This window comes from Leifsonia sp. CL147, from assembly GCF_900114565.1.
GTDB lineage: Bacteria > Actinomycetota > Actinomycetes > Actinomycetales > Microbacteriaceae > Leifsonia.
Window position 1 is genome coordinate 1 of record NZ_FOTM01000017.1, and the last position, 83,921, is coordinate 83,921.

At 69.1% G+C, this 83,921-nt stretch carries 90 protein-coding genes and 1 tRNA gene; 27 read left to right on the forward strand and 64 right to left on the reverse strand.

Annotated elements, in window-relative coordinates; all coding sequences use genetic code 11:
* The 9 genes from BM287_RS13680 to BM287_RS13720 form a co-directional block, all read right to left on the reverse strand.
* On the reverse strand, window positions 1-180 hold a 180-nt coding region (locus BM287_RS13680), incomplete at its 3' end, for a hypothetical protein (protein WP_211772986.1).
* Window positions 181-236: 56 nt separating this feature from the next.
* The gene (locus BM287_RS13685; RefSeq protein ID WP_139230691.1) at window positions 237-776 is read right to left on the reverse strand and encodes a hypothetical protein; all 540 of its coding nucleotides are present in this window, start codon (window positions 774-776) and stop codon (window positions 237-239) included.
* Between the two features lie 332 nt (window positions 777-1,108).
* The gene (gene dprA, locus BM287_RS13690) at window positions 1,109-2,467 is read right to left on the reverse strand and encodes a DNA-processing protein DprA (RefSeq protein ID WP_090042223.1); all 1,359 of its coding nucleotides are present in this window, start codon (window positions 2,465-2,467) and stop codon (window positions 1,109-1,111) included.
* Window positions 2,464-4,005 carry a YifB family Mg chelatase-like AAA ATPase gene (locus tag BM287_RS13695; protein ID WP_090042220.1) on the reverse strand — a complete coding sequence of 514 codons (1,542 nt, stop codon included), beginning with the start codon at window positions 4,003-4,005 and terminating at the stop codon, window positions 2,464-2,466. The genes dprA and BM287_RS13695 overlap by 4 nt, the downstream gene beginning before the upstream one ends.
* Entirely contained in the window at window positions 4,005-4,361 is a 357-nt protein-coding gene (locus BM287_RS13700) for a YraN family protein (RefSeq protein WP_090042217.1), read from the reverse strand. The genes BM287_RS13695 and BM287_RS13700 overlap by 1 nt, the downstream gene beginning before the upstream one ends.
* A gap of 157 nt (window positions 4,362-4,518) precedes the next feature.
* On the reverse strand, window positions 4,519-4,842 hold the full coding sequence (locus BM287_RS13705) for a DUF2469 family protein (RefSeq protein ID WP_018190696.1): 324 nt from the start codon (window positions 4,840-4,842) through the stop codon (window positions 4,519-4,521).
* A 79-nt stretch (window positions 4,843-4,921) separates the two neighbouring features.
* Window positions 4,922-5,608, reverse strand: coding sequence for a ribonuclease HII (locus BM287_RS13710; RefSeq protein WP_090042214.1), 687 nt, complete (start codon window positions 5,606-5,608; stop codon window positions 4,922-4,924).
* A 119-nt stretch (window positions 5,609-5,727) separates the two neighbouring features.
* The gene (gene rplS, locus BM287_RS13715; RefSeq protein WP_090042211.1) at window positions 5,728-6,075 is read right to left on the reverse strand and encodes a 50S ribosomal protein L19; all 348 of its coding nucleotides are present in this window, start codon (window positions 6,073-6,075) and stop codon (window positions 5,728-5,730) included.
* A 202-nt stretch (window positions 6,076-6,277) separates the two neighbouring features.
* Window positions 6,278-6,787 (reverse strand): hypothetical protein, encoded by a 510-nt coding sequence (locus BM287_RS13720; RefSeq protein ID WP_090042232.1) that lies wholly within the window; start codon window positions 6,785-6,787, stop codon window positions 6,278-6,280.
* Between the two features lie 100 nt (window positions 6,788-6,887).
* Between BM287_RS13720 and map the strand changes: the two genes are divergently transcribed.
* Window positions 6,888-7,652, forward strand: coding sequence for a type I methionyl aminopeptidase (gene map, locus BM287_RS13725; RefSeq protein ID WP_090042209.1), 765 nt, complete (start codon window positions 6,888-6,890; stop codon window positions 7,650-7,652).
* Window positions 7,653-7,671: 19 nt separating this feature from the next.
* Here the strand turns inward: map and trmD are convergent, their stop codons facing one another.
* A complete protein-coding gene (trmD, locus tag BM287_RS13730) occupies window positions 7,672-8,355 on the reverse strand; it encodes a tRNA (guanosine(37)-N1)-methyltransferase TrmD (RefSeq protein WP_090042206.1) in 684 nt (227 codons plus the stop codon).
* Between the two features lie 40 nt (window positions 8,356-8,395).
* On the reverse strand, window positions 8,396-9,601 hold the full coding sequence (locus BM287_RS13735; RefSeq protein ID WP_090042203.1) for an MFS transporter: 1,206 nt from the start codon (window positions 9,599-9,601) through the stop codon (window positions 8,396-8,398).
* Window positions 9,602-9,647: 46 nt separating this feature from the next.
* Between BM287_RS13735 and BM287_RS13740 the strand changes: the two genes are divergently transcribed.
* Window positions 9,648-10,352: a GntR family transcriptional regulator gene (locus BM287_RS13740; RefSeq protein ID WP_090042200.1), complete on the forward strand. Its 705-nt coding sequence runs from the start codon at window positions 9,648-9,650 to the stop codon at window positions 10,350-10,352.
* 31 nt (window positions 10,353-10,383) lie between these two features.
* On the opposite strand, the gene rimM is transcribed toward BM287_RS13740, so the two are convergent.
* From rimM to rpsP, 3 genes are read right to left on the reverse strand one after another with little or no spacing between them, the layout of a single operon-like run.
* Entirely contained in the window at window positions 10,384-11,100 is a 717-nt protein-coding gene (gene rimM / locus BM287_RS13745; protein ID WP_170857557.1) for a ribosome maturation factor RimM, read from the reverse strand.
* 1 nt (window position 11,101) lies between these two features.
* Entirely contained in the window at window positions 11,102-11,332 is a 231-nt protein-coding gene (locus BM287_RS13750; protein WP_090042196.1) for an RNA-binding protein, read from the reverse strand.
* Between the two features lie 4 nt (window positions 11,333-11,336).
* Window positions 11,337-11,819, reverse strand: coding sequence for a 30S ribosomal protein S16 (rpsP, locus tag BM287_RS13755; RefSeq protein ID WP_090042194.1), 483 nt, complete (start codon window positions 11,817-11,819; stop codon window positions 11,337-11,339).
* Between the two features lie 180 nt (window positions 11,820-11,999).
* Here rpsP and BM287_RS13760 point away from each other — a divergent pair, with 180 nt between their 5' ends.
* The 4 genes from BM287_RS13760 to BM287_RS13775 all read left to right on the forward strand — a co-directional run bounded on the left by BM287_RS13760 (window position 12,000) and on the right by BM287_RS13775 (window position 15,477).
* Entirely contained in the window at window positions 12,000-13,142 is a 1,143-nt protein-coding gene (locus tag BM287_RS13760; RefSeq protein WP_090042191.1) for a glutamate--cysteine ligase, read from the forward strand.
* 93 nt (window positions 13,143-13,235) lie between these two features.
* Window positions 13,236-13,910, forward strand: coding sequence for an SGNH/GDSL hydrolase family protein (locus tag BM287_RS13765; protein WP_090042189.1), 675 nt, complete (start codon window positions 13,236-13,238; stop codon window positions 13,908-13,910).
* 35 nt (window positions 13,911-13,945) lie between these two features.
* Window positions 13,946-14,653: an SGNH/GDSL hydrolase family protein gene (locus BM287_RS13770; protein ID WP_244528290.1), complete on the forward strand. Its 708-nt coding sequence runs from the start codon at window positions 13,946-13,948 to the stop codon at window positions 14,651-14,653.
* Between the two features lie 125 nt (window positions 14,654-14,778).
* Window positions 14,779-15,477 carry an SGNH/GDSL hydrolase family protein gene (locus BM287_RS13775; RefSeq protein WP_090042186.1) on the forward strand — a complete coding sequence of 233 codons (699 nt, stop codon included), beginning with the start codon at window positions 14,779-14,781 and terminating at the stop codon, window positions 15,475-15,477.
* A gap of 45 nt (window positions 15,478-15,522) precedes the next feature.
* Here BM287_RS13775 and ffh read toward each other — a convergent pair whose 3' ends face one another.
* From ffh to ftsY, 3 genes are read right to left on the reverse strand one after another with little or no spacing between them, the layout of a single operon-like run.
* A complete protein-coding gene (gene ffh, locus BM287_RS13780) occupies window positions 15,523-17,100 on the reverse strand; it encodes a signal recognition particle protein (RefSeq protein ID WP_090042182.1) in 1,578 nt (525 codons plus the stop codon).
* 49 nt (window positions 17,101-17,149) lie between these two features.
* A complete protein-coding gene (locus tag BM287_RS13785) occupies window positions 17,150-17,653 on the reverse strand; it encodes a DUF2004 domain-containing protein (protein WP_090042179.1) in 504 nt (167 codons plus the stop codon).
* Window positions 17,654-17,662: 9 nt separating this feature from the next.
* Window positions 17,663-18,538: a signal recognition particle-docking protein FtsY gene (ftsY, locus tag BM287_RS13790; protein WP_090042178.1), complete on the reverse strand. Its 876-nt coding sequence runs from the start codon at window positions 18,536-18,538 to the stop codon at window positions 17,663-17,665.
* Between the two features lie 35 nt (window positions 18,539-18,573).
* Between ftsY and BM287_RS13795 the strand changes: the two genes are divergently transcribed.
* Complete coding sequence (locus BM287_RS13795; protein ID WP_244528292.1) at window positions 18,574-19,359, forward strand: CHAD domain-containing protein; 786 nt, start codon at window positions 18,574-18,576, stop codon at window positions 19,357-19,359.
* A gap of 12 nt (window positions 19,360-19,371) precedes the next feature.
* On the opposite strand, the gene BM287_RS17630 is transcribed toward BM287_RS13795, so the two are convergent.
* From BM287_RS17630 to BM287_RS13840, 11 genes are all read right to left on the reverse strand, one after another.
* Window positions 19,372-20,355 carry a hypothetical protein gene (locus BM287_RS17630; protein WP_139230692.1) on the reverse strand — a complete coding sequence of 328 codons (984 nt, stop codon included), beginning with the start codon at window positions 20,353-20,355 and terminating at the stop codon, window positions 19,372-19,374.
* Between the two features lie 88 nt (window positions 20,356-20,443).
* Window positions 20,444-21,034: an ATP-binding cassette domain-containing protein gene (locus BM287_RS13805; protein WP_090041559.1), complete on the reverse strand. Its 591-nt coding sequence runs from the start codon at window positions 21,032-21,034 to the stop codon at window positions 20,444-20,446.
* Window positions 21,025-22,050, reverse strand: a complete 1,026-nt coding sequence (locus BM287_RS17635) for a peptidoglycan-binding domain-containing protein (protein ID WP_139230693.1) — start codon at window positions 22,048-22,050, stop codon at window positions 21,025-21,027. The genes BM287_RS13805 and BM287_RS17635 overlap by 10 nt, the downstream gene beginning before the upstream one ends.
* A 63-nt stretch (window positions 22,051-22,113) precedes the next feature.
* Complete coding sequence (locus BM287_RS17640) at window positions 22,114-22,665, reverse strand: hypothetical protein (RefSeq protein WP_139230694.1); 552 nt, start codon at window positions 22,663-22,665, stop codon at window positions 22,114-22,116.
* 32 nt (window positions 22,666-22,697) lie between these two features.
* Window positions 22,698-23,030 (reverse strand): lactococcin 972 family bacteriocin, encoded by a 333-nt coding sequence (locus tag BM287_RS13810; RefSeq protein WP_090041562.1) that lies wholly within the window; start codon window positions 23,028-23,030, stop codon window positions 22,698-22,700.
* A 334-nt stretch (window positions 23,031-23,364) separates the two neighbouring features.
* Window positions 23,365-26,994 carry a chromosome segregation protein SMC gene (gene smc, locus BM287_RS13815; protein ID WP_090041563.1) on the reverse strand — a complete coding sequence of 1,210 codons (3,630 nt, stop codon included), beginning with the start codon at window positions 26,992-26,994 and terminating at the stop codon, window positions 23,365-23,367.
* A 151-nt stretch (window positions 26,995-27,145) separates the two neighbouring features.
* On the reverse strand, window positions 27,146-27,859 hold the full coding sequence (locus tag BM287_RS13820) for an ABC transporter ATP-binding protein (protein WP_090041565.1): 714 nt from the start codon (window positions 27,857-27,859) through the stop codon (window positions 27,146-27,148).
* Window positions 27,846-28,757, reverse strand: coding sequence for an ABC transporter ATP-binding protein (locus BM287_RS13825; protein ID WP_090041567.1), 912 nt, complete (start codon window positions 28,755-28,757; stop codon window positions 27,846-27,848). The genes BM287_RS13820 and BM287_RS13825 overlap by 14 nt, the downstream gene beginning before the upstream one ends.
* The gene (locus tag BM287_RS13830; protein ID WP_090041569.1) at window positions 28,754-29,986 is read right to left on the reverse strand and encodes a branched-chain amino acid ABC transporter permease; all 1,233 of its coding nucleotides are present in this window, start codon (window positions 29,984-29,986) and stop codon (window positions 28,754-28,756) included. The genes BM287_RS13825 and BM287_RS13830 overlap by 4 nt, the downstream gene beginning before the upstream one ends.
* The gene (locus BM287_RS13835; RefSeq protein ID WP_090041572.1) at window positions 29,983-30,990 is read right to left on the reverse strand and encodes a branched-chain amino acid ABC transporter permease; all 1,008 of its coding nucleotides are present in this window, start codon (window positions 30,988-30,990) and stop codon (window positions 29,983-29,985) included. The genes BM287_RS13830 and BM287_RS13835 overlap by 4 nt, the downstream gene beginning before the upstream one ends.
* Window positions 30,991-31,108: 118 nt before the next feature.
* Window positions 31,109-32,332 (reverse strand): branched-chain amino acid ABC transporter substrate-binding protein, encoded by a 1,224-nt coding sequence (locus BM287_RS13840; RefSeq protein ID WP_090041574.1) that lies wholly within the window; start codon window positions 32,330-32,332, stop codon window positions 31,109-31,111.
* A gap of 218 nt (window positions 32,333-32,550) precedes the next feature.
* On the opposite strand from BM287_RS13840, the gene BM287_RS13845 reads away from it, so the two are divergent.
* Complete coding sequence (locus BM287_RS13845; RefSeq protein ID WP_244528294.1) at window positions 32,551-33,612, forward strand: GNAT family N-acetyltransferase; 1,062 nt, start codon at window positions 32,551-32,553, stop codon at window positions 33,610-33,612.
* 119 nt (window positions 33,613-33,731) lie between these two features.
* Here BM287_RS13845 and mutM read toward each other — a convergent pair whose 3' ends face one another.
* The 10 genes from mutM to BM287_RS13895 form a co-directional block, all read right to left on the reverse strand.
* Window positions 33,732-34,631 carry a bifunctional DNA-formamidopyrimidine glycosylase/DNA-(apurinic or apyrimidinic site) lyase gene (gene mutM, locus BM287_RS13850; RefSeq protein ID WP_090041576.1) on the reverse strand — a complete coding sequence of 300 codons (900 nt, stop codon included), beginning with the start codon at window positions 34,629-34,631 and terminating at the stop codon, window positions 33,732-33,734.
* Window positions 34,609-35,322, reverse strand: a complete 714-nt coding sequence (gene rnc, locus BM287_RS13855) for a ribonuclease III (protein ID WP_090041578.1) — start codon at window positions 35,320-35,322, stop codon at window positions 34,609-34,611. Before rnc ends, mutM begins: the two co-directional genes overlap by 23 nt.
* 7 nt (window positions 35,323-35,329) lie before the next feature.
* Complete coding sequence (gene rpmF, locus BM287_RS13860) at window positions 35,330-35,533, reverse strand: 50S ribosomal protein L32 (protein WP_018190667.1); 204 nt, start codon at window positions 35,531-35,533, stop codon at window positions 35,330-35,332.
* A 2-nt stretch (window positions 35,534-35,535) separates the two neighbouring features.
* Complete coding sequence (locus tag BM287_RS13865; protein WP_244528296.1) at window positions 35,536-36,054, reverse strand: YceD family protein; 519 nt, start codon at window positions 36,052-36,054, stop codon at window positions 35,536-35,538.
* Window positions 36,055-36,128: 74 nt separating this feature from the next.
* Entirely contained in the window at window positions 36,129-38,396 is a 2,268-nt protein-coding gene (locus BM287_RS13870) for a transglutaminase TgpA family protein (RefSeq protein WP_090041580.1), read from the reverse strand.
* The gene (locus BM287_RS13875) at window positions 38,386-39,729 is read right to left on the reverse strand and encodes a DUF58 domain-containing protein (protein WP_090041583.1); all 1,344 of its coding nucleotides are present in this window, start codon (window positions 39,727-39,729) and stop codon (window positions 38,386-38,388) included. Before BM287_RS13875 ends, BM287_RS13870 begins: the two co-directional genes overlap by 11 nt.
* Before the next feature lies 1 nt (window position 39,730).
* Window positions 39,731-40,789, reverse strand: a complete 1,059-nt coding sequence (locus BM287_RS13880; RefSeq protein ID WP_090041585.1) for an AAA family ATPase — start codon at window positions 40,787-40,789, stop codon at window positions 39,731-39,733.
* A 10-nt stretch (window positions 40,790-40,799) separates the two neighbouring features.
* The gene (gene coaD / locus BM287_RS13885; protein WP_090041587.1) at window positions 40,800-41,282 is read right to left on the reverse strand and encodes a pantetheine-phosphate adenylyltransferase; all 483 of its coding nucleotides are present in this window, start codon (window positions 41,280-41,282) and stop codon (window positions 40,800-40,802) included.
* A gap of 104 nt (window positions 41,283-41,386) precedes the next feature.
* Complete coding sequence (locus BM287_RS13890) at window positions 41,387-43,624, reverse strand: ATP-dependent DNA helicase RecG (protein WP_090041589.1); 2,238 nt, start codon at window positions 43,622-43,624, stop codon at window positions 41,387-41,389.
* Window positions 43,621-44,409 (reverse strand): tetratricopeptide repeat protein, encoded by a 789-nt coding sequence (locus BM287_RS13895; protein ID WP_090041591.1) that lies wholly within the window; start codon window positions 44,407-44,409, stop codon window positions 43,621-43,623. Before BM287_RS13895 ends, BM287_RS13890 begins: the two co-directional genes overlap by 4 nt.
* 49 nt (window positions 44,410-44,458) lie before the next feature.
* On the opposite strand from BM287_RS13895, the gene rsmD reads away from it, so the two are divergent.
* The gene (gene rsmD / locus BM287_RS13900; RefSeq protein ID WP_090041593.1) at window positions 44,459-45,037 is read left to right on the forward strand and encodes a 16S rRNA (guanine(966)-N(2))-methyltransferase RsmD; all 579 of its coding nucleotides are present in this window, start codon (window positions 44,459-44,461) and stop codon (window positions 45,035-45,037) included.
* A 42-nt stretch (window positions 45,038-45,079) separates the two neighbouring features.
* Here rsmD and BM287_RS13905 read toward each other — a convergent pair whose 3' ends face one another.
* Window positions 45,080-46,126 carry a thiamine-phosphate kinase gene (locus tag BM287_RS13905; RefSeq protein WP_090041596.1) on the reverse strand — a complete coding sequence of 349 codons (1,047 nt, stop codon included), beginning with the start codon at window positions 46,124-46,126 and terminating at the stop codon, window positions 45,080-45,082.
* Window positions 46,127-46,151: 25 nt separating this feature from the next.
* Between BM287_RS13905 and BM287_RS13910 the strand changes: the two genes are divergently transcribed.
* Window positions 46,152-46,679: a DUF3515 family protein gene (locus tag BM287_RS13910; RefSeq protein WP_090041598.1), complete on the forward strand. Its 528-nt coding sequence runs from the start codon at window positions 46,152-46,154 to the stop codon at window positions 46,677-46,679.
* A gap of 103 nt (window positions 46,680-46,782) precedes the next feature.
* Here the strand turns inward: BM287_RS13910 and BM287_RS13915 are convergent, their stop codons facing one another.
* From BM287_RS13915 to BM287_RS13960, 10 genes are all read right to left on the reverse strand, one after another.
* A complete protein-coding gene (locus tag BM287_RS13915; RefSeq protein ID WP_090041600.1) occupies window positions 46,783-47,880 on the reverse strand; it encodes a D-alanine--D-alanine ligase family protein in 1,098 nt (365 codons plus the stop codon).
* Entirely contained in the window at window positions 47,792-48,922 is a 1,131-nt protein-coding gene (locus tag BM287_RS13920) for an NAD(P)H-dependent glycerol-3-phosphate dehydrogenase (RefSeq protein WP_170857558.1), read from the reverse strand. The genes BM287_RS13915 and BM287_RS13920 overlap by 89 nt, the downstream gene beginning before the upstream one ends.
* The gene (locus BM287_RS13925; protein WP_090041605.1) at window positions 48,915-49,685 is read right to left on the reverse strand and encodes a lysophospholipid acyltransferase family protein; all 771 of its coding nucleotides are present in this window, start codon (window positions 49,683-49,685) and stop codon (window positions 48,915-48,917) included. Before BM287_RS13925 ends, BM287_RS13920 begins: the two co-directional genes overlap by 8 nt.
* A gap of 60 nt (window positions 49,686-49,745) precedes the next feature.
* The gene (locus BM287_RS13930) at window positions 49,746-50,156 is read right to left on the reverse strand and encodes a type II toxin-antitoxin system VapC family toxin (protein WP_090041607.1); all 411 of its coding nucleotides are present in this window, start codon (window positions 50,154-50,156) and stop codon (window positions 49,746-49,748) included.
* Entirely contained in the window at window positions 50,150-50,386 is a 237-nt protein-coding gene (locus tag BM287_RS13935) for a type II toxin-antitoxin system Phd/YefM family antitoxin (RefSeq protein ID WP_170857559.1), read from the reverse strand. The genes BM287_RS13930 and BM287_RS13935 overlap by 7 nt, the downstream gene beginning before the upstream one ends.
* A 55-nt stretch (window positions 50,387-50,441) precedes the next feature.
* Window positions 50,442-51,770, reverse strand: coding sequence for a UDP-N-acetylglucosamine 1-carboxyvinyltransferase (gene murA, locus BM287_RS13940; RefSeq protein WP_090041609.1), 1,329 nt, complete (start codon window positions 51,768-51,770; stop codon window positions 50,442-50,444).
* A gap of 38 nt (window positions 51,771-51,808) precedes the next feature.
* A complete protein-coding gene (leuD, locus tag BM287_RS13945; protein WP_090041611.1) occupies window positions 51,809-52,408 on the reverse strand; it encodes a 3-isopropylmalate dehydratase small subunit in 600 nt (199 codons plus the stop codon).
* Window positions 52,408-53,892 carry a 3-isopropylmalate dehydratase large subunit gene (gene leuC / locus BM287_RS13950; RefSeq protein ID WP_090041613.1) on the reverse strand — a complete coding sequence of 495 codons (1,485 nt, stop codon included), beginning with the start codon at window positions 53,890-53,892 and terminating at the stop codon, window positions 52,408-52,410. Before leuC ends, leuD begins: the two co-directional genes overlap by 1 nt.
* A gap of 182 nt (window positions 53,893-54,074) precedes the next feature.
* Window positions 54,075-54,824, reverse strand: a complete 750-nt coding sequence (locus tag BM287_RS13955; protein ID WP_090041614.1) for a PP2C family protein-serine/threonine phosphatase — start codon at window positions 54,822-54,824, stop codon at window positions 54,075-54,077.
* 56 nt (window positions 54,825-54,880) lie between these two features.
* Window positions 54,881-55,933: a TerC family protein gene (locus tag BM287_RS13960; protein WP_090041615.1), complete on the reverse strand. Its 1,053-nt coding sequence runs from the start codon at window positions 55,931-55,933 to the stop codon at window positions 54,881-54,883.
* Window positions 55,934-56,226: 293 nt separating this feature from the next.
* Here BM287_RS13960 and BM287_RS17875 point away from each other — a divergent pair, with 293 nt between their 5' ends.
* From BM287_RS17875 to BM287_RS13975, 4 genes are all read left to right on the forward strand, one after another.
* Window positions 56,227-56,367, forward strand: coding sequence for a hypothetical protein (locus BM287_RS17875; protein WP_170857561.1), 141 nt, complete (start codon window positions 56,227-56,229; stop codon window positions 56,365-56,367).
* Between the two features lie 129 nt (window positions 56,368-56,496).
* The gene (locus BM287_RS13965; RefSeq protein WP_090041616.1) at window positions 56,497-57,135 is read left to right on the forward strand and encodes a class I SAM-dependent DNA methyltransferase; all 639 of its coding nucleotides are present in this window, start codon (window positions 56,497-56,499) and stop codon (window positions 57,133-57,135) included.
* A 152-nt stretch (window positions 57,136-57,287) separates the two neighbouring features.
* Window positions 57,288-57,941 (forward strand): helix-turn-helix domain-containing protein, encoded by a 654-nt coding sequence (locus BM287_RS13970; RefSeq protein ID WP_139230695.1) that lies wholly within the window; start codon window positions 57,288-57,290, stop codon window positions 57,939-57,941.
* An 11-nt stretch (window positions 57,942-57,952) separates the two neighbouring features.
* A complete protein-coding gene (locus tag BM287_RS13975) occupies window positions 57,953-58,657 on the forward strand; it encodes a hypothetical protein (protein WP_139230696.1) in 705 nt (234 codons plus the stop codon).
* A gap of 59 nt (window positions 58,658-58,716) precedes the next feature.
* On the opposite strand, the gene BM287_RS13980 is transcribed toward BM287_RS13975, so the two are convergent.
* The 3 genes from BM287_RS13980 to BM287_RS13990 form a co-directional block, all read right to left on the reverse strand.
* Window positions 58,717-58,789, reverse strand: a tRNA-Glu gene (locus BM287_RS13980).
* Window positions 58,790-58,907: 118 nt separating this feature from the next.
* A complete protein-coding gene (locus tag BM287_RS13985) occupies window positions 58,908-59,810 on the reverse strand; it encodes a YegS/Rv2252/BmrU family lipid kinase (protein WP_244528298.1) in 903 nt (300 codons plus the stop codon).
* A 53-nt stretch (window positions 59,811-59,863) separates the two neighbouring features.
* Window positions 59,864-61,957, reverse strand: coding sequence for a heavy metal translocating P-type ATPase (locus BM287_RS13990; protein ID WP_090041622.1), 2,094 nt, complete (start codon window positions 61,955-61,957; stop codon window positions 59,864-59,866).
* 83 nt (window positions 61,958-62,040) lie between these two features.
* On the opposite strand from BM287_RS13990, the gene BM287_RS13995 reads away from it, so the two are divergent.
* Window positions 62,041-62,679: an MBL fold metallo-hydrolase gene (locus tag BM287_RS13995; protein WP_090041624.1), complete on the forward strand. Its 639-nt coding sequence runs from the start codon at window positions 62,041-62,043 to the stop codon at window positions 62,677-62,679.
* Window positions 62,680-62,685: 6 nt separating this feature from the next.
* On the opposite strand, the gene BM287_RS14000 is transcribed toward BM287_RS13995, so the two are convergent.
* Entirely contained in the window at window positions 62,686-62,949 is a 264-nt protein-coding gene (locus BM287_RS14000) for a hypothetical protein (protein WP_244528300.1), read from the reverse strand.
* 102 nt (window positions 62,950-63,051) lie between these two features.
* On the opposite strand from BM287_RS14000, the gene BM287_RS14005 reads away from it, so the two are divergent.
* Both BM287_RS14005 and BM287_RS14010 read left to right on the forward strand, forming a co-directional pair.
* Window positions 63,052-63,285: a hypothetical protein gene (locus BM287_RS14005; RefSeq protein WP_090041628.1), complete on the forward strand. Its 234-nt coding sequence runs from the start codon at window positions 63,052-63,054 to the stop codon at window positions 63,283-63,285.
* A 64-nt stretch (window positions 63,286-63,349) separates the two neighbouring features.
* Entirely contained in the window at window positions 63,350-64,111 is a 762-nt protein-coding gene (locus tag BM287_RS14010) for a nuclease-related domain-containing protein (RefSeq protein ID WP_244528302.1), read from the forward strand.
* Window positions 64,112-64,162: 51 nt separating this feature from the next.
* Here BM287_RS14010 and BM287_RS14015 read toward each other — a convergent pair whose 3' ends face one another.
* Window positions 64,163-65,062, reverse strand: coding sequence for an alanyl-tRNA editing protein (locus BM287_RS14015; RefSeq protein ID WP_090041632.1), 900 nt, complete (start codon window positions 65,060-65,062; stop codon window positions 64,163-64,165).
* A 119-nt stretch (window positions 65,063-65,181) separates the two neighbouring features.
* Between BM287_RS14015 and BM287_RS14020 the strand changes: the two genes are divergently transcribed.
* Window positions 65,182-65,463, forward strand: a complete 282-nt coding sequence (locus tag BM287_RS14020; protein ID WP_090041635.1) for a hypothetical protein — start codon at window positions 65,182-65,184, stop codon at window positions 65,461-65,463.
* A 344-nt stretch (window positions 65,464-65,807) separates the two neighbouring features.
* On the opposite strand, the gene sufU is transcribed toward BM287_RS14020, so the two are convergent.
* Window positions 65,808-66,245 carry a Fe-S cluster assembly sulfur transfer protein SufU gene (gene sufU / locus BM287_RS14025; RefSeq protein WP_090041637.1) on the reverse strand — a complete coding sequence of 146 codons (438 nt, stop codon included), beginning with the start codon at window positions 66,243-66,245 and terminating at the stop codon, window positions 65,808-65,810.
* Complete coding sequence (locus BM287_RS14030) at window positions 66,242-67,531, reverse strand: SufS family cysteine desulfurase (protein ID WP_090041639.1); 1,290 nt, start codon at window positions 67,529-67,531, stop codon at window positions 66,242-66,244. Before BM287_RS14030 ends, sufU begins: the two co-directional genes overlap by 4 nt.
* Before the next feature lie 71 nt (window positions 67,532-67,602).
* Here BM287_RS14030 and BM287_RS14035 point away from each other — a divergent pair, with 71 nt between their 5' ends.
* Window positions 67,603-67,800 (forward strand): hypothetical protein, encoded by a 198-nt coding sequence (locus BM287_RS14035; RefSeq protein WP_090041641.1) that lies wholly within the window; start codon window positions 67,603-67,605, stop codon window positions 67,798-67,800.
* Window positions 67,801-68,517: 717 nt separating this feature from the next.
* Window positions 68,518-69,321: an alpha/beta fold hydrolase gene (locus BM287_RS14040; protein ID WP_090041643.1), complete on the forward strand. Its 804-nt coding sequence runs from the start codon at window positions 68,518-68,520 to the stop codon at window positions 69,319-69,321.
* Between the two features lie 259 nt (window positions 69,322-69,580).
* Here the strand turns inward: BM287_RS14040 and BM287_RS14045 are convergent, their stop codons facing one another.
* From BM287_RS14045 to BM287_RS14055, 3 genes are all read right to left on the reverse strand, one after another.
* Entirely contained in the window at window positions 69,581-70,981 is a 1,401-nt protein-coding gene (locus BM287_RS14045) for an MFS transporter (RefSeq protein ID WP_090041645.1), read from the reverse strand.
* 109 nt (window positions 70,982-71,090) lie between these two features.
* Entirely contained in the window at window positions 71,091-71,537 is a 447-nt protein-coding gene (locus BM287_RS14050; RefSeq protein WP_211772987.1) for a type II toxin-antitoxin system VapC family toxin, read from the reverse strand.
* Window positions 71,534-71,779 (reverse strand): type II toxin-antitoxin system Phd/YefM family antitoxin, encoded by a 246-nt coding sequence (locus tag BM287_RS14055; RefSeq protein ID WP_090041646.1) that lies wholly within the window; start codon window positions 71,777-71,779, stop codon window positions 71,534-71,536. The genes BM287_RS14050 and BM287_RS14055 overlap by 4 nt, the downstream gene beginning before the upstream one ends.
* Before the next feature lie 118 nt (window positions 71,780-71,897).
* Between BM287_RS14055 and hpaH the strand changes: the two genes are divergently transcribed.
* The 6 genes from hpaH to hpaD all read left to right on the forward strand — a co-directional run bounded on the left by hpaH (window position 71,898) and on the right by hpaD (window position 78,471).
* Window positions 71,898-72,683, forward strand: a complete 786-nt coding sequence (gene hpaH, locus BM287_RS14060) for a 2-oxo-hept-4-ene-1,7-dioate hydratase (protein WP_090041647.1) — start codon at window positions 71,898-71,900, stop codon at window positions 72,681-72,683.
* Window positions 72,668-73,489 carry an aldolase/citrate lyase family protein gene (locus BM287_RS14065; protein WP_090041648.1) on the forward strand — a complete coding sequence of 274 codons (822 nt, stop codon included), beginning with the start codon at window positions 72,668-72,670 and terminating at the stop codon, window positions 73,487-73,489. The genes hpaH and BM287_RS14065 overlap by 16 nt, the downstream gene beginning before the upstream one ends.
* Window positions 73,490-73,595: 106 nt before the next feature.
* Window positions 73,596-75,056 carry a fumarylacetoacetate hydrolase family protein gene (locus BM287_RS14070; protein WP_090041651.1) on the forward strand — a complete coding sequence of 487 codons (1,461 nt, stop codon included), beginning with the start codon at window positions 73,596-73,598 and terminating at the stop codon, window positions 75,054-75,056.
* On the forward strand, window positions 75,038-75,724 hold the full coding sequence (locus tag BM287_RS14075; protein ID WP_090041652.1) for a GntR family transcriptional regulator: 687 nt from the start codon (window positions 75,038-75,040) through the stop codon (window positions 75,722-75,724). Before BM287_RS14070 ends, BM287_RS14075 begins: the two co-directional genes overlap by 19 nt.
* Window positions 75,725-75,750: 26 nt before the next feature.
* Window positions 75,751-77,298 carry a 5-carboxymethyl-2-hydroxymuconate semialdehyde dehydrogenase gene (gene hpaE / locus BM287_RS14080; RefSeq protein ID WP_090041653.1) on the forward strand — a complete coding sequence of 516 codons (1,548 nt, stop codon included), beginning with the start codon at window positions 75,751-75,753 and terminating at the stop codon, window positions 77,296-77,298.
* A gap of 33 nt (window positions 77,299-77,331) precedes the next feature.
* The gene (gene hpaD, locus BM287_RS14085) at window positions 77,332-78,471 is read left to right on the forward strand and encodes a 3,4-dihydroxyphenylacetate 2,3-dioxygenase (protein WP_090041655.1); all 1,140 of its coding nucleotides are present in this window, start codon (window positions 77,332-77,334) and stop codon (window positions 78,469-78,471) included.
* Window positions 78,472-78,712: 241 nt separating this feature from the next.
* Here hpaD and BM287_RS14090 read toward each other — a convergent pair whose 3' ends face one another.
* Window positions 78,713-79,165, reverse strand: coding sequence for a hypothetical protein (locus BM287_RS14090; RefSeq protein ID WP_090041658.1), 453 nt, complete (start codon window positions 79,163-79,165; stop codon window positions 78,713-78,715).
* A 78-nt stretch (window positions 79,166-79,243) separates the two neighbouring features.
* On the opposite strand from BM287_RS14090, the gene BM287_RS14095 reads away from it, so the two are divergent.
* Window positions 79,244-79,852 carry a DUF1349 domain-containing protein gene (locus tag BM287_RS14095; RefSeq protein WP_090041665.1) on the forward strand — a complete coding sequence of 203 codons (609 nt, stop codon included), beginning with the start codon at window positions 79,244-79,246 and terminating at the stop codon, window positions 79,850-79,852.
* A 9-nt stretch (window positions 79,853-79,861) separates the two neighbouring features.
* Here the strand turns inward: BM287_RS14095 and BM287_RS14100 are convergent, their stop codons facing one another.
* From BM287_RS14100 to BM287_RS14115, 4 genes are all read right to left on the reverse strand, one after another.
* Window positions 79,862-80,320 (reverse strand): GNAT family N-acetyltransferase, encoded by a 459-nt coding sequence (locus tag BM287_RS14100; RefSeq protein ID WP_090041668.1) that lies wholly within the window; start codon window positions 80,318-80,320, stop codon window positions 79,862-79,864.
* Between the two features lie 33 nt (window positions 80,321-80,353).
* Window positions 80,354-80,845 carry a GNAT family N-acetyltransferase gene (locus BM287_RS14105; protein WP_090041671.1) on the reverse strand — a complete coding sequence of 164 codons (492 nt, stop codon included), beginning with the start codon at window positions 80,843-80,845 and terminating at the stop codon, window positions 80,354-80,356.
* Window positions 80,846-81,049: 204 nt separating this feature from the next.
* A complete protein-coding gene (locus tag BM287_RS14110) occupies window positions 81,050-83,359 on the reverse strand; it encodes a cell wall-binding repeat-containing protein (protein WP_170857562.1) in 2,310 nt (769 codons plus the stop codon).
* Window positions 83,360-83,626: 267 nt separating this feature from the next.
* Window positions 83,627-83,921, reverse strand: a 295-nt coding sequence (locus BM287_RS14115) for an integrase core domain-containing protein (RefSeq protein WP_139230697.1), incomplete at its 5' end; no start/stop codon positions are given.

The window sequence follows — 83,921 nt, forward strand, 5'->3', positions numbered from 1 at the left end:
CTGCCCACCCCACACCGCATGCGAATAGTTGTCATCCGGATCCAGCACCACCAACCCGGCCGGCGCAGCCGCCTGCGCCGGCGTCGCCACCAGCAACGACGCCGTCACCAGCGCTGTCGCGGCGACCGCGACCGCGGCCCGCAACCGCCGGCCCGCCAGGAACATGGTGGAAGCGCGCATCAGACCCTTTCCGAAAACCACAGAAGACACAGACCAGAACCCACCACGACGCCCGGTCACCTGGACACCGCCCACGCCAGCACGTACCCGGAGACCGAGCCGTGCGAACCAGGAGCCGCGACCAGCGCGACACCGACACGCTTCGCCGCCGCGTCCGCCAACGGCGACACCCCCGCCGCGTCACGCGTGAACACGCTCCGCGACTGGATCACCCCCGACGGGTCGACCCCGCGGACCCACCCGACCTGCACCGCTCCCCCGCACGCAGTAGGGCCGACGGTCGGCTGCGGCACCGGCCCGCCCTGAGGGATGCCCGCCACGGCGGTCGCATAACGCTTCGCCACCGCATCCAGACACGCCGAATCCGTCAACGCCGGCGCCTTCACCGACGAGCGCTCTGCCGCCAGCTCCTTGACGACCCCCGCACGGTCCAACGCCGCCGGCTTCGCCGGCAACGTCGCGACCACCAGCTCCCCCCTCGGCAACGGCCGAGCCGACCCCAACCCCCCGAACACGCCGGCGACCACCAGGACCGCCGCACCCCCGCACACCAGAGCACCGATCAACACAGCCAGCCACGCCTTGTGACCGGTCACGCGTCGCGCGTCCCCATCCGGATCCCGCATCCCTCGTCCCCCATACGCCCGTGCACCGAACCATCCGGATGCGATAACCCCCTTTATGGCAGACACCTGGGTACACCGTCAACACGAGCTATGTGAACTCCGCGTAAACTCGGGGAGTAACCCCCCGAATTGGGGGCTTCGCAGCATTCACAGAACCCGTGACATAGCCACGCCCCGGCTGCGCCCGCCCGCGGGTTGGGTGGCCGACCCATCCCGCAGCTTCGGGTGGATCGCGGCGGCATAGACCTGACTGACGGCGTCGCGGGCGACGGCGGGGCCCTGCTCGGGCGCATGCCGCCCTGTCACCCTCGGCTCCCTTCGCTCAGGATCCAGCCGCCGGCGCGCTCGCGGGCGCGACCCGCCAAGTCGAGCCTGCCGAGCACCGCCGCGACGATGGCGAAGGGCAGCTGGACCCGAGCCGCGATCTCGTCGGCGCTGGCTCCGTGCGCGCGGGACAGTGCGGTGACGACACTGCGTTCGGCGTCAGATTCCCCGCCGCTCGAGGTCGCCGGCTGGAGGTTCGGTGGAGCTGGTTCGGGCCCGATGCCGAGCGGGTCCGCCAGCTCGGCCATCTCCTCGGTCGTCGTCACGCACGTCGCCGCATACTCGCGGATCAGTCGGTGGCAACCGGCCGATGCCGGCGAGAGGATGCTCCCCGGAACCGCTCCGAGTGGGCGACCGAGCTGAGACGCGTGGCCGGCGGTATTCAGCGATCCCGATCGACGGCCCGCCTCGACGACGATCGTCGCGTTCGCCGCGGCCGCGATCAGCCGATTGCGCATGAGGAATCGCCAGCGCGTCGGTGTGCTCCCCGGTGGAAGCTCCGCCGCCAACACTCCTTCCGCCGCGATGCGCTTGAGCAGCTCACTGTTCCCCGCGGGATAGAGGCGATCGACCCCACCCGCCAGGAACGCCACGGTCAGTCCTCCGCTGAGGAGCGTGGCGCGATGCGCGGCCGCATCGATTCCGTACGCGCCTCCGGAGACCACTGCGAAGCCGCGATCGGCAAGTCCTGCTGCGCTCTCCATCGCGACGTGCTCACCGTACTGCGAAGAGGCCCGCGCGCCGACGAGGGCTATGGACCTGTGCAGGCTCTCCAGCCGCTCTGCATCGCCGCGAATCCACAGGGCAACGGGTGCTCCCTCCTCGAGGGAGGCCAAACCTTCCGGCCAGAATCGGTCCCCCGGAGCTAGGAGCTGTGCGCCGAGCCGGGCCGCCCGCTCCACGGCCCGGGCGGATTCACTCAGCGAAAGCCGCGGTCGCCATCGCGCAAGACACTGGGAGATCCGGCTCGCGGCAGCGCCGCGATCGCTGTGTGCGTCGGCGGTGACTCCAGCGGAATCAGCGACATCGTGCTCCGCCGTCTCCGAGTCCCTCCCGGCCAGGTCCAGTACCCGGTCAGCGTCGTAGCCGTCCACGATGGCGCGCACCAGGCCGACGGCACCGAGCGACTCCACGAGCCGACCCGCGTCGAGATCGCCCGGTTCGACTGCGGTCGTCAGCGCCGCGCGTGCGAAGCGTTCCAGCACGACATCGCCGCTCTGCCCACTCGCCGGCTCTGGGCCGGCGCTGGAGCTCACCGGTGCCAGCAGACGGCCGAGTTCCCGATCGGAAAGTCCGGGCAGTGAGGTCGCACCCCGGTGGCCGCGCTCCGCGTTCATGCGGCGATCCCCCTTCTCAGGAAGAGCGCCCGGCCGACGTGATCGACATCGGGCGAGGCGGCAGCGTCCAGATCCGCGAGCGTCCACGCCAGCCGCAGCGTGCGGTCGTACCCGCGCATCGTGATCCCGCCGCGTTCGAGCGCTCGGTCGAGCGGCGCGATCGCGGCGCCACTCAGCCGGCGCTTCCCCGCGCGCAACCAGCTACCCGCCACGTCGGCATTGCGCGTCCACTCGGTGCCGCTCAACCTCTCCGCCGCCCGGACACGGGCGGCCTCCACGCGTTCCCGCAACTCGCGGCTGGTCCGACCGGACGATCGTTGCCCGGGGGCTGACCGCAAGGCGGCCAGGCCGAGCCGGTGCACCGAGAGGCGGATGTCGACCCGGTCCAGGAGCGGCCCGGACATCCTCGCCAGATAGCGCCTTCGGGAGATCGGCGAGCACGTGCATTCCGCATCCATGGAGCCGTAGTGGCCGCACGGACAGGGATTCGACGCGAGGATGAGCTGGAACCGTGCCGGGAAGGATGCCGCCCCACTCGCCCGGTGGATGGTGATGCTTCCGTTCTCGAGCGGCTGACGCAGCGCGTCGAGGACGGACGGCGGGAATTCCGCCGCCTCGTCGAGGAAGAGGACGCCGTGCGTCGCCCGGACGATCGCTCCTGGCTTGATCCGCCCGCTCCCTCCGCCGATCAGCGACACTGCCGAGGCCGTGTGATGCGGCGCCTCGAAGGGTGGCCGGCTCACCAGCTCGGCGCCCACGCCGAGACCTGCGAGCGAGCGGATGCAGGTCGCCTCCAACGCCTCGGCCCCGACGAGGTCGGGAAGAAGGGACGGCAGCCGCCGGGCGAGCATCGTCTTGCCCGCGCCGGGCGGTCCGACCATGGACAGATGGTGCCCGCCGGCCGCTGCGGCGACCAGAGCCTCCACCGCTTCGTCGTTTCCGCTCACCTCGGCCATGTCCGGCTCCGCCGCTCGCCGCAGCTCGGCAGGAGCAGGCATCACCGGCTCCTCGTCGACCGGGTCGAGCTTTGCCCCGTGGAGGATCGCCGCCGCCCGCAGACCCGTCACGCCGAGCACTTCGATCCCGTCGACGAGACGAGCCTCCTCGGCGTTCCCGGCCGGCACCACGACCCGGTCGAATCCGGCCTCGCGCGCGGCGAGCACAGCGGGGAGAACGCCGGGGACGGGCCGAAGCCTCCCGTCCAACCCGAGTTCACCCAGGTGAACGGCACGTGCAGCGGACTCGCCCGGCACAGCCCCGGCCGCCGAGAGAGCAGCGATGGCGATCGCCAGATCGAAGCTGGAACCCTGCTTGGGCAGCGCCGCAGGCGACAGATTGACCGTCAGCTTCTTCTGCGTCAGCGAACACCCCGCGTTCATGGCCGCCGCCCCCACCCGTTTACGGGATTCGCCGAGCGCCGTGTCCGGGAGACCGATCAGCACGAAGGCCGGCAACCCGGCCGAGATGTCGGCTTCCACCTCTACCACGTGGCCTCTGACCCCGTCGAGAGCGATGGCGAAGGTACGTGCGAGGGCCATCAGACGATCCCTTTCAGGTGCTCGACCACCGGCCGGTCCGTCCAGGCATCGGTCACCGCGATCGCGTCGATGCGCACCTCCACCGACCCCGGCCCGCGCTCATGGCACCACGCTGCCGCCAGACGGCGAAGCCGCGCAGCCTTCTCGGCGGTGATGGCCTCGAATGGATGGCCGAACGCCAGCGATGACCGCGTCTTCACCTCCGCGAACACCATCGTGCATCCGTCGCGCAGCACGAGGTCGAGTTCGCCCGAAGGGCAACGCCAGTTGCGGTCGATGAGGGCGTACCCCTGCTCTTGGAGCCAGTCGGCAGCAACCTGCTCGCCGCGCCGGCCCAATTCGTCTTTCAGTGCCATGTTTTCCTCCTCCTCCAGCCTGGAGGAGCGGAGAAAACGGGAAGCACGGAGTCACGAATCTGTGGAGAACCACCGATCGCCGGTGGGCTGTGAGCAGATCACAGATCGCCGAGCACAGCTCAACTCGCCGAGCAGATCACAGATCGCCGAGCACAGCTCACTCGTCGAGTGCGAGCTCCTTGGGCAGCTCGAACTCCTTGGAGGAGAGCTCCTCGATGTTGACGTCCTTGAACGTCAGGACCCGGACGGACTTCACGAAACGGTCGGCGCGGTAGACATCCCACACCCAGACATCGTTCATCGTCAGCTCGAAGTAGAAGTCGTGCTCGGTGTCGCGGCGCACGAACTCCACCTCGTTCGCCAGATAGAAACGGCGTTCCGTCTCGATCACATACTTGAATTGCGAGACGACGTCCCGGTACTCGCGATACAAAGCCAACTCGACCTCGCGGTCGTAGTCGTCGAACTCGTCCTCATCCATTGTTCGTCAAGTCTATGCCGTAAGCGCGACGAGTGTTCCGGCCGCCTCCAAGCTGTGGATGAGCGAGGCGATGAGGACACTACTCGAGGACGTCGATCAGGGCCGGCTGCTTCAGCCAGGTGAGCCGGTGGAGGGCGCTCGGCCCGAGCTCCGCGATGGCGGCGAAGTGCTCGGGTGTGGAGTATCCCTTGTTGCTCGCCCAGCCGTAGCCGGGGTAGTCGACATCGTGAGCGATCATCATCCGATCGCGGTGCACCTTGGCGATCACGGACGCAGCGGCCACCGACGCGCAGTCGCGGTCCGCCTTGATGCGCGTCACCACCTTCGCCGGCCGCATCAGCACGGGATTGAGGTAGTCGTAGTTGCCGTCGAGGATGAGCGTGCTGTCGTGCACGGACGCGCCCTGCTCCTCCAGCTGGGCCAGAGCGCGGGCGCCGGCAAGCCCGAGACAGCGCATGATCCCGAGCGCGTCGACTTCCTCCGAGCTCGCCAGCCCGACCGCGTGGTGCAGGGCCCACTTGCGGCACAACGGCTCCAGGGACTCCCGGACCGGCTCCGGCAGCAGCTTGGAGTCGCGGAGTCCCGGAGGGATGCGCTTGACCGCTGTGTCGATGACGACCATCCCGACGGCGACCGGTCCGGCGAGAGCTCCGCGGCCGACCTCGTCCACGGCGACGATCGAGGTCACGCCCTCGCGGTAGAGGGCCTTCTCGAACCGCAGGGTCGGAGAGACGGGGGTCATCATCGCGGTCGGCGCTCCCCTCATCCATCGAACGTGTCCGAGGACTCCAGGATAATCGCTCGGCGGCAGCATCCCCTCATGCAACGAACGAGCTCCCGGTCCGAAATACGGACCGGGAGCTCGGGATGCTGTGGGAGCGGAGCTCAGTGCTCGCGCTTCTCCTTGATCTTCGCCTTCTTGCCGCGGAGCTCGCGGAGGTAGTAGAGCTTCGCGCGGCGCACGTCGCCGCGGGTGACGACCTCGATCTTGTCGATGACCGGGGAGTGCACGGGGAAGGTGCGCTCGACACCCACCTGGAAGCTGATCTTGCGGACCGTGAAGGTCTCGCGGACGCCTTCGCCCGAGCGGCCGATGACGACGCCCTGGAAGACCTGGACACGAGAGCGGGTGCCCTCGATGATGTTCACGTGCACCTTGACGGTGTCGCCGGCGCGGAACTCCGGGATGTCCTGCTTGAGGGACGCGGCGTCGACCTGATCGAGGATGTGCATGGCTGTTCGCTCTCTGTACCCGCCACGGGTCGGGGACGGACTCTGGGGCCGGCTCCGTTCAGGAGCGACGGCCGTCTGGGTTCGGTATGCGGTGTCGCGAGAATGCTGGCTCCCCTGTGGCAGAGCGCGGCCGCGGCACAAGGGTCAATTCTGCCATGACCGGCCCCGGTTTGCCAAAGCGGTCTGACGTAGGTTCTCGGCTCTAGTCGCCGTCGCGGTGCTCTTGGACGACGATGTACTCCCCGCCGTCGATGGCGCCGCTCCGCGCACCGCCGGCCGGCCGGCCCACGGGACGCTGCTGCGCCGCGCGTTCATAAGCGGCGAACGTGTCCTGGACGCGCCTGCGCGTCTCGCGCCACAGCTGCCACAGCGACACCCAGAAGGTCGCGACGAACAACAGGACGCCCGCAACAGCGAGCCAGGGCGTGACCCCGTGCGGGAAGAAGCCGAAAGCGATGATCGCGAGGTGCCAGGCGCCGAACAGGCCGACGTCGTACCAGGAGACGGCGCGACTCTGCCGCACACTCCGCCGCGCCATCACGATGCCGCCGAGGACGAGTCCTGCGACGAACAGGAACGGGCAGAGCAGCAGAAGGCCGAGGAACGACCACCCGCTCCCCTGGTCGAAAGCGGCCCCGCCGATCAAGAGCCAGACAGGGAGGACCACGGCGGACGGGAAGAGCCACCAGTAGAACGCCTTGCGGATGAACACGGCATCAGCGTAGCCGCCGGCGCCTGTGCCCCGGCTGCAGGTTTGCCGCATGCCGACCTGCGAGACTGGAGTCATCATCCGGAACAGAAATGGAGTACCCGTGATCGAGCTGAGGACGCCCGCCGAGATCGAACAGATGCGCCCGGCCGGACGCTTCGTGGCGGATGTCCTCGCGCAGACCGCCGCGGCTGCTCACGTCGGCGTCAACCTCCTCGAATTGGATGCGCTGGCGCACGACCTGATCCGCCGGCGCGGAGCGGAATCCTGCTACATCGACTACCACCCGTCGTTCGGCGCCAGTCCGTTCGGCAAGGTGATCTGCACCTCCGTCAACGACGCGGTGCTGCACGGGCTGCCGCACGACTACCGGCTGCAGGACGGCGACCTGCTGACCCTGGACTTCGCGGCCGGCGTCGACGGCTGGGTGGCGGACTCGGCGGTGAGCCTGGTGGTGGGCACCCCTCGGGACGAGGACCTGCGACTCATCGAGACCACGCGCCGGGCGCTCGCGGCCGGCATCCAGGCGGCGCAGCCCGGCGGCCGGATCGGCGACATCTCGGCCGCGATCGCCGCCGTCGCCCACGCGGAGGGCTACTCGATCAACACGCAGTTCGGAGGTCACGGCGTCGGACGGACGATGCACGGCGATCCGCACATCCCCAACGACGGACGGGCCGGGCGCGGCTACCCGCTCCGCCCGGGCCTCGTCATCGCGATCGAGCCGTGGCTCCTTGCGACCACCGACGAGATCTACACCGACCGCGACGGATGGACACTGCGCAGCGCCGACGGGTCACGCGGCGCCCACTCGGAGCACACCGTCGCCATCACCCCGGACGGCCCTCTGGTCCTCACCGCTCCCTAGCACCCCGGCCAGGAGGGGTTCAGGACAGCAGGTCGGGACGGACGGCGCGCGTGCGCGCGAGTTGCTGCTCGTGGCGCCAGGCGTCGACCGCGCCGTGGTTGCCGGAGAGCAGCACCGGCGGCACCTCGTGGCTGCGCCAGACTGCGGGCTTCGTGTAGCTCGGGTATTCGAGGAGACCATCCTCGTGGGACTCCTGCACGAGGCTCTCGGGGTTGCCGACCACCCCGGGGATGAGCCGGCCGACGGCTTCGATCATGGCCATCGTCGCCACTTCGCCGCCGTTGAGAACGTAATCCCCGATGCTCATCAGACGCACCCGCGCACGCTTCGCCGTGTCGTCGAAGACCCGCTGGTCGATGCCCTCGTACCGGCCGCAGCCGAACACCAGGTGCTGCTCCTGGGCGAGCTCGCGCGCGATCGCCTGGGTGAAGACTTCGCCGGCAGGCGATGGGAAGATCACGACCGGATCCGCGGCGCCCTCGAGGATGCTGTCGAGCGCTTCGCCCCACGGCTCGGGCTTCATGACCATCCCGGCTCCGCCGCCGTACGGGGTGTCGTCCACGGTCCGGTGACGGTCGTGGGTGAAGTCCCGCAGGTCGTGAACGCCGAGCTCGATCAGGCCTGTCTGGCGCGCCCTCCCGAGCAGCGAGATGTCGAGAACATCGAAGAAGGTCGGGAAGATCGTGACGATGTCGATGCGCATCCCTGAAGTCTAGAAGGGCGCCCGGGATGCGACCGCCGGGCTACGCGGGGACGACGGCGAGTTCGCGGTCGCGCGGGACGAGGGGCGCCGCGACGGCCGGGCAGACCGCCACGACCGCGAAGGCGATCGGATACCCGAGCCAGCCGATGAGCGCGCCCACCGCCGGTCCGACGACGGAGGCGGCCAGGAACTGGCCGGTGTTCTGGGCGCCGAGCGCCCGTCCCGACCAGAACGGGCCGGCGATCTCGGCCACGGAGGTGTAGGCGAGGCCGTTGTCGGCGACGGTCACGATCGCCGCGACGATGAGGATGACGGCCGCCGCAACCGAGCCGAGAGCGGACGCCGCCGCCATCAGCAACATCACGCCGGCGGCGGACAGCGACACCCAGCGCAGCGGGCGCAGGCGGCTGCCGACCCGGTCGCTCAGAACGCCGACCCCGATCCTGCCGACGGCACCGGCGAACTGGCTCACGCCGATCACCAGGCCGGCCGCCAGGGATGAGAAGTGCAGTTGGGACACGAGCCACACCAGCCCGAACGTCGACACGGTGAACTGGGGAACCACGAGCAGCATCGAGACGCCGTGGATGCGCCACAGCAGCGAGGTCTCGCGGTACGGCTGCCACACGGTCTGGGAATGTGCGCGCCCCTCGCCCGCGACGCCACGGGGAGGCCGCGGCGGGTCCACGATCCCGAGCGCACAGAGAATCGCCGACACGCCGCACAGCACGGCCGGCACGACGAGCGCTGCAGCGATCCCTCCCGCGGCGGCGAGCACGGGGACGCTGACCGCGGCGATCGCGACCCCGAGCGGCTGGGACATCTGCCGGATGCCCATGGCGAGTCCCCTCCGCTCCTTCGGGAACCAGCCGATGACGACGCGCCCGCTCGCCGCGTTGGGACTGGCTGACGCCATCCCGCCCACGAGGAACAATGCACCGAGTGCGATGTAGTCATCGACGAACATGGCGGCGAACGCCGCGAGGGCGGTGACCGCCAGACCGCAGGAGATCACCCAGCGCTCGCCGATCCGGTCGCTCAGCGCGCCCCAGGCGATGAGGGTGAGGACCAGCCCGAGCGTCGGGGCCGACGCCAGCAGTCCGGCCTGGGCGAGGCTGAGCCCGCGTTCGGTGTGCAGCAGAGGGATGAGGAAGGCGGGTGTCGACACGAACACAGTGGAACTGGCCTGCGCGAGGACACCGAAGGCCAGCATCAGCCACGGTCGGGGACGGCGGTCACGGCTCATGGGTATACCCTAGCGGTATACCGAGCCGGTATACCAAGGGAGGATCATGACGGTGTCAGCCAGTGGGACGCGGACGTCCGCTCTCCCTTCAGCAGCCCACGGCCCTGAGTCGTCCGGCGTGTACGCCCGGCTCCGGGCGCAGATCCTCGACCTCGACCGCGTCCCCGGCTCCCGGCTCACCGAGCGCGGGCTCGAGACCGAGCTCGGGGCATCCCGGACTCCGCTGCGCGCCGCGCTCATGCGGCTGGAGGGGGAAGGCCTGGTCTCCCGGGACGGACGCGCGTGGCAGGTCTCCCCCATCGACCTCGGCGAGATCGCGCAGCTCAGCGAGCTTCGGGATGCGGTGGAGACGGCGGCGGCGCGCCTCAGCTGTGCGCGTGCCGCAGACGCAGACATCGCTGCGCTGGCCGCCCAGCTCGACGGCTTCGACCCGGGACGGCCCACGGATGAGGCGGTGCACGCCGGGACCGGGTTCCACGTCCGCCTGGCTGCGCTCTCGGGCAACGCGTTCTTCGCGGACACGGTCGACTCGGCCATGACCCGGCTCGCGCGATCGCGCTGGCTCGTGGCCCGAAGCGAGGAGCCGTGGGAGGAGCACCGCGAGATCCTCCGCTGCGTCGCCGCGAGACAGGCGGACGATGCCGCCGAACTCATCCATGAGCACATCGTCGGCACGCACGCACGGCTGCTCGCCGCGCTCGGCGCGGACGCCCGCATGCTGCGAGGCCGCGGCCTCGCGATCGTCGGATGACGAAGAGGGCGACCCCTCGGGGTCGCCCACTTCAGTTCTCGTCGTCCGGCTTCTCGGCCGGCTCGCCGTCGTCCGGCTTCTCGGCCGGCTCGCCGTCGTCCGGCTTCTCGCCGTCCGGCTCCTCGTCGTCCGGCTTCTCGTCGTCCGGCTTCTCGTCGTCCGGCTCGCCGTCGTCCGGCAGCTCTTCGAAGAGCCCGGGAGGCGGCGTCAGTGTCACGGTTCCGGCGGCCAGGTCGACCTCCGGCACGATGGCCTTCACGAAGGGCACGAGCACTTCGCCGTGGGCGGTCGCGATCGCCAGCAGATCCTGGGCCGGCAGGTGATCCACGCGGGCCACGCGGCCGACGGACACGCCGTCGCGGAGAGCGTCCAGGCCGACCAGCTGGTGGTCGTACCAGGCGTCCTCCTCCGCGGGGAGCTCTTTCACATCCTGGCTCACCCAGAGGATCGCCTTCGTCAGCGTCTCCGCCTCGCTCCGGTCGTCGACTCCTTCGAAGAAGCCGACGGCGTGACCGTTGTACCAGCGCAGCTCACGAAGCTCGAGCGTCTTGCCGTGCCACTTGGATGCGGTGGGCACCTGCAGAGTGAACACCGCACCCGGGACGAACCGCTTCTCCGGCTCGTCCGTGTACAGCTCGATCTTCAAGGCGCCCTTCAGGCCGTGCGCCTTGGTGAGGCGGCCGATCCGCAGCTCGGTCTGACCGGGCCGCGGGGCCACCTCCTTGCGGGGCAGTTTGTGGTCCGCCACCTCAGTCGTCGACGACGTCGACACGGACGCGCCGGCCGTCGGCCAGCGCGGCCACCAGCGTGCGCAGGGCTTTCGCCGTGCGGCCGGAGCGGCCGATCACCCGGCCGAGGTCCTCGGGATTCACGCGAATCTCGAGGACCTCGCCACGCGGGGAGCTCTTGGCCACGACGTGGACGTCGTCAGGGTGATCGACGATCCCCTTGACCAGGTGCGTGAGCGCGGGTGCGAGCAAGACGTCAGGCCTTCTCGTCGTCGGCGGCGGCGTCGGCGATGGTCTCCGCCTCGGCGACGACCTCGGCTTCTGCAGCCTCTTCGGCCTCGACCTCGGCCTCGACGACAGCGGCGGCAGCGGCGGCAGCGGCCGTCTTGTCAGCCTTGGGCTTGAGGACCGGCTTCTTCTTCTCGTCGGCGACGAACTCGGCCTTGCCCTCGGCGACCTTGACGGTGCTGACGGCGTTCGCGTCGCCCTTGAAGCGGCCCCAGTCGCCCGTGAGCTTCAGCAGCGCGGTGACCTGCTCGGTCGGCTGGGCGCCGACGCTCAGCCAGTACTGCGCACGGTCGGAGTCGACCTCGATGCGCGAGGGCTCCTCGGTCGGGTGGTACAGACCGATCTCCTCGATCACGCGACCGTCGCGCTTGGTGCGCGAGTCGGCGACGACGATGCGGTAGTACGGAGCGCGGATCTTGCCCAGGCGCTTCAGACGGATTTTGACAGCCACGATTCTCCTGTGTGAGTGGATGATGTGTCGAACTGACTGCCGCGGGCGTGGGGGCACACTCGGCAGGAGGTCTCAAGGTTCGTCCGTCGTACCGGATAGAGGGTCGGGAACGACGAACTCAACTAGCTATTCTGTCAGATACTGCCCTGCTTTGAACAATCGGACGGACGGGACGACCGCATGCTGATCGAATTCTCGGACTCCGAACGCTCCACCGTCGGCATCGAGTGGGAGATCGCCCTCGTGGACGGCGCCACCGGCGACCTGGTGCAGGTCGCCGACGAGGTCCTCCGCGAGCTCGGCACGCCCGACGGCCGGGAGCATCCGCAGATCACGCACGAGCTGCTCATGAACACGGTCGAGCTGGTCAGCCGCGTCCACCGCACGGTGCCTGCCGCGGTCGCCGATCTGCAGGAGCTGATGGGCCTGGTCCGCGAGGTTACGGACCCGCGGGGCGTCGAGCTCATGTGCGCGGGGACGCATCCCTTCGCCCACTGGTTCGACCAGCAGGTGACGCCGAATGAGCGCTACGACCGCCTGCTCGATCGCACCCAGTGGTGGGGCCGGCAGATGATGATCTGGGGCGTGCACGTGCACGTCGGCATCGACTCGGTCGACAAGGCGCTGCCGATCGTCAACGGGCTGCTGACCTACTACCCGCACCTGCAGGCCCTCAGCGCGTCGAGCCCGTTCTGGGCCGGTGCACGCACGGGATACGCCTCCAACCGCGCCCTGATGTTCCAGCAGCTGCCCACGGCGGGACTGCCCTGGCAGTTCGGGACGTGGGCCGACTACGAGGAGTACGTGCAGGACCTCGTCACGACCGGCGTCGTCGAGGACCACTCGGAGGTGCGCTGGGACATCCGCCCCTCCCCGCGGTGGGGCACGGTGGAGATGCGTGCCTGCGACGGGCTCTCCACAGCCGACGAGGTCGGAGCGGTGGCGGCGCTCATCCACTGCCTCACCGATCGGATGTCGGGACAGCTGGACGAGGGCATCGAGCCGGTCACCCTCCCGCCGTGGTTCGTCCGGGAGAACAAGTGGCGCGCGGCACGATACGGTCTCGAGGCCGAGATCATCGAGGCGCCGAACGGGAGCGAGCGCCTGGTCTCCGACGCCCTGCGCGACCTCGTCCACGACCTGCAGCCCGAGGCCGAGCGGCTGGGATGCGTCGAGCAGCTCGCGGCGGTGGGACCGATTCTGGATGCGGGAGCCAGCTACCAGCGGCAGCTCGCCGTGGCGGAGCAGAACGGCGGCAGCCTGCAGGCGGTGGTGAGCTCGCTGACCCACGAGCTGCGCAACGGCCTGACGCGCCGGCCGTAGACCCTGCGGTGCGTCGGGCGCGAGGATCGCTTCTGGGCGGGACCACAAGCGCTGCTGAGACGATCCATAGGGTCGGCGGCGTACCGTTGAAGCATGCTCGCTCGACGTCCCCTCGCCGCCGCGGCGACCGTGATGACGGCCGCTCTGCTGGCGCTCACCGCCCTCTCCGGCTGCGCGGCCGCCAGCGCCGCCTCCAACGCTGCGACCGCTGCGGCCTCCACCTCGCCGACCGCCGAACATGTCGTCGTGATCGGCGACTCCATCGAATCCGGCCTCGGCCTCGAACCGGCCGAGGCATGGCCTGCGCTCCTCGCATCCAGCCACGGGTGGAGGCTGGACAATCTGAGCGAGCCGGGCGCCGGCTTCGTCGCCCCCGGTCCGGACGGCGACAACTTCTCCGCACAGGTCGACCGGGCGATCGCACTGAAGCCCCAGCTCGTCTTCATCGGCGCCTCCGACAACGATCTCGACTCCGACGGGGCTCAGGTGGCCGCGGCGATGCAGCAGGCGGTTCAGCGACTCAGCGCCGCACTCCCCGGCACGCGGTTGGTCGGCTACAACGCCCTCAGCGGGGCGGCGGGCGATGACGAGCTCTCGGGCGTGAACACGTCCCTGCAGCAGGCGGTCCTCGCGGCCGGCGGCACCTGGCTCGACCTGGGACAGCCGTACCGCGGCCAGGCGGGCCTCGTGCAGGACGACGGCGAGCACCCCACACTCCCGGGCCAGCAGGCGATCGCTGCGACCGTCGCGGCGAAGCTGGAGTTGTGACGATCCGCCGAGCAGCGCCTCCTATCCTTGATCGCGTGAGCAGACGAACCCCTCTCGCCCGGCTCACGGCGGCTGTCACCTCCGCCGTGTTCATCGCGGCGTCCCTGGCCGCCTGCACCTCGGGTGCACCGACGACGCCCACCGCTTCGGATGCGCGGACGACATCCGCGCCCACGGCGTCGTCGAAGCCCGTCATCGCCGCAGCCATCGGCGATTCGATCGCCATCGGCAACGGAGTGCCCGCCGAAGACGCCTGGCCGCTGCTCGTGGCCCAGCATTTCGGCTGGACCCTCAGCGATTTCGCCGAGAGCGCCGCCGGCTTCACCGCGCCGGGCCTGAACACGCACATCTTCAACGATCAGGTCAGCGCGGTCATCCGCGTGCATCCCGACGTGGTCATCGTCGGGGCGACGCGGAACGACGTGTTCGCTTCACCCGCCACCTTGAGCGCAGCGGCGACGGCCGCTCTCGATCGGCTGCACGCCGCCCTGCCCCACGCCCGCATCATCGGCGTCAGCGCCCTGTGGGGCTCCGATCCTGCCCCCGCGGAGGTGCCCGTGATCTCGCAGACGGTGAAGGCCGCCGTGCTGGCCGTCGGCGGGTCCTGGGTGGACCTCGGCCAGCCGTTCGCCGGGCACCCCGAGCTCGTCCTCGCCGATCACGTCCATCCGACGGTCGAAGGGCAGAAGCTGCTCGCGCAGAGAGTGTCGAGCGCAATCGCGGCCCAACACGTCCGGCCGTAGCCGCCCGCCTACCACCGTCGCGACACGCCCGGGAGTCGAACACGGGGTATTCTCAGGTCCGACCGCTTAGCCTCGCTCCCGCGCGCACCCTCACCCGACGCGCCTCGCGCCCGCTCAGCACCCGGTTGCCCCTCCTCGCGCCGGCCGCGCTGACGGTCGCCCTCCTGGCCCTCGCCGGATGCTCCGCGACGCCGGCCGCACGCCCGGTCGCCGCGCAGTCCACGGTGATCGCCGCGCCCGCTGCCGGCGGTCGGGCAGGAGCGACGGGTGCGGTGAACGCGGTCGCCATCGGCGATTCGATCGCCTTCGGCAAAGGCGTCACGCCGGCGCAGGCCTGGCCCTCCCTGGTCGCCGCGGCGCACGGCTGGCGACTCACCGATCTCGCGGTCTCCGGCTCGGGCTTCGTCAAGGCGGGGTGGAACGGCACCACCTACCGGCAGCAGGTGGATGCGGCGCTGCGCCTGCATCCGCAGGTCATCCTGCTCGCCGCCACCCGCAACGACCGCGACGAGGATCCCGCCGCCGTGACCGCGGACGCCGACACGATGCTGCGGGAGCTGCGGGAGAAGTTCCGCGGCGCGACGATCGTCGGGATCACCGGGATCTGGGGCTCCGACCATCCCCCGGCCACGATGTCGCGCGTGGACGAGATCGTCGGGGACGCGGTGCGCGACGTGGACGGCACCTGGCTCGACATCGGCTTCCCGCTCGTCGGCCACCCCGAGCTCGTGCAGGCGGACGGCATCCACCCGAACGCGGCCGGCCAGCGGGTCGTGGCGCAGGCCATCGATTCGAAGCTGCGGCCCCTCAACCTCGCACTGTAGCTCGCGGGAGCGTGCCGGCCGACGACCGGACGGACCGGCGACCGGCTAGCGACCCAGGAACTTCTGCAGTGCGGCCAGCTCCTCTTCGGACGGCCCACCCGCCGGGGCGCTCTTCGCTGCGCCGCCGCCGAGACCGAAGCCGCTTCCGCCGCCCGCCGACGCACCGGCCGGCGCGACGCCGGCGGCCAGCGCCGCATTCTCCGCCGCGCGCTTCGCCGGGTTGCCGGAGCGGGAACCCTTCTTCTTGCTGCTCTGCTGCTTGCGGCCGCCGTAGGAGGCACCCGGGATGGGACCCATGCCCGGAACGTTCGGCACGCCGCCCTTCGCAACCGTCTTCATCATCTTCGCGGCCTGCTCGAAGCGGTTGACGAGCTGGTTCACCTCGGTGACCGTCGCCCCCGACCCCTTCGCGATGCGCAGCCGCCGCGAGCCGTTGAGGAGCTTCGGATTCGTGCGCTCCGCCTTCGTCATCGACTGGATGATGGCCTCGGTCCGGACGATCTCACGCTCGTCGAACTGGTCGAGCTGCTGCTTCATCTGACCCGCGCCGGGCAGCATCCCCATCATCTTCTTGATCGACCCCATGTTGCGCAGCTGCTGCATCTGCTTGAGGAAGTCGTCGAGCGTGAAGGTATCGGTCGCGAACTTCTCGGCGACCTTGCGCGCCTCCTCTTCGTCGAAGGCCTCCTGAGCCTGCTCGATGAGGGTGAGGATGTCGCCGAGGTCGAGGATGCGCGACGCCATCCGGTCGGGGTGGAACGGCTCGAAGTCGTCCAGCCCCTCACCGGTGGACGCGAAAATGATGGGCCGGCCCGTGATGGATGCGACGGACAACGCGGCGCCACCGCGCGCATCGCCGTCGAGCTTGGAGAGGACGACGCCGGTGAAGTCCACGCCGTCCTGGAAGGCCTTGGCGGTCGCGACCGCGTCCTGACCGATCATCGCGTCGATGACGAACAGCACTTCGTCCGGATCGGTGGCCTTGCGGATGTCGGCCGCCTGCCGCATGAGCTCGGCGTCGACGCCGAGGCGTCCGGCGGTGTCGATGACGACCGTGTCGTACTGCTTGGTCTCGGCGAACTTCAGCGCGTCCTTGGCGACCTTCACCGGGTTCCCGACGCCGTTGCCGGGCTCGGGGGCGAATACCGGCACACCGGCCTGCTCCCCCACGATCTGCAGCTGGGTGACGGCATTGGGTCGCTGAAGGTCAGCGGCGACCAGGAGCGGAGTGTGGCCGTCCTTGACGAGCCACTTGCCGAGCTTGCCCGCGAGCGTCGTCTTTCCCGCGCCCTGCAGACCCGCCAGCATGATGACGGTCGGCGGACGCTTCGCGAACTGCAGCCGGCGCTGCTGCCCGCCGAGGATGCCGACGAGCTCCTCGTTGACGATCTGGACGATCTGCTGCGCAGGGTTCAGCGCCTTGTTGACCTCGTCGCTCAGCGCACGCTCACGCACCTTGCCGGTGAAGTCCTTGACCACCTCGAGCGCGACATCCGCGTCGAGCAGCGCGCGACGGATCTCGCGCACCGTGCCGTCGACGTCCGCCGGCGACAGCTTTCCCTTGGTGCGCAGGTTCTTGAAGGTGTCCGCAAGACGGTCGGAGAGGGAACCGAAAGTAGCCATGATCCAGTGATTCTACCGGGCGATATCGGCTAGACGCCGTGAACGTCGTTCACTCGCCCGATGTCTCGACCGCGACGACGTCGCCGCGCACATCGAACGAGACCGTCAGCAGCGCATCCGATTCGTCGGGTGCGATCGAGTAGTCGAAGGTGGCGAACACCTCGTCCTCGTCGGCGTGGTCGACCTGGAGGACGACGGTGAGCAGCTGCAGCGACCGGAGGACGTCGATGGCGATGTCGCCCGAGTTGTGAACGAGGAGGTCGACGAGGCTGTCGCCGAGCTTCTCGACGTGCTCGTCGATGTAGCTCGAGGTCGCCGACTGGCGCGAACTGAGCTCGGCGACCAGCGCATCCCGTGCCCGGGCGTCGAAGCCTTCGAGGGCCTGGATGAGCGCCGCCGCCGAATCCAGGGCGAACTCGGGGACGCGGCTCTCATCGTCGGCGAGGAGTTCGACGTCGATGGCCTGGTCTCCCAGCTCCACCGTGTCGTCCCAGGCCAGTCCGCCGCTGGCCGTCTCGTCGATGATGCCGAAGAAGTCGTGCTCGATCGCCATGGCGTGACCCTATCCCACCAGCTGCTGGGCGAAGACGTGCGGCGTGAATCCGGTCAGGTCGTTGATCCCCTCACCCTGCCCGACGAGCTTGATCGGGATGCCCGTGCGCTCCTGCACGGCGAGCACGAAACCGCCCTTCGCCGAGCCGTCGAGCTTCGTCAGCACGAGCCCGGTCACGCCGGCGTGCTCGAGGAACGCCTCCGCCTGCGCCAGGCCGTTCTGCCCGGTGGTGGCGTCGAGGACCAGCAGCACCTCGGCGATCGGGGACTGCTTCTCGACCACGCGCTTGATCTTGGACAGCTCATCCATCAGACCGCCCTTGGTCTGCAGCCGGCCGGCCGTGTCGATGATCACGATCTCGGTCCCGTCGCGCTTGGCCTTCTCGACGGTCTGGAACGCGACCGACGCCGGATCCTGTCCCGGCTGCTGAGGCCGCACGATCTCGGCGCCCGCCCGCTCGGCCCAGGTCGCGAGCTGCTCCACCGCCGCGGCGCGGAACGTGTCGGCCGCACCCACGACGACCGAGCGGTCGTACGTGCGCAGGAACTTCGCGAACTTGCCGATCGTGGTGGTCTTGCCCACGCCGTTCACTCCCACCACGAGGACGATCGCCGGGCGATCGCTCAGTTTGAGGGTCGTGTCGAGCTTGGAGAGCCGCTCCTCGAGCGTCTCGCGCAGCATCCGCTGCAGGTCGGCCGGATCCGTGGTGTGGTAGCGCTCGACCTTGGCGCGCAGGTCGTCGACGACCGCTTCTGTGACGTCCGGACCGAAGTCGGCGGTGATGAGAGCCGTCTCGAGGTCGTCCCACGTGTCGTCGTCGATGGTCTTCTTGGCGAACAGCCCGCGGAGGGCGCCCGACAGAGACCAGGGGGTGCGATCAGCCATATCCATCAGCGTAGTCGGCGGATTACCGTGTGCTCATGTACGCGCTCGTGGGAGTCTCGGCGGAGCTGGCCGAGCAGCTGGTCGCGATCGAAGCGGACGGCGAGGATGCAGTGCACCAGGCCCGCACCCGGGTGCGACGGCTGCGCGGCATCCTGAGCGTGTACAAGAAGGCGTTCGACCGTGAGGCGGAGCGGCGGATGCGGGAGCGGCTCAAAGGGCTCGGACGCCGGCTCGGCAACGTTCGCGAGCTGGAGGTGCGCGCCGCGGGCCTGCGGGCGCTGGCGGACGGGCAGGACGTGGAGCCCGTGCGGGCAGCGGCGTCTGCGCTGGCGGACCGCGCGCTGGAGCAGCACGAGCGTGCGCTCGACGACCTGCTGCACCTGCTTCGAAGCCGCGGTCACCGGGAGCTCCTCGCGGACCTGCAGCAGTTCGCCGCCGACCCGCCGCTGAGCGAGCCCGGGCGGGACGCCCCGAAGAAGATCGCGCGGAAGGGGCTGAAAAAGGCCGTCCGGCGTGTGCGCCGCAGCGAGGGCGACACCCTGGAGCAGAGGCACGCCACCCGCAAGGCCTCACGCCGCCTCCGGTACGCCGCCGAAGCGGTCGGCGACGACCTCGGCGACCGCTCGCTCCGGCTCGCCTCCGCCGCGGAGACGGTCCAGGACGCGCTGGGCGACAACCGCGACCTGCTGCTGCTCGCGCGCCACCTGCGCGAGGCGGCGCCGGACGGGACACTGGATGCCGTGGCCGCCGCGTGCGAGGCACGCGCGGCCGAGGCGCTGACCGGCCTCGACGACGCGCTCGCGGTCATCGAGTGGGGGTAAGCGCTCCTTCTTCTACCGCATCTTGAAGTAGCGGAAGAGGTGGTCTTCGCGAGTGAAGGCGGCTCCAAAACCCACACCGGCGAACGCCCCACCAACTGAGGCAGCAAGAATTCGCAGGCCGATCGAACCCAAGTAGGGCTGCTCTGATGGGTCTGCGAATCTGGCGAGCCACAGTCCGAGCCCCACGGTGAGGAGGGTTGTCCCGATGGTCCACGTCAGGGTCTCCAGCGCAAGCATCGCGAGAATGGAACGACGCGAGACCCCGACGTGCATCGCTGCGGCGTTCTGCAACCGCCGCCTCAGGGTGCTGAAAAGCCCCAAGCCCCCGGCTGCTAGAGATCCCGCAAGTGCGGCAAAGCGGGTAGACCTCGTACTCAAGGCGTTCGCCGCGTCGAAAGAAGCCCCCATCGTCGTGTTCAGCTGCGTCAACTCTGGAAGGTCTTTCGAGGACGACGAGGGCAGAACCGTCGTCAGCAGAAGTTGCGACAGCTCTTGATTGGAGGGCCAGATCTCAGCCCAGCATTCATCGAACCGGCCGGTTGCGGGGACCGGCACGAGAACTGAGTATGAGAGGCCTGATCTTCGACCGTCCGCCGGATACTCGAATCTGCCACCCAGCGCCACATCACCCTGTGGCGTGGCCAAGGACTTCCTCTGTTTCAGCCCAAGGGTCTCGTAGGCCTCCGGGCCAGCGAACACGCCAGCGCTCTGTTCCGATGCGTTCAATATCTCAAGGAGTCCTCCGCTAACCATCGAGGTCGGAAGGGGCGAATCGGGTAGAGACGATGGGACGAGCTGTGCCTTCGAATTTCGAAAGCCTCCGGCACCGCGAATTCCGGGAAGGGAACTGAGAGACTCGCACACCTGTCCGTCAATCCGGCCTCGAGCGGAAAGCACCATGACGGCAGCACCGCTGGATCTATATCGCTCTGCTTGCTCGAGCACCTGATGCGCGGTCACGAGGTCCGCACCCATCAAGGCGAGTGTTATCGCCATGAAAAGTACGGTCAATAGCCCCGAGCGCGCAGTGCCGGTCCGAGCATTCCGCCAAGCTTCGCTGAATACCGCCAAGCACTTCACGGCGTCACAACTCGACTCTGCCTGAGCAAGCCTTGACCACCGCTGAATCATGCGTGGCAATTACCACGATCCGGCCCTCCCCCGCACTTTCTCCAATCGAAGAGACGACCGAGCCGGAGCTCGATCGGTCGAGCTGCGCGGTCGGTTCATCGATCAGCAAAAGCTGCGGATCAGAAGCGATTGTTCTCGCAAGCATCAACCGTTGGGCTTCGCCTCCCGAGAGGTTTGCGAAAGGAGAATCCGCAACGTGCGATAGTGCCATCCTCTCCAACAACTCATTCGCAAACGGCTCCGCCCGTTCTCGGCCAAGCCCTCGGGCCAGGAAAGGTAGGACGACATGATCGCGGGCCGACCGCCGGGGACTGCCATGGGGATTCTGGAATACCCAACCGATGCGAAGACCATCGGGAATGATCACGCTCCCTCTTGCCGGTGTCAACCAGCCGCCAAGTATAGACAGCAAGGTGCTTTTCCCCGAGCCTGACGGTCCGGTTAGCGCGTAGATCTGTCCTGGTGCAAAATCAGCGTTCACTCCTTCGAAGAGCCAAGCCGCGCGCTCGAACCGGTGCCCGACGTCGCGCAACGCTATTGACATGACTTCGACGCATTCGGATTGAGCAAGACGCGAGTGGGAGGAGAACTCCGTACGAACCGAACGAAGGTCTGACCCAATTGGGATCCAATGACCTCGATAGCAAATGACTGGCGCCGATCGGACACACACCCCCGTGACCCGTTGAGCATGACGACGGCCGACGGCGGCACCACGCTTGCATCGATCGGCTCCGAAAGCTTCAGTGTGGCAGACCAACTGGGATTGGAATCGGCCGTTGCCGTCTCGGCCTTAACCGAGCTGAGCTGGCTCTGTGCCAGGGGAGCGGACTTCCCTCCACCATCGACATCCAATTGTCCTGTGCCGAACTCCAATTTGCGCTTCCCCGGCACTAGATCCGTCGGCATATTGATCACTTGGAGCGTTCGCGGTTGGACAGTCACCGTAGCGATCTTTGTGCCTGCTGCCACGTTGTCGCCGAGCTTCGAATTGCACCCGTGAAGATAAACCGCCGACGCGGGAATCCAGGTGAAGTGCGAGACTGGCACGCCGGGTTCGCTACCCTCACTCGGCTCACCGCTGCCAAGCTTGTTGGCGGCGACGAGCGTTTCGCGACCCATACCGCCATCCACCGTCACGTTGTAACCGAGCCGAACGAGTTCTTGCTGAAGAGCTACGACGTCGGCACCTCGGTCCCCTGGCTTGAGGTCGCGCCACAAGGGGATGGTGGTCGCGAGCGTGACAACTGGCGTTCCGTTCAGCGAATAAAAGCTCGAGCCTGAAACGAGCTGTCCCTCCGTCGAGCAATCGATGCCCGTCACTCGCCCATCTCGCGCCGCGAGCAATTCATATTGGACCGACTGCGACAGCTGCACCTCGACGGCGCGATCGTCCGTATACGGGTTGGTCGAAAGCGCCACGTCGGTCGGTGCTGGGGACGGTCGGACCGAGGCGGGTAGATCATCTGGCACGATGGCCAGAAAAACCGCGGCCGCTCCCACCACTAGGGCGAGTACAAGGCCCGTCCAGCCAATCTTCCGCTTCTTGAACGTTTTCATAATCTGATTACCTCACGGCCTCACGGGGCGAGAGCCCTGAGAACGACTGATTAGCCATCCCTACTAGCGCGTGCCGTAGTTGAGCGGGTCCGCGATGCATCCATCGAAAGCTTTCGTGTTGGCCAGCTTGCTTAAGCTCTTGCCCGCCGAAAGATCCTCAGGCGTATAACTCCCATCGACTGCTTTCACTCGCTTCAGGCAGGCCACCACGATCTGATTCTCGTCGAAACCCTGAGGATTCCGGTCGATTGCGTCGCGAAGGGCCACCAGTCCGAGACCACCTTGCTTATTACAGTCGTCGATCTGTTGCTGGGTAACGTTCGCGGGCTTCGTGTAGTCAAGCGTTTTATCCGACGTCCATGCGGACTCAACTCCGAGTCGCTTCAGGCACGAGACGATCTGATTTCTGAAGTAGGAATACTCTTGGTCGGATATAACGCCGTCTTGAAGAGCCGCACGCTCAGCCTCGCTCGAGCTCTCTGCATATGTGGATTTGAGCAGATCGCTCCACGGACCTGTGAACGCTGGAACTGCTGATTCGTCGGCGCGAACCTCCGCCTGTCCAGCCGATGAAGCGGTGCAACCCATCAAAGACGCCATAGCGATCAGGAGCACACCGAAAAGCCCGCCGGCGCGCCCAGCCCGAATCACAGAGTGTTCCAGTACGCCGTATTACGCTGCGGAGTCTTGCTGATCGATGCCCTTGCCCAAGCGTTCTTCACCGCTGCGGCCTGGCTGCAGGTCTGACCGAAGGAAGCCCCATTGCACGCCGTCGCGGTGTGGTTCTTTGTCGCGTGGTGGTAGTACGAAAAGGTCGTCGACTCGACACCATACTGCCAGAGCCCACCGCCCGCGTTCTGGGTCGTTGTGCCCATTTTGACGACGGACTGCGATGCCGCTGATGCTGAGGCAACGGACACCGGAGCCACGATGGAGAGCCCAACGAGAGCTACGGCGAACAGCGATTTCTTGAACAACATTTTGCATTACTCCTTGCTCTGCACTCGGTCGAGTGCGCTTTCGCCAGGATAACCCACGAAAGCATTTTGAGACAAGAAATACCTGCATTAAAATGCTTGGTTCACATGATCTGCGCGTGGAATTGCTGTATGTTGGACGAATGAGTCAGGATCTGGTGAGTACCGTGCTTCTGGCCCTGTGTCTGGGAGCGGTCGGTCTCACAGGTGTCTTCGCGTATAAGCTGCTCAGTCTGTGGATGCGAATCGTCCGCACTGGCGTCACGCAGCGCCGCAGGAAGCCGCCCCGGTTCTGACATATCGCGCGAGCGCCGCGCACCACTCGCCCAAGCGGCGGCTAGCTCGCCTCCTCCTGCGCGACGCGCTGGCCGACGACCGCGGAGACACCGTCCTGGCGCATCGAGACGCCGTACAGCGCGTCCGCGATCTCCATCGTGCGCTTCTGGTGGGTGATCACGATCAGCTGGCTGCTCTCGCGGAGGTCCTCGAAGATGGTGAGGAGCCGGCCGAGGTTGGCGTCGTCGAGCGCGGCCTCCACCTCATCCATGATGTAGAACGGGCTGGGGCGGGCCTTGAAGATCGCGATCAGCAGCGCGACCGCGGCCAGGGAGCGCTCGCCGCCGGAGAGCAGTGAGAGTCGCTCGATCTTCTTGCCGGCGGGCTTCACCGAGACCTCGATGCCGGTCGTGAGCAGGTCATCGGGGTCGGTCAGGCTGATGCTGCCCTGCCCTCCGGGGAAGAGGATCGGGAAGACGCGGGTGAACGCGGCCTCGGTGTCGGCGAAAGCCGACTCGAAGATCGACTGCATCCGCTCGTCGATGTCCTCGATGATCGTCAGGAGGTCTTTGCGGGTGTTCGTGAGATCGGTCAGCTGCTCGGTGAGGAACTTGTGGCGCTGCTCCAGCGCGGCGAACTCCTCGAGCGCGAGCGGGTTGACGCGGCCCAGCTGGGACAGCTTCCGCTCGGCGGCGGCGAGGCGCTTCTGCTGGTGCTCGCGCGAGAACGGGACGGTCTCGACGGCGGCGCGGTCCGCGGTGGTGCCGGGGTCGCCGGCGGTGCCGGGGGCGCCGGCGGTGCCGGGGTCGCCGGCGGTGCCGGGGTCCGCGCCGTCGGCGTCGGCGTCCCGGGGCTCGCGGCCCACATCGACCGGGACGGGGACATCGGGCCCGTACTCGGCGACCAGCACATCCTCCACGAGCCCGAGCTCGCTGCCGGCGCGCTCCAACAGGCCCGACAGGTGCAGCTTCTTCTCGTAGATCTGCAGCTCCAGCCCGTGCACCGACTCGGTGACGGCCTGCAGCCGTTCGCGAACGCTGTTCTCGTCGCGACGGAGGGCCGCGAGCTCCTCGTTCTGGCTGGCACGTTCGGCCTCGGCGGTCGCCAGAGCCAGGCGGGCCTCTGCGACCGAGCGATCCACGGAGGCGAGCACGGCGGGAAGAGCGGAGATCACGCTCTGGGCGGCATCCAGCTGACGCCGGCGGATGACCGCCCGCCGGGCGGCCTCCTCCGCAGCCGCGCGCTCCGCCTCGAGGCGGCGGACGAGCGCCTCGCCGCGGGCCTGCTCGGCGCGAACCCGCTCCTTGGCCGTCTCCACGGCCAGCCGCGCCTCGACCTCGGCCTCGCGCGCCGCATCCAGCTCTCCGGAGAGCGCGTCGCGGGCACTGACGTCGAGCATGGGACGCGGTCGCGAGCGAGCCGCCTCCAGTTCGGACTTGGCCTTCTCGGCACTGCGCTCCGCCTCGGCGACGCGTTCCGCTGCCTGCTCGAGCGCCCGGCTGAGCCGGTCGAACTCGGCCTGCGACGCCTCCAGCTGCACCTTCAGCCGGTTCACCTGCTCGCTCTGCGCGGCGAGCTTCGCGTCGAACTCGCGGAGCGTGGCGAGCGCCGCCTGCGACTGCTCTTTGGCGACCTGGAGCACGCCGCGCTGCTCGGCGAGGGCGAACTTCGCCCGGTCGATGAGGGAGGTGACCTCCGTCAGTCGCTCCTGGGCCGCATCCCGATCGGCGATCAGCTCGATACGGCTCTGCTTGGCGCCGGAGCCGCCGCGCAGGACGTGCTCGGTGAGCACATCGCCACCGCGGGTGATGATCGTGACCGGTCCGCCGATCCCCCGGCCGCTGAACGCCTCGAAGGCGCTCCGGGCGGCATCCGGATCGTCGGCTATCGCCGTGAACGCGAGGATGCCGCGGACGCCGTCCGGCGCCTCCACGACGCTGATCGCGGGGACGACGCCGGCGATTCCCGAGAGGTCGACCGAGGATGCGGGGGCCGCGGCGATGACGACCTCGACCCGTCCGAGGTCGTCGGCAGCGGCGTGCGCGACCGCCGCGAGAGCAGCAGCCCGGTCGTCGGCGAGCACCGCGTCCGCGAGCGTCCCCAGCGCTGCCGCGATCGCTGTCTCGTATCCCGGGTGCACGCGGACGTGCTCAGCCACCAGGCCCCGGACGCCGGGAAGGCGCGCGCCGACGAGGGCGGCAGAGCCGTCCTTCTGGTCGAGTGCACGCGAAAGTGCGCTGGTCCGGGCGGCGAGAGCGTCGCGCTCCCGCTCCAGGGTATGCAGCTCCTCGCGGAGCCGCTCGATCTCGCCCTCCGCTTCGAAGACCGTCGCCTGGGCGAGCTCGTACGCCTCGTCGAGGTCGCCCTCGCCGATGTCGGCCGTGGCCGCCTCCGCCTCGCGCGCGGCGAACTCGGCGCGCGCCCGCTCCCGGCGTTCCGTGGCAGCGTCGAGGGCGTTCTGCTGGCGGAGCACCTCTCCGCGGACGGCGGCGAGACGTTGCGCGGCAGCCTCCGCCTGTCCGTTCAGCTGGGAGATCTCCAGGTCGTGGCGGGAGACGAGGGCGCTCTGCGCGGCGATCTCCTCATCCACCGCATCCAGACGCGTCCGGGCACCGCGGGTCACTGCTTGCGCGGCCGTCCAGGCGGCTTCCGCGTCGGCCACGACGCCACGGAGCCGTTCGACCTCGTCCCGCGCGTCCTGGACGTTCTGCGGCGTCACGCTGGGACCGGCATCGGGCGCATCCCCCTGGCTGCCGAGCAGCGCGACGCGCTGGTTCGCCAGGGTGAACAGGCTGCGGAGCCGCTCCTGCACCGACTCCAGTGCGAAGGCCGTGCTGCGGGCCGCATCCACCGCGTCGCCGACCTGCGCCTGCTCCAGCCGGGTGCGGCGCAACTGCTTCTGGCCGAGCTGCTCCTGCAGCACGATCTGCTCGCTGTGCCGCTCGGACTCGGTCCGGCCATGGTCGTCGAGCGTCCGGCGCAGCGAGACGACCTCGTCCGCCAGCAGCCGTGCCCGCGCGTCCCGCACGATGGCGGCGATGGACTGCGCCTCGCGCGCGATCTCGGCCTGATGTCCGAGCGGCTTCAGCTGCCGCCGGACCTCACCCGCCAGGTCGCTGAGGCGCGTGAGGTTGGTCTGCATCGCCTCCAGTTTGCGGAGCGTCTTCTCCTTGCGGCGCCGGTGCTTCAGGATGCCGGCCGCCTCCTCGATGAAGCCTCGGCGCTCCTCCGGGCTGGCGCGCAGCACGGCATCGAGCTGCCCCTGGCCGACGATGACGTGCATCTCGCGGCCGAGGCCGGAGTCGCTCAACAGTTCCTGCACATCCAGCAGCCGGCACGACTGACCGTTGATCGCGTACTCGCTGCCGCCGTTCCGGAACAGGGTGCGCGAGATCGTCACCTCGGAGTACTCGATGGGCAGAGCACCATCGGAGTTGTCGATGGTCAGTTGCACTTCGGCACGGCCGAGGGGGCCGCGCGTCGCGGTGCCCGCGAAGATGACGTCCTCCATCTTGCCGCCGCGCAGAGTCTTGGCGCCCTGCTCCCCCATCACCCAGGCGAGCGCGTCCACCACGTTGGACTTGCCGGACCCGTTCGGGCCGACGACGCAGGTGACGCCCGGCTCGAAGGCGAACGTCGTCGGCTGCGCGAACGACTTGAAGCCTTTGAGCGTCAGACTCTTCAAGTACACGCAGGCGAATTTACCGGACGTTCACGCACGCGCCGCGCCGGAGCGCCGCAGGAAAGGGAGGAGTCGGAGGACGACTCGCCGACTGGCAACGCGAAAGGGAGGAAACCCGAGGCGTCGAGCACCCGAGTTTCCTCCCTTTTCGCCGTGGGGGTCAGCCGACGCCCAGGTACGCCTCCTTGATGGCCGGGTCGGCCAGCAGTTCGCGTCCGGTGCCGGCGTGGGTGATGTAGCCGGTCTCGAGCACGAAGGCGCGATGGGCGCGGGCCAGCGCCTGGTTGGCGTTCTGCTCCACCAGCAGCACCGTGGTGCCCTGCTTGTTGATCTCGGTGACGATGCTGAAGATCTGGCGGATGAACTGAGGCGCGAGGCCCATCGACGGCTCGTCGAGCAGCAGCAGGCGCGGGCTCGACATCAGCGCACGACCGATCGCGAGCATCTGCTGCTCACCGCCGGACATGGTCCCGCCGACCTGCGTCTTCCGTTCGGCGAGTCGCGGGAACAGCGAGAAGACGCGGTCGAAATCCTCGCCCATCTTCGAGCGGTCCTTACGCCCGAACGCACCCATGTCGAGGTTCTCCAGGACCGTCATGCCCGGGAAGATCCCTCGCCCTTCCGGAGCCTGGGAGATCCCCCGGATGACGCGGATGTGCGCCTTCATCTTGGTGATGTCCTCGCCGTCGAACATGATGGACCCCGCCGACGGGTTCAGGATGCCCGAGATCGTCTTCATGGTCGTGGACTTGCCGGCGCCGTTCGCACCGATCAGGCTCACGATCTCGCCCTCCTCCACGGAGAAGGACATGTCGTGGATGGCCTCGATCCGGCCGTAGGACACGCTGATGTTCTTCAGCTCAAGCAACGTCATCTTCAGGCTCCCCGAGGTAGGCGGCGATCACGCGCGGGTCGTTCCGGATGGCCTCCGGAGTGTCGTCGGCGAGCTTGCGCCCGAACTCCAGCACGACGATCCGGTCGGTGACACCCATGACGAGCTTCATGTCGTGCTCGATCAGCAGCACGGTGTAGCCGTCGGCGCGGATGGTCCTGATGAGATCCATCAGGTCCTCCTTCTCGGCCGGGTTGAAGCCGGCCGCCGGCTCGTCGAGGCACAGCACCTTGGGGTCTGTCGCCAGGGCTCGCGCGATCTCCAGGCGGCGCTGGTAGCCGTACGGAAGCGACCGGGACAGCGAGCCGGCGTGGTCGGCGATGCCGACGAACTCCAGCAGCGCCATACCGCGCTCGATGGCCGACTTCTCCTCCCGCGTGTGCCTCGGAAGGCGCAGCAGCGCGCCGGGCACGGACGTGCGGTGCCGCGCGTCCAGGCCGACCACCACGTTCTCCAAGGCGGTCATCTCGCCGAACAGGCGGATGTTCTGGAAGGTGCGCGCCAGGCCCAGCCGCGTGATCTGGTGCTGCTTGCGGCCCCGGATCGTCTGGCCCTCCAGCAGCACATCGCCGCTGGTCGGCTTGTAGACGCCGGTCATGGCGTTGAAGCAGGTGGTCTTGCCCGCGCCGTTGGGCCCGATGAGGCCGAGGATCTCTCCCCGGCGGATGTCGAACGTCACGTTGTCGAGCGCCGTGAGACCGCCGAACTTCACGGTCAGGTTGCGCACCTCCACGATGTTCTCGCCGACCTCGACCGCGATCTCGCGATCCGGTGCTGCAGCCTCGGCGACCGCAAGGTCGACCCCGGCCGCCTCCAGCTCGTCCTCGTGCATGCCGAGGACGGACTCGTCCTCGGGGACGGTGTTCTGTGCGTCGGTCATCGTGCGCCTCCCTCCGCGCCGTCTCCACCCAGGGCGCCCCGGTCGACGACGGGCGTCGGCCTCGTCGCCGTCGGAGTCCGGCCCTTCACCGCCTCGGCCACGCGCCGGTAGGCCAGCGTCCCGTACGCCAGGAGCTTCTGACGCGCAGGGAACAGACCCTGCGACCGGAAGATCATGATGATCACGAGCGCGACGCCGAAGATCAGGTACTTGTAGTCCGCGATCGCGGTGAACCGGAGCGGGATGTACGCCACGATCGCACCGCCGAGCATCGCGCCGACCTTGTTGCCCGCGCCGCCGAGAACGACGGCGGCGAGGAACAGAATCGAGGTCTGCACATCGAACTTCTGGTTGTTGACGAAGCCGACCTGACCGGCGAACAGGGCGCCCGACAGTCCGCCGACCCCGGCGCCGATGGCGAAGGCCCACACCTTGTACTTGAAGGTGGGGACGCCCATGATCTCGGCGGCGTCCTCATCCTCGCGGATGGCGATCCAGGCGCGGCCGACGCGGCTGCGCTCCATGTTCCCGACCAGCAGCAGGATGACGATGATGATCGTGATCGTCAGCCAATACCAGGGGATGCCGTTGGAGTTGGAGAAGATCGGGATGCCCTGCGCGTTGTTCCCCGGCGGGTGGCCCACGTTCTGGAAGCCGACCTGGCCCTTCATCGCCGGGATGATCGTCGCGAGGATGCGGACGATCTCACCGAACCCGAGCGTGACGATGGCCAGATAGTCGCCACGAAGGCGCAGCGTCGGGACACCCAGGATGACGCCGAAGGTCATCGTGATCCCGATGGCGACCGGGATGGTCCACAGGTACGGGATCTTGACGAACGGCGAGTCGGGGCTGGTCAACATCGCGGCGGTGTACGACCCGACCGCGAAGAACGCCACATAGCCGAGGTCGAGGAGGCCCGCGTAGCCGACGACCACGTTCAGGCCGACGGCGATGAGCGCGTAGACCGCCATCGAGAAGCACGCCAGCGACCAGTCGTTCCCCGGTTCCGTGCTGAGCGGGAAGAAATTCAGATAGGGCAGCGCGTACGCGATGACCACCACGATGAGCAGCCAGGCCCACTGTGCGGGCCGCGACAGCGTGTTCCAGCGGTCGCGCAGCTTCTGGAACGGCCGGTTCCCGCGCTTCGCGCGTGCCGCCTCCTGGGCGTCGACCGCCTGCTCCTCGCGGCCGTCGGGGAGGACCCGGGGACCTTCGGTCATGCTCATGCGCGGCTCCTTCCGAGCGAGGTGCCGAGAATGCCGCTCGGCTTGACGAGCAGCACCAGGACCAGGACCACGAAGGCCACGACGTCAGTCCACTGCGAGTCGCCCAGCAGGATCTGGCCGTAGTTGCCGATCACGCCCAGCAGCAGGCCGCCGAGGAGGGCTCCGCGGACGTTTCCGATGCCGCCGAGGACGGCTGCAGCGAACGCCTTGACGCCGAGGATGAAGCCGCCGTTGTAGATGACGCCCGACGGCACGAGCATCACGTAGAACAGTGCTGCTGCACCCGCCAGGATGCCGCCCGTGATGAAGGTGATCTGGATGATCCGCTCCTTGTTCACGCCCATGAGGGTCGCCGTGTCCGCGTCCTGCGCCACCGCGCGGATGCCACGGCCGGTGCGCGTGCGCCGGATGAACCAGTCGGTCGCGATCATCAGGATGACCGCGGCGATGACGATGATGAGCTGCTGGCTGTTCACGATCGTCCCGAAGACGTCGAAGATCGGCTTCGGTATGAACATCGTCACCGCCGGCTCCGCGTTCGCTCCCCGGATCAGGAAGATCAGGTACTGGATCGTGAACGAGGCGCCGATCGCCGTGATGAGGAACACGAGGCGTGGCGCGTTCCGTTTTCGAAGCGGGCGGTACGCCACGCGTTCCAGGACCCAGGCGGTGACCGCCGAGGCCAGCACGCCGACGAGCAACGCGAGTATCAGGTCGCCGATGAGCGCGACGGGGCCGAGCGTCGGGGCGCTCGGGCCGAAGCCCAGCGTGGTGAGGGTCACCACGACGCCGTACGCGCCCATGATGAACACCTCGGAGTGGGCGAAGTTGATCAGGTTCAGCACGCCGTAGACGAGCGTGTAGCCGACCGCGATCAGGCCGTAGACCGCACCAAAGGTGAGGCCGTCGAATGTGGCGCTCCAGAAGTTCTGGGCCAGGGCGTTGACGTCGAAGTTGATCCAGGAACTGTCGAGGACGGGATGGAGGACGAGGGTTTCGAGCATTCGAGCATCCAGAGTTTCAGTGCCGGGTCACCGTCGATCCGGCAGGCAAAGCGAGCGTAGCCGAAAATGGAGGGTGCCGCGGGCCGCCGGGACCCGCGGCACCCTTCAGGGGGTCGGCTCAGCCGATGGTGCCGATCGGGACGATCTTGCCGTTGTCGACCTTGTAGCCGTAGACGGCAGGCGCCTGAAGCTCACCGGTGGAATCCCACTTGTAGTGCTTGCTCAGGCCGTCCGCGTCGTAGTTCTTGACCCATGCGAGCAGGTCGGCGCGGGTCGTCTTGCCCTTGTCGATGCCCGCGAGCAGAACGGTTGCCGCGTCGTAGCCCTCGATCGAGTAGGTGCCGGGCTCCGCGTTCGCGAGCTTCTTGTAGGCCGACTCGAAGCTCGGGATGAGCTCACCCGGGATGCAGGGGCAGGTGAAGTACGCGTTGCTGGACGCGTCTCCGGCCAGCTTGATGAACTGGTCGTCCTTCACGCCGTCGGGGCCGACGAACGTGCCCGTGTAGCCCTTGTTGACCAGCTGCTGGTCGAACGGAGCACCCTCGGCGTAGTAGCCCGCGTAGTACACCGCGTCCGGCTTCGCGTTGAGGATCTTGGAGATCACCGCGGAGAAGTCCTTCTGGCCGGTGGTCACCTTGTCGGTGCCGACGAGCGCGTCGCCGAGCGCCTTCGAGGTCTGGGTGCCGAGGCCGATGCCGTAGTCGGAGTCGTCCTGGACCAGGTAGACCTTCTTGGCCTTCAGCTTGTCCGTGAGGAACTTCGCCGCAGCCGGACCCTGCACGGCGTCGTTGCCGAGGCCGCGGAAGAAGGTCTTCCAGCCGTTCTGGGTCAGGGCCGGGTTGGTCGCCGACGGAGTGATGTGAACCAGACCCTGCTGCTCGAAGATGTTGCCGGTTGCCTTCGACTCACCCGAGAACGGGAGACCGACGACACCGATGATGTCCTTCTCGTTGACGGCCTGGGTCACGGGACCGGTGGCCTTGTTCGGGTCACCCTCGGTGTCGAACTTCTTGAAGCCGACCTGGCATCCCTTGTTGGACTCGTTGTGCTGGTTGATGGCCAGCTGGACACCGTTGTAGATGTTGATTCCGAGCTGGGCGTTCGCGCCGGTCTCGGCGCCGACGTAGCCGATGGTCAGGCCCGCAGGACAGGTGGCCTTCCCGTCGCCGGCGGGGAGCACGGCGTTCTTGGGCACATCGACCGACGTGATCGCCGGGATGTTCACCTTCGAGGAGTTCCCGTTGGTGGATCCACCCGTGGACGGCTGGTTCGCACATCCAGCGAGCAATAGCGCGACTGACGCTGCAACAGCCGCACCGATGGTGACTTTCTTCCTTAGCATCTTCTGCCTCTCGACGTAAATCCGTCACGAACTCGCCGTTTTAGCCGGTTCGTGCCACGAATATGTGTGCTGAGAATACATGGCCCGCAACGTTTTGCACCCACCCTGCGCGCGCAGATTTACACGATCGAAACCAAAGTGATCCGGTGACTTCACAGCGTGAGGGAGCTCGCATAGGCTGAATTCCCGCGTGAATCGGCTCGAGGAGGTGCCCTGCGATGCGTGTGACGCGGCTCCCCATCCCCGATACGCTGGGGACCCCGGAATCAGCGGCCTTCGAGGAGCTCGTCGGCGTGCTCAACGGGATCGTCGTGGACCTCTGGGGCGACGACGACTTCGTCGAGACGGCGGAGCAGGCGCTCGCCGCCCATCGCGAGCAGGACTACACCGAGCGGATCGTGTTCGTCGCGATCGAAGAGGATGCGATCGTCGGGCGTGTCGAGGTGGTCTTCCCGCTCAACGCGGACTCGGAGACGGCCTCACTGCTCGTGGATGTGGTCCCGGCGCTGCGCGGCCGAGGGATCGGCACCGCCCTCCTGGCGAAGGGCCACGAGCTCGCGGCCGAAGGCGGCCGGCGCGTGGTCTCCGCGTACACCGAGCATCCCATCCGCACTCTCGAGGGCGCCGAGCGGCTGGTGCGGGCGTCGGCGGGGTCGGCCGGCCTGCCCGCGGAATCGCCGGCCGTGCGGTTCGTGCGCCGTCACGGCTACAGCCTGGGGCAGATCGAGCGGTCGAGCGAGCTGCACCTCCCCCTCCCGCCGGAACGCGAAGCGGGACTCACGATGCCGCTGAACGGGTTCCGCCTGGTCTCCTGGTGGGGCGCGGCGCCGGACGAGTTGCTGGAGCGTTTCGCGGCGATGAAGGCCCGGATGTCGACCGACATCCCGCAGACCGGGATCGCGGTGGATCCGGAGGACTGGGACGGCGAACGCGTCCGCTCCCAGGAGCGCACTCTGGTGGCGCGCGGAGAGCCGCTCCTCGTCACGGTGGCCGTGCACGAGGCGAGCGGTGAGATCGCTGCGTACACCGAGCTGGCCGTGCCCGCGGATGGGACGAAGGCCGAACAGTACGACACCCTCGTCGCGCGGGCGTACCGCGGTCACCGCCTCGGCACGGCGGTGAAGCTGCGGAACATCCAGGAGCTGGGACGCCGCGCCCCGCACATCCGCCGCATCCTCACCTGGAACGCGGACGAGAACGACCCCATGCTGGCGATCAACCGGGCTTTCGGCTTCCGTCCGCACGCCCTCACCGGCCACTGGCAGAAGACGCTGGAGTAGCGGGCAGCCCGGCACCAACGGAGGCGTTCACGGGCGAAGGGACGCCGCGTCACCTCCCTTACCCGCGCCGCCTCGGCGTGTCGCGCAGGAACACCTCCGTTTGCCGCGAGGGCGGACGTCTACCGCCGGAGGCGCTGGCAGTGAGGACAGAAGTGGGAGCCCCGGTTCATGAACTGCTCCCGGACGATCGGCGTGCCGCAGCGCGGGCACGCCTCGCCTTGACGTCCGTAGGCGTTGAGGCTGTGCGCGAAGTAGCCGGAGGCGCCGTTCACGTTGACGTACTGGGCGTCGAAGCTCGTCCCGCCCTCCGCGAGGGCCTTCTCGAGCACGTGGCGCACCTCGGCGAGCAGGGTGCGCACCTTCGCCCGGCTCAGCGAGTTCGCGGGCTGGGCGTAGTGGATGCGCGCGGCCCACAGCGCTTCATCGGCGTAGATGTTGCCGATGCCGCTGATGAGGCGCTGATCGAGCAGCGCGCGCTTGATGTCCGTATTCTTCCGGGCGAGTGCTGCCGCAAACCCGCCGGCGTCGAACGCCGGGTCGAGCGGGTCCCGCGCGATGTGGCTGACCTGGGTCGGGACGAGCGGCTCGTCGGTGCCGAGCCCGCCGGGAGCGCCGTCGAGGGCCGGGACCAGAGCATCCACCGCCATCGAACCGAAGATGCGCTGGTCGACGAAATGCACCCACAGCTCGCCCTGCACCGGATGCGCGATGTGAAGGCGGATGCGCAGCAGCCCGGCCTCCGCCGTACCGGGCTCCCGCAGCAGGATCTGCCCGCTCATTCCGAGATGGGCGACGATCGCGCGCCGCGGCGCACCCTCGAGCGGGATCCACAAGAACTTGCCCCGGCGCACCGGGCCCTGCATGACACGACCGTCGAGCAGCGCCTCGAAGTCGCCCGCGAGCGGGTCGTGGCGCCGGAGAGACCGGTGCTCGAAGACCTCTACGCCGAGGATGGTCGCGCCCGTGACCGCCGGAGCGAGGCCGGCCCGGACGACCTCAACCTCGGGAAGCTCGGGCACGTCGTCTCGTCAGCTCCGTCCAGGCGCTCAGTGCTGCGGCCATCTCGGCCTGCTTCTTGCTGGTGCCGTCGCCCGTGGCCGTGATGAGGCCCCCGACCTCGACAGTGGCATGGAAGGTCTTGGAGTGGTCGGGGCCCGTGTTGGTGACCGTGTACACCGGGAGTCCGGCGCCGCGGTGGGCGGCGATCTCCTGCAGGCTCGTCTTCGGATCCATGGCGGCGCCGAAACGCTCGGGGTCGTCGAGCAGCGGCGCGATCAGCCGCAGTACGAGCGCCGTCGCTGCATCGCCGCCGGCATCGAGGTAGGTCGCTCCGATGAGCGCCTCGACGGTATCGGCGAGGATGGACGCCTTCTCGCGTCCGCCGCTCTGGTTCTCGCCGCGCCCCAGCTTGAGATACTCCCCCAGACCGATCCGTCGGGCGACCTGAGCGAGCGCGACGGAACTGACCAGGCTGGCGCGCCGTTTGGCGAGCTCGCCCTCGTCGAGGTGCGGGTTCTCGCGGAACAGCTTGACCGTGACGGCCTGGCCGAGGATCGAGTCGCCGAGGAACTCGAGGCGCTCGTTGTTCGGGATGCCGCCGTGCTCGTACGCGTAGGAGCGGTGCGTCAGCGCAAGCTCGAGAAGCTCGGGGTCGATATCGACCCCGAGCTTCTCGAGGAGTGCGCTACGGTCCGGATTCTCTCCGACCATGCGACGATCAGACGTCGGCGACCTTGCGGCCCTTGTACTCGAGGAAGAGGGCCGTGCCCGCCGAGTCCTCGACGACCTTCGCGCGGTGCGGGAGGCTGTAGGTGACCTTGCCGTTCTCGATGGTCTTGACCAGGGTGGGGACCTCAGCCTTCCACTGCGAACGACGGGCGTGGGTGTTGGCGCGCGACTGTTTCCGCTTGGGGACGGCCATGACTATCTCTTCTCTGTATTCGTTCCGGCGGTGTTCGGTCCGGCGGTGTTCGGTCGGGGTTCATCGGTGTCGGAAGCCTGGAAGGCCGCGAGCGCAGACCACCGAGAATCGATGATCTGCGAGGACTCGCGGTCCGGTACATCCGCCAGCCTCTCCCCGGTCTCGGGGTCGAGACCCGGGCAGTCCGGCCGGCACACCGGCTGGAACGGCAGTGCCAGCACCACCGTATCCCTGATCAGAGGTTCAAGATCCACGTGGTCGTCGTGAACCTCATGATCGAAAGCTTCGTCAGAAGGATACGCGAAAAGTTCCTGGAAATCGACTTGGACGGGCTCCTCGATGTCGATCAGGCACCGCCCGCACACCCCGACGGCGGTGGTCTGGGCGTCTGCCGTGACGAGGATCCCCTCGTGCATCGACTCCAACCGGAGGTCGAGATCGATGGTCTCACCCTCCGGCACGCTGAGCAGGCCCTCGCCCAGCTTCTCCGTCACCGGGATGCTGACGCGCTGCTCGCGCATCGAGCCGGGATGGCGGATGAGGTCGTACACGTTGACGGCGTACGGGGAGTTTTTCGTGGTCACGAGCAACTATTTTACGCGGCGCTCCGGGGACGTGCGGCGGAAGGCCATCCCGCTGGCAGCAAGGACACAGGAAGCAGCGCCGCCTTGAGCCGCAGCGCGGGACCGGCCTGCGCCCCGAGCTCCGACAGGACGAGAGCCAGATCGTCGGCGAGTCCCCCCTCCCAGCGTCTGGACGGCGGCCCGTACGCATCCCGCTCCAGCTCGGCGAGGAGACGCATCACCCCGTCCTCCGCCGGCGTCCCGGCGACGGCAGCGGCGATCCGGCCGGCGAAGACCCGCGGAGTCTCCGTCGGCGGCGCTGTCCAGCCGAGGTCGCGGACCGTGTCGCGCAGTTCATCCCAGACGAGGGATGCCCCTCCCCATTCGTCGCTCAGCTCGCGCAGTCGCCGCCGTCGCCGGGTCCTGCGCCATACCGCGGGGACCAGCAGCACCCCGATGACGAGGATCGCCGTGCCGATCCCGGTCGCGAGCGGCTGCGCGGCGGAGGTCGCGTTCGGCGTGGCGGAGCCGCTGAGATTGGCCGGGTCCGTCGGCGTCAGCGCCCGTGGCGCTGCTCCCGACGTGGCACCCGCGGCGGGCGCCGGGGCGGCCGGCCCGGTCAAGGGGCGGGTGTAGTCCGGAACGGTCCCGCGACCGACGGTCGGCTCGAACGGCACCCAGCCGACGCCGGCGAAGTACAGCTCCGGCCAGGCGTGCAGATCGTCGCTGGTGACCGTGTACTCGCCGGGGTTCGTGGCCGTTCCTCCGCTGTTCGCACCGGGCAGGTAGCCCTCCGCCACCCGCGACGGGATTCCCAGCGTTCGCGCCATGAGCGCCATCGCCGAGGCGAAGTGCACGCAGTATCCGCTCTTCACCTGAAGGAACCGGGCGATGACGCGTGCACCGTCGCCGTCATACCCCTGCTTGAGCGGCGTCTGGGTCGAGTAGACGAAACTGTTGTCGCGGAAGTAGTCCTGCAGTGCGACCGCCTTGTCGTACTCGGTGAGCGCATCCTTGGTCGCCGTGAGGGCCGTCTGCTCGATGATCGGGGGCATGTCGGAGGGGAGGAACAGGTCGCGTTGCACCCCAGCGGGGACCAACCCGCCGGCAGCTTTGAGCTGGTCGGCGGTCGGTTCCAGGATGAGGCTCGTCGCGGTGTAACGCTGTCCTTGGGTCGTCGCGTTGATCCCACCGATCGTCAGGTCGTCCGGATCCCAGGACCAGGTGCCGTTCAGGCCCTTCACCGACTGGACGGGCGCGGGCGTCGGAAGCCAGCGGCTCGTCATGTTCTCGATCGCGACCGTCGTCGTGATCTTCGCCGTCTTCACCTGCTTGGACAGCCCGGCGACGGGACCGATCTTGACGCCGTCGCCGAGCCTGTTGGTGTCGCGCTCGCGATGCTTCCACACCGAGCCGGTGAACTGATCGAGAGAGGCCAGCTTGAGGTACTGACCGTTCGCCGCCGAGGTGGTGTAGGTCAGGGCGCGGACGGCCGCGGGCCGGCGCAGGTCCTTCCCGAGGTCGACGAGCGGCGTGACGGTTCCGCCGATGGAGATGCCGCCCGCGGTGAAGGAGGTGGCTCCGCCCGCCTCGAACCCGGGTGCCGTTCCGCCCAGGACCACGGCGATGGCGACAGCCGCCGCACCGACGGAAAGGGCAGCGCCCGACCGGGGTGTCCCGGGCCTCCGGGTGCGGACGTCGCAGCGCAGCAGCCACAGATAGGCCGCGGCGGACGCGGCCAGCGAGATCGGCTCGAGGCCGTCGCCGAGGAGCGCGCCGGGCACTACGAGCACGGCGCCGACCCCGAGCGCGGTGAAGGCCGGCGCACGCAGTGCCACGGCGACCGTGTCCAGGATCAGCGCGACCAGGCATCCCCCGCCGACCACCAGGAACAGGAACTCGGGCAGCGCTTCGGCCGGCGTGCCCTGCTGATAGATCGACAGCATCGCCTGCTGCAGGTACTGACCCCAGCTGACGAACGTCGCGGGCGTCGGGATGAGGCCGAGAAGTCCGGTGCCGTGCCCGAACGTCGCCGTCATGACCGCGGCCGACTCCACCAGCAGGAGCAGAGGAACGACGCCGCGGGGCACTCCGAGGTTGCGCAGGGCGGCCCCGGTGACGAGCACCAGTCCCGCCGCCGACACGAGCGCCAACCACCACCCGAAGCCCTGGATGAGCCCCGACAGCGCATAGCTCAGCGCGAGCACCTGCAGCAGGAGCGCCCCGGTGATCCGCCAGTAGCCGGACCTGCGCCGCCCCGCGAGCTGCGGCACCGCGAGTGCGAGAGACTCAGTCGCCACCGGACAGCACCCCCGCCCGGTGCTGCTGCAGGGCGCGCTGCCAGCATGCTGCCGGATCGTCGCCCGCGACGTACGTCACGCAGAGCCAGCCGGCGTCGGCGAGGACCTCCGCCGTCTCGGCGGGCTGCGACGCCGCGACGAACGCCACCGCAGGGTCACCCATCGACCGCAGCGCGGCCAGTGCACCGAGCTCGGCGGGTGGAGCTCCGGTGAGCACGACGAACACCGGGACCGCCCGCCCGGCACGGCGGAGGCCGGCGCCGAGCTCCACCACCGCGTCATCCCGCTGGACGGCTGCGGGCTCGACCGCGGCGAGGTCGGCGAGCAGCATCCGGTCGGCGGTGCTCACGTCGTAGGTCGCCGTCGTCGCGCCCAGCGTCCCCGTGCGCCCGGCGCCGCTGCGGCCCGTCAGCTGGCGATCGCCGGTCTCCACGACGCTCACGGCGAAGCCCTCGTCGAGCAGGTGGACTCCGATCGAGGCGACGAGATCGACGACCGTCTCGAACTCGTCGTCGGCGACGTCGTCCAGCCCCGGGGGGCGAGCGGGCGCCGGGCGCGTGTCCATCAGCATCCACGCCTCGGGATTGCTCCGCTGCTCCTCCTGCCGCACCATCAGCTGATCGTGCCGGGCCGTGGCGCGCCAGTGGACGCGCCGGAGCGGGTCGCCCGGGCGGTACTCGCGCGCGATCAGCTCGTCGGCGCTCGGGATGCTGTGCCGCAGCAACTCGTGCTCCGTGCCCTCGCTGTGCGCCACGTCCAGCACGCCCCGGGCCAGGGGCCGGACCTGCGGAGTCACCAGGAGCAGCCGGGGCTGGCCGACGGCGTACTCCGCGTACGCGATGCCGAACGGATCGGCACGGCTCACCACGAGCGGGCCGACGGAATGCGCCCCGCGCCGGTCCGGCACCACATCCTGTCGCAGCACGACCGTGTCGCGACCGAGACCGCCGTCGACCTGGTGGGCACCGAGCCGCGGGAACGGCGCAGGCGGCTGCACTCCGACCGCCGGCGGCGCCGACTCCCGCCAGCCGGCCGAGGGGCTGGGTCTCGGGGACTCGTTGCGCACGGTCGTCACGATGGTGGCCTGCTCCCCCACCCCGACCACGTCGGGATGGAATGCGCGGGCCACCGTGAGGCGGGGACGGTCGATGGTGACGGAGATCATCGCCGCGAGCGGGAGCACCGTGAGGAAGACGCCGACGAACAGCACGTCCGTTCGGCCCAGGATCACGGAGGCGACGAGCGCCACCACGCCGATGCCACCGAGTGTCCAGCCGCGCGCGGTCGGGCGCGGCCGCTTCAGCGGCGAAGAGGCGCGACCGCGGGCGGGCATGCTAACGGCCTGTCGGACTCACTGCGCCCGAGCCGAGCGGGACCGGGGTGGATGCGACGATCCGCCGCACGATGTCGGCGATGACTGGAGCACTCTCGTGGTGATGGCCGAGGGCCCGGCTGGTCGGGAGCAGGCGGTGGCCGAGCACCGGGACGGCCAGCGCATCCACATCGTCCGGCAGCACGAAGTCGCGGCCCGCGAGCGCAGCCATCGCCTTCGCGGCGCGGATGAGCTGCAGGGTGGCGCGCGGACTGGCGCCGAGCCGGAGATCGCGATCCTCCCGCGTCGCGCGGACCAGGTCTACCGAGTACTGCTTGACCGGGGTGGATGCGAAGACGTTCCGCGCGGTCACCATCATGGCCCGCAGTTCCTCGGTGCTGACGACAGGACGGATGCGCGAGAGCGGACTCGACGTGTCCCGGGTGGTCAGCATGGCGAGCTCCGAGCCCTCGTCCGGGTACCCCATCGCGATACGGGCCATGAAGCGGTCGCGCTGCGCCTCCGGGAGGGCGTAGGTGCCCTCCATCTCGACCGGGTTCTGCGTCGCGACGACGATGAAGGGAGCGGAGAGAGGATAGGTCGAGCCGTCGACGGTGACCTGGCGCTCCTCCATGCACTCCAGCAGGGCGGACTGCGTCTTCGGGCTCGCCCGGTTGATCTCGTCGCCGATCACGATGTTCGCGAAGATGGCGCCGGGCTTGAACTCGAACCGCCGCTCCGCCTGGTTGTAGACCGAGACGCCCGTCACGTCGCTGGGCAGCAGATCGGGGGTGAACTGGATGCGGCTGACGGTGCAGTCGACCGATTTCGCCAGCGACTTCGCCAGCATGGTCTTTCCGACGCCCGGGACATCCTCGATGAGCAGGTGGCCCTCGGCCAGCAGCACGACCAGCGCGGTCTGGACGGCCTCGTGCTTGCCGTCGATGACGGACTCGACGTTCGCGGTGATCTGGTCAGCGGCGCGCCGCAACTCGTCCAGTTCCATGCCGGGCGCCGCGACCGTCTCCTCGACCGGGGCCACGGAGGACTCGGTCGGCTGACGCGTCGCGTAACTGTTCATGGTCGCCGTCCTAGGTGTCTTGGAGGTACTCGTGCACGACCGGCGGCACGTACGGGCTCACATCGCCGCCCAGCGCGGACACCTGTCGAACCAGGGAGCTCGAGACGTGCGCGTTCGCCGGGTTGGGCAGCAGGAAGACGGTCTCGACGTCCGCCAGGTGACGGTTGACGATCGCCATCGGCGTCTCGTAGGCGACGTCCACCTGCGAGCGGATGCCCTTCACCAGGACGTGGGCTCCCACGTCGGTGCAGTAGTCCACGAGCAGGCCCATCGTCCAGGAGGCGATGACGATCCTGCCGACGATTCCCGCGTCCTCGATCGAGCGCTCGAGCAGGGCCACCCGCTGTGCGATGGGCAGCAGAGCCGACTTGTCCGGGTTGTGGACCACCACCACGTGGACCTCGTCCCACAGGCCGGCGGCACGCTCGATCACGTCGAGGTGCCCGAGGGTGACCGGGTCGAACGATCCAGGGACAACGGCGATCCTGTTCATAGGCCTCCAGACTATCCCGGGCATCCCGGCATTTCGTTGTGAATCCGTTACCAAACCGTTTCACTCGACGGACGCGGCCCGGCGCCTCCCCGGGGTGGCGGAGGCTAGGACTTGCCGAGGAAGGCACGTTCGCTCTCGTCCAGCCGACGCGCGAGTGCGGCGCCGAGCGCCGGGTGCAGCGACAGCGCGGGGTCGCCCTCCAGCGTCTCCTCCGCCGCGACCCGTGCCTCGGCGATGAGCTCGCCGTCGGTGGCGACGCGCAGCAGCCGCAGAGACGAGCGGCCGCCCGACTGCCTGCTGCCCAGCACGTTCCCCTCGCGGCGCAGTTCCAGGTCGATGTTCGCCAGCTCGAAGCCGTCGAGCGTGGCGGCCACCGCCTCCACTCGCTCGCGGGCCAGGCTGCCCTGCTCGGCGGCGGTCACGAGGAGGCAGAGCCCGGGGATGCCGCCACGGCCGACGCGGCCACGGAGCTGGTGGAGTTGCGACACACCGAAGCGGTCGGCATCCAGCACGACCATCGCCGAGGCGTTCGGCACGTCCACACCGACCTCGATCACCGTCGTGGCGATCAGGAGGTCGAGGGCGCCGGCGGCGAAGGCGCGCATGACCTCGTCCTTGGCGTCGGAGGGCAAGCGGCCGTGCAGCACCCCGATCCGCGTCTCGGCGAACAGCGGGTCGGCGCGCACCTGCGCCGCGACCGCCTCGACGCTCGCGATCGGCCGGGCGGGCGCGCCCTCCTCGCCCGCAGTCGGCGTGTCGGGCTCCATCTCCTCGCCGTCGTCCTCCGCATCCTTGCCGGAGATCGCCGGGCAGACGACGAACACCTGGCGCCCCTTGCCGATCTCCTCCGACGCGCGCTCCCAGATGCGGCGCTCCCAGCCCGGCCGGTCGGCCAGCGGGACGACGAAGCTCTCGATGCCCTGCCGGCCGGCCGGCAGCTGCGCGATCGTGGACACGTCCAGGTCGCCGAAGACGGTCATCGCCACCGTACGCGGGATGGGGGTCGCCGTCAGCACGAGGACATGCGGCGGCGTCCCGCCCTTGGCGCGCAGGGCCTCCCGCTGCTCCACGCCGAAGCGGTGCTGCTCGTCCACGACCACGAGCCCCAGGTCGAAGAAGGTGACGGCGTCGCCGAGCAGCGCGTGCGTCCCGACAACGATCCTCGCCTGCCCCGAGACGGTCCGCAGCAGGGCGCGCTTCCGCTCCCCCGCCGAGAGCTGACCGGTGAGCAGGGTCGGCATGAGCTCGGCGGAGAGGTCCGGCCCGAGCATCGCCGCGATGGACCGCAGATGCTGCGCCGCCAGCACCTCCGTCGGCGCCAGCAGGGCCGACTGGCCACCCGAGTCCGCGACGGCGAGCATGGCCCGCAGCGCCACGAGCGTCTTGCCGGAGCCGACCTCGCCCTGCACGAGCCGGTGCATGGCGGCGGTGCCGGCCAGGTCCTGCGCGATCTCGCGTCCGACCGCATCCTGATCGCCGGTGAGCGAGAACGGCAGTGCAGCGTCGAAACGCTCCAGCAGTCCTCCCGGGACCGCCTCCCGCGGCGTCGCGGCCACGGCCCGCGCCGCCGCCCGCTGCTGCAGCAGAGCGGCCTGCAGGACGAACGCCTCCTGGTATCGCAGGGTGTCCCGCGCACGCTGCCACTGCGCATCCTTCTGGGGCCGGTGGATGCCCTCCAGGGCTTCGCGGTACGGCATCAGTCCGCGCTCCACGACGACCTCGTCCGGGACCGGATCGGCGATCGCTCCGAGTGCGTCGAGCGCCAGCCCGACCGCCTTCTGCACCTGCCAGCTGGCGATCGTCCCCGTCGCCGGATAGATCGGGATGGGCGTCTGCGCCCACTCCTTCGCGGCCGCGCTGCCGGGGCTCACCGCGTTCTCGGAGTCCAGTTGGAACAGCTCGTAATCGGGATGCGCGAGTTGCAGCGCCCCACGGTAGGCCGAGACCTTGCCCGCGAAGATCCCGCGGACGCCGGGGACGAGCTCCTTCGAGCGCCAGGCCTGGTTGAAGAAGGTGAGCGTCAGGATCCCCTCGCCATCCGTGATCTTCACCTCGAGGATGCTGCCGCGTCGCGCCCGCATCGGTCGCTCCTGCACACGGATGACCTCGGCGATGATCGTGACGTTCTCATCGAGGGGCAGGTTCGCGAGCGCAGTCAGCTCACCGCGCTTGGCGTAGCGGCGCGGATAGTGACTGAGGAGATCGGCGACCGTGCGCATCCCGAACGCCTTCTCGAACGCCGACGCCGTGCGGCCGCCGAGCACGCCGGTCAAGCGCGAGTCGAGGATCACGGCGCTGGCCTCCGCGGAGCCGGGACCGGCCGGGGCGGGCATCGAGGTCATGAGTCGATCGTATGCGCCTCCTCCGACGACGTCTCGTCAGCGGCCGCATCGGTGGACGCATCGTCCTCGGCTGCGAGCGCCGCCAGCTCAGCGGCGACCGCCGGCTCCTCCGGGCGCTCGGCCGCGAGCCTGCGCTGGATCTCGAGGGCCTCGCTCCGGCGCCCCAGTTCGCGCAGGCAGCGAGCGAGCGCCCACTCCGCCGCGAACCGGAGGTCGGCCGTCCCGAACGCCCGAGCGAACTCGAACGCCTGCCGGAACGACTCCACAGCGGCCGGCGCATCCCCCTCGGCGAGCCGTGTCCAGCCCCGCCGCTCATGCAGTGCGACGCCCCATCGGCGAGTACGCGGGTCGTCCGTGCCGGACAGCTCCGAAAGGCCCTCCTCGATCCACTGGTCGGCGTGCGCCTGATCGGCCTCGGCGAGCACCAGCGTGGCGTCGATCGCCAGAAAGGCGTCCCCGTCCCTGCGTGCTGCCCGCAGAGCCGCCTCCAGGACGGGAATCGCCTCGTCCATGCGTCCGTCCGCCAGCCGCAAACGCCCGCGTTCGAGCAGCACCCGCACCTCCAGGACTCCCGCCGCGGGCTCGAGCGACTCCAGCAGAGCCTCCGCCTCCGCGCGTCGGCCCTGTGCTCCGAGCGCACGCGCGCGCTGCGTCTCCAGCTCCGCGCGGACGACCTCCGGCCGGTCCGGTTCGGCCGCGGCAGCGGCCAGTCGTTCCGCCGAAGCGATCGGGTCTCCGGGGAGCCAGAGCGTGTCCAGCTCGGCCTGCTCCAGGCGTTCCTCCATGGGCATATCTTGGCGGCACATCCCACGTCGCGGCTAGGCTCAGGGGGCCATGACCCGAATCGTCTCCGGTTTCGCCGGCTCGCTGACCCTGCAGGTGCCCAAGAGCGGAACCCGTCCCACCAGCGACCGAGTGCGGGAGGCGATCTTCTCCTCCCTGGATGCCCGGGATGCGGTGCACGGAGCACGCGTGCTCGACCTGTACGCCGGTTCCGGAGCGCTCGGCCTCGAGGCGGCGAGCCGCGGGGCCGCCTCCGTCGTGCTGGTGGAGAAGAGCGCGGCGGCAGCACAGGTGTGCCGGCGCAACGCCGCGGCGCTGACGGCGGCGGCAGCAGCCGCCCGTCGGACCCCTCCGGCCATCGAGGTCCGCGCCACCCCGGTCCAGACCTACCTGAACGGGGCGGCCGGCCCGTTCGACGTGGTGTTCCTCGATCCGCCCTACGATCTGGGGGACGCGGAACTGCACGTGGTGCTCCGGTCGCTCGTGCCGCTCCTCCCGGACGACGCCGTGCTGTGCCTGGAGCGCAGCGCTCGCACCGCAGAGCCCGCTCTCCCCGACGGACTGACCCTCGAACGGCGGAAGGACTACGGCGAGACCGCCGTCTTCTGGCTGACGCGGGACCCGGCGTAACCGGCGCTGCGACCCGCTCCCCCGCCGCGGCTCCCGACGCCGTCAGCCGCGGCCGCCGTCCCACTCCAGGTAGGGGTCCCATCCGCCGCGCTCATCGAAGAGCCGGCCGTCGACGAGCAGGCCGGAACCGCGGCGCACCTCCCCGATCGGGTGGAAGCCACCGGGAAGCGGCAGGCCGGGCGGGAACGTCGCCAGGAGACCGTGGTCCTCGCCGCCGGTGAGCGCCGTCCGCAGATCCGGTCCGGGGGCATCCCACGCTTCCGTGGCCGAGTACCGGACGACCGATTCCACGGCCCGGGAGTCCAGATCGAGGGCGGCACCGCTCGCCTCGGCGATACGGCGCCCGTCGAGCGCGAGCCCATCGCTCAGGTCGAGCATCGCTGTCGCTCCGGCGGTCGCAGCGAGCGGTCCGTCGGCGAGCGGCGGTCGCGGCCGGAGCTGGGCGGCGACGGCCACGGGATGCGCGGCCGCGACGGCCGCGAAGCGCGCGCAATCCGGCTCGCCGTCCGCATCCACGGCCTCCGCGAACAGCAGTCGCAAGCCCTCCGCGGCGTGACCCAGTGGGCCGGAGACCGCGACGACGTCACCCGCTCGGGCGCCGCTGCGGAGAACCGGCGCCCGGCCCTGGAGGTCGCCGAAGGCGGTCACCGCGATCGTGAGGGTGGCCGAGACGGAGAGGTCGCCCCCGACGACACCGCAGCCGGGTTGAAGCTGTTCGCAGGCGAGGCGGAAGCCGTCGGCCACACCCTCGAGCCACGTGACCGGAGTCCGGGGAGGCGCGGCGATCGCCACCACGAGCGCGGTGGGTACGGCGCCCATGGCGGCCACATCGGACAGGTTGGTGACGGCGGCCTTCCAGCCCACATCCACAGGCCCCGACCAGGCCAGGCGGAAATCGGGCCCGTGCACCATCATGTCCGTCGTGACGACGAACCGTCCGTCGGGTGCCGCCAGCACCGCAGCGTCATCCCCGGGACCGACGAGCGTCGCCGCCGACTGCGGGAGCCGCGGGAAGATGCGGCGGAGCGCCTCCCGTTCCGACGCCTCCCCGATCGTGATCCCGGCCGCGACGTTCCCAGAGGTTCCCATGATCTGAAACGGTAGCCTGAATCCGATGAGAACCCGTCGCCCCGCCCTCCCGGCCCTGCTCCTGGCCGGCTCGGCGCTCCTCCTCGCGGGGTGCGCGCCGACGGTCTCGCTCGACCCCGCGCCGGACGCGAACGCTCCCGGATGCGCGGAGATCAGCGTCCGCCTGCCCGACTCCGTCGCGGACAAGGCGAAGAGGGAGACGGACGCGCAGGCGACCGGCGCCTGGGGCGACCCGGCCGCGGTCATCCTGCGCTGCGGCGTCCCGCCGATCGGACCGACCACCAAACCGTGCGTCGACGTCAACGGCGTGGACTGGGTGCTCATGACGGACCCGGCCGCCAAGACGATCGTCTACCAGACGTTCGGTCGCACGCCCGCGACCGAAGTCATCATCGACCATGTCGCCGGGGTGTCCGACTCGGCGGTGCTTCCCGAGTTCGCGAGCGCGATCTCGACCGTGAAGCAGACGCAGAAGTGCCTGTCCACTCTGGACACCGACCCGGGAGCCACACCCTCCGCGACGCCGTCGCCGTCCGCGTCCCCGTCCCCCTGACGAGACGGACGGCGACGCGACGCCACGCGATGCGACCCGATGCGACGCGATGCCACGCGATGCGATGCGATGCGAGGTCGTCAGGCCGCACGCGTACGGCGCGTCAGACGGAGCCGCGGGCGATACCGACCTGGATCAGTTCGTCGATCAGTGCCGGGTAGCTCAGGCCCGACTCCTGCCAGCAGCGCGGGAACATCGAGATCGGAGTGAACCCGGGCATCGTGTTGATCTCGTTGATGACGAAGCCGACCTCGGTGAGGAAGAAGTCGACGCGGGCCAGGCCCTCGCCGCCGATCGCGTCGAAGCCGCGAACGGCGAGTTCGCGCATCTCGCCGAGTTGCGCCTCGGTCAGATCGGCCGGACACACCAGATCCACGCCCGGAGCATCCAGGTACTTCGCTGCGAAATCGTAGAAGTCGCGTCCGTCGACGACGATCTCACCCGCCACGGAGGCGCGCGACGGTTCGCCCGGCCGTCCCCCGAGGACCGCGATCTCTACCTCTCGGCCGCTCACCATCGCCTCGATGAGCACCCGGTGGTCCTCAGCGAATGCCGTCTCCATCGCGGCGTCGAGGTCCGACCAGTCCGAGACCTTCGTGACGCCGACGCTCGAGCCGGCCCGCGCCGGCTTCACGAACACCGGGAGCCCCAACGCGCCGGCATCCGTGCGGACGGCCTCGGGCGCGGTCCGCCATTCGTATGCCGACACGGTGCGCCACGGAGCGACCGGGATTCCCGCCTGAAGCAGCACGGTCTTGGTGAAGTGCTTGTCCATCCCGAGAGCGCTGGCCAGCACACCGCTGCCCACATACGGCAGCCCGACGAGCTCGAGCATGCCCTGCAGCGTGCCGTCCTCCCCCCACGGACCATGCAGGATCGGGAAGACGATGTCGACCGAGCCGAGCGACGAGCGCGCGCCGTCCCCGTCCACCACCGTGAGCTCGCGCGTGGCGACGCTGTCCGGCCACAGGATGCGCGTGCCGTTGTCCTCGACGGAGGGAAGCTTCTCGGCGTTCAGCGCGAAGCGGGCGGCGTCGTCCGGCTGCAGGGTGAAGGCGCCGTCACGCGTGATTCCGATCGGGATGACGTCGTAGCGGTCGCGATCGATGGCCTCAAGGACGCCTGCTGCCGTCGCGCAACTGATCGAATGCTCGCTTGAGCGACCCCCAAAGAGAAGCGCGACTGCGACTCTGTCCGTCATCCACTGTCCTTTCGCCTTGCGGCTCGTCCGAATCCGTCGTGAGATGCGGTGCGATGTCCCTGGGATCGAGCGTACCGGCGAGCACCTGGCTCACCTGACGCACGATCGGCATCTCCACTCCGCGAGCCTCCGCAAGGCTCAGGATGGGCGCGACGGAGGCGAGACCCTCCGCCGTCTGGTTCATCTGCTTGACCACGTCGTGGAAGCCGTAGCCCTGCCCGAGCAGCCGGCCCGCCGTATTGTTGCGGCTGAGAGATGACTCGCACGTCGCGATGAGGTCGCCCAGGCCGGCCAGTCCGGACAGCGTCTCGGCTTGAGCGCCGTAGGCCACCGCGAAGTCGGTCATCTCGACCAGGCCGCGGGTGATGATCGACGCCTTGGTGTTCTCGCCGTAGCCGACACCGTCGACGATCCCGATCGCGACGGCGATCAGGTTCTTCAGCACCCCGCCGAACTCGGTGCCGATCACGTCGGTGTTGACGAAGCTGCGGAAGTACCGGTTCGTGGCCGCCATCGCGACGGCCTGCGCCGTCTCCAGGCTCGCCGACGAGACCACGGCGGCCGTCGGCTGCTCCCGGGCGATCTCCAGCGCCAGGTTCGGGCCGGAGGCGACGGCGATCCGTTCCAACTCGATCGGGAGCCCCTGAGCGATGACCTCGCTCATGCGCAGCCCTGTGCCCTTCTCCACGCCCTTCATCAGGCTGACGACCACCGTCTCGGGACCCAGATACGGGATCATCGCCTCGAGGTTCGAGCGGAGCATCTGACTGGGGATCGAGACGAACACCTGCTCGGCGCCCTGAATCGCCTCGCCCAGACGCGGAGTCGCGCGAAGATTCCGGGGCAGGTTGATGCCCTCGAGGTAATCGCTGTTGCGCTTCACCTCATTGATCTCGCGGGCGACCTCCGGACGCCTCGCCCACAGCACCACCTCGGAGCCGCCGTCGGCGAGGATCTTCGCGAACGTCGTCCCCCAGCTGCCGGCGCCGAGGACGGCGACGCGACGGGGACGGGCGATGGGAGCCTTCACTGCTTTAGCCATCGAAGCGGCCGGTCTCCTTCTGATTGTGTTGCGACGGGTCCCAGCGCTGGGCAGGGGCCTTCTCTCCGCGGAGGTCTTCCAAGAGCGCGGTGATCGCATCCATGATGACCGCGGTCGCCTCGGTCAGGGTCGCATTGTCGAGGGGCCGGCCCCGGAAGGCGGAAAGGTCGACCGGGTCGCCGATCTTCACGTCGATCGTCTTGCGCGGGAACCAGCTGATCTTCTTCGCGTAGCGCGCCATCACCTGCTGGGTGCCCCAATGCGCCATGGGGATGACCGGGATGTCATGCTCGAGGGCCATGCGGGCGGCGCCGGCCTTGCCGCGCATGGGCCACATGTCCGGATCGCGGGTGAGCGAGCCCTCGGGATAGATGACGACGATCTGCCCCTCATCGACGATCTTCTGCGCCACCTCGAGCGGCGCGGCGCCCCGGGCGTTCCCGCCGCGGGAGACGGGGACCTGCCCCGACCGGCGCAGGAACCAGCCGGCCACGGGGACGCGGAACAGGCTCTCCTTCGCCAGGAAGCGCGGCAGGCGCCCCAGCTTCCAGGCGACCATGCCCATCATGACCGGGTCGATCTCGCTGTAATGGTTGGGCGCGAGGATGAACGCGCCGCTGCGCGGCAGCTTCTCGGCATCCACGATGCGGAAGCGGGCGAGCATGCTCCCGATCGGAACGAGGATTCCGGCGAGAACCCAGAAGACCGACGGACGGCTCTTCTCGGAGCGCTGCTTCTTCACGGGCGAATCGGATTCAGGCATCGTCCCATTATCCGCGACACAGCATCGGGCTCGGCGCATGAAGGCGGAGCGGCTCCGTGTTCACAGGGTCACCGCGACAGGACGGAGGTCGAGATCCGGGATGCCCGCGAAATCGGCCGGATTGCAGGTATGGAGCGGCAGATCGCGTGAGATCGCGGTCGCGGCGATGAGGGCGTCGAACGCCCGCGCCGACGGCTTCCTTCCGGCCTCGCGGAAGGAGTGAGCGACGCGGGCGAAGGCCCGCGCTGCAGCCGAATCGAACGGAATCGGGTCGAAGTCGGCCTCGGCCAGCTGGAGGTGCGCCTGGCGTGCCGCGCGCTCCTCCTCGGTTTTCGCCACCAGCGGACCGACGGACAGCTCGGCGAGTGTGATCGCGCTGATCGACGGGATCTCCGGAAGCTCCGCCGGATCGGCGACCCGGTTCAGCAGGAGAAGGGTCGACGTGTCGAGGAGCCCCGGCTGCATCACCATTCCTGGTCGACGATCTCGTCGATGTCGGACAGCAGCGCACGCGGGTCGACGGCCGGCACGGCTCTCCTCCCCTCGATCAGGGCCGAGACGGCCCGTCCCGGCACGGCGAGCGGGGACAGTTCCGCCACCGCCACGCCGTCTCTCGTCACGGTCAGGTGTTCGCCACGAGCCACCCTGTCGAGGATGTCGCCGCCATGATTTCTGAGATCTCTCACGCTGACAGTCTGCATGAGGGGACTGTATCACGGGTGAGACAATCGTGGATCTGTGGATAACTCCGGAGAGTCAGCCTTCGAGGACGAAGTCCGCTCCGAGCAACTGCAGCTTCGTGATGAAGTTCTCGTACCCGCGGCTGATGATCCCGACGTTGCTCACCGTGGACCGGCCCTCGGCCGTCAGCGCCGCGATCAGGTGGCTGAATCCGCCACGAAGGTCGGGGACCTCGATGTCGGCGCCCTTCAACTCCACCGGACCCATGATGACCGCGGAGTGGTTGAAGTTGCGCTGGCCGAAACGGCACGGATGGCCGCCGAGGCACTCCTTGTGCACCTGGATCTTCGCGCCCATGTCGATGAGGGCATCCACGAAGCCGAAGCGCTGCTCGTACACCGTCTCGTGCACGATCGACACGCCCGACGCCTTGGTCAGCGCCACGACGAGCGGCTGCTGCCAGTCCGTCATGAAGCCGGGGTGCACATCCGTCTCGATCACGACCGGCTTGAGCTCACCTCCCGGGTGGTAGAAGCGGATGCCGTCGTCGTTGATCTCGAAGGCGCCGCCCACCTTGCGGAAGACGTTGAGGAAGGTGAGCATCTCGGGCTGGCGTGCTCCGCCGACGAAGATGTCGCCCCCGGTCGCCAGAGCGGCGGCCGCCCAGCTGGCGGCCTCGTTCCGGTCGAACAGCGCGGTGTGGCTGTAACCGACGAGCGAATCGACGCCCTCGATGCGGATCACCCGGTCGGTGTCGACAGAGATGATCGCCCCCATCTTCTGCAGGACGTTGATGAGATCCATGATCTCGGGCTCGATGGCCGCGCCCTTGAGCTCGGTGATGCCGGCGGCGCGGACCGCTGTGAGCAGCACCTGCTCCGTGGCGCCCACGCTCGGGTACGGGAGCTCCAGCTTGGCGCCGTGGAGGCCGTTGGGGGCCGTCATCCGGATGCCGCTGGGCAGCTTGTCGACCACCGCGCCGAACTTGCGCAGCACCTCGAGGTGGTAGTCGATCGGCCGGTCGCCGATCCGGCAGCCGCCCAGGTCGGGGATGAACGCCTCGCCGAGACGGTGCAGCAGCGGCCCGCAGAACAGGATCGGGATGCGGCTGGAACCGGCGTGCGCGTCGATGTCCGCCATGTGGGCCGACTCCACGGCGCTCGGATCGAGCAGGAGCTCGCCCTCCTCCGCGCCGTCCGTCACCTTGACGCCGTGCACGTCGAGCAGCCCGCGCACCACCCGGACGTCGGAGATGTCCGGCACATTCCGCAGGACGCTCGGGCCTTCGCCGAGGATCGCGGCGACCATCGCCTTGGTGACGAAGTTCTTGGCGCCGCGGATCTCGATGCGGCCCTGGAGCGGAATCCCGCCGTTGATCGTGATGCGATCGCCTTTGAGGCCCACGTGGGCTCCTGCCGCCTGAGCGTCCTGAAGAAGAGAATTCAAAGTTTCACCGGGAGGGTCATGGGCCGCCAGCTCGCGCGGCCCGATTCGTATTCGGAGATGCGCGCCTCGTCGCGCAGGGTCAGAGCGATGTCATCCAACCCTTCGAGCAAACGCCAGCGAGTGTAGTCGTCGATCTCGAAAGACACCGTCACTGCACCCACGCTCGCAGTCTTGGCAACCAGATCCACGGTGGCGGATATTCCCGGCTGCGCCTCGATCGCCTCCCACAGGCGCTCGGCGTCCTCCTCCGAGATGATCCCGGTGAGAAGGCCCTGCTTCCCCGCATTCCCGCGGAAGATGTCGGCGAAGCGCGGGCTCAGCACCACCCGGAACCCGAAGTCCCGGAGCGCCCACACAGCGTGTTCGCGAGACGAACCCGTCCCGAAATCGGAGCCGGCCACGAGCACCGTCGCACCCTGGTACTCCGGGCGGTTGAGGATGAAATCGGGGTCCTGGCGCCAAGCGTGGAACAGCGCATCCTCGAAGCCCGTCTTCGTGACGCGCTTGAGGAACACCGCGGGGATGATCTGGTCGGTGTCCACGTTGGAACGGCGGAAGGGGACCGCCGTGCCGGTGACTGTCTCGAACTTCTCCATCAGGCGCGCACCTTCTCTCCGATAGCGTTCAGCGTGCCGCCATCCTGCGGCGTGTCATCGCCTTCGTGCTCCAGGTCCCACGGGCTCGACAGCGTCCCGCGGATCGCCGTCGCCGCAGCGACCAGGGGCGACACCAGGTGGGTGCGGCCGCCCTTGCCCTGGCGGCCCTCGAAGTTGCGGTTGGAGGTGGAGGCGCAGCGCTCCCCCGGAGCGAGCTGGTCGGGGTTCATGCCCAGGCACATCGAGCACCCGGCGAACCGCCACTCCGCACCGAACTCTTCGACGATCTTGTCGATCCCCTCGGCCTCGGCCTCGATGCGCACGCGGGCGGAGCCCGGGACGACCATGACGCGCACGCCGTCGGCCTTCGTGCGCCCCTTGATGATGGAGGCGAACGCCCGCAGGTCTTCGATGCGGCTGTTGGTGCAGGAGCCCATGAAGACCGCATCCACCGGGATGCTCTTCATCGGCGTGCCCGGCTCGAGGTCCATGTACTCCAGCGCTCGCTCGGCGGCAGCGCGGGCGTTCGGGTCGGCGATCGTGGCGGGGTCGGGCACCGCCTGGCTGAGCGAGACGCCCTGGCCGGGATTGGTCCCCCAGGTGACGAACGGCTCGATCTCGGCGGCGTCGAGGTACACCTCCGCGTCGAAGACGGCGTCGTCGTCCGTCTGCAGCGTCTTCCAGTACGCGACCGCCTCATCCCAGTCGTCGCCGTGCGGCGCGTGCGGGCGGCCATTCAGGTAGGCGAACGTCGTCTCGTCGGGCGCGACCATGCCGGCGCGGGCGCCGGCCTCGATGGACATGTTGCAGATCGTCATCCGGCCCTCCATGGAGAGCGCGCGGATGGCGCTTCCGCGGTACTCCAGGACGTAGCCCTGCCCGCCGCCGGTCCCGATCTTGGCGATGACGGCGAGGATGATGTCCTTGGCCGTCACACCCGGGCGCAGGTCGCCCTCGACGGTGATCGCCATGGTCTTGAACGGCTTCAGCGGGAGCGTCTGCGTGGCGAGCACGTGCTCCACCTCGCTGGTGCCGATCCCGAAGGCCATCGCGCCGAACGCGCCGTGCGTCGACGTGTGCGAGTCGCCGCACACCACGGTGATGCCCGGCATCGTCAGGCCCAGCTGCGGGCCCACGACGTGCACGATGCCCTGTTCGATGTCTCCGAGCGAGTGCAGGCGGATGCCGAACTCCTCGGCGTTCCGGCGCAGCGTCTCGATCTGCGTCCGACTGGTCAGGTCGGCGATCGGCCGGTCGATGCCGATCGTCGGCGTGTTGTGGTCCTCGGTCGCGATCGTGAGATCGGGACGGCGGACCGGGCGGCCTGCCATTCGCAGACCATCGAAGGCCTGCGGACTCGTCACCTCATGGACGAGGTGCAGATCGATGTAGATGAGGTCGGGCGAACCATCTTCGCCCTTTGCGACCAGATGGTCGTTCCAGACTTTCTCGGCCAGCGTCAGCGGCCCGGTGGGGGTGCTCATTCTCTTACGAACTCCTTAGCGTGTGAACGGATCAGCCGTCGACGGACTCCGCGGCGAGGGTGGCCTGATGACTAGGACTCGCCGCGGCGGCTAAGGAGGAGAAGACCCGCGTACACACACCCAGAGTACCATCCGGCGCCGAGGGTCCCTCCGGTTGCGCGGCCGGCGTGGCAGCCACCGGCTCACGCCCTCGGCGTCTCCTCGGTGACGGATTCGACCAGGATCACCGTGATGTTGTCATGTCCGCCCGCCTCGTTCGCCGCGTCGACGAGGGCCGCCGCCGGGTCCGGGTGGCCCGCCGCGAGGACCTCCGCGATCCGGCGATCGCTCAGTTCGCGCGTGAGCCCGTCCGAGCAGATCAGGAAGACCTGCCGGCCCTCCTCGGCGATCAGCTCGACGTCGGCATCGACGAAGTCCTCGGCGCCGAGCGCGCGCGTGATGACGTTCCGCTCCGGATGGATGGCGGCCTGCACCTCGGTGATGAGCCCGGCATCGAGCAGTTCCTGGACGGCCGAATGATCGACCGTCAGCTGGCGGAGGCGTTCGCCGTCCCAGGAGTAGACCCGCGAGTCGCCGACGTTGACGACCATCCACTGCTCCGCCGCCAGTTCGGGAACCCGGACGCGGACGATTCCGGTCAGGGTCGTGCCAGCGACGGCCGGGCCGGACTCGTCGGCCCCGGACAGCGCGCGCACCGCCGCGTTGGCCTCGTCGATCGCACGGATCACCTCGTCGGGAGTCGGACGGCTGCCCGGCTGGAGCGTGCGGGCGAGGCTCTCCACGGCGGTCCTGCTGGCCAGGTCGCCGCGCGCGTGGCCGCCCATTCCGTCGGCCACGACGAAGACCGGGTCCTCGGCGAGAGCGCTGTCCTCGTTCACCTGGCGTACCGCACCCGTGTCGCTGCAGACGGTCACCCCGACGCGAGAGCTCATGTGCGGTGATCCTCCTGCTCCGGCGGCGCAGCTCAGCGCGCCTGTGTCGGACCATCCTATGGCGCACGGTTCTCGGTGGGCTCCTCGGCCGGGGCGGTTTCCGCATCGTCCGCGGCGATGGCCTCGGCGACGCTGGAGCCGCTCATCCTCAGCCTCACCAGACTGGCAACGGTGGCGACGAGCATCGAGCCGACGATGACGATGAGGGATGTCCACGTGCTGATGTCCGGCGCCCACTCGATGTGGTTCCCGCCGTTGAGGAACGGCAGCTGGTTCTCGTGCATCGCATGGAACACGAGCTTCACCCCGATGAACGCGAGGATGAACGCGATCCCGTACTTGAGGTACACGAGCTTGTCGAGGAGGTGGCCGAGGAGGAAGTACAACTGGCGCAGGCCCATCAGCGCGAAGACGTTCGCCGTGAAGACGATGAACGGGCTCTGGGTGATCCCGAAGATCGCCGGGATGGAGTCCAGCGCGAACAGCACGTCCGTTGTCCCGAGGGCCAGGAAGACGATGACGAGCGGCGTGAACATCCGCCGGCCGGCCACCGTCGTGCGCAGCTTGTTGCCCTCGTACTGGTCCGAGACCTTCAGATGCCGGCGTGCGAACCGGACGAACCAGGAGTCCTCTTCACCCTCGTCGTCGTGGGAGAGGAAGGCCTGGTTGAACGCGGTCCACAGCAGGAAGGCGCCGAAGAGGTAGAAGATCCAGCTGAAGCTCGCGATGAGGCCGGCGCCGAGGACGATGAAGACACCGCGGAACACCAGCGCCAGGACGATGCCCACCATCAGCACTTCCTGCTGGTACTTCCGGGGCACCGCGAACCTGGCCATGATGATGACGAACACGAACAGGTTGTCGATGCTCAGGCTGTACTCGGTCAGCCAGCCGGCGAGGAACTGCCCGGCGTGCTCCGCATCCCCGATCAGGAGCATCAGGAGCGCGAACACGAGCGCCAGCGCGACGTAGAAGCTCACCCACAGGGCCGATTCGCGCGGACCCGGGATATGGGGCCGCTTGAAGATGATCAGCAGGTCGGCCGCGAGGATCAGCAGCAGAACGATCAGGGAGCCGACCTCGAACCAGAGGGGCAGAACAGTTTCCACGAGGGACCTTTCGAAGGGCGTCGGACATCGCCGAAAGTCTCTCCCGCACCTCTCGGTGCCACTGCGCCCGGGCCCACTGCTTCGCGGACCGTGATGACGTGCACAGCGCCGGCCCCTGCAGCAACCTGCCTGCGGAACCGTCCGGGATACTCCCCTTCGTTCACACCATCGTACCGGACAGGTCGTTCGGGCGCCGGTGGAGTGCGGAGTATTCCAGCGTTCCGCGATCGCGACGGCGTCGAGGCTTGCTGCCCGGATGCCGCGCCGGTAGCGTGTGGATCAGGGGGTGGGGTATGAACGTCGTCGCACACCGTTTGCGCCTCTCGGCGGAAAGCCTCCCCGGCAAGCCGAATGCGCGTTTTGACGAGCCGGAGCCGTCACGCAACCCGAACGGCGGGTATTCGCTGGCCGGCTCGCAGATCGGGTCGCGCTAGCCTCCACGCCGCGCAGTCCCCGCGGGGATCCTCTGCCGGACCACAGCGGCCGGTCGGACTCGGCGAAGCCGAACCGCGACACTGGCGAGCGCTCCATCCACCGGCTCCATCGGTATCTACCCTGAACTAATGGATGATCGACTCACGGCACAGACCCGTGCCGGATACGACGCCGCGGCCTCGGCCTACGCGGGGAGCTTGCCGGACACCAGTTTCGAAGCGGGAATCGACCTGGCGATGATCGATCATTTTGTCGCGCAACTACCTGACGCATCAACGGTCTTGGACGCTGGCTGCGGCACCGGACGCATGCTCACCTATCTACGAATCAAGGATGCCTCGCTGACGCTCGCAGGAACCGACCTGTCCGCCAACATGCTCGCCGAAGCGACGAAGCTCGAACACGACGCGGATCTGGTCCAGGCGGACTTCGCCGCCCTCCCCTACGCCGACGGCACCTTCGACGGGGTCCTCGCCTGGTATTCCATCATCCACACTCCCCCGCACGCGCTCAGGACGATCTTCGCCGAATTCCGACGCGTGCTGCGGCCCGGGGGCGTCCTCCTCCTCGGCTACCAAGAAGGAAGAGGGGAACGGACGATCAAGAATCCCTACGGGCAGCCGATCGAGTTGACGGCGTTCCTTCACGACTCCCCCTTCGTCGTGGAGGCACTGGCTGCAGCCGGGCTCAGTACCGACACCACCCTTACCCGCACGCCTAGGAGAACCGAGAAGCACAGGCAGGGCTTCGTGCTCGCCCGGAAGTGAACCTGCCTGGGCAAGCGTTTCGCGTTCCATGGGGCAGACGCGAGCGGATTCAGCGAGGTTCCCAACTCACAACCGCGTCGCTCAAGTACGGGCGTCGGGCGCGCCGCACAAAACGCATTGAACTTCTATTGTCGTTCGACTATAGTTGTTCAATGCAATTGAGTGTGTCCGAATATGCCGAGGCGCGTGGGATATCGCGGCAGCGCGCGCTCGCCCTCATCAACTCGGGGCAGGTCAAGGCGAAGCGCATCGGCAACTCGTGGGCGATCGACCGGGTCGAAGTCAATCAGCGGCCGGCAATCAGCCGGCCGCTGAGTCCAAAGATGGCCCGCCTACTGATCGGAGCGATGTCCGATGAAAGCGTCGAGCTCAATGCTCAGGAGCGCCACTTCCTTTATCGCTACGTCGAACGCCTTCACAGCGAAGCGTCTCCCCTGGGCCTCCTGCATTCTTGGTTGCGTTCGCGGCAACTCCGCGTGTTGGATGTGGCTGCCAACCCTGCCGACATTGCGGAGGTATCCTCCGACGTACGAGTCATCGCATCCGGCATCAGTGACAGCCGGGCCGGCCTTTCTGCGGCTCGCGAGTTCGAGGGATACGTCGCTGCCTTCGCACTCGAGGGATTCCTTCGCGACAACCTCCTTCTCGAATCCGATGCACCGAACGTCCGCCTCCATGTGGTCGAGCAACTGCCCCCTGCACCCATCGCCCTCGGGTTCGTCATCGCCGATCTGATCGACTGGAGCCGGCCTCGCGAAGACGGGCGCGCCCTTGAACTTCTGGATGGTGTCCGATGGCCGCGCTAGAGCTACCTGCCATGACTCCGCGCCAGGAAGCATCGTGGCACGGGATCATCGCCGTGGCGCGTCGCGTTCCGAGCGGCTGGTGCCTGGTCGGCGGTCAGATGGTCCAACTGTGGTGTTGGGAACGCGAGGTGGCGCCAGTACGTCCCACCGACGATGGTGACGCGGTGCTCGACATCCGAGCGCATCCGGACATCATGATGCAGTTCACTCGGGCGCTCGTCGACTCGGGATTCGAGCCGGATGGCCAAGACTGGCAGGGTCACCAGCATCGCTGGGTGAACCAGGACCACGGCCAGATCGACATCCTGCTCCCCGAAGGCATCGGCGAGCGGGCGAAACGAGTCGGCGTACGCGGCGGCACAACCCTAGAGACTCCCGGAGCACAGAATGTGCTCCACAGAGCCCAGCCATTCGAAGTCTCGCTGGAGAGGCAAAACGCGAGGATCTTCCGTCCGACGCTTCAAGGTGCATTGATCGCCAAGGCGTACGCGTATGGCCTCGTCAACGATCCGTTGCGTCTGCGGCACATCCAGGATTTCGCCGTGCTCTCCTCGATGATCCGAATCTCCGATCGTGTCGCGGACGGGCTCGAACGCAAGGAGCGCAACAAGCTATACATGGCCTACTCCGCTGCGATCACTGAACCTCTTGCGTTGAGCGTCGACGATGGGAACGGCCTGCGACGACTGGCCACAGCGATGGCGTGGAAGGCATAGCGTCGCACCGTGCAAAAAAAAGCCCGCTTCCCTTGAAAATCAAGGGAAGCGGGCTGATGTGACCCCAGCGGGATTTGAACCCGCGTTACCGCCGTGAGAGGGCGACGTCCTAGGCCGCTAAACGATGGGGCCGTTCTTGCAACTAGAAAATCATGCCACAGATGGGGCGAGGCTACCAAAACGGCGCCGTCCTCCCGGGCGCGTCGTCGTGGACCTTCGGCGCGAAGCCGCGCACGCGAAGGCCCCACGCTCAGGCGAGCACGCGCAGCGACCCGGGAACGACCGTGACCTCGATCGGGAGCGGGCCGATCCGCTCTCCGTCGGCGTAGGCCACGACATCCTCCGCTTCGATGCGGACGCTGCTCACCGGCAGGATGCTGACCTCGGGCAGGCTGGTGTGCTCGCCTCGGAACACCTTCGGGAACATGCGGAGAAAACGGAGCGGCGACATCCGCTCGACGATGAAGAGGTCGAGGCGGCCGTCGGCCAGGTCGGCGTCGGGCACGATCCGCATGCCGCCGCCGAGCGACCGGTTGTTGGCGACCGAGACGAGCATCGCATCCACCTCGATCAGGCGGCCGTCGGCGTGGATGCGGTACGGGCGAGGCGCCAGCGTCGCGAGTTCGCGCAGCAGGGCGATGATGTAGCGGCTGCGTCCCCGGGGACGCGTCATCAGGTTGGCGCGCTCGTTCACCGTGGCATCGAAACCGGCCGAGACGACGCAGCCGAACCAGGTCGTGAGTTCGCCGTGACGGATGGTGCCCGCATCGATCGTGCGCGGTTCCCGCTGAAGGGCATCCAGCAGGAAGGCGATGGCCGCCTCCGTGTCGCGGACGGGGATGCCCAGGCCGTCGGCCAGGTCGTTCCCGGTTCCGCTCGGCACGATTCCGAGCGGGGTCCGGCGTCCTGCGACGAGGTCGATGCCGAGGTTCGCCATCCCGTCGCCACCCACGACGACGAGTGCATCCGCGCCGGCGTCCAAGGCCCGGGCGGTCTCACGCCGGAGCAGCTCGAGATTCGCCTCGTCCATCACCACGACACGATGACCGGCCTCGCGGAGGCGTTCGACCGTGCGCGGGCCCACCTCACGGCGGTGGCCGAAGGACGCCATCGGGTTGACCGCGACGACCACGGCCAGCGAAGTTCCGGTCACAGTGCCGATGATGACACACGACGGCCGCCGCAGACGCGCGCGGTGGGCCGGCGTCAGAGGCGCAGCCGGCGCAGGAGCTGGGCGTTGACCGCCACGACGACCGTCGAGACCGACATCAGCACAGCGCCGACGGCCGGCGACACGAGGAGGCCGAGACCGATCGCGACTCCGGCCGCCAGAGGGAGCGCGACCACGTTGTAACCCGTGGCCCAGGCGAGGTTCTGCAGCATTTTACGGTAGGTGGCGCGCGACAGCGCGATCACCGCCGAAGCGCCCCGCGGGTCGCTGGAAGCGAGAACCACGCCGGCGGACTCGATGGCCACGTCCGTCCCGGCGCCGATCGCGATGCCGACGTCCGCCTGCGCCAGTGCCGGAGCGTCGTTGACCCCGTCCCCGACCATCGCCACCCGAGAGCCGTCGGACTGCAGCCGTGCGACGGTGCCGGACTTGTCCCCCGGCAGCACTTCCGCGAACACCTCGTCGATGCCCAACTCGCGGGCCACCGCATCCGCCACCGCGCGGGAGTCTCCGGTGAGCATGGCGACGCGGACGCCGCGCTCGCGCAACGTGCGGACCGCCTCCCGCGACTCCGGACGGATGACGTCGGCCAGCGCGATCATGCCCGACACCTTGTCTCCATGGAGCACGTGGACGACGGTCTGGCCGGCCGCCGCAGCACGATCGGCCGCCTCGCGGACAGTGCTGCCCGCCGTCAGACGACGCTCGGCCAGCAGTCGCGGAGCGCCGACCGTGACCGGTTCGCCCTCCACGACGGCGGATGCGCCGCGTCCCCCGAGCGCTTCGAAGTCGCGCACCGGCCCGACCGGGAGTCCCCGCCGTCGCGCCTCGCGGACGATCGCTGCGCCGATGGGGTGCTCAGCAGGTGCCTCCACGGCGGCGGCGAGGGCGAGGAGCGCATCCTCGTCCCCCTCCTCCGCCACTACCGCAACGACCCCCTGGCGGCCTTCGGTCAGCGTGCCGGTCTTGTCGAAGAGGACCACGTCGATGTTCCGTGCATCCTCCATCGCGTGGCGGTCGCGGATGAGCAGGCCCTTCCGGGCACCGATCGATGTGGAGATCTGGGCGACCAGCGGGATGGCGAGCCCCAGCGCGTGCGGGCAGGCGATGATCAGCACGGTCACCACACGCTCGAGGATGAACGCCGGATCGCCGGGACGGAGGATCAGCCACACGATCAGTGTGACGATGGCGACGGCGAGCGCGAGAGAGAACAGCCACGCGGCGGCGCGGTCGGCAAGCACCTGCGTGCCCGACTTGCTCGCCTGAGCGTCGGAGACGAGCTTCACGATGCCGGCCAGGGCGGTATCGTCTCCGGTCCGGGTGACCCGGACGACGAGGGACCCGCTGCCCGAGATGCTTCCGGCCACCACCTGCTCCCCCGGCCCGCGTGTCACCGGCTGGGACTCGCCGGTCAGCAGCGACTCGTCGAGCTCGCTCCGCCCATCCACGATCTCGCCATCGGCGGGAATCGCCGAGCCGGGACGCACGCGCACCAGGTCGCCCACTCTCAGGTCGGCGACGGCCACGGCCTGCGGCTCGGCGTGAATGTCCGGGAGCCTCTCGGCGGTGTCCGGCAGGAGTTCGGCCAGCTCGCCCAGCGCATCCTGAGCCCCCATCACGGCGGACATCTCGATCCAGTGACCGAACAGCATGATCAGGATGAGCGTGGCGAGCTCCCACCAGAAGTCCATCCCGGGCAGGCCGAACGTCACCGCGACGCTGTAGCCGAACGCGACCACGATCGCCAGCGAGATGAGGGTCATCATCCCGGGCTGCTTGGAACGCAGCTCATCGACGGCGCCGCGGAGGAACACGAGGCCGCCGGAGAAGAAGATCGCGACGCCGAACACGGCGGGGATGTACTGGCTCCCGGGGAACCTCGGACCGGCCAACCCGAGGATGTCCTGGAGTCCCGGTGAGAAGACCAGTGCCGGAATGGTGAGGACCAGCGTGAGCCAGAACTTCCGGCGGAAGACGGCCGGGTCGTGGCCGGCGTGTTCGGAGTGGCCGGCGTGCGCCTCGTGCGTCTCGTGCCCCGCGTGAGCATCGTGCCCGGCATGAGGATCGTGGTGCTGGTGGTGCGAGACGGTCGGGCCGAGGGCTGTCGGCGTGTTCTTCTCGTCCATGTCGATCGGAACAGTACCCCGTAGGGGTATATTCCTCAACCGCGAGCTTGCACTTCTCATCCCATCCGGTATTTCCTAAGAACATGAGACTCACGAAGTTCGAACATTCCGGCCTGGAGCTCGAAGAGCGCGGCGCGAAGCTGTTCATCGACCCCGGCGCCTTCACGTCGCCGCTCACCGACACGGCCGGCGCCGTGGCTGTGGTCATCACGCACGAGCATCCCGATCACTGGACGCCCGAGCAGCTGAACCGGGTGCTCGAGCTGTCGCCCGAGGCGAAGATCTACGGGCCCGAGGGTGTCGCCGCGGCGGCATCCGGCTTCGACGTCACGGTCGTGCACCCCGGCGACACCGTCGAGGCGGGACCCTTCACGCTCCGGTTCTTCGGGGGGAAGCACGCCGTCATCCACTCGAGCATCCCGGTGGTCGACAATGTCGGCGTCCTCGTGAACGACACCCTCTACTACGCGGGCGATTCGTTCGCCGAGCCGGAGGGCGTGGAGGTCGATCTGCTCGCGGCGCCGGCAGGTGCGCCCTGGATGAAGATCGCGGAGGTGATCGACTACGTGCTCGCCCTCAAGCCCAAGCGGAGCATCCCCATTCACGAGATGGTGCTCTCGCGGGCAGGCAAGGACATGTCGAACGCGCGACTGAAATGGGCGACCGAGCAGAACGGCGGAACGCACTACCCGCTGGAGCCGGGCGACTCCCTGGAGCTCTGACCGCCGTCAGCGCCCGTGCTCTGCGAGGATCTGGTCCACGTCGATCCGCCGCAGCAGCGCCTCCCAGTCGATCGAGCGGGCCTCGTCGGCGACGGCCTCGTCGGCGAGCACCCGCCCGCTCCGCTCGACGACGATGCCGCGCGGGAGCATCCCATTCAACTCGGCCAGGATGGCGTCGTCGACGGCTTCGGTGTCGAAGTCGGCGCCGACGCGCGCGTAGTAGTCGCCGGAGAGGGTGTAAGACACGATTCCGGTTTCGATGCGGCTCATGCGACGCATGCTAGCGCGTCCCCGCCGGTGGTGAAGCGGTGAAGCCTCAGATGGATGCGCGCGGCGCCGTGAGCGACCGGCCGGAAGCGTACAGTGCCGGGCATGAGTGATCGGCCGGATGACACGGACCAGCCGCGCGATGCGGACCAGCCGCGGGATGCGCGCGATGCGGACGAGCCGCGCGATGCGGACGAGCTCGCGGATGCCGTCAGCGACCTCGGCGAGACGAACACCGACAGGCTGGAGACGGTCAGCGAGCGCAACGAGTCCCTCGCGGAGCGCGTGCCGTCGGACGATGACCTGCCCCGCACGAAGGGGTCACCCGGTCAGGGGTAGGCGCGCAGAACTGTCCCCGGGCGGGGACTGGGGGCGGGTGACCGCGCTCGATACGTTTGGGCTTGTGAGTTCAGAGCGGATGCGCGATCGCGCCCCCGGCGCAGCCGTGATGGAGCACGTGGTGCGGCTCCGGGAGGCGTTCCCGGGCCGATCGGCGCTGGCCCGCGCGTTCGGGGCCGACCCGCTTCCCGCTGAAGCGCATCCCTGGTTCGCGGGGGCATTGGGCGAGCGCGAGGTCGGCGCAGCGCTGGCGCGCCTGCCGGGTGGATGGAGCGCCTTCCACGCGGTTCCGGTCGGCTCCGGGGAGGCGGATGTCGACCATCTCATCGTCGGTCCCGGTGGTGTGTTCGTCGTCAATACGAAGCATCACCGCGGAGCACGGCTCACGGTGTACGAGCGGTCGATTCTCGTCAATGGCGTGAAGCAGCCGTACCTGCGGAACGCGGATCTCGAGGCATCCCGGGTACGCGGCCTGCTGCTGCGCACCGGAATCAAGACGCGCGTGCATCCGGTCATCGCGGTGGTCGGGGCCAAGGAGGTGCGCTTCCGGCAGCACCCGGCGCACGCGACAGTGCTGCGGGCGGAGACGCTCGTCCGCTGGTTGTCGCGACGGCCGGCCGCTCTGGATGCGGACACGGTGGCGCGCGCCGCGCAGCTGTTCGACGACCCGGCGACGTGGCGAGCCGTGGAGTCGCGTCCGGGCACCCTCGAGCGGTTCGACGCCATCGCGCGCGAGGTGAACACGGCGCGCTTCGTGCGCGCGGGGTGGGGCCTCGCCGGCGCGCTCGGCGTGATCGCCGTCGCGCTGTCGATCCTGCCGCACTGAGGGTCGTGGCTGGAGCCGGTGGGCGATCGCTCGGGCGAGGTGGGCCGTCGCTCAGGCGAGGTGGGCTGCCGGTCGGGCGAGGTGGGCCGTCGTCCGCATCGTGAGGGCGAGCGCACCCTCCGTCTCGGCGAGCTCGAGCCGGACGTCCGCGCCCGACAGCTCGGTCAGCGACCGGAGGTGCGTCCCACCGCACGGGATCTCGACCGCGCCGCCGGGCAACTCAGCGCGCCAGCGACGGCGGTCGCCGAGGCCGAGAGCGCCGGGATCGCGGACGATCGAGACGTCGGCGCCACCACCGATCCACGCTGCGAGGGTGCGGTCGACGGCGGCGGACGCCTCCTCCCGTAGCCCTGCGAGGTCCGCTGCGGCGAAGCCCTTCTTCCGCAAGCTCTTGCCGATCCGGTACTCGTCCACCGAGCCGCCTTCGAGGATGCGGGAGCTCACGATGGCCAGCTGGTCGAAGTTCGGACGGCCTCGTGCATCCACAGGCACATCCTTCGTCCACAGGCCGGACAACGCTTCGTTCAGCGCGAGCGAGGCGAGGTGGCAGGCCGTGTGACCGGCCGAAAGCGCTCGCCTGCGCTCGGGCTCGACCCGCACGACAGCCGCCGCGCCCGGTTCGATCCCCCCGGCATCCTCCACGAGGTGGCACACGACGAACGCCCATCCCTCTGTCCCGGTGCGCACCGGCGCATCGCCGACGTGCAGCACGGTGCCGTCAGTGGCGCCGACGACAGCGTCCACGACGGCGTACGACCGGCCGTCGACGAACAGGGTGCCGACGTCCGCCGGCTGATCCGGCCACACCGGGTCGACGGGATGAAAGGCCGTCCGGTCCAGGAGGACGGCGGCGCGTCCGTCCGGGAGCGGCTCGACGTGGACGACGGCGCCGGTGGAGGTGAGGTCGCCGTCCGGATAGGTGACGACCGTGTCGATGCGGGGCAGGCTCATCCCTCCAGCCTAGGTCGACGCGTCAGGGTGGATCCGGTGCGTAACTCGGCGAAGGCTTTCGCAACAGGTCGTCATGTTCCTGGCAACGCTACGTGCGGGCACGGTAGAAACGATCGATCATGTCCCGCATCTTCACGAGCAAGTTCAGCCCGGGCCGCGCCCGCTGGGAGCTGGTCGTCAGCCCGCAGGGCGACGTCTACGCGTTCCCGCTCACGCTGCCGCTCGCGCAGCGGCAGGCGCGCGGCGGCCATCGGCGCTACCTCGTGGGGCGGGTCAGCAAGGGCGGGGAGGCGTGGACGGCCGCAGGCCCATCGGGCCTGGTGTACGGGACGACGTTCCCGTCGCTTCCGTCCGCACTCGAAGCGATAGCGGACGAGGTGGACCTGGCCCCCGTGCCCTGACGGCCCTGTCGCGGGGGCCGTGCGGCCGGGCGGCCGGGGCCTCCGTGCGGCTGGGGCCTCCGGGCGGCTGGCCGTCCGAACGCTCGCACGCTTCGCGCGCTTCGTCGAGGGGCGCGTGCCCTTTCGCCGAAGTGCTCGTTGTTGCACGCGCGTGCGGCGTGTCGGCTGCAACAACGAGCACCTCGGCGGAGGGAAGGCCTCGCCGGGACCGGGCGGAGGGGGCGGGCGGAGGGACCGGGCGGAGGGGGCGGGCAGGCGGAGGGACCGGGCGCAGGCGGCGGGACCGGGTGGAGGGGCGGGCGGAGCAGCAGGGGTCGGGCAGGGTCGAGGGTGGAGGGGCGGCCTCAGGCGGACTTGAGGAGCGCGTCCTCCAGCGCCACCCACGGCAGCATCGCGCACTTCACCCGCGTGACGTACTTGGAGACTCCGGCCAGCGCGACGGCGTCGCCGAGCAACTCCTCGTCTCCCTCCAGCGCACCCTTCGAATGCATCAGCTCACGGAAGGCGGCGATGGAGTCCGCCAGCCGCGCACGATCGGAGTCGTGCACCAGGTCGCTCAGCAGGGAGGCCGAGGCCGTCGAGATCGAGCATCCGTGGCCCTCCCAGCCGATCGAATGGATGCGGCCGTCGGCCGAGGTGCGCACGCCGACGGTGACTTCGTCGCCGCAGGTCGGGTTGAACTGGTGGGAGCTCGCCGCCTCGTCGCCCGCGATGCCATAGCCGTGCTTCTCGCGCGCATGGTCGAGGATGACCTGCTGGTAGAGGTTCTGAAGGTCGCTCATCGGGCGGCCCCCGTGGCCACGCCGAAGAAGACGCGAGCGTCCGCGATCGCGGCGACCGCCGCATCCACTTCGTCTGCGGTGTTGTAGAGATACGTGCTGATGCGCGTGCTGGCCGTTGCGCCGAAGCGGCGGTGCACGGGTTGGGCGCAATGGTGCCCGACGCGGACGGCGATGCCACGATCGTCCAGGAACTGGCCGACATCGTGCGCGTGGATGCCCTCGACGACGACGCTGGCGAGGCCGACGCGCGGGATGCCTGCACCCGGCCCGAGGATGCGCACCCCTTCGAGCTCGCCCAGTCCGGCGAGGAGCCGCTCGCCGAGCGCCTCCTCATGCGCCTGGATCGCGGGCATGCCGACGGCATCCAGATAGTCGACCGCGGCCGCCAGCGCGACGGCCTGCGACACGCGCTGCGTTCCCGCCTCGAAGCGCTGCGGCGCCGGGAGGTACTCGGCGCCTTCGAGGGTCACCTGCGTGATCATGGAACCGCCCGTGAGGAACGGCGGAAGCGCGTTCAGCAGTTCGCTGCGGCCGTAGAGGGCGCCGACGCCGGTCGGACCCAGCATCTTGTGGCCCGAGAACACGGCGAAGTCGACGTCGAGCGCCGGGAAGTCCACGGGCAGGTGCGGGACGGACTGGCAGGCGTCGAGCACGACGAGCGCGCCCTGCTCGTGAGCCAGCGCGGCCAGCTCGGCGACAGGATTGATCGCGCCCAGGACATTGGAGACGTGTGCGAAGGCGACCACCCGGGTGCGCGGCCCGATCAGCTCGGCCGCCTCATCCAGGCGCAGCAGCCCGTCGTCGGTGAGCCCGATCACCCGGAGCGTCGCGCCCGTGCGCGCCGCGAGCTCTTGCCAGGGGATGAGGTTGGCGTGGTGCTCCGCCTCCGTCACCACGAGTTCGTCGCCCGGACCGAGACGGAAGCGTTCCGCCGCGGCGCCACCACGTCCCAGCGATGCGTTCGACATCCCGTACGCGAGGAGGTTGATGCCCTCAGTGGCATTGGAGGTCCAGACGAGCTCGTCCGGCTGCGCACCGACGAAGCCGGCCACCCGAGCGCGGGCCTCCTCGAACAGCTCGGTCGCCTCCCCCGCCACGGTGTGGGCACCGCGGTGCACGGCGGAGGTGTACCGCTCGGCGAACGCACGCTCGGCGTCGAGCACCTGGCGCGGCTTCTGCGAGGTCGCACCAGAGTCCAGGTAGACGAAGGCGTGACCGTTCACCTCCCGGGAGAGGATCGGGAAGTCCGCCCGCACAGCGGCGGTGTCGAGGGATTCGGTGCGCATACGGGCTTCAACGTTACCGGCGTCTACTTCAATCCCGCTGTATGTTCTGCGTCCTCCCCTAGGCTCGGTACATGGTCGAGCGGACGAACGGATCGCCGTGGTTCTTCATCCTCGGGATCGCGCTCGTCGTGGTCGGGCTGGGCGGTCCCCTGCTCGTGGACGCAGCGACCGGGGACGTGCAGTGGCTTGTCCGCGGCGCCGGGGTCCTGGTGGCCGTCGGCGGCGGTGTGCTGATCGGGTTCGGAGTGCGCCGGCGCCAGGGTCGCTGACGCCCCGGGCGCTAACGTCACGCGCGCGGACGCCCCTCCCCCGTGCGCGGGGGCTCACGCCCCTTCGCCGAGGTGCTCGTAGTTGCACCGGCGCTCGGCGTGTCGCCTGCAACAACGAGCACCTCGGCGAAAAGGTCGCGTCCTTCGGCGAAGCGTTCGCACCCTTCGTGGGGGCCCGGCTCCCTGCGCCGGGGTCCGCATCCCTGCGCCGAGGTGCTCGTAGTTGCACCGGCGCTCGGCGTGTCGGCTGCAACAACGAGCACCTCGGCGAAAAGGTCGCGTCCTTCGGCGAAAAGGTCCGTCCTTCGGCGAAGCGTTCGCGTCCTTCGGCGAAGCGTTCGCGTCCTTCGGCGAAGCGTTCGCACCCTTCGTGGGGGCCCGCCTCCCTGCGCCGGGGCCTGCGTCCCTGCCGGGGCCCGTGTCCCTGCGCCGAAGTGCTCGTAGTTGCACCGGCGCTCGGCGTGTCGCCTGCAACAACGAGCACCTCGGAGAAAAGGTCGCGTCCTTCGTGGGGGCCTGCGTCCGGGCGCCGGGGGCCGCGTCCGTGCGCCGGGGCCTGGGTCCGGGCGCCGGGGGCCGCGTCCCTGCGCCGAGGTGCTCGTAGTTGCACCGGCGCTCGGCGTGTCGGCTGCAACAACGAGCACCTCGGCGAGGGGAATGGGCGGCCGGGGGAAGGGCGGCGGGCGGGGAGGCGGGGAGGGGGTACGCTGGCGTGCCATGAGCACGGTCACTTCGTCCGACGGCAGCAGCATCGCATACGAGATCGACGGGTCGGGACCGGTGGTGGTCCTGGTGGACGGCGCGATGTGCTTCCGCGACGCAGGTCCGATGCGGGCGATCGCCGCCGCACTGCGTGACCGCCTCACCGTCGTCCTGTACGACCGGCGTGGCCGGGGCGAGAGCAGCGACCGCCTCGCCGATCCGTCCGCCCGGGCCGACGCTGTCGCCCGGGAGATCGAAGACCTCGGCGCGGTGATCGACGCCGCGGTAGGTCGCGCGGCCCTGTTCGGGATGTCGTCGGGCGGCGCGCTCGCACTGGCGGCTGCGGCCGGCCTCGGGCCCGACCGGGTCTCCCGCGTCGCGGTGTACGAGCCGCCCTTCCTGCCCGACCCCATGCTGTCGTCGGCCGAGGCGTACACCCGCGACCTGCAGGCCGCACTCGGGGCGGGCGACCGCGCGGGTGCTGTCGAGCTGTTCCTCCGCCGGGTGGGAGTTCCGGAGGAGGGCATCCAGGGGATGCGGAACGCGCCCTCCTGGGAGGCCTCCCTCGCCCTCGCTCCGACCCTCGCGTACGACGACGCCGCGATGGGCGACAGCCGTGTCCCGGACGAACTGCTGCAGGCAGTGACGGTGCCCGTGCTGGGCCTCGCCGGCGAGCAGTCCCCCGGCTTCCTGCGGAAGGGCGCCGAAGGAGTCGCCTCCGGCGCCCAGGACGGTGTCTTCGAGCTGGTCGCCGGTCAGACGCACGACATCTCGGGCGACGCCGTCGCACCGCACCTCATCCGCTTCCTCACGAGCTGAGCCCGAGCCGACCGAGCCCGACCCGGCCGAGCGCAAGCCGGCCGAGCCCGACCCGGACGAGCCCGAACCGGCCGAGCCCGACCCGGACGAGCCCGAGCCGGCCGAGCCCGAGCCGGCCGAGCCCGAACCGGACGAGCGCGAGCCGGCCGAGCCCGAGCCGCTGAGCCCGAGCCGGCCGAGCCCGAACCGGACGAGCGCGAGCCGGCCGAGCCCGACCCGGACGAGCCCGACCCGGCCGAGCCCGACCCGGCCGGAACGGTCAGCCGCGCAGGGCATCGGCGTCCGCCGGCCTCCCGGCGAGGCCCCGGATCGGGGAGGCCGCCTGCTCGGCTTCGTGGTCCGGCCCGAGCGGGATGCCCGTGCGGTCGCGCAGGACGAGTGTCGCGAGCAGTCCCAGCACGGTCATGCCCGCGAGGTACCAGGTCACCGACAGCGTCGTGCCCGTCGCCTGCACGAGAGCCGTCGCGATGGTCGGAGCGAACGCCCCGCCCAGGATGGCGCCGATCGCGTACGAGATCGACACACCCGAGAAGCGGATGGACGCAGGGAACAGCTCCGCATACAGCGCCGCCTGCGGCCCGTAGGTGAAGCCGAGTCCGATGGTGAGGATCGCGAGCCCGAGGAACAGCATCCCCGCGGTGCCGGCGTTGACCAACGGGAACAGCGCGAACACGCCTGCCAGCAGCAGGATCCAGCCGGCGATGTAGGTGGTCCGGCGCCCGATGCGGTCGCTCACCCACCCGGCGAACCAGGTGGCGAGCAGCCAGGTGACGGCGGAACCGGCGACCGCCCACAGCACCGGCCCGCGCTCGAGGCCCAGGGGTCCGTCCGGGTTGGTCGCGTAGTTCTGGATGTAGCCGCCGGTCGTCATGTAGCCGACCGCGTTGTTCCCCGCGAAGACGAAGGCGGCGACGACCACGAGCAGCGCGTGCCTGCGGAACACCTGGACGATCGGCATGCGGGTGCGTTCCTTGCGCTCGGCGAGCTCCGTGAACACCGGGCTCTCCTCGACACGGCGGCGCACCCAGTACCCGATCAGGATGAGCACGACCGAGAGCAGGAAGGGCACCCGCCATCCCCACGCGAGAAACGCGTCGCCCGGCGCGATGAGCGTCATCGCCGCCATGGCGCCGGATGCGAGCAGGAGCCCGAGCGGCACTCCGATCTGCGGCGAGGCGCCGAAGAGGCCCCGCTTCGCGGTCGGCGCGTGCTCGACGGCCATGAGGACCGCCCCACCCCATTCCCCGCCGGCGGAGACTCCTTGAAGCACCCGGAGGAGGACGAGGAGGATGGGCGCCGCGACACCGATCGCCTCATACGTCGGCAGGAGCCCGACCAGAGCCGTGGCGAGGCCCATCAGGATGAGCGTCAGCACGAGGACGACCCGGCGGCCGTAGCGGTCGCCGAGGTGACCGGCGAGGAAAGCACCGAGCGGGCGGAACAGGAAGCTGACGCCGACCGTCAGGAACGACAGCAGCGTGGCGACCTGCGGCCCGGCCGGAGCGAAGAACAACTGGCCGAAGACCAGTCCGGCGGCCGAGGCGTAGATGAAGAAGTCGTACCACTCGACGGTGGTGCCGATGACGGTTGCGAAGACGACTCGGCGGCGGTCCCTCTGGGAACGGATACTGCCCGTGGGCGTGAAGGTGGATGCGCTCATCGTTGGTGGTTCTCCCGGGTTGCGACGACATTGTCACGGAGCGGCGCTCCGATTCCGGCAATGATATACGATTTCGCATTCGGCGCAATGGGGCGATGAGAGCTGCTCTTCACGCGCGGCGCATTCCCGACCGAGAGCCGGCCGTCGTCTCCCAGGGACTGAAGAGCGGGACATGGAAGGTCTCGAAGTCCCGGATATTGCGCGTCACCACGGCCAGTTTGCCGACCTCGGCCGTCGCCGCGATCAAGGCATCGCGCTCCGGCCGCGGATCGGGCAGGTGGTACCCCGCAGCAACTCCGGCCACTTCGTGGTCGACCGGGAGGATGCGCTCCGAGAAGATCATGTACACGTCGTCGATCCACCGCCGGAGGTCGGCACCCTGTTCGGGGTCGATGCGTTCTCTGCGCGCGGCGCCGAGCTCGATCTCGAACACCGTGATCGCCGAGAGATACAGCGAGTAGGGGTTCTGAGCCTCCAGCCACGAGACGACACCCGGGTCCGCTCGGTCGGGTCGACGCGTAGCCGCGAGCACCATGGTGTCGAGCAGCCACTTCACAGGTCGAGCTCCCTGGCCTCGATGGTGGCGCGCGGGAACTCCATATCGAAATCGCCCCGCTCATCCTGTCGGAGCAGTTCCACCACGTTGCGCAGCGGCCCGGTCAGCCGCTCGTACTCGGCGAAGGTCAGCAGGACGAAGGAGGGCTCGCCGCGATCGGTGATGATCAGCGGTTCAGTCGCGGCGCTGCGCTTGGCGGCGGACACGTCTTGATTGAAGGCACGTGCGGTCACGATCGCCATATCGCCTCCCGGGTGGTTGTAGCTACGTAGCTACATTAGCATGCGTGGCGCGGGAGTACGGGAAGATATACGATCCACTCGGGACCTGTCCCGCCTCCGACGCCGAAGGGAGCCCTCCGTGCTCGACCGTCCGACCATCCAGGCCATCGCAGCTGAGCTCTCGGCAGCAGCCCGCGACCGTGCGACGGTCCCCTTGCTCAGCACCCGGCACCTGGAGATGACCGTCGAGGACTCGTACGCGGTGCAGAAGGTGTGGGTCGAGCAGGGCATCGCGACGGGTCGCCGCCTCGTCGGACGCAAGATCGGCCTGACGTCGAAGGTGATGCAGCAGGCGACCGGGATCACCGAGCCGGACTACGGCGCCATCTTCGCCGACATGGTCTACGAGACGGGATCCGTCATCCCGTTCGACCAGTATTCGAACGTGCGTATCGAGGTGGAACTCGCGTTCGTCCTGGCGGAGCCGCTCACCGGTCCCGACGTCTCTCTGTTCGACGTGCTGAGCGCGACGCAGTACGTCGTCCCGGCGCTCGAGATCCTCTCCTCGCGCATCGAGCTGCCCGGACGCACCATCGTCGACACCATCGCGGACAACGCCGCGATGGGCGGCATGGTCGTCGGCGGCCGGCCCGTGGCGGTGGATGCGGTCGACCTGCGCTGGGTCGGCGCCCTGCTGTACCGCAACGAGACGATCGAGGAGTCCGGCGTCGCCGCTGCGGTGCTCGACCATCCCGCCACCGGCGTCGCCTGGCTCGCGAACAAGCTCGCCCAGCACGGCACACGCCTGGAAGCCGGCGACATCGTCCTGGCCGGCTCCTTCACCCGCCCGTTGTGGGTGGAGCGCGGCGACACCATCCACGCCGACTACGGAACCCTGGGAGCGATCACATGCCGATTCAGCTAGAGCCGACCCCGACCTTCGCCGCCCGGCTCCAGAGTGCCGACCGCACCCTGTACGGGATGTGGTCGTGCGCCGGAAGTCCGCTGGTGGCGGAGATCTGCGCCGGAAGCGGACTGGACATCGTCCTCGTGGACGGCGAGCACTCCCCCATCGGCCTGGAGTCGATCCTCGCCCAGCTGCAGGCGATCGCCCCGTACCTTGCGGTCCCGATCGTGCGCGCTCCGATCGGTGAGCCGGTCGTGCTCAAGCAGCTGCTCGACCTGGGCGCTCAGAACGTCGTGGTGCCGATGGTCGACAGCGTCGCTCACGCGGAGGCGATGGTGCGCGCGGTCCGCTATCCGCCGCACGGCGTCCGCGGCGTGGGGAGCGCCCTGGCCCGTTCGTCCCGGTGGAGCCGCATCCCGGACTACCTCGCCCGCGCCCACGACCTCGTCTCGCTGACGGTACAGATCGAAACCGCCGACGGGCTCGCAGCCGCCGCAGACATCGCGGCCGTGGATGGCGTGGATGCGGTGCTCGTCGGACCGGCGGACCTCGCCGCCTCGCTGGGCATGCTCGGGCAGCAGAACCACCCGGACGTGGTCGCTGCGGTCGAGAGCGTGATCGAGGCCGGTCGCTCCGCGGGAACGCCGGTCGGGGTGAACGCGTTCGACCCGGCCACCGCGGATCGCTATGCAGCGGCGGGTGCGGCGTTCGTCCTCGTCGGCGCGGATGTCACCCTTCTGGCACGCGCGTCGGAGGCCCTGGCCGAGCGCTTCCTGGGCGACGCTTCCGGGTCCTCCGGCTCTGTCCCCGCGGCGGCCTACTGAGGTTGCCGCAATCAGCAGAATCGTATACGATTTCACATACGCCTACCCGAGCGGTGCGCGACGATGAGGAGCCAGATGCTGTGCAGACCGATGATGCGGAGACGCCATGAGCGTCCCTAGCCTGTTCTCCGGTAGCGCGCGGCCCGGAAAGATCATCGCCGTGCACCTGAACTACGGCTCGCGCGCAGCGCAACGCGGCCGGACACCGGCGCAGCCGTCGTACTTCTTCAAGCCGTCCTCCTCCATCGCCGAGAGCGGCGATGAGCTCGAGCGCCCCGCCGGCACCGAACTGCTCGCCTTCGAGGGCGAGATCGCGCTCGTCATCGGCCGCCCGACGCGCCGGGTGTCGCCGGAGGACGGCTGGGCCGCAGTCTCCGGCGTGACGGCCGCGAACGATTTCGGGCTCTACGACCTGCGCTCAGCCGACAAGGGATCGAATGTCCGTTCCAAGGGCGGCGACGGCTTCACCCCGCTCGGGCCGGCCATCCTCCCGGCGGGCGGCCTCGACCCGGACGCCCTCCGCGTGCGGACCTGGCTCAACGGCGAGCTCGTGCAGGAGGGCACCACGGACGATCTGCTCTTCCCGTTCGGCCGCCTGATCGCAGACCTGTCGCAGCTGATGACCTTGGAGCCCGGCGATGTCATCCTCACCGGGACCCCGGCAGGCTCCTCGGTCACGCAACCGGGAGACACCGTCGAGGTCGAGGTGGATGCGCCGACAGCGCCGGGCGCACCGAGCACCGGCCGGCTGCTGACCCGCATCGCCGAGGGCAGCATCCCGTTCGGCGACTTCGGGTCGAAGCCCAGCGTGGACGAGACCCAGCGGGCGGAGGCGTGGGCGGCGCAGCCTGCGGCCGAGGTGACGCCGGCAGGACTCACGGATGAGTTGCGGGAAGCGCTCGCCTCCCTGTCGACGGCGACACTCAGTTCGCAGCTGCGCAAACGCGGCCTGAACAACGTCTCCATCGACGGCCTCACCTCCACCCGTCCGGCCGCCAAGGTCGTCGGCACCGCGCGCACGCTGCGCTTCGTCCCGAACCGCGAGGACCTGTTCGCATCCCACGGCGGAGGGTACAACGCGCAGAAGCGCGCCTTCGACGCCGTCGGACCCGGCGAGGTGCTCGTCATCGAGGCCCGCGGTGAGCGTGGCAGCGGCACCGTCGGCGACGTTCTCGCCCTGCGCGCGCAGGTCAACGGCGCGGCGGGGATCGTGACCGACGGCGGCGTGCGCGACCTCGCGGTCGTTGCGGCCCTCGACATCCCGACCTACTCGGCCGGTCCGCACCCCGCTGTGCTCGGCCGCAAGCACGTCCCGTGGGACACCGACGTCACCATCGCCTGCGGCGGCGCCACCGTGCAGCCCGGCGATGTGATCGTGGGCGATGCGGACGGCCTGCTCGTCATCCCGCCGTCGCTCGTGGCCGAGGTGGTCGCCGACGCGATCGAGCAGGAGCGCGAAGAAGAGTTCATCGCTGAGCAGATCGCCGCCGGCAACCGGGTCGAGGGCCTGTTCCCCTTGGATGCGGAGTGGAGAGAAAGGTACCGCGCATGGCGGACGCAGCAGTGAAGGCGGCGACAACACCGAGCAAGTCGCAGCTGGCCTACGAGTTCATCCGCGCCCGCATCGACGACGGCCGGTACGTGTCCGGTTTCCGCCTCGTGCTCGGGCAGATCGCCGGCGAGCTCGACATCAGCGTGGTCCCGGTGCGCGAGGCGATCCGGCGACTCGAGGCGGAAGGGCTGGTCACGTTCGAGAAGAACGTCGGCGCCCAGGTCGCCCTGCTGCAGGAGGCCGAGTACACGTACACGATGGAGACGCTCGCTCTCGTGGAGGGTGCAGCGACGCGACTGTCGGCGCCCCTGATCACCGTCGACCACCTCCGGCGGGCGCGCGAGATCAACCGCGAGATGATCGCGTGTCTCGACGACTTCATCCCGCACCGCTTCACGCAACTGAACCAGGAGTTCCACGCGGTGCTGTACGAGGAGTGCCCGAACCCGCACATCCTCGACCTCGTGCACCGCGGCTGGAATCGGTTGACCGTACTCCGCGACTCCACCTTCAGCTTCGTGCCCGGCCGTGCCCGGGAGTCCGTGGACGAGCACGAGCACATCCTCACGCTCATCGAGTCGGGCGCCGAGGCGCTCGAGATCGAGCTCGCGGCGCGTCGCCATCGCCTGGCGACGCTCGATTCGCTCCACGCGTACCAGAGCGAGCACAAGCAGCAGCACTGACCGCATCCACCGACAGGAGGCCGCGCATGGCGCAGCACCACATCCCGGAGAACCTTCCCGACCGCATCCAGCACTTCATCGACGGCGCGTTCGTCGACAGCGTCTCCGGCGCCACCTTCGACGTGCTCGACCCGGTGTCGAACGAGACCTACGTGCAGGCCGCCGCCGGCCAGAAGGAGGACATCGACCTCGCGGTCGCCGCCGCGAAGCGCGCCTTCCGCGACGGCCCGTGGCCGCGGATGAAGCCGCGGGAGCGTGCGCGGGTGTTGAACCGGATCGCGGATGCGGTGGAGGCTCAGGATGCCAGGCTGGCGGAGTTGGAGACCTTCGACACGGGTTTGCCGATCACGCAGGCGTTGGGGCAGGCGCAGCGGGCGGCGGAGAACTTCCGCTTCTTCGCCGACCTGATCGTCGCGCAGGCGGATGACGCGTATAAGGTGCCGGGCAGTCAGCTGAATTACGTCAATCGCAAGCCGATCGGCGTGGCCGGGCTCATCACGCCGTGGAACACGCCGTTCATGCTGGAGAGCTGGAAGCTGGCTCCGGCGTTGGCGACCGGGAACACGGTCGTGCTCAAGCCGGCCGAGTTCACGCCGCTCTCGGCGAGTTTGTGGGCCGAGATCTTCCGGGATGCGGGCGTGCCGGATGGGGTGTTCAACCTGGTCAACGGGCTGGGTGAGGAGGCCGGGGATGCGCTGGTGAAGCATCCCGACGTGCCGCTGATCTCGTTCACCGGCGAGAGCCGCACCGGGCAGCTCATCTTCGCCAACGCGGCGCCGTTCCTCAAGGGTCTCTCGATGGAGCTCGGCGGGAAGTCCCCGGCTGTGGTGTTCGCCGATGCCGATCTGGAGGCTGCGATCGACTCGACCCTGTTCGGCGTGTTCTCGCTGAACGGGGAGCGCTGCACGGCCGGCTCCCGCATCCTGGTGGAGCGTCCGATCTATGACGAGTTCGTCTCCCGCTACGCGGAGCGGGCGAAGAACATCGTCGTGGGCGACCCGCACGACCCGGCGACCGAGGTCGGCGCGCTGGTGCACCCGGAGCACTACGAGAAGGTCATGTCGTATGTCGAGCTCGGCAAGCAGGAGGGCCGGCTGGTCGCCGGCGGCGGCCGCCCGGAGGGCCTGGACCACGGCAACTATGTGGCGCCGACCGTCTTCGCCGACGTAGCACCCGAGGCCCGGATCTTCCAGGAGGAGATCTTCGGCCCGGTCGTGACGATCACCCCGTTCGACACGGACGAACAGGCATTGGAGCTTGCCAACGGGGTCCGCTACGGCCTCGCCGCCTACCTCTGGACACGCGACCTGCAGCGGGCGCACAGCTTCGCCCAGAACGTGGAGGCCGGGATGGTGTGGCTGAACTCCCACAACGTCCGCGACCTCCGCACCCCGTTCGGCGGGGTGAAGGCCTCCGGCCTCGGGCACGAGGGCGGCTACCGCTCGATCGACTTCTACACCGACCAGCAGGCCGTCCACATCACGCTCGGCCCCGTCCACACCGCCCGGTTCGGCGCCACCCGGCACGACCCGGCCGAGGCCGAAGACGCGGCCGAAGACGCCGGCGACGCCTGACCCACGATCCACCACAGCAAGGAAGCTCTGACGATGACCTCACCACTCACTCCCGATGCCCCGGAGCCCGTGACGACAGCCGCCGACCCGATCCCGGCGCCGACCGACCGCATCCGCACCCCGGAATCCGCCCCACCGGATGTGGTGCGCGCCGCCTACATGGAACTGGTGGTCACCGACCTCGCCGCGAGCCGCGAGTTCTACGTCGACGTGCTCGACCTCATCGTCACCGAGGAGGACGAGAACACCGTCTACCTGCGATCCTTCGAGGAGTTCATCCACCACAACCTCGTGCTGCGGAAGGGCCCGGTCGCCGCGGTCGCCGCCTTCGCCTACCGGGTACGGACCCCGGAAGACCTCGACCGGGCCGTCGCGTTCTACACCGAGCTCGGCTGCCGGGTCGAGCGCCGGCCCGACGGATTCACCAAAGGCGTCGGCGACAGTGTTCGCGTGGAGGACCCGCTCGGCTTCCCCTACGAGTTCTTCTACCAGGTCGAGCACGTCGAACGGATGGCTTGGCGCTACGACCTCTACACGCCCGGCGCACTGGTCCGGATCGACCACTTCAACCAGGTCACCCCCGACGTGCCGCGTGCGGTGAAGTACATGGAAGACCTCGGCTTCCGCGTCACCGAGGACATCCAGGACGAGGCCGGCACCACCTACGCCGCCTGGATGCGCCGCAAACCCACCGTCCACGACACCGCCATGACCGGCGGCGACGGCCCGCGCATGCACCACGTCGCCTTCGCCACCCATGAGAAGCACAACATCATCGCCATCTGCGACAAGCTCGGCGCCCTCCGCCGCAGCGACTGCATCGAACGCGGCCCCGGCCGCCACGGCGTCTCCAACGCCTTCTACCTCTACCTCCGCGACCCCGACGGCCACCGCATCGAGATCTACACCCAGGACTACTACACCGGCGACCCCGACAACCCCGTCGTCACCTGGGACGTCCACGACAACCAACGCCGCGACTGGTGGGGCAACCCCGTCGTCCCCTCCTGGTACACGGAGGCGTCTACCGTGCTCGACCTCGACGGCAACCCCCAACCCCTCACCACCCGCACCGACGACTCCGAAATGGAGGTCACCATCGGGGCGGACGGCTTCTCCTACACCCGCAAAGACGACCAGGCGCACGGATTCAAGCTGGGGGCGCAGGTGTAGGTCGTCGCGACTGCGGTCGTTCGTCGCGACTGCGGTCGTTCGACGCGACTGCGGTCGCTCGACGCGACTGCGGTCGTTCGACGCGACTGCGGCCGTTCGTCGCGACTGCGGCCGTTCGTCGCGACTGCGGCCGTTCGTCGCGACTGCGGCCGTTCGTCGCGACTGCGGTCCGGCGAGCCGCCGCAGATGTGACAGCGGACCGCAGACGCGCGCCCCGCTCCATGTCGGGGTGCGCGCGTCCTCACATCTGCGTGTGGTGCCCGAACGCGAACCCGAGAGCGACCCAGACGATGAGGGAGACCAGGGGCGCCGCACCGGCCAGGACGATCGCGACGACGCCGAATCGGCGGCCACGGTTCTGGGCCGCCGCCACGATGCCCTGCGTGAGCGCCCAGATCCCGGCGATCGAACCCAGAAGCATCTGCACGGCGAACCACGCCTGGTCTGGTCGCATGTTGAAACCGGCGCTCGTGCCCGTGCGGTACTCGTCGATGGTCGTCCCGAAGAGCCCGACCAGAACCGACGTAAGCACGGAGGCGCTGATCACGCAGATGGCCATCACCATCGCAACCCGCCCCAGCTTCGGCGATCTCGCGACGGGTGCCTGCGGTGGGGCCGGCCACGGTTGTGGTGGAGCCGGCAGCTGCGCTCCGGTCAGATCGCTCGGCTCGGCGCTCGTGGAGCTGTCGGTCATCGTTCCTCCGCATCCGGGATGTCAACGTCCCCACAGTATCGCTGCGGGCCGTCGGCGGCGTGCACTAGCGTTCTGGATATGGCGATCACCATCCCGAACCTGCCCGCCCTCTCGTGGACCAACGGACCCGGAACGGCGTCGTACGACGAACCGAGCGGTGAGCTCACCCTCACGGCCGCTGCCGGCGTCGACTGGTCCAACGACTCGCTCGGCGGCGGCGGTCAGCACGCGGCGACGGCACTCGGCTTCGCGGCTCCCGAGGGCGATTTCACCCTCTCAGCGCGTGCGCGTGTCACCGGAAACCGGACCACCTTCGACGCCGCGGTTCTGACGCTCTGGAGCGACGAGGACCACTGGGCGAAGCTCTGCTTCGAGTACTCGCCCCAGGGCGAGCCGATGGTCGTCAGCGTCGTGACCGACCGCTTCTCCGACGACTGCAACAGCACGGTCGTCACCGGAGACGACATCCACCTGCGGATCTCGCGCGTCGGAGAGGCCTGGGCCTTCCACTCCTCCGTGGACGGCGCGCGCTGGGACTTCGTCCGGCTCTTCCGCCTCGCACCGGGCGATGCGCCCTGGAGCGTCGGTCTCATGGCGCAGGCGCCGACGGGCGCGTCGTGCACGGCCATCCTCGACCGGATCACCCTGCGGTCAGGTCGTCTCGCCGACCTCCGAAACGGCGAGTAGGCCCAGCGGTCAGCGGGGGCGGGCCTCGCGGACCAGGTGGAGGTGCCGCACTCCCCCCTCGACCTTCTCGATGCCGTCCGCCCGGAACCCGGCCTTGCGGTAGAAGGCCTGGGCCCGCGGGTTCGGGTCGGCGACCCACAGCGACGCCCCGCCATCGGCATCGAGCACGGCATCCAGCAGCGCTGCCCCGAGACCCGTGCCGTGCTCCGAGCGCAGCAGGTAGAGGACGTGCAGCTGCGCCGGCCACGGCGACGGCTCGTCGGCCGTGGGCGGCCCGGACATCGCGATCCCGACGATCCGGCCGTCGCTGTCCGCGACGGCGACCCTGTTCTCGCTGAACCGGGGATCGGTCAGGGCGACCCTCCAGAACCTCTCGCGCGACGCCAACAGCTGCGGATCGTCGAGGATCTCGTCTCGCATCAGCCCGCGATAGGTCTCCTGCCAGGACTGGACGTGCACCAGCGCCATCCCCGCGGCATCCCCCGGCGAAGCCGGCCTACCTCACCGCCCGGCATCGCGCTGCGCCTCCGGATGCACCACGTACACATGCAAGAGACGTCCCTCGGATGCGAAGCCGTGCCTCTCGTAGGCGGGGACGGCGCGCGGACTCGAGTGCACGGTCACCCTCTCGAGGCCGAGCTCGCGCACCCGCTCGACAACGGCCTCCATGAGCCGCCCGCCGATCCCCTGGTTTCGACGGTCCGGTACGACGTACGCGCATTGAAGATCGCCGGATGCGCGGTCGAATGCGCGTGCGCTCGGCACCCGCGGAATGATCGCGAGCCACATCAACCCGACGACCCGCTCGCCCGAAACGGCCACGAGGCACTCGTGCGAGTCCTGGTGCGTCCGCGCCCACTCTGCGAATCGCGCCGAGAACAATTCACGCGCATCCACCGCCTCGCCGCCGAGCTCGGTCACCGAGTCCCAGCGCAGGCCCCCGACCGTCTCCCACTCCCCCGGCGAAGCCGGCCTGATCCGGATGTCTGTCATCCCGTCACCCTATGACGACTGCGCGTCCCCTCGCACGGCGGACCGTCGCTCGGCCCGGGTGCCGGCTGCGCGGTGCGGGCCGCGCGATGCGTCTGGACCAGTGCTCGATCATGATCGGCGCTCGTGGGCGTCAGCAGAAACGCGCCGATCCCCGTCCGTTCGGAACGAGGATCGACGCGTTTCAGACGAGCGCTACGAGAGCGGTCAGTGTCCCGCTTCGCCGTGGGTGAGCGGGTTGACCGGCAGCGACGGGTCCGGACGGTGGTCGGATACGACCGGGCCGCCTGCCGACGCCCCCGCCTTCTTCGCCACCAGCGGAGCGGCCGCTGGGAAAGCGGGCGCGATCACGGAGAATCCGCCACACGATGTCAGCGCCGCGACCTCGGGGGCGAGCACCGCCGTCCCACCGACCAGGGTGACGTTGGTCGCCCCGAGGAAGTAGGTGTCGTCCAGCGTCCGCTGCGGCACGCAGCCACCGAGGGTGATGAACAGCGGCGAGGCCGTCTTGCCCGACCAGGCGGAGGCGCCCAGGGCGTCCGGGAAGTTCAGGCCGTTGGCCAGGATGACCCGGCTGCTGTTCTGGAAGGCCGACTCGACGATCAGCTGCGACGACTCGAACCGGTCGCCGCCCGCCAGGTGGACGACGGTGCCGAAACGGCCGAAGTCCGCTACCAGGGAGGGAGTCATCACCGCGTTCCCGCCGATGACGACGATCTTGGTCGTGCCCAGCGACTGGAGCAGAGATGCCGTGGCGGCATCCACCGAGGTCGCGTTCCCGTTCACCAGCAGCAGCGGGGCGTTCAGGCTGCCCGCTGCGCCGCCCGCGCTGAGCGAGTCGGGGAAGTTCAGGCCGGTCGAGACATAGACCGTCGGAGCGGATTTGAACGTGTTCTGGATGACCGCCCGGGAGGTTGCGAAGCGGTCGCCGCCCGACACGCGCTTGACGTCCGGAGAGAGACCCTTGAGGGCCGTGACGACGTCTTCGCTGACCACTGCCGGTCCACCGACCACGATGATGTTGGCCGGGTGCAGCCGGGTGATCTCGGCCGACACGCTCGCCGGGAGGTAACCGGGCGCGGTCAGCAGCAACGGGCCGGAGTCCTTCGCCGCGGCAGGGCCGCCAGACAGGGCATCCGGGAACGAGATCCCGTTCGCGACATAGACGGTACCGACCTTGGTCGGGTCGGGATACGCCGCCTTCGACACCTCGACCGAGGTGGCGAACCGGTCGCCGCCGGCCGTGCGGTTCACGTTCACCACGCGAAGCGTGTAGGTCTGAGTCACGGAGTCGCCGTAACCCGGAATCGTGGCGGTCAGTCCGAAGGTGTACGAGCCGGCCGTTGTCGCCGTTCCCGAGATGGTGTCGCCGCTCAATGCCAGGCCCGGCGGCAGAGCACCGGCCGTGACGGCGAAGTCCAGCGATGAGACGGGAGCGGACGTCCAGCCGTTGATCTGCTGCTGGTACGGGGCACCCGCGGGCACGACACCGGAGACACTTCCCAGGAACGAGATCGGCTCCCAATCTCCGAGCACGGTCGTCCCGGCACCGTAGATGACTGCGTTGACGAACACGTCGACCACGATGTCGGGGGTGGTCACGGCACCGCCCTGGTCACTCCAGGTCGACGCGGCACCCGTCGTCGTGTCGATGCGGAAGATCTGCGTCCCATTCTTGCCGATCACTGTCTGCGTGGACGGGTCGATGCCCAGCGCTGTGATCCCCGGACCCGAGACATTGGGAACGGTGATGGACGAAGCGGTGCCCGCCGTCCCGTCGACAGCGGTCACGGTCGCGAGAGTCGCGGAACCCAGGTACGCCTTGTGGTGGGCGGAGTCCACCGTGATGGCCACCGGGTTCGCAGGAATCGCGACGGGGCCGGTCACCGAAGACGTGGCTTCGTTGACGAGCGAGACCGACGGTCCCGCGGCATTGACGACGTAGAGCACGCCGGAAGCCGTGTCGACACCGATCCGCCCCGCGGTCCCTCCGACCGTGATGGCCGTTCCCAGGGCGAGCGACGACTCGTCCACGGGAACGACGGTCCCGCTGGTACCCGTCGTCACGAAGACCTTGCCCGTGGCGTGATCGACGGCGAGGTCACGCAGGTCGCCCGGAATCACGACCGAGTCGGTCACGGTGTTCGTGCGCTCGTCGATGCGGGAGAGCTTGTTGTTTCCGGCATCCAGTGCCCACACCAGCGCGCGTGTCGCGTCGGCATCGAGCAGGGGACTCGCCGCTCCGGCGAGCGGAATGTTCGCCGTCACCTCGCCGGAGAACTCGTTGACGACGTCCACCCCGCCGCTGTGGGCCGCAAAGACCTGAGCGGTGTACGAGTCGACGGCCACATCCGTCACGGTCGCGTTGATGTCCGCCTGCAATACCGACTCGGGTCCGGCCGTGCCGGGGGTGGCAGAGGCCGGCACGCCGGCAGCGGCGACTCCAGCGGCCACGAGCGAGGCGGCGGCCACGGTCGCGAAGATGCGACCTCGCCTGCGCGTACGCGTCGTCTTCAACTGGTCAGGAACGGGGAATGCAGGGCGATCACGCAACGGGCGGCTCACTTTCGAGGAATGGCTCGCCTGAACACGAGCATCCTCCCCAGTCAAAACCATCCGCCCGGTTTAGCCCAACGATTGCACGTAATCCGCTCTACCCCAGTGCAGGGGGTACGGACGAGGAGGACGCCCGTTCACCCGGGCCGAAGCGGAGGGTTATAGGCCAAAAAGAGTGGATGGGATCTTGATCTGGCCGCGTGAAGCGCCCCAGGTTTCCTGCCGCTCCTATGCGGGTTGCGGCTCTCGGGTGAGGGTCGCGTAGTGGGCTTGCTCGTACTCGGCAGGTGGGACATAGCCGAGGGTCGAGTGAAGCCTACGAGTGTTGTACCAGTCGACCCAGCCGGCGGTCGCGAACTCGACGTCCGAGATCGTCTTGAGTGGCCTGTCGTGGAACACGGTCGTTCGGATGCACTCGGCCTTGTAGAGTCCGTTGATCGTCTCCATCAGCGCGTTATCGTATGCGTCGCCGACGGACCCGATCGAGGGCGCGATGCCATCGAGCGCGAGCTTGTCTGTGTAG

What these genes read in the sequence shown, in the direction of transcription:
- dprA (WP_090042223.1), bottom strand. Translation starts at nt 2,467, where the DNA reads ATGAACGCGGAGCGCGGCCACCGGGGTGCGACCTCACTGCCCGGACTT.
- BM287_RS13695 (WP_090042220.1), bottom strand. Translation starts at nt 4,005, where the DNA reads ATGGCCCTCGCACGTACCTTCGCCATCGCTCTCGACGGGGTCAGAGGC.
- BM287_RS13700 (WP_090042217.1), bottom strand. Translation starts at nt 4,361, where the DNA reads ATGGCACTGAAAGACGAATTGGGCCGGCGCGGCGAGCAGGTTGCTGCC.
- BM287_RS13705 (WP_018190696.1), bottom strand. Translation starts at nt 4,842, where the DNA reads ATGGATGAGGACGAGTTCGACGACTACGACCGCGAGGTCGAGTTGGCT.
- BM287_RS13710 (WP_090042214.1), bottom strand. Translation starts at nt 5,608, where the DNA reads ATGAGGGGAGCGCCGACCGCGATGATGACCCCCGTCTCTCCGACCCTG.
- rplS (WP_090042211.1), bottom strand. Translation starts at nt 6,075, where the DNA reads ATGCACATCCTCGATCAGGTCGACGCCGCGTCCCTCAAGCAGGACATC.
- trmD (WP_090042206.1), bottom strand. Translation starts at nt 8,355, where the DNA reads ATGCGCATCGACATCGTCACGATCTTCCCGACCTTCTTCGATGTTCTC.
- BM287_RS13735 (WP_090042203.1), bottom strand. Translation starts at nt 9,601, where the DNA reads ATGAGCCGTGACCGCCGTCCCCGACCGTGGCTGATGCTGGCCTTCGGT.
- BM287_RS13740 (WP_090042200.1), top strand. Translation starts at nt 9,648, where the DNA reads ATGACGGTGTCAGCCAGTGGGACGCGGACGTCCGCTCTCCCTTCAGCA.
- BM287_RS13760 (WP_090042191.1), top strand. Translation starts at nt 12,000, where the DNA reads ATGCTGATCGAATTCTCGGACTCCGAACGCTCCACCGTCGGCATCGAG.
- BM287_RS13765 (WP_090042189.1), top strand. Translation starts at nt 13,236, where the DNA reads ATGCTCGCTCGACGTCCCCTCGCCGCCGCGGCGACCGTGATGACGGCC.
- ffh (WP_090042182.1), bottom strand. Translation starts at nt 17,100, where the DNA reads ATGGCTACTTTCGGTTCCCTCTCCGACCGTCTTGCGGACACCTTCAAG.
- BM287_RS13785 (WP_090042179.1), bottom strand. Translation starts at nt 17,653, where the DNA reads ATGGCGATCGAGCACGACTTCTTCGGCATCATCGACGAGACGGCCAGC.
- ftsY (WP_090042178.1), bottom strand. Translation starts at nt 18,538, where the DNA reads ATGGCTGATCGCACCCCCTGGTCTCTGTCGGGCGCCCTCCGCGGGCTG.
- BM287_RS13795 (WP_244528292.1), top strand. Translation starts at nt 18,574, where the DNA reads ATGTACGCGCTCGTGGGAGTCTCGGCGGAGCTGGCCGAGCAGCTGGTC.
- BM287_RS17630 (WP_139230692.1), bottom strand. Translation starts at nt 20,355, where the DNA reads ATGGCGATAACACTCGCCTTGATGGGTGCGGACCTCGTGACCGCGCAT.
- BM287_RS13805 (WP_090041559.1), bottom strand. Translation starts at nt 21,034, where the DNA reads ATGTCAATAGCGTTGCGCGACGTCGGGCACCGGTTCGAGCGCGCGGCT.
- BM287_RS17635 (WP_139230693.1), bottom strand. Translation starts at nt 22,050, where the DNA reads ATGAAAACGTTCAAGAAGCGGAAGATTGGCTGGACGGGCCTTGTACTC.
- BM287_RS13810 (WP_090041562.1), bottom strand. Translation starts at nt 23,030, where the DNA reads ATGTTGTTCAAGAAATCGCTGTTCGCCGTAGCTCTCGTTGGGCTCTCC.
- BM287_RS13820 (WP_090041565.1), bottom strand. Translation starts at nt 27,859, where the DNA reads ATGACGTTGCTTGAGCTGAAGAACATCAGCGTGTCCTACGGCCGGATC.
- BM287_RS13825 (WP_090041567.1), bottom strand. Translation starts at nt 28,757, where the DNA reads ATGACCGACGCACAGAACACCGTCCCCGAGGACGAGTCCGTCCTCGGC.
- BM287_RS13830 (WP_090041569.1), bottom strand. Translation starts at nt 29,986, where the DNA reads ATGAGCATGACCGAAGGTCCCCGGGTCCTCCCCGACGGCCGCGAGGAG.
- BM287_RS13835 (WP_090041572.1), bottom strand. Translation starts at nt 30,990, where the DNA reads ATGCTCGAAACCCTCGTCCTCCATCCCGTCCTCGACAGTTCCTGGATC.
- BM287_RS13840 (WP_090041574.1), bottom strand. Translation starts at nt 32,332, where the DNA reads ATGCTAAGGAAGAAAGTCACCATCGGTGCGGCTGTTGCAGCGTCAGTC.
- BM287_RS13845 (WP_244528294.1), top strand. Translation starts at nt 32,551, where the DNA reads ATGCGTGTGACGCGGCTCCCCATCCCCGATACGCTGGGGACCCCGGAA.
- rnc (WP_090041578.1), bottom strand. Translation starts at nt 35,322, where the DNA reads ATGGTCGGAGAGAATCCGGACCGTAGCGCACTCCTCGAGAAGCTCGGG.
- rpmF (WP_018190667.1), bottom strand. Translation starts at nt 35,533, where the DNA reads ATGGCCGTCCCCAAGCGGAAACAGTCGCGCGCCAACACCCACGCCCGT.
- BM287_RS13865 (WP_244528296.1), bottom strand. Translation starts at nt 36,054, where the DNA reads ATGCGCGAGCAGCGCGTCAGCATCCCGGTGACGGAGAAGCTGGGCGAG.
- BM287_RS13875 (WP_090041583.1), bottom strand. Translation starts at nt 39,729, where the DNA reads ATGCCCGCCCGCGGTCGCGCCTCTTCGCCGCTGAAGCGGCCGCGCCCG.
- BM287_RS13880 (WP_090041585.1), bottom strand. Translation starts at nt 40,789, where the DNA reads ATGAACAGTTACGCGACGCGTCAGCCGACCGAGTCCTCCGTGGCCCCG.
- coaD (WP_090041587.1), bottom strand. Translation starts at nt 41,282, where the DNA reads ATGAACAGGATCGCCGTTGTCCCTGGATCGTTCGACCCGGTCACCCTC.
- BM287_RS13890 (WP_090041589.1), bottom strand. Translation starts at nt 43,624, where the DNA reads ATGACCTCGATGCCCGCCCCGGCCGGTCCCGGCTCCGCGGAGGCCAGC.
- BM287_RS13895 (WP_090041591.1), bottom strand. Translation starts at nt 44,409, where the DNA reads ATGGAGGAACGCCTGGAGCAGGCCGAGCTGGACACGCTCTGGCTCCCC.
- rsmD (WP_090041593.1), top strand. Translation starts at nt 44,459, where the DNA reads ATGACCCGAATCGTCTCCGGTTTCGCCGGCTCGCTGACCCTGCAGGTG.
- BM287_RS13905 (WP_090041596.1), bottom strand. Translation starts at nt 46,126, where the DNA reads ATGGGAACCTCTGGGAACGTCGCGGCCGGGATCACGATCGGGGAGGCG.
- BM287_RS13910 (WP_090041598.1), top strand. Translation starts at nt 46,152, where the DNA reads ATGAGAACCCGTCGCCCCGCCCTCCCGGCCCTGCTCCTGGCCGGCTCG.
- BM287_RS13915 (WP_090041600.1), bottom strand. Translation starts at nt 47,880, where the DNA reads ATGACGGACAGAGTCGCAGTCGCGCTTCTCTTTGGGGGTCGCTCAAGC.
- BM287_RS13920 (WP_170857558.1), bottom strand. Translation starts at nt 48,922, where the DNA reads ATGGCTAAAGCAGTGAAGGCTCCCATCGCCCGTCCCCGTCGCGTCGCC.
- BM287_RS13925 (WP_090041605.1), bottom strand. Translation starts at nt 49,685, where the DNA reads ATGCCTGAATCCGATTCGCCCGTGAAGAAGCAGCGCTCCGAGAAGAGC.
- BM287_RS13930 (WP_090041607.1), bottom strand. Translation starts at nt 50,156, where the DNA reads ATGGTGATGCAGCCGGGGCTCCTCGACACGTCGACCCTTCTCCTGCTG.
- BM287_RS13935 (WP_170857559.1), bottom strand. Translation starts at nt 50,386, where the DNA reads ATGCAGACTGTCAGCGTGAGAGATCTCAGAAATCATGGCGGCGACATC.
- leuD (WP_090041611.1), bottom strand. Translation starts at nt 52,408, where the DNA reads ATGGAGAAGTTCGAGACAGTCACCGGCACGGCGGTCCCCTTCCGCCGT.
- leuC (WP_090041613.1), bottom strand. Translation starts at nt 53,892, where the DNA reads ATGAGCACCCCCACCGGGCCGCTGACGCTGGCCGAGAAAGTCTGGAAC.
- BM287_RS13955 (WP_090041614.1), bottom strand. Translation starts at nt 54,824, where the DNA reads ATGAGCTCTCGCGTCGGGGTGACCGTCTGCAGCGACACGGGTGCGGTA.
- BM287_RS17875 (WP_170857561.1), top strand. Translation starts at nt 56,227, where the DNA reads ATGAACGTCGTCGCACACCGTTTGCGCCTCTCGGCGGAAAGCCTCCCC.
- BM287_RS13965 (WP_090041616.1), top strand. Translation starts at nt 56,497, where the DNA reads ATGGATGATCGACTCACGGCACAGACCCGTGCCGGATACGACGCCGCG.
- BM287_RS13970 (WP_139230695.1), top strand. Translation starts at nt 57,288, where the DNA reads ATGCAATTGAGTGTGTCCGAATATGCCGAGGCGCGTGGGATATCGCGG.
- BM287_RS13975 (WP_139230696.1), top strand. Translation starts at nt 57,953, where the DNA reads ATGACTCCGCGCCAGGAAGCATCGTGGCACGGGATCATCGCCGTGGCG.
- BM287_RS13990 (WP_090041622.1), bottom strand. Translation starts at nt 61,957, where the DNA reads ATGGACGAGAAGAACACGCCGACAGCCCTCGGCCCGACCGTCTCGCAC.
- BM287_RS13995 (WP_090041624.1), top strand. Translation starts at nt 62,041, where the DNA reads ATGAGACTCACGAAGTTCGAACATTCCGGCCTGGAGCTCGAAGAGCGC.
- BM287_RS14000 (WP_244528300.1), bottom strand. Translation starts at nt 62,949, where the DNA reads ATGAGCCGCATCGAAACCGGAATCGTGTCTTACACCCTCTCCGGCGAC.
- BM287_RS14005 (WP_090041628.1), top strand. Translation starts at nt 63,052, where the DNA reads ATGAGTGATCGGCCGGATGACACGGACCAGCCGCGCGATGCGGACCAG.
- BM287_RS14015 (WP_090041632.1), bottom strand. Translation starts at nt 65,062, where the DNA reads ATGAGCCTGCCCCGCATCGACACGGTCGTCACCTATCCGGACGGCGAC.
- BM287_RS14020 (WP_090041635.1), top strand. Translation starts at nt 65,182, where the DNA reads ATGTCCCGCATCTTCACGAGCAAGTTCAGCCCGGGCCGCGCCCGCTGG.
- sufU (WP_090041637.1), bottom strand. Translation starts at nt 66,245, where the DNA reads ATGAGCGACCTTCAGAACCTCTACCAGCAGGTCATCCTCGACCATGCG.
- BM287_RS14030 (WP_090041639.1), bottom strand. Translation starts at nt 67,531, where the DNA reads ATGCGCACCGAATCCCTCGACACCGCCGCTGTGCGGGCGGACTTCCCG.
- BM287_RS14035 (WP_090041641.1), top strand. Translation starts at nt 67,603, where the DNA reads ATGGTCGAGCGGACGAACGGATCGCCGTGGTTCTTCATCCTCGGGATC.
- BM287_RS14040 (WP_090041643.1), top strand. Translation starts at nt 68,518, where the DNA reads ATGAGCACGGTCACTTCGTCCGACGGCAGCAGCATCGCATACGAGATC.
- BM287_RS14045 (WP_090041645.1), bottom strand. Translation starts at nt 70,981, where the DNA reads ATGAGCGCATCCACCTTCACGCCCACGGGCAGTATCCGTTCCCAGAGG.
- BM287_RS14055 (WP_090041646.1), bottom strand. Translation starts at nt 71,779, where the DNA reads ATGGCGATCGTGACCGCACGTGCCTTCAATCAAGACGTGTCCGCCGCC.
- BM287_RS14065 (WP_090041648.1), top strand. Translation starts at nt 72,668, where the DNA reads ATGCCGATTCAGCTAGAGCCGACCCCGACCTTCGCCGCCCGGCTCCAG.
- BM287_RS14070 (WP_090041651.1), top strand. Translation starts at nt 73,596, where the DNA reads ATGAGCGTCCCTAGCCTGTTCTCCGGTAGCGCGCGGCCCGGAAAGATC.
- BM287_RS14075 (WP_090041652.1), top strand. Translation starts at nt 75,038, where the DNA reads ATGGCGGACGCAGCAGTGAAGGCGGCGACAACACCGAGCAAGTCGCAG.
- hpaE (WP_090041653.1), top strand. Translation starts at nt 75,751, where the DNA reads ATGGCGCAGCACCACATCCCGGAGAACCTTCCCGACCGCATCCAGCAC.
- hpaD (WP_090041655.1), top strand. Translation starts at nt 77,332, where the DNA reads ATGACCTCACCACTCACTCCCGATGCCCCGGAGCCCGTGACGACAGCC.
- BM287_RS14090 (WP_090041658.1), bottom strand. Translation starts at nt 79,165, where the DNA reads ATGACCGACAGCTCCACGAGCGCCGAGCCGAGCGATCTGACCGGAGCG.
- BM287_RS14095 (WP_090041665.1), top strand. Translation starts at nt 79,244, where the DNA reads ATGGCGATCACCATCCCGAACCTGCCCGCCCTCTCGTGGACCAACGGA.
- BM287_RS14100 (WP_090041668.1), bottom strand. Translation starts at nt 80,320, where the DNA reads ATGGCGCTGGTGCACGTCCAGTCCTGGCAGGAGACCTATCGCGGGCTG.
- BM287_RS14105 (WP_090041671.1), bottom strand. Translation starts at nt 80,845, where the DNA reads ATGACAGACATCCGGATCAGGCCGGCTTCGCCGGGGGAGTGGGAGACG.